Origin of the sequence: Bradyrhizobium sp. Ce-3, assembly GCF_022835695.1 — a bacterium.
In the GTDB taxonomy this organism is placed as follows: Bacteria; Pseudomonadota; Alphaproteobacteria; order Rhizobiales; family Xanthobacteraceae; genus Bradyrhizobium.
Genome location: NZ_BQUV01000002.1, coordinates 776,389 through 888,313 on the forward strand (window position 1 = coordinate 776,389; position 111,925 = coordinate 888,313).

The 111,925-nt window shown below is 64.4% G+C and carries 111 protein-coding genes, 2 tRNA genes and 1 pseudogene (2 of these 114 running past the window's edge); 42 read left to right on the top strand and 72 right to left on the bottom strand.

The features are described from left to right. The 3 genes from trmFO to BRSPCE3_RS10100 all read left to right on the top strand — a co-directional run. Positions 1–97 carry the 3' end of a methylenetetrahydrofolate--tRNA-(uracil(54)-C(5))-methyltransferase (FADH(2)-oxidizing) TrmFO gene (trmFO, locus tag BRSPCE3_RS10090; RefSeq protein WP_244065632.1) on the top strand. It extends 1,337 nt beyond the left edge of the window, so 97 of the gene's 1,434 nt are visible here — the last part of the coding sequence; its start codon lies off the left edge, out of view; it ends in the stop codon at positions 95–97. A gap of 5 nt (positions 98–102) precedes the next feature. Then, positions 103–1,206 (top strand): serine/threonine protein kinase, encoded by a 1,104-nt coding sequence (locus BRSPCE3_RS10095; RefSeq protein ID WP_244065633.1) that lies wholly within the window; start codon positions 103–105, stop codon positions 1,204–1,206. Between the two features lie 75 nt (positions 1,207–1,281). Continuing rightward, positions 1,282–1,566: a DUF1488 family protein gene (locus BRSPCE3_RS10100; protein ID WP_244065634.1), complete on the top strand. Its 285-nt coding sequence runs from the start codon at positions 1,282–1,284 to the stop codon at positions 1,564–1,566. Positions 1,567–1,611: 45 nt separating this feature from the next. Here BRSPCE3_RS10100 and BRSPCE3_RS10105 read toward each other — a convergent pair whose 3' ends face one another. The 5 genes from BRSPCE3_RS10105 to yajC are packed head-to-tail and all read right to left on the bottom strand — an operon-like array spanning position 1,612 to position 5,899. Beyond that, on the bottom strand, positions 1,612–2,472 hold the full coding sequence (locus tag BRSPCE3_RS10105; protein ID WP_244065635.1) for a phytoene/squalene synthase family protein: 861 nt from the start codon (positions 2,470–2,472) through the stop codon (positions 1,612–1,614). Beyond that, positions 2,469–2,852 (bottom strand): Mth938-like domain-containing protein, encoded by a 384-nt coding sequence (locus tag BRSPCE3_RS10110; protein ID WP_244065636.1) that lies wholly within the window; start codon positions 2,850–2,852, stop codon positions 2,469–2,471. The genes BRSPCE3_RS10105 and BRSPCE3_RS10110 overlap by 4 nt, the downstream gene beginning before the upstream one ends. A gap of 6 nt (positions 2,853–2,858) precedes the next feature. After that, on the bottom strand, positions 2,859–3,887 hold the full coding sequence (gene secF, locus BRSPCE3_RS10115) for a protein translocase subunit SecF (protein ID WP_244065637.1): 1,029 nt from the start codon (positions 3,885–3,887) through the stop codon (positions 2,859–2,861). A gap of 10 nt (positions 3,888–3,897) precedes the next feature. Next, positions 3,898–5,502 (bottom strand): protein translocase subunit SecD, encoded by a 1,605-nt coding sequence (gene secD / locus BRSPCE3_RS10120; RefSeq protein ID WP_244065638.1) that lies wholly within the window; start codon positions 5,500–5,502, stop codon positions 3,898–3,900. Between the two features lie 40 nt (positions 5,503–5,542). Beyond that, the gene (gene yajC / locus BRSPCE3_RS10125) at positions 5,543–5,899 is read right to left on the bottom strand and encodes a preprotein translocase subunit YajC (RefSeq protein ID WP_194454471.1); all 357 of its coding nucleotides are present in this window, start codon (positions 5,897–5,899) and stop codon (positions 5,543–5,545) included. Positions 5,900–6,089: 190 nt separating this feature from the next. Here yajC and BRSPCE3_RS10130 point away from each other — a divergent pair, with 190 nt between their 5' ends. The 3 genes from BRSPCE3_RS10130 to BRSPCE3_RS10140 all read left to right on the top strand — a co-directional run bounded on the left by BRSPCE3_RS10130 (position 6,090) and on the right by BRSPCE3_RS10140 (position 9,616). Then, complete coding sequence (locus tag BRSPCE3_RS10130) at positions 6,090–7,085, top strand: ATP-binding protein (RefSeq protein WP_244065639.1); 996 nt, start codon at positions 6,090–6,092, stop codon at positions 7,083–7,085. 70 nt (positions 7,086–7,155) lie between these two features. After that, entirely contained in the window at positions 7,156–7,635 is a 480-nt protein-coding gene (locus BRSPCE3_RS10135; protein WP_244065640.1) for a hypothetical protein, read from the top strand. 355 nt (positions 7,636–7,990) lie between these two features. After that, the gene (locus tag BRSPCE3_RS10140; RefSeq protein ID WP_244065641.1) at positions 7,991–9,616 is read left to right on the top strand and encodes a porin; all 1,626 of its coding nucleotides are present in this window, start codon (positions 7,991–7,993) and stop codon (positions 9,614–9,616) included. Between the two features lie 131 nt (positions 9,617–9,747). Here the strand turns inward: BRSPCE3_RS10140 and BRSPCE3_RS10145 are convergent, their stop codons facing one another. Beyond that, positions 9,748–11,136: a LysM peptidoglycan-binding domain-containing M23 family metallopeptidase gene (locus BRSPCE3_RS10145; protein ID WP_244065642.1), complete on the bottom strand. Its 1,389-nt coding sequence runs from the start codon at positions 11,134–11,136 to the stop codon at positions 9,748–9,750. A 110-nt stretch (positions 11,137–11,246) separates the two neighbouring features. Beyond that, positions 11,247–11,903, bottom strand: a complete 657-nt coding sequence (locus BRSPCE3_RS10150; RefSeq protein ID WP_244065643.1) for a protein-L-isoaspartate(D-aspartate) O-methyltransferase — start codon at positions 11,901–11,903, stop codon at positions 11,247–11,249. 373 nt (positions 11,904–12,276) lie between these two features. On the opposite strand from BRSPCE3_RS10150, the gene BRSPCE3_RS10155 reads away from it, so the two are divergent. Continuing rightward, positions 12,277–12,654 (top strand): response regulator, encoded by a 378-nt coding sequence (locus tag BRSPCE3_RS10155; RefSeq protein ID WP_163158269.1) that lies wholly within the window; start codon positions 12,277–12,279, stop codon positions 12,652–12,654. Between the two features lie 104 nt (positions 12,655–12,758). Here BRSPCE3_RS10155 and surE read toward each other — a convergent pair whose 3' ends face one another. The 12 genes and pseudogenes from surE to BRSPCE3_RS10215 all read right to left on the bottom strand — a co-directional run bounded on the left by surE (position 12,759) and on the right by BRSPCE3_RS10215 (position 25,399). After that, positions 12,759–13,526 carry a 5'/3'-nucleotidase SurE gene (gene surE / locus BRSPCE3_RS10160; protein ID WP_244065644.1) on the bottom strand — a complete coding sequence of 256 codons (768 nt, stop codon included), beginning with the start codon at positions 13,524–13,526 and terminating at the stop codon, positions 12,759–12,761. Positions 13,527–13,591: 65 nt separating this feature from the next. Further along, positions 13,592–14,515, bottom strand: a complete 924-nt coding sequence (locus tag BRSPCE3_RS10165) for a hypothetical protein (RefSeq protein WP_244065645.1) — start codon at positions 14,513–14,515, stop codon at positions 13,592–13,594. 16 nt (positions 14,516–14,531) lie between these two features. Further along, positions 14,532–16,013, bottom strand: coding sequence for a serine--tRNA ligase (gene serS / locus BRSPCE3_RS10170; protein WP_244065646.1), 1,482 nt, complete (start codon positions 16,011–16,013; stop codon positions 14,532–14,534). An 81-nt stretch (positions 16,014–16,094) separates the two neighbouring features. Continuing rightward, complete coding sequence (gene tatC / locus BRSPCE3_RS10175; protein WP_244065647.1) at positions 16,095–16,895, bottom strand: twin-arginine translocase subunit TatC; 801 nt, start codon at positions 16,893–16,895, stop codon at positions 16,095–16,097. Continuing rightward, on the bottom strand, positions 16,892–17,410 hold the full coding sequence (tatB, locus tag BRSPCE3_RS10180; RefSeq protein ID WP_244065648.1) for a Sec-independent protein translocase protein TatB: 519 nt from the start codon (positions 17,408–17,410) through the stop codon (positions 16,892–16,894). Before tatB ends, tatC begins: the two co-directional genes overlap by 4 nt. A 156-nt stretch (positions 17,411–17,566) precedes the next feature. After that, entirely contained in the window at positions 17,567–17,800 is a 234-nt protein-coding gene (locus BRSPCE3_RS10185) for a twin-arginine translocase TatA/TatE family subunit (RefSeq protein ID WP_244065649.1), read from the bottom strand. 160 nt (positions 17,801–17,960) lie between these two features. Then, positions 17,961–18,887: pseudogene (scpB, locus tag BRSPCE3_RS10190) on the bottom strand (SMC-Scp complex subunit ScpB); the annotation flags it as partial. Between the two features lie 22 nt (positions 18,888–18,909). Continuing rightward, on the bottom strand, positions 18,910–19,731 hold the full coding sequence (locus tag BRSPCE3_RS10195) for a ScpA family protein (protein ID WP_244065650.1): 822 nt from the start codon (positions 19,729–19,731) through the stop codon (positions 18,910–18,912). Beyond that, a complete protein-coding gene (gene nagZ / locus BRSPCE3_RS10200; protein ID WP_244065651.1) occupies positions 19,728–20,750 on the bottom strand; it encodes a beta-N-acetylhexosaminidase in 1,023 nt (340 codons plus the stop codon). Before nagZ ends, BRSPCE3_RS10195 begins: the two co-directional genes overlap by 4 nt. A gap of 46 nt (positions 20,751–20,796) precedes the next feature. Then, positions 20,797–22,266, bottom strand: a complete 1,470-nt coding sequence (locus BRSPCE3_RS10205) for an SPOR domain-containing protein (protein ID WP_244065652.1) — start codon at positions 22,264–22,266, stop codon at positions 20,797–20,799. Between the two features lie 118 nt (positions 22,267–22,384). Then, positions 22,385–24,181: an arginine--tRNA ligase gene (gene argS / locus BRSPCE3_RS10210; RefSeq protein WP_244065653.1), complete on the bottom strand. Its 1,797-nt coding sequence runs from the start codon at positions 24,179–24,181 to the stop codon at positions 22,385–22,387. A gap of 9 nt (positions 24,182–24,190) precedes the next feature. Then, complete coding sequence (locus tag BRSPCE3_RS10215) at positions 24,191–25,399, bottom strand: deoxyguanosinetriphosphate triphosphohydrolase (RefSeq protein WP_244065654.1); 1,209 nt, start codon at positions 25,397–25,399, stop codon at positions 24,191–24,193. Between the two features lie 137 nt (positions 25,400–25,536). On the opposite strand from BRSPCE3_RS10215, the gene erpA reads away from it, so the two are divergent. Continuing rightward, entirely contained in the window at positions 25,537–25,866 is a 330-nt protein-coding gene (gene erpA / locus BRSPCE3_RS10220; RefSeq protein ID WP_021081206.1) for an iron-sulfur cluster insertion protein ErpA, read from the top strand. Positions 25,867–25,928: 62 nt separating this feature from the next. On the opposite strand, the gene BRSPCE3_RS10225 is transcribed toward erpA, so the two are convergent. Together BRSPCE3_RS10225 and BRSPCE3_RS10230 are read right to left on the bottom strand one after the other, a co-directional pair. Then, complete coding sequence (locus tag BRSPCE3_RS10225; protein ID WP_244065655.1) at positions 25,929–29,054, bottom strand: efflux RND transporter permease subunit; 3,126 nt, start codon at positions 29,052–29,054, stop codon at positions 25,929–25,931. Between the two features lie 3 nt (positions 29,055–29,057). Beyond that, positions 29,058–30,191 (bottom strand): efflux RND transporter periplasmic adaptor subunit, encoded by a 1,134-nt coding sequence (locus BRSPCE3_RS10230; RefSeq protein WP_244065656.1) that lies wholly within the window; start codon positions 30,189–30,191, stop codon positions 29,058–29,060. A gap of 163 nt (positions 30,192–30,354) precedes the next feature. On the opposite strand from BRSPCE3_RS10230, the gene BRSPCE3_RS10235 reads away from it, so the two are divergent. Together BRSPCE3_RS10235 and xth are read left to right on the top strand one after the other, a co-directional pair. Continuing rightward, positions 30,355–30,780, top strand: a complete 426-nt coding sequence (locus BRSPCE3_RS10235; protein WP_244065657.1) for a GNAT family N-acetyltransferase — start codon at positions 30,355–30,357, stop codon at positions 30,778–30,780. 42 nt (positions 30,781–30,822) lie between these two features. Beyond that, positions 30,823–31,620: an exodeoxyribonuclease III gene (xth, locus tag BRSPCE3_RS10240; RefSeq protein WP_244065658.1), complete on the top strand. Its 798-nt coding sequence runs from the start codon at positions 30,823–30,825 to the stop codon at positions 31,618–31,620. 38 nt (positions 31,621–31,658) lie between these two features. Here the strand turns inward: xth and BRSPCE3_RS10245 are convergent, their stop codons facing one another. The 7 genes from BRSPCE3_RS10245 to BRSPCE3_RS10275 form a co-directional block, all read right to left on the bottom strand. Then, on the bottom strand, positions 31,659–32,495 hold the full coding sequence (locus BRSPCE3_RS10245; RefSeq protein ID WP_244065659.1) for a tetratricopeptide repeat protein: 837 nt from the start codon (positions 32,493–32,495) through the stop codon (positions 31,659–31,661). Continuing rightward, entirely contained in the window at positions 32,482–34,206 is a 1,725-nt protein-coding gene (gene ilvD, locus BRSPCE3_RS10250) for a dihydroxy-acid dehydratase (protein ID WP_244065845.1), read from the bottom strand. The genes BRSPCE3_RS10245 and ilvD overlap by 14 nt, the downstream gene beginning before the upstream one ends. A gap of 475 nt (positions 34,207–34,681) precedes the next feature. Then, on the bottom strand, positions 34,682–36,307 hold the full coding sequence (locus tag BRSPCE3_RS10255) for a sensor domain-containing diguanylate cyclase (RefSeq protein WP_244065660.1): 1,626 nt from the start codon (positions 36,305–36,307) through the stop codon (positions 34,682–34,684). A 149-nt stretch (positions 36,308–36,456) separates the two neighbouring features. Then, a complete protein-coding gene (locus BRSPCE3_RS10260; RefSeq protein ID WP_244065661.1) occupies positions 36,457–37,383 on the bottom strand; it encodes a hydroxymethylglutaryl-CoA lyase in 927 nt (308 codons plus the stop codon). Next, positions 37,380–39,389, bottom strand: coding sequence for an acetyl/propionyl/methylcrotonyl-CoA carboxylase subunit alpha (locus BRSPCE3_RS10265; RefSeq protein WP_244065662.1), 2,010 nt, complete (start codon positions 39,387–39,389; stop codon positions 37,380–37,382). The genes BRSPCE3_RS10260 and BRSPCE3_RS10265 overlap by 4 nt, the downstream gene beginning before the upstream one ends. Before the next feature lie 14 nt (positions 39,390–39,403). Beyond that, a complete protein-coding gene (locus BRSPCE3_RS10270; protein WP_244065663.1) occupies positions 39,404–41,008 on the bottom strand; it encodes a carboxyl transferase domain-containing protein in 1,605 nt (534 codons plus the stop codon). 85 nt (positions 41,009–41,093) lie between these two features. Then, the gene (locus BRSPCE3_RS10275) at positions 41,094–42,266 is read right to left on the bottom strand and encodes an isovaleryl-CoA dehydrogenase (RefSeq protein ID WP_244065664.1); all 1,173 of its coding nucleotides are present in this window, start codon (positions 42,264–42,266) and stop codon (positions 41,094–41,096) included. 192 nt (positions 42,267–42,458) lie between these two features. Here BRSPCE3_RS10275 and BRSPCE3_RS10280 point away from each other — a divergent pair, with 192 nt between their 5' ends. Next, positions 42,459–43,112, top strand: coding sequence for a TetR/AcrR family transcriptional regulator (locus BRSPCE3_RS10280; RefSeq protein WP_244065665.1), 654 nt, complete (start codon positions 42,459–42,461; stop codon positions 43,110–43,112). A 2-nt stretch (positions 43,113–43,114) separates the two neighbouring features. Beyond that, positions 43,115–43,612 carry an Lrp/AsnC family transcriptional regulator gene (locus BRSPCE3_RS10285; RefSeq protein ID WP_244065666.1) on the top strand — a complete coding sequence of 166 codons (498 nt, stop codon included), beginning with the start codon at positions 43,115–43,117 and terminating at the stop codon, positions 43,610–43,612. A 15-nt stretch (positions 43,613–43,627) separates the two neighbouring features. On the opposite strand, the gene BRSPCE3_RS10290 is transcribed toward BRSPCE3_RS10285, so the two are convergent. Then, the gene (locus tag BRSPCE3_RS10290; protein ID WP_244065667.1) at positions 43,628–43,933 is read right to left on the bottom strand and encodes an ETC complex I subunit; all 306 of its coding nucleotides are present in this window, start codon (positions 43,931–43,933) and stop codon (positions 43,628–43,630) included. Positions 43,934–44,172: 239 nt separating this feature from the next. Between BRSPCE3_RS10290 and BRSPCE3_RS10295 the strand changes: the two genes are divergently transcribed. After that, positions 44,173–45,336, top strand: a complete 1,164-nt coding sequence (locus BRSPCE3_RS10295; RefSeq protein WP_244065668.1) for an OpgC domain-containing protein — start codon at positions 44,173–44,175, stop codon at positions 45,334–45,336. A gap of 9 nt (positions 45,337–45,345) precedes the next feature. Here BRSPCE3_RS10295 and BRSPCE3_RS10300 read toward each other — a convergent pair whose 3' ends face one another. Next, entirely contained in the window at positions 45,346–46,236 is an 891-nt protein-coding gene (locus BRSPCE3_RS10300; protein ID WP_244065669.1) for a VOC family protein, read from the bottom strand. 850 nt (positions 46,237–47,086) lie between these two features. Between BRSPCE3_RS10300 and BRSPCE3_RS10305 the strand changes: the two genes are divergently transcribed. Both BRSPCE3_RS10305 and BRSPCE3_RS10310 read left to right on the top strand, forming a co-directional pair. Continuing rightward, entirely contained in the window at positions 47,087–49,339 is a 2,253-nt protein-coding gene (locus BRSPCE3_RS10305) for a TOMM precursor leader peptide-binding protein (protein ID WP_244065670.1), read from the top strand. 30 nt (positions 49,340–49,369) lie between these two features. Continuing rightward, on the top strand, positions 49,370–50,818 hold the full coding sequence (locus BRSPCE3_RS10310; RefSeq protein ID WP_244065671.1) for a SagB family peptide dehydrogenase: 1,449 nt from the start codon (positions 49,370–49,372) through the stop codon (positions 50,816–50,818). 138 nt (positions 50,819–50,956) lie between these two features. Here BRSPCE3_RS10310 and BRSPCE3_RS10315 read toward each other — a convergent pair whose 3' ends face one another. Next, complete coding sequence (locus tag BRSPCE3_RS10315) at positions 50,957–52,774, bottom strand: carbamoyltransferase C-terminal domain-containing protein (protein ID WP_244065672.1); 1,818 nt, start codon at positions 52,772–52,774, stop codon at positions 50,957–50,959. A 365-nt stretch (positions 52,775–53,139) separates the two neighbouring features. Here BRSPCE3_RS10315 and BRSPCE3_RS10320 point away from each other — a divergent pair, with 365 nt between their 5' ends. Then, positions 53,140–53,415, top strand: coding sequence for a hypothetical protein (locus BRSPCE3_RS10320; RefSeq protein ID WP_244065673.1), 276 nt, complete (start codon positions 53,140–53,142; stop codon positions 53,413–53,415). 353 nt (positions 53,416–53,768) lie between these two features. Here BRSPCE3_RS10320 and BRSPCE3_RS10325 read toward each other — a convergent pair whose 3' ends face one another. The 7 genes from BRSPCE3_RS10325 to BRSPCE3_RS10355 form a co-directional block, all read right to left on the bottom strand. Further along, positions 53,769–54,545, bottom strand: coding sequence for a cyclase family protein (locus tag BRSPCE3_RS10325; protein WP_244065674.1), 777 nt, complete (start codon positions 54,543–54,545; stop codon positions 53,769–53,771). A gap of 147 nt (positions 54,546–54,692) precedes the next feature. Further along, positions 54,693–55,142 carry a GNAT family N-acetyltransferase gene (locus tag BRSPCE3_RS10330; RefSeq protein ID WP_244065675.1) on the bottom strand — a complete coding sequence of 150 codons (450 nt, stop codon included), beginning with the start codon at positions 55,140–55,142 and terminating at the stop codon, positions 54,693–54,695. 51 nt (positions 55,143–55,193) lie between these two features. Beyond that, positions 55,194–55,343, bottom strand: a complete 150-nt coding sequence (locus BRSPCE3_RS10335; RefSeq protein WP_244065676.1) for a hypothetical protein — start codon at positions 55,341–55,343, stop codon at positions 55,194–55,196. A 447-nt stretch (positions 55,344–55,790) separates the two neighbouring features. After that, positions 55,791–55,867, bottom strand: a tRNA-Pro gene (locus BRSPCE3_RS10340). Positions 55,868–55,964: 97 nt separating this feature from the next. Beyond that, on the bottom strand, positions 55,965–56,444 hold the full coding sequence (locus tag BRSPCE3_RS10345) for a DUF192 domain-containing protein (protein WP_375709888.1): 480 nt from the start codon (positions 56,442–56,444) through the stop codon (positions 55,965–55,967). A 188-nt stretch (positions 56,445–56,632) separates the two neighbouring features. Further along, positions 56,633–57,295, bottom strand: coding sequence for a cold-shock protein (locus BRSPCE3_RS10350; RefSeq protein WP_092113928.1), 663 nt, complete (start codon positions 57,293–57,295; stop codon positions 56,633–56,635). Between the two features lie 199 nt (positions 57,296–57,494). Beyond that, complete coding sequence (locus BRSPCE3_RS10355) at positions 57,495–58,256, bottom strand: Sir2 family NAD-dependent protein deacetylase (protein WP_244065677.1); 762 nt, start codon at positions 58,254–58,256, stop codon at positions 57,495–57,497. Between the two features lie 190 nt (positions 58,257–58,446). Here BRSPCE3_RS10355 and BRSPCE3_RS10360 point away from each other — a divergent pair, with 190 nt between their 5' ends. Then, positions 58,447–58,608 (top strand): hypothetical protein, encoded by a 162-nt coding sequence (locus BRSPCE3_RS10360; protein WP_244065678.1) that lies wholly within the window; start codon positions 58,447–58,449, stop codon positions 58,606–58,608. A gap of 90 nt (positions 58,609–58,698) precedes the next feature. Here BRSPCE3_RS10360 and BRSPCE3_RS10365 read toward each other — a convergent pair whose 3' ends face one another. The 3 genes from BRSPCE3_RS10365 to BRSPCE3_RS10375 form a co-directional block, all read right to left on the bottom strand. Beyond that, the gene (locus tag BRSPCE3_RS10365; RefSeq protein ID WP_244065679.1) at positions 58,699–58,995 is read right to left on the bottom strand and encodes a hypothetical protein; all 297 of its coding nucleotides are present in this window, start codon (positions 58,993–58,995) and stop codon (positions 58,699–58,701) included. A 358-nt stretch (positions 58,996–59,353) separates the two neighbouring features. Next, entirely contained in the window at positions 59,354–59,539 is a 186-nt protein-coding gene (locus BRSPCE3_RS10370) for a hypothetical protein (RefSeq protein WP_244065680.1), read from the bottom strand. A 240-nt stretch (positions 59,540–59,779) separates the two neighbouring features. Further along, on the bottom strand, positions 59,780–60,127 hold the full coding sequence (locus BRSPCE3_RS10375) for a GrlR family regulatory protein (RefSeq protein WP_244065681.1): 348 nt from the start codon (positions 60,125–60,127) through the stop codon (positions 59,780–59,782). Between the two features lie 167 nt (positions 60,128–60,294). On the opposite strand from BRSPCE3_RS10375, the gene BRSPCE3_RS10380 reads away from it, so the two are divergent. From BRSPCE3_RS10380 to BRSPCE3_RS10390, 3 genes are all read left to right on the top strand, one after another. Then, the gene (locus tag BRSPCE3_RS10380; RefSeq protein ID WP_244065682.1) at positions 60,295–60,468 is read left to right on the top strand and encodes a hypothetical protein; all 174 of its coding nucleotides are present in this window, start codon (positions 60,295–60,297) and stop codon (positions 60,466–60,468) included. Between the two features lie 698 nt (positions 60,469–61,166). After that, complete coding sequence (locus BRSPCE3_RS10385; protein ID WP_244065683.1) at positions 61,167–61,619, top strand: VOC family protein; 453 nt, start codon at positions 61,167–61,169, stop codon at positions 61,617–61,619. Positions 61,620–61,971: 352 nt separating this feature from the next. After that, on the top strand, positions 61,972–62,613 hold the full coding sequence (locus BRSPCE3_RS10390; protein ID WP_244065684.1) for a glutathione S-transferase family protein: 642 nt from the start codon (positions 61,972–61,974) through the stop codon (positions 62,611–62,613). A gap of 18 nt (positions 62,614–62,631) precedes the next feature. Here the strand turns inward: BRSPCE3_RS10390 and BRSPCE3_RS10395 are convergent, their stop codons facing one another. Together BRSPCE3_RS10395 and BRSPCE3_RS10400 are read right to left on the bottom strand one after the other, a co-directional pair. Next, positions 62,632–62,880 (bottom strand): hypothetical protein, encoded by a 249-nt coding sequence (locus BRSPCE3_RS10395; protein ID WP_244065685.1) that lies wholly within the window; start codon positions 62,878–62,880, stop codon positions 62,632–62,634. Positions 62,881–62,911: 31 nt separating this feature from the next. Next, on the bottom strand, positions 62,912–63,169 hold the full coding sequence (locus BRSPCE3_RS10400) for a PilZ domain-containing protein (protein WP_163159771.1): 258 nt from the start codon (positions 63,167–63,169) through the stop codon (positions 62,912–62,914). Positions 63,170–63,417: 248 nt separating this feature from the next. On the opposite strand from BRSPCE3_RS10400, the gene BRSPCE3_RS10405 reads away from it, so the two are divergent. From BRSPCE3_RS10405 to BRSPCE3_RS10425, 5 genes are all read left to right on the top strand, one after another. Next, entirely contained in the window at positions 63,418–64,821 is a 1,404-nt protein-coding gene (locus tag BRSPCE3_RS10405) for a molecular chaperone (RefSeq protein WP_244065686.1), read from the top strand. Positions 64,822–65,162: 341 nt separating this feature from the next. Continuing rightward, positions 65,163–65,558, top strand: a complete 396-nt coding sequence (locus BRSPCE3_RS10410) for a response regulator transcription factor (protein WP_244065687.1) — start codon at positions 65,163–65,165, stop codon at positions 65,556–65,558. 370 nt (positions 65,559–65,928) lie between these two features. After that, the gene (locus BRSPCE3_RS10415; protein WP_244065688.1) at positions 65,929–66,384 is read left to right on the top strand and encodes an Hsp20 family protein; all 456 of its coding nucleotides are present in this window, start codon (positions 65,929–65,931) and stop codon (positions 66,382–66,384) included. Positions 66,385–66,459: 75 nt separating this feature from the next. Continuing rightward, positions 66,460–66,774, top strand: coding sequence for a hypothetical protein (locus tag BRSPCE3_RS10420; protein WP_244065689.1), 315 nt, complete (start codon positions 66,460–66,462; stop codon positions 66,772–66,774). 9 nt (positions 66,775–66,783) lie between these two features. Further along, positions 66,784–67,098 (top strand): hypothetical protein, encoded by a 315-nt coding sequence (locus BRSPCE3_RS10425; RefSeq protein WP_244065690.1) that lies wholly within the window; start codon positions 66,784–66,786, stop codon positions 67,096–67,098. A 791-nt stretch (positions 67,099–67,889) separates the two neighbouring features. Here BRSPCE3_RS10425 and BRSPCE3_RS10430 read toward each other — a convergent pair. From BRSPCE3_RS10430 to BRSPCE3_RS10445, 4 genes are all read right to left on the bottom strand, one after another. Continuing rightward, positions 67,890–68,057: a hypothetical protein gene (locus tag BRSPCE3_RS10430; protein WP_244065691.1), complete on the bottom strand. Its 168-nt coding sequence runs from the start codon at positions 68,055–68,057 to the stop codon at positions 67,890–67,892. 794 nt (positions 68,058–68,851) lie between these two features. Further along, positions 68,852–68,926: transfer RNA gene (locus BRSPCE3_RS10435), tRNA-Glu, on the bottom strand. 157 nt (positions 68,927–69,083) lie between these two features. Then, positions 69,084–69,245 carry a hypothetical protein gene (locus tag BRSPCE3_RS10440; protein WP_244065692.1) on the bottom strand — a complete coding sequence of 54 codons (162 nt, stop codon included), beginning with the start codon at positions 69,243–69,245 and terminating at the stop codon, positions 69,084–69,086. Between the two features lie 62 nt (positions 69,246–69,307). After that, complete coding sequence (locus BRSPCE3_RS10445) at positions 69,308–69,655, bottom strand: hypothetical protein (RefSeq protein WP_244065693.1); 348 nt, start codon at positions 69,653–69,655, stop codon at positions 69,308–69,310. A gap of 166 nt (positions 69,656–69,821) precedes the next feature. On the opposite strand from BRSPCE3_RS10445, the gene BRSPCE3_RS10450 reads away from it, so the two are divergent. Further along, entirely contained in the window at positions 69,822–71,054 is a 1,233-nt protein-coding gene (locus tag BRSPCE3_RS10450) for a Zn-dependent hydrolase (protein ID WP_244065694.1), read from the top strand. Here BRSPCE3_RS10450 and BRSPCE3_RS10455 read toward each other — a convergent pair. Then, positions 71,051–71,962: a sulfite exporter TauE/SafE family protein gene (locus BRSPCE3_RS10455; protein ID WP_244065695.1), complete on the bottom strand. Its 912-nt coding sequence runs from the start codon at positions 71,960–71,962 to the stop codon at positions 71,051–71,053. The two genes, BRSPCE3_RS10450 and BRSPCE3_RS10455, sit on opposite strands and share 4 nt — an antisense overlap. A 484-nt stretch (positions 71,963–72,446) precedes the next feature. Here BRSPCE3_RS10455 and BRSPCE3_RS10460 point away from each other — a divergent pair, with 484 nt between their 5' ends. From BRSPCE3_RS10460 to BRSPCE3_RS10470, 3 genes are all read left to right on the top strand, one after another. Beyond that, positions 72,447–73,484, top strand: a complete 1,038-nt coding sequence (locus tag BRSPCE3_RS10460) for a PrsW family glutamic-type intramembrane protease (RefSeq protein WP_244065696.1) — start codon at positions 72,447–72,449, stop codon at positions 73,482–73,484. A gap of 65 nt (positions 73,485–73,549) precedes the next feature. Beyond that, positions 73,550–74,122 carry an HdeD family acid-resistance protein gene (locus BRSPCE3_RS10465; RefSeq protein WP_244065697.1) on the top strand — a complete coding sequence of 191 codons (573 nt, stop codon included), beginning with the start codon at positions 73,550–73,552 and terminating at the stop codon, positions 74,120–74,122. Between the two features lie 238 nt (positions 74,123–74,360). After that, complete coding sequence (locus BRSPCE3_RS10470; RefSeq protein ID WP_283843097.1) at positions 74,361–75,446, top strand: 3-deoxy-7-phosphoheptulonate synthase; 1,086 nt, start codon at positions 74,361–74,363, stop codon at positions 75,444–75,446. 66 nt (positions 75,447–75,512) lie between these two features. Here the strand turns inward: BRSPCE3_RS10470 and BRSPCE3_RS10475 are convergent, their stop codons facing one another. The 4 genes from BRSPCE3_RS10475 to epmA are packed head-to-tail and all read right to left on the bottom strand — an operon-like array spanning position 75,513 to position 78,168. Continuing rightward, positions 75,513–75,779 carry a hypothetical protein gene (locus BRSPCE3_RS10475; RefSeq protein ID WP_244065698.1) on the bottom strand — a complete coding sequence of 89 codons (267 nt, stop codon included), beginning with the start codon at positions 75,777–75,779 and terminating at the stop codon, positions 75,513–75,515. A 22-nt stretch (positions 75,780–75,801) separates the two neighbouring features. After that, positions 75,802–76,020, bottom strand: coding sequence for a hypothetical protein (locus BRSPCE3_RS10480; RefSeq protein WP_244065699.1), 219 nt, complete (start codon positions 76,018–76,020; stop codon positions 75,802–75,804). A 7-nt stretch (positions 76,021–76,027) separates the two neighbouring features. Beyond that, on the bottom strand, positions 76,028–77,119 hold the full coding sequence (locus tag BRSPCE3_RS10485) for a lysine-2,3-aminomutase-like protein (RefSeq protein WP_244065700.1): 1,092 nt from the start codon (positions 77,117–77,119) through the stop codon (positions 76,028–76,030). Continuing rightward, positions 77,116–78,168, bottom strand: a complete 1,053-nt coding sequence (epmA, locus tag BRSPCE3_RS10490) for an EF-P lysine aminoacylase EpmA (RefSeq protein ID WP_244065701.1) — start codon at positions 78,166–78,168, stop codon at positions 77,116–77,118. Before epmA ends, BRSPCE3_RS10485 begins: the two co-directional genes overlap by 4 nt. Positions 78,169–78,405: 237 nt before the next feature. Between epmA and BRSPCE3_RS10495 the strand changes: the two genes are divergently transcribed. From BRSPCE3_RS10495 to BRSPCE3_RS10515, 5 genes are all read left to right on the top strand, one after another. After that, on the top strand, positions 78,406–79,134 hold the full coding sequence (locus BRSPCE3_RS10495; protein WP_244065702.1) for a hypothetical protein: 729 nt from the start codon (positions 78,406–78,408) through the stop codon (positions 79,132–79,134). Positions 79,135–79,297: 163 nt separating this feature from the next. Beyond that, entirely contained in the window at positions 79,298–79,864 is a 567-nt protein-coding gene (gene efp, locus BRSPCE3_RS10500) for an elongation factor P (RefSeq protein WP_092125602.1), read from the top strand. Between the two features lie 136 nt (positions 79,865–80,000). Beyond that, positions 80,001–81,584 (top strand): M23 family peptidase, encoded by a 1,584-nt coding sequence (locus BRSPCE3_RS10505; RefSeq protein ID WP_244065703.1) that lies wholly within the window; start codon positions 80,001–80,003, stop codon positions 81,582–81,584. Between the two features lie 358 nt (positions 81,585–81,942). Continuing rightward, the gene (locus BRSPCE3_RS10510) at positions 81,943–82,665 is read left to right on the top strand and encodes a hypothetical protein (RefSeq protein ID WP_244065704.1); all 723 of its coding nucleotides are present in this window, start codon (positions 81,943–81,945) and stop codon (positions 82,663–82,665) included. 2 nt (positions 82,666–82,667) lie between these two features. Beyond that, positions 82,668–82,862: a hypothetical protein gene (locus tag BRSPCE3_RS10515; protein ID WP_244065705.1), complete on the top strand. Its 195-nt coding sequence runs from the start codon at positions 82,668–82,670 to the stop codon at positions 82,860–82,862. Between the two features lie 51 nt (positions 82,863–82,913). Here the strand turns inward: BRSPCE3_RS10515 and BRSPCE3_RS10520 are convergent, their stop codons facing one another. The 5 genes from BRSPCE3_RS10520 to BRSPCE3_RS10540 form a co-directional block, all read right to left on the bottom strand. Further along, positions 82,914–84,842 carry a caspase family protein gene (locus BRSPCE3_RS10520; RefSeq protein WP_244065706.1) on the bottom strand — a complete coding sequence of 643 codons (1,929 nt, stop codon included), beginning with the start codon at positions 84,840–84,842 and terminating at the stop codon, positions 82,914–82,916. A 13-nt stretch (positions 84,843–84,855) separates the two neighbouring features. Further along, positions 84,856–85,278, bottom strand: coding sequence for a chorismate mutase (locus BRSPCE3_RS10525; protein ID WP_244065707.1), 423 nt, complete (start codon positions 85,276–85,278; stop codon positions 84,856–84,858). Between the two features lie 138 nt (positions 85,279–85,416). Then, on the bottom strand, positions 85,417–86,310 hold the full coding sequence (locus tag BRSPCE3_RS10530; RefSeq protein WP_244065708.1) for a dihydrodipicolinate synthase family protein: 894 nt from the start codon (positions 86,308–86,310) through the stop codon (positions 85,417–85,419). Positions 86,311–86,507: 197 nt separating this feature from the next. Continuing rightward, complete coding sequence (locus tag BRSPCE3_RS10535) at positions 86,508–87,014, bottom strand: cupin domain-containing protein (RefSeq protein ID WP_244065709.1); 507 nt, start codon at positions 87,012–87,014, stop codon at positions 86,508–86,510. A gap of 43 nt (positions 87,015–87,057) precedes the next feature. Beyond that, positions 87,058–87,537 (bottom strand): carboxymuconolactone decarboxylase family protein, encoded by a 480-nt coding sequence (locus BRSPCE3_RS10540; RefSeq protein ID WP_244065710.1) that lies wholly within the window; start codon positions 87,535–87,537, stop codon positions 87,058–87,060. A gap of 83 nt (positions 87,538–87,620) precedes the next feature. Here BRSPCE3_RS10540 and BRSPCE3_RS10545 point away from each other — a divergent pair, with 83 nt between their 5' ends. Together BRSPCE3_RS10545 and BRSPCE3_RS10550 are read left to right on the top strand one after the other, a co-directional pair. Beyond that, positions 87,621–88,187, top strand: coding sequence for a MarR family winged helix-turn-helix transcriptional regulator (locus BRSPCE3_RS10545; RefSeq protein ID WP_244065848.1), 567 nt, complete (start codon positions 87,621–87,623; stop codon positions 88,185–88,187). A gap of 55 nt (positions 88,188–88,242) precedes the next feature. After that, positions 88,243–89,478, top strand: coding sequence for a lytic murein transglycosylase (locus tag BRSPCE3_RS10550; protein WP_244065711.1), 1,236 nt, complete (start codon positions 88,243–88,245; stop codon positions 89,476–89,478). 99 nt (positions 89,479–89,577) lie between these two features. Here BRSPCE3_RS10550 and BRSPCE3_RS10555 read toward each other — a convergent pair whose 3' ends face one another. The 7 genes from BRSPCE3_RS10555 to BRSPCE3_RS10585 all read right to left on the bottom strand — a co-directional run bounded on the left by BRSPCE3_RS10555 (position 89,578) and on the right by BRSPCE3_RS10585 (position 97,341). Beyond that, positions 89,578–90,396 carry an SDR family NAD(P)-dependent oxidoreductase gene (locus tag BRSPCE3_RS10555; protein ID WP_244065712.1) on the bottom strand — a complete coding sequence of 273 codons (819 nt, stop codon included), beginning with the start codon at positions 90,394–90,396 and terminating at the stop codon, positions 89,578–89,580. 18 nt (positions 90,397–90,414) lie between these two features. Then, on the bottom strand, positions 90,415–92,256 hold the full coding sequence (gene recJ / locus BRSPCE3_RS10560) for a single-stranded-DNA-specific exonuclease RecJ (RefSeq protein WP_244065713.1): 1,842 nt from the start codon (positions 92,254–92,256) through the stop codon (positions 90,415–90,417). A gap of 55 nt (positions 92,257–92,311) precedes the next feature. Beyond that, positions 92,312–93,031 (bottom strand): haloacid dehalogenase type II, encoded by a 720-nt coding sequence (locus BRSPCE3_RS10565; protein ID WP_244065714.1) that lies wholly within the window; start codon positions 93,029–93,031, stop codon positions 92,312–92,314. A gap of 151 nt (positions 93,032–93,182) precedes the next feature. Further along, the gene (gene glpX, locus BRSPCE3_RS10570) at positions 93,183–94,181 is read right to left on the bottom strand and encodes a class II fructose-bisphosphatase (protein ID WP_029083354.1); all 999 of its coding nucleotides are present in this window, start codon (positions 94,179–94,181) and stop codon (positions 93,183–93,185) included. Between the two features lie 79 nt (positions 94,182–94,260). Continuing rightward, positions 94,261–95,580 (bottom strand): homoserine dehydrogenase, encoded by a 1,320-nt coding sequence (locus BRSPCE3_RS10575; protein WP_244065715.1) that lies wholly within the window; start codon positions 95,578–95,580, stop codon positions 94,261–94,263. A 38-nt stretch (positions 95,581–95,618) separates the two neighbouring features. Then, positions 95,619–96,839: an LL-diaminopimelate aminotransferase gene (locus BRSPCE3_RS10580; protein WP_244065716.1), complete on the bottom strand. Its 1,221-nt coding sequence runs from the start codon at positions 96,837–96,839 to the stop codon at positions 95,619–95,621. Between the two features lie 214 nt (positions 96,840–97,053). Continuing rightward, positions 97,054–97,341 (bottom strand): hypothetical protein, encoded by a 288-nt coding sequence (locus tag BRSPCE3_RS10585; RefSeq protein ID WP_244065717.1) that lies wholly within the window; start codon positions 97,339–97,341, stop codon positions 97,054–97,056. A 293-nt stretch (positions 97,342–97,634) separates the two neighbouring features. On the opposite strand from BRSPCE3_RS10585, the gene BRSPCE3_RS10590 reads away from it, so the two are divergent. Both BRSPCE3_RS10590 and BRSPCE3_RS10595 read left to right on the top strand, forming a co-directional pair. Continuing rightward, positions 97,635–99,443: an alpha/beta hydrolase gene (locus BRSPCE3_RS10590; protein WP_244065718.1), complete on the top strand. Its 1,809-nt coding sequence runs from the start codon at positions 97,635–97,637 to the stop codon at positions 99,441–99,443. A gap of 73 nt (positions 99,444–99,516) precedes the next feature. Further along, positions 99,517–99,915: an MAPEG family protein gene (locus tag BRSPCE3_RS10595; protein ID WP_244065719.1), complete on the top strand. Its 399-nt coding sequence runs from the start codon at positions 99,517–99,519 to the stop codon at positions 99,913–99,915. A 31-nt stretch (positions 99,916–99,946) separates the two neighbouring features. Here the strand turns inward: BRSPCE3_RS10595 and BRSPCE3_RS10600 are convergent, their stop codons facing one another. The 6 genes from BRSPCE3_RS10600 to BRSPCE3_RS10625 all read right to left on the bottom strand — a co-directional run bounded on the left by BRSPCE3_RS10600 (position 99,947) and on the right by BRSPCE3_RS10625 (position 105,273). Further along, positions 99,947–100,540 (bottom strand): bifunctional 2-polyprenyl-6-hydroxyphenol methylase/3-demethylubiquinol 3-O-methyltransferase UbiG, encoded by a 594-nt coding sequence (locus BRSPCE3_RS10600; RefSeq protein ID WP_244065720.1) that lies wholly within the window; start codon positions 100,538–100,540, stop codon positions 99,947–99,949. A 12-nt stretch (positions 100,541–100,552) separates the two neighbouring features. Then, positions 100,553–101,533: an N-acetyl-gamma-glutamyl-phosphate reductase gene (gene argC / locus BRSPCE3_RS10605; protein ID WP_244065721.1), complete on the bottom strand. Its 981-nt coding sequence runs from the start codon at positions 101,531–101,533 to the stop codon at positions 100,553–100,555. Between the two features lie 121 nt (positions 101,534–101,654). Beyond that, positions 101,655–102,701, bottom strand: a complete 1,047-nt coding sequence (gene argC, locus BRSPCE3_RS10610; protein ID WP_244065722.1) for an N-acetyl-gamma-glutamyl-phosphate reductase — start codon at positions 102,699–102,701, stop codon at positions 101,655–101,657. Beyond that, positions 102,698–103,384, bottom strand: coding sequence for an FMN-binding negative transcriptional regulator (locus BRSPCE3_RS10615; protein ID WP_244065723.1), 687 nt, complete (start codon positions 103,382–103,384; stop codon positions 102,698–102,700). Before BRSPCE3_RS10615 ends, argC (BRSPCE3_RS10610) begins: the two co-directional genes overlap by 4 nt. A 220-nt stretch (positions 103,385–103,604) precedes the next feature. Beyond that, entirely contained in the window at positions 103,605–104,594 is a 990-nt protein-coding gene (locus BRSPCE3_RS10620) for an MBL fold metallo-hydrolase (RefSeq protein WP_244065724.1), read from the bottom strand. A gap of 148 nt (positions 104,595–104,742) precedes the next feature. Beyond that, positions 104,743–105,273, bottom strand: coding sequence for a DedA family protein (locus tag BRSPCE3_RS10625; RefSeq protein WP_244065725.1), 531 nt, complete (start codon positions 105,271–105,273; stop codon positions 104,743–104,745). Between the two features lie 189 nt (positions 105,274–105,462). On the opposite strand from BRSPCE3_RS10625, the gene BRSPCE3_RS10630 reads away from it, so the two are divergent. The 4 genes from BRSPCE3_RS10630 to BRSPCE3_RS10645 all read left to right on the top strand — a co-directional run bounded on the left by BRSPCE3_RS10630 (position 105,463) and on the right by BRSPCE3_RS10645 (position 109,981). Beyond that, positions 105,463–105,831 (top strand): hypothetical protein, encoded by a 369-nt coding sequence (locus BRSPCE3_RS10630; protein WP_244065726.1) that lies wholly within the window; start codon positions 105,463–105,465, stop codon positions 105,829–105,831. Positions 105,832–105,958: 127 nt separating this feature from the next. Next, positions 105,959–108,019 carry a DNA topoisomerase IV subunit B gene (gene parE, locus BRSPCE3_RS10635; protein ID WP_244065727.1) on the top strand — a complete coding sequence of 687 codons (2,061 nt, stop codon included), beginning with the start codon at positions 105,959–105,961 and terminating at the stop codon, positions 108,017–108,019. Positions 108,020–108,243: 224 nt separating this feature from the next. Next, positions 108,244–109,035 (top strand): outer membrane protein, encoded by a 792-nt coding sequence (locus tag BRSPCE3_RS10640; protein ID WP_244065728.1) that lies wholly within the window; start codon positions 108,244–108,246, stop codon positions 109,033–109,035. A 175-nt stretch (positions 109,036–109,210) separates the two neighbouring features. Next, on the top strand, positions 109,211–109,981 hold the full coding sequence (locus tag BRSPCE3_RS10645) for an SDR family NAD(P)-dependent oxidoreductase (RefSeq protein WP_244065729.1): 771 nt from the start codon (positions 109,211–109,213) through the stop codon (positions 109,979–109,981). Between the two features lie 70 nt (positions 109,982–110,051). Here the strand turns inward: BRSPCE3_RS10645 and BRSPCE3_RS10650 are convergent, their stop codons facing one another. Continuing rightward, entirely contained in the window at positions 110,052–110,828 is a 777-nt protein-coding gene (locus BRSPCE3_RS10650) for an outer membrane protein (protein WP_244065730.1), read from the bottom strand. A gap of 199 nt (positions 110,829–111,027) precedes the next feature. Then, on the bottom strand, positions 111,028–111,925 hold the 3' portion of the coding sequence (locus BRSPCE3_RS10655) for an FAD-dependent oxidoreductase (protein WP_244065731.1). Its footprint extends 347 nt past the window's final position; the window shows 898 of its 1,245 coding nt (coding positions 348–1,245); the start codon falls outside the window, past its right edge; it ends in the stop codon at positions 111,028–111,030.

The following is a 111,925-nucleotide window of genomic DNA, read 5'->3' on the forward strand; positions in this document are numbered from 1 at the left end:
GAAGACCGTCGCCAAGAAGCAGGCGATCAGCGCGCGGGCGCTGCTCGACCTCGATCACTGGATCGCAGAACACCTGCGCGTTGCGGCAGCGGCCTGACAGTCATGAGCTTGCCGAAAGACGACGACGCCACCCTGTCGGCGCGATGGAGCCAGGGCGTGCTGCTCAAGCGCGACGTATTCTCGACCGTCGAGCGCGGCCGTTTCCGTGCCGGAGACGGCGAGGTCGACGGCGTGCTGCGCCGGCTCGACCAGGTGCCGTTCTGGTCGTTCGGCCTGGCATTGCACCTGTTCTCGCGCGAACGCCGCGCGCTGATGCTGGCACGCGACCTCGACGTCGGGCCCAAATTGTTGTGGGCCGGCCGGCGCGCGCTGGTACGCGGCTTCATCGACGGCGCGGCGCTGCATCTGGCGAAGCCACACGGCGACGTCGCGTATTTCCGCTCCGCCAAGGCCGCGTTGCGCAAGCTGCATCGCGCCGGCATCTGCCACAACGACCTCGCCAAGGAGCAGAACTGGCTGGTCAGCCGCGACGGCCGCGCCTACCTCACCGACTTCCAGCTCGCCGCCTGCTTCAAGACCCGCAGCCGGCTGTTCCGCATCGCGGCCTATGAGGATCTGCGCCACCTGTTGAAGCACAAGCGCAGCTACGCGCCGGACGCGCTGACGCCGAAGGAGCGCAAGGTGCTGGCGAAGAAGTCCGCGTTCGCCACCATCTGGCTCAAGACCGGCAAGAAGGTCTACCAGGCGATCACGCGCGGCATCTTCAATTTCACAGACCGCGAGGGCGGCGGCCGCCGGCTGGTCAACGACGCGCCGGTGCTGATCGATCTGATCCGCAGGAATCCGGACGTGCGCGACACAGCGATCGTTGCCTTTGCCGACCGGCGCGTCGGCGTCGGCCTCTACGCCTTCGTCGAGGCGGACCAATCGGCGCTGGAAAAGACGCTACGCAATGAGCTTGCCGCAGCGAGGGGCGTCAAGCCGCCCGAGCACATCCAGGTCGTGCACGCATTGCCGCGCGATGCGGCCGGCAAGCCGCGCACCGAGATCCTGCAGCTCGTCGCCATGAACCAGATCGACCTGATCGAGCCGATGATGCGCAGTGACGCCGATCGCGAGTTCCTCAAGGACATCCTCGAGCAACGCAAGAATCTGCGCGATCGCTTCAACTTTGAAGTGGCCGAGATGGATCGGCCGGCAGGCTAAGGCGCGCGCACTCTCGACAAACGCAGCTCGACGCGCCAATCTTGTGAGGGCTAGCGCGCTCAAGGGACAAGCTTAATGCCACTCACCCGTGGCCGTATCGGGGGATATGATTCCGAACGCCTGGCGTTCGGATTCACCATGATGCACGGCGATCAGGAAATTGAATGTCAGATCAGCGACGCCGCAATGGACGAATTGGCCGGCACGCGCGGAACACCTAGCCTGGCGCGGCAGGCGCAATTCATTGCGCTACGCGACGCTATCGAGATGATCGCATCCGACATCTTTGACAGCGGACCGTTCGTCAAGGGCGCAACGATCCGGATCTTCACCAAGCACGTTTCGAAAGAGCGTAGCTGAGCATGATCTGCGCGCAAACGCTTCGCGCTTGTCGCAAGATCAGCTCTAGCTGCCGAACTCCTCCGTGCGCGCAGCGCGCCACAACGTCCACAGCGTGCGCAGGCGCGAGACCGGCCTCGGCAGGAACGGGTCGTTGTCGGCGCTCCTCGCCCGGTTCAGCTCGCGCCTGACATGGGCGAGCGGCAGGAAGACCGGCCGCACGCCGGATGGTACGTCAGCCAGCAGCCCGAACGCGGTCTTGAGATGGCCCTGCGCCTCCTCCGCAAGCTGATCGATCGCCGCACGGATGTTGGGCGTCGGCTTGCCGGCGAAGACCTCCTCCTTGCCGCTGCCATGCTGCTGCAGGAGTTGCAGCGGCACAAACAGCTGCTGCCGCGAGGCGTCGCGACCGAGCGATGCAATGACCTGCGCCATGCCCTGGGCGAGGCCGGCATGGCGGGCCAGGTGATCGATCGCCTCCGACGGCCGCGCCATCACGCGCGTCGCCTGCGAGAACAGCACTGAGGCCGTGGCATCGAGATAGCCCTCGAGCGCGGCCAGCGTCGGCATCGGGTCGTTGTAGAGATCGAACTGGTGCTCCTCGACCAGCTGCGAGAACGGCGAGACCGGCAGGCGGTGATTGCGGATCGCATAGAGCAATTCGGCCGCGACAGGATTGCCCTCGACGCCGCCGTGCCCGGCGCCGGCCAGCATGTCGGTCCACCATTGCAGCCGCATCTCGCCGGGCAGCGGCTGGCTGACCTGCTCGTGGACGCGCGAGACCTCGATGTTGAAGGCGTAGATCGCGAGCAGCGCCCGCCGTTCCGGCCCCGGCAGGAACAAGGTCGAGGCGTAGCGCACGAAGTCATGGGCCCGCACCAGATCGGCGCAGAACGCCGCGCCGTCCTTCGGCGCCTCCGTGCTCATGGCACCGCGATCAGCGCCGCCGCGACGCGACGCCGCTCGCCGAGCATGATGTTGTAGGTGCGGATCGCAGCTCCCGTCTGCATCGGATCGAGCACCACCCGAACCGCGCGCAGCGCCTCGCGAAGGGCCTTCGGCGGCACCCAGACCTCGGTGCCGCTGCCTATGATCAGCGTGTCGATCGCATTGGCCGCTGCGAATACCTTTTGCAGCGAGTATTCGTCGATCTCCTGCGGCCGCGTGACCGGCCAGGCCCAGATCGAGTCAGGCAGGCACAACAGCGAGCCGCGGTGCGACATATCGGCGAACGCGAAGCCGCCCTTGCCGTAGGCCTCGATCGGCGCCGACCTCGGAAGATGGGGAGCGTCCGAGGAGTTGCTCATGGCCAGCTACTTCTTGGCTGCCGCCGCGTCCGGCTTCTTGGCCGGCGCGTCCTGCGCCTCGCCCCGCGTGGTGTGAACGCCGAGATAGATCAGGATCGGCGCCGCGATGAAGATCGAGGTGTAGGTGCCGACCAGCACCACGCCGAACATCATCACCGCGGTGAAGCTGTGAATCGCCTGGCCGCCGAACAAGAGCAGCGCGAGCAGCGCCAAGGTCACTGTGACGTGGGTGATGATCGAGCGCGACAGCGTCGAGTTGATCGATTCGTTGAGCAACTGCGGCATCGGCATCTTCTTGTAGCGCCGCAGCATCTCGCGGATACGGTCGTAGATGACGACGGTATCGTTGAGCGAATAGCCGAGAATCGTCAGCAACGCCGCGATGCTGGTGAGGTCGAAATCGACCTGGGTGATCGACATGAAGCCGATCGTCAGCACGATGTCGTGGACGTTGGCGATCATGGCGCCGAGCGCGAACTGCCACTCGAACCGGAACCAGAGATAGATCAGGATGCCGACGATCGCGAACATCAGGCCGAGCATGCCGTAGGCCAGCAGTTCGCCGGAGACGCGCGGTCCCACCACTTCGACGCGGCGGTAATCGACGGAATCGCCGAGCGCGCCGCGCACCTTCGTCACCGCATCCTGCTGCGCCTTGTCGCCGCCGGGCTGCTCGGCGACGCGGATCAGGACCTCTGCCGGACCGCCGAACTGCTGCAACTGCACCTCGCCGAGGCCAAGGCCATTCAAGGTCGTGCGCATCGCCGCAATGTCGGCCGTCCCGGTCTTGGCCCTCACCTCGAGCAGCGTGCCGCCCTTGAAGTCGATGCCGAAATTCAGGCCGTGGGTGAAGAACAGCGTGATCGCGAGGATCGAGAGCAGCGCCGAGATCGGGAAGCTGATGCGGCGAAAGCGCGTGAAGTCGAAATGCGTATCGTCGGGCACGATGCGCAGCGGCGGCAGCAGGCCGAGCGCCGCGACGACGGTCAGCACGGCGATCAGGATGCCAAGGCCAATGAGAACGAGATGAGTCACAACACGCCTCTCAGATCGGCACGGTTTGCGGCCGCTTCCACCGCACCCATGCCGCGACGATCAGGCGCGTCAGGGTGAAGGCGGTGAACACCGTGGTGATGATGCCGATGCCGAGCGTCACGGCAAAGCCGCGAACCGGGCCGGTGCCGATGTAGAACAGCACGGCGGCAGCGATGAAGGTGGTGATGTTGGAATCGAGGATGGTCGCCAGCGCCCGCTTGAAGCCGGCGTCGATCGCCGAGATCGCGTTGCGGCCGCCGCGCAATTCCTCGCGGATGCGCTCGTAGATCAGCACGTTGGAGTCGACAGCGATGCCGACGGTCAGCACGATGCCGGCGATGCCGGGCAGCGTCAGCGTGGCGTTGAGCAGCGACAGCAGCCCGAAGATCATCGCGACGTTGATGGTCACGGCGATATTGGCGAACACCCCGAACAGCCGATAGGTGATCAGCATGAACACGATGACCAGGATCGAGCCGACATAGGCCGCGAGTTCGCCCTTCTCGATCGAGTCCTGGCCGAGCCCGGGACCGACGGTGCGTTCCTCGACCACGGTCAGCGGCGCCGGCAGCGCGCCGGCGCGCATCAGGATCGCCAGATCGTTGGCCGACTGCACGGTGAAGCTGCCCGAGATCTGGCCCTGTCCGCCGGTGATCGGCTCGCGGATAACCGGTGCCGAAATCACCTTGTTGTCGAGCACGATCGCGAACGGCTGGCCGACATTGTCGGCGGTCGCCTGGGCGAATTTGCGCGCGCCCGACGTATTGAACTTGAAGCTGACGATGGCCTCGCCGGTACGCTGGTCAAAGCCGGGCTGGGCGTCGGAGAGCTCGCCTCCGGACACCAGAACCTGCTTCTTCACGACGTACGGAACCGGCGGCGGCGACGCACTCATCAGCAGCTCGGAGTCCGGCGGCACCCGGCCCTGCTGGGCCTGTTCGGGCGACACCGAGGTGTCGACCATGCGGAATTCCATCTTCGCGGTCTTGCCGAGCAGCTCCTTCAGATGGGTCGGGTCCTGCAGGCCCGGCACCTGCACCAGGATGCGGTCGGTGCCCTGACGCTGGATCACCGGCTCGACGGTGCCGAGCTCGTTGACGCGGCGCTCGACGATCTGGATCGACTGCTCGATGGTCTTGCGCATCCGCTCGATCATCGCGGGCTGCGACACGGTCAGGCGGATCAGGCCGCCCCCCGCATCGGTCACATCGACATCGCGCTGGCCGCTGGAGCCGAGCAAGCCACCGATCGGCTGGGCAACCTCGCGCAGCTTGGTCAGCGCAGCCGGAACGTCGGACTCCTTCGCGATCCGGGCCTCGACGGCGTCGTTGCGGATTTGCACGCCCCCGATGAACACGATTCGGGCGTCACGCAGCGCCTTCCTTGTGTCGTCGCGAACCTGTTCGAGCTTTTCCTTCTTCACGTAGTTGGAATCGACCTCGAGCAGCAGATAGGAGCCGCCCTGCAAGTCGAGGCCGAGCACCAGGCGCCGCTGCGCCCAGGCCGGCCAGGTCTTCACCTGCGCCTCGGGGAAGAAATTGGGCACGGCGCACAGGCAGACCACCAGCGCTGTCAGGATAATCCCCAGCGCTCGCCACCGCGTGAAATACAACATCGAATTGACCTGTCAGATTCGGCAAAGGGCTCCGCGGCAATCAGCTCGCGGACGCCTCGTCCTTGGCATCGCCCTTCGCCGGCTCACCCTTGGTGCGCACGCCCGAGATCATCTGGCGCATCTGCCGCACGCGCACGCCGTCGGAGATCTCGAACTCGATCTGGTCGTCGTCGACCACCTTGGTCACCTTGCCGACGAGGCCGCCCGAGGTCACCACGGTGTCGCCGCGGCGGATGTTCTTCACGAGGTCGGCGTGGTCGCGCACCTTCCGCTGCTGCGGGCGCAGAATCAGGAAGTACATGATGACGAAGATCAGCGCGAATGGCAGCAGTGACATCAACATGCTGTTGGTGTCACCACTTGCTCCAGCCTGAGCAAACGCAGGAGTAATCAGCATTCGAACGATCCTCGGATAAGACGGGAAAGAACCGGCAGCGCCCTCGGAGTCGGGGCGGTATGGCGGTCCGGACAAATTCGCGCGGACTATAGCGGCCGCGGTCCCAATTGCAACGTTAACGGACCTTCATTTAGGGCGCTTGCGGGACCGCCGCCAGCCCGATAAGGCTGCGCCGTCAGGAACTGGACAAATGCCGAAAAAAGCCAAGAAAACCACCAGCAAAACCACCAGTAAATCAGCCAGCAAGACCGCCCCCAAAGCGGCTGCCAGGCGCGCCGCAAACGCCGCGACAAAACGCCCGGAAACACCGCTCGACGGCGCGACCGCGGAGCGGATCGCGAACGCCCTGGAGACCATCGCGAGCCGCCTCGCGGCCGCCTCCCCGTCCCCCGATCCGGCTGAGTCGTTCGGCGCCGCCGACGCCTTTGTCTGGCATCCGGACGGTCGCCTTGCCCCGGTGCCGCGGGTCAGCCGCGTCGAGATCGGCCTGCTCAAGGGCGTCGACCGGATGCGCGACATCCTGATGGAGAACACCGAGCGCTTCACCAACGGACTGCCCGCCAACAATGCCTTGCTCTGGGGCGCCCGGGGCATGGGCAAGTCGTCGCTGGTCAAGGCCGCGCATGCCAGCATCAACGCCGGTCGCAAGCCAGCCGACCGGCTCAAGCTGATCGAGATCCATCGCGAGGACATCGAGAGCCTGCCCGGCCTGATGGAGCTGCTGCGCAACTCCTCCTTCCGCTTCATCGTGTTCTGCGACGACCTCTCCTTCGACGGCAACGACGCCTCGTACAAGTCCTTGAAGGCCGTCCTTGAAGGCGGCATCGAGGGACGCCCCGACAACGTCATCCTCTATGCGACCTCGAACCGGCGCCATCTGCTGGCGCGCGAGATGATCGAGAACGAGCGCTCGACCGCGATCAATCCGGGCGAAGCAGTCGAGGAAAAGGTCTCGCTGTCGGATCGCTTCGGCCTCTGGCTCGGCTTCCACCGCTGCAGCCAGGACGAATACCTCGCGATGGTGAAGGGCTATTGCGACCATTACGGCATCAAGATCGCCGAGGATGAGCTCGAGCGCGAAGCGCTCGAATGGTCGACCACCCGTGGCTCGCGGTCCGGCCGCGTCGCCTGGCAGTACACCCAGGAGCTCGCCGGCCGGCTCGGCGTGCGGCTGGGCGGCAAGTAGCCCCGATCACACTTCGAGCGATCCCGCGGATGGCCTTCTGAATCCGGCGCGGCATGAGTACACTCTATTCATGCCGGCCGACCCAAGCGCGACTGCGAGACGATGTGGCGAGTGCACCGCATGCTGCGATGGCTGGCTGAAAATCCGGATTCGCGACCACGATGTCTATCCGGGGCATCCCTGTCCCTTCAGCCGTGCCGGCCAATGCGCGATCTACGACCAGCGACCGGTCGACCCGTGCCGTAATTTCGTCTGCGGTTGGCTGGCTCCAACGAGTCCGCTGCCCGGGTGGATGCGCCCGGATAAATCCGATCTCATCTTTCTTCCCGCGAGCTTCGTCTGGCGCACCACTCCGGTCGACGTCGCGGTTGCCATCGGCCCGCGTCCGAAAGCAAAGGCCCGCGCCTGGCTCGAAGCCTTCAGCCGCGACAACCGCCGTCCCTTGCTGCTGCAGTCCGACGGGGAATGGCACGCTAACGGACCACCGCAATTTCTACGCGACATGGTCGAGCGTCTCGCCGACGGGCGAGGCCCCTGGTCGGCGATCTAGACCGCTCCAGAGGATCGAACTGGTCCCTGAGACCGTCATTTCTGGAATCCATTATGCCAGATCAGGTCAAGAATATTGCGTCGCAACCATAATTTGTCAGCACGCCTGTCCAAATCGCTTCACCCGTTTTCTCTACGAAAATCCAAGAGCTTGAGAATTCCGCGACTTCTATTCCCAAACCAGCCTGCGACAAATTGATGCGGTGCAATAGTATCATTGTACCTCTTATGTCACAGCGACTGATTATCTCCCTCACGCCTTTGGCATGCATGTATCTGGTGTTTGGCATACATTAACGTTCCTTCACTTTGTAACGCCCAGCAATCCGCTGCGGCGATCGGCAAAGGGGGATCAGATGAAGAATGGATATCTCGCCGGAACCGCATTCACGGCGATCTGCCTCGTGCTCGCGCAACAGCCGGTACGGGCGGCGACACTGGACGACGTGATGGCGCGTCTGGATGCACTCGAACGAAACAACGCGAAGCTCGCCAAGGAGAACGCCCAGCTCAGGGACCGCGTGAATCACATCGCCAGTCATCCCGCAGAGCCTGCGTCGGCAGCCTCGCCGCCAAAGGGCAATCCGGTGCAGCACGCCTCCGTCGCCCCCTCCCCGAAGCAGCCGCCCGAACGTCCCATCGTCAGCATCGGCGGCGCACCGCTCTACAGCAAGGCACCAGGCAGCAATTCCTTCGTCGACAACACGACCGTCACGCTCTACGGCCACGTGGACCTGTCAGGTGACGTCTTCAACCCCGGTGTGTTCGATCAGGGCACCAAGTTCGGTGTGGCGAGCAACCTCACCTTCTTCGGCATCCACGCCCGCCATGATCTCGAACCGTATGGCTACGCCGGGTGGGCCGCCGTCGCCCAGTTCGAATCCCTCGTCGAGGTCGCCGCGGTTCCGACCGAACGCGCCGCGTTCGGCACGCGCGACAGCTTCATCGGGATGCAAACGCCGTGGGGCACGGTCAAGGCGGGCAAATCGGATACGCCGTACAAGAAATCCACCTCGAAGTTCGATCCGTTCTCGGCGACGCTCGGTGACTACAACTCGATCATGGGCAATACCGGCGGTGACTTGCGTGCCGAGTTCGACTGGCGTGCGGCGCATGCGGTCTGGTACGAATCGCCGGTCTGGAACGGCTTCCAGACCACGCTGATGATCTCGCCGGGGCAGAACACCGCAAGGGACAACAGCGATTTCGCGCTCGGCGATTTCAATTGCCCCGCTACCTCCGCGCGCGGCAGCGGCAGCGGCTTCCCGCTGACCTCGGCACCGGAAGGCTGCACCGACGGCTCCTATGGCAATCTCTACAGCGCGTCGCTGTCCTACAACCAGGGACCATTCACCGCGATCGCCGCCTACGAGATGCATGAGGGCACCAACCGCACCGGGGACGAGGCGGTCACACCCTTGAGCAATGGCGGCGTGCTGATCGTTCCGCCGGGAGCCGTCGGCATCGCCAATGAATGGGCCGCGAAGATCGGTGCCGGCTATCGCATCGACGACGGCATCGGCAAGCTGCAGCTTTATGGCATTTACGAAGTGATGCGGCGCGAGAACACCGTCGCCGACTTCAACGAACGGTCGCGCGACGGCTACTTCCTCAGCGCCACCCAGAGCGTCGGCCCATGGGACGTCAGTGCGTCATGGGCTCACGCCAACGCCTCGCCAGGTTCGCCCGGGACCGGTGTGCTCAACAACTACACCGTCACGCCGGCCGCGGGATCGGCTGACTTTGCGCTCAACACGCTCGACAGCAGCGCCGATCAATATGCAGCTGGTGTCAAGTACCACTTCAGCCCGGTCGTGGCCTGGTACCTTGTCGGCAGTTATCTGCGCAACGGCCCGGGCGCGCATTACTGCCTCGGCGTGAGTGGTCACGGCTACGGTGTGTGCGGCCGCGACGCCAACAACAACGTGGTCGCCGGCAACAAGGCGAGTGCCGTGACAACCGGCATGACGTTCGACTTCTAGTCCAGAACTGGTAACCGGGAATTCGCTTCGCTGCATCCGGGCTACGCTGCCGGCAGATCAAAACAAAGCGGGGGAGGCTTGCGCCACCCCCGCTGTCTTTGTTGCGAGACTTGGAAGTCCCGGCGCGTAACTTACGCGCCGTTGAGGAACTGGAGCGGATCGACCGGCGACGATCCCTTGCGGATTTCGAAGTGGAGCTGCGGCGAGCCCGCCTCGCCCGACTGACCCGACTTGGCGATCACCTGGCCGCGCTTGATGGTATCGCCGCGCTTCACCAGGATTTCGCTCGCATGAGCGTAAGCAGTGACATAGCCGTTGGAGTGGCGAACCAGGACGAGGTTGCCGTAGCCCTTCAGCTCGTTGCCCGAGTACGCCACGACGCCGTCTTCGGCCGCCTTCACCGGCGTGCCTTCGGGCACCGCGACGTTGATGCCGTCATTGACCTTGCCGTTGGTCTTCGAGCCGTAGGCGGTGATGACCTTGCCACGCACCGGCCAGCGGAACGTCGGCAATGCGCCGGTGGCTTCGCTCGACTTGGTGACGACGGGCGCTTCAGCGGCGGCAGCGGGCTGTTCGACGGCTGCGGTCGGCTGCACCAGCCGCGCGCTCTGCTGCGGCAGTGCGGTGGCGACGACCCTCGGTGCCGCCACGGCCGGTGCCGGGGCCACGGCGCCGACCGGCGCAGCGGCAACCGGCTGCGCAAGGGGCGCAGGTGCTGCCATCGCGGTCTTGGCGCCGGGCACCATGAGCTTCATGCCGAGGCTGAGCCGAGCCGACTGGTCGAGATTGTTGGCGCGGGCGAGCTCGGCCACCGGGATGTGGTGCTGGCGCGCGATGCTGTGGAGCGTGTCGCCGCGATTGACATAGTGCACACCAGCGGGCGCCGCTGCGACGGCGACCGGCCGTGCGGCAGATGCGGCCATCGCAGGTGCCGCGGCGACCGCGCCTGGACGCGGAATGACCAGCTGCTGGCCGGGCGACAGCGCGCGCGGGCCCTTGTAGCCGTTGGCGCGCAGGATCTCGGCGGTCGAGACGTTGTAGCGGCGCGCCAGCACCTCCAGCGTATCGCTGGTGCCGACGATGATCGTGGTGCCGGCGTGGCCGGCATGTGCGGCGGCGACCGAATGCGGCACCGTGCCGGTGGTCTCGATCTGCGGCCGTGCCGGCGGCGGCATGTAGGATGACATCCCGCGCCCTCCTCCCGACACGCCAGCGTTGGCATTGGCAACCGGGTAGGATTGCGGCGCCGCAACCGGCGGCGGCAAGGGCTGTGACTGATACTGCGAATATTGCGATTGCGTTCGCGGCCGCGCGTATTGCGGCAGCTCGCGCGGCGGCGGCGCCTGCTGCACAGTGCCGGTCGGCTGCGGATCAAACGCAAACGGATTTTGCGAGTAGGAGTTTTGCGAGAAGCGCGACGACATATCGGCGCTGCAACCGGCAAAAGCCATGGACATCAGCGTCAGCACCGCAACCTGCGGCACGCGACGCGAGCGAAGCAACTCAACAACCCCAGACATGGTTACTCACTCGTACGCAACAAAAGACTGTTTTGAGTAAACACGTACCGAGTAAATAACCGCTTAACCCTGCGAATAAGGCGTTGGCGCCAAGCGGCAAATCGCCGAATTCATAATTCGCGCGCGATTCCCGGCAGCGCCGGCACGAAGCGGACGTCGACCAGTTCCTTGCGTTCGAAACCGTTCTCCGTCCGGACCATGCGGACCAGGGTCTGGGTGCCCTGATGCGGTCCGACCGGGGCGATCAGGATGCCGCCGGGATCGAGCCGCTCCAGCAGTTTCTCCGGGATCTGCTCCATCGCCGCGGTGACGATGATGCGGTTGAAATCGCCTGCCCCGGCCGGCACGTCGAAGCCGTCGCCGAGCAGCACCTCGACGTTGTAGTAACCGAGCTTTTCGAGACGCTTGCGGGCGCCGTCGGCCAGCGTCCGGTAGCGCTCGATGGTCAGGACCTGCTTGCACAGCCGGGACAGGATGGCCGCCTGGTAACCGGAGCCGGTGCCTATCTCGAGCACGCGGTGATCCTTCTGCAGCTGCAACTGCTCGGTCATGTAGGCCACCACGAAGGGCTGGCTGATGGTCTGCCCGCAGGCGATCGCAAGCGCACTGTCGCGATAGGCCTCGTTGCGGTCGCGCGGATCGACGAAGACCTCGCGCGGCACCTCCTCCATGGTGCGCAACACCGCCTGATCGCTCACCCCTCGCCGCCGCAGGGTGAGCTGAAACATCATCTTCTCGGTCGGATCGGGGTTCACGGCCATGTTCATCAGCAACCCTGGGCGGCAGCGCGGAATCTTGCTCAGACTTGATGCCATTGAAATCCGAAATGCCGCGTTAAGGAAAAATTTCCCGTCGCGTTTTGTTCCCGGTCAGGAACCCGCGCCCGATTTTTACTTGGCGGCGGCCCGGCCACTCCACATATAAGCGGCGGCGCGCGGGCTGACGCCGCGGTGGCGCGGACCGGGCGCTGGTTGACCTGCCATCCCTTGGTTGGCGTTGCGCGAATCTTGCGCACGAGGTCAGTCAGGGCGGTCGGGCGAGTGCTGCCGCGCGCTGGAAAAGGACCGATTCCCAAACCTTTGCGTTGCGCCGTGTGGTGTTATTTGCGAGCCTATTTCAGGGACGGGCAAGGATTCCATCATGACAGCGATACGGCCGGCGGGCTGTTCAGTTTTCCTCGTGGAGGACGAGGTCATGATCCGGATGATGGTCGCCGACATGCTGGAGGAGCTCGGCCACAGCGTCGCGGCCGAAGCCGGCGAAATCGGCGAGGCGGTCAAGCTCGCCCAGTCGACCGAATTCGACCTCGCGATCCTCGACGTCAACGTCAATGGCAAGGTGATCACGCCGGTTGCCGAGCTGATCAACGCCCGCAACCGCCCCTTCATCTTCGCAACCGGCTATGGCTCGTCGGGCCTGCCGCCGGAGTATCGCGACCGTCCGGCGCTGCAAAAGCCCTTCCAGCTGGAAACCCTGGCCCAGATGATCTCGAGCGCGATGAAGGGCGCCCCGGTTTAGCTGCTCATTGGAGCGCGTAGCCCGGATGGAGCGCAGCGCAATCCGGGAAACCGAACCCGCGGAATGAATCCCGGATTGCGCTTCGCTCCATCCGGGCTACTGAATCACTTCAGCGTCGTGGTCAGCGTTTCCGAAAATGCTTCATCGGTGCGGTCGAGCCGCAGCGGCGTCACCGAGACGTAACGCCCGGCGAGCGCCGCGAGATCGGTGCCTTCGGCCGGCGTATCCATCATCGCCGCGCGCTCGAAGCCGATCCAGAAATACGGATTGCCGCGTCCGTCGTGACGGCGATCGATCTTCAGAAAGCCCTGATTGCGCTTGCCCTGCCGCGTGATCCGGATGCCCTTGACGTCATCGGGCATGCAGGACGGGAAGTTGACGTTGATGACGGTGTTGCGCGGCACGCCGGCGTCGATCACCTTGCGGATGATGTCGGGCCCGAATTTCAGCGCGGTGTCCCACAGCGGCGCGTTGCGCGTCTCGATCGAAAATTCCTGCGACAGCGCAAATGACGGAAAGCCCAGGATGGTGCCTTCCAGCGCGCCGGCGATGGTGCCGGAATAGACCACGTCCTCGGCGACGTTGCGGCCCTTGTTGACGCCGCTCAGCACGAGATCGGGCAGCTTGTCTCCGAGAATGTGGCGCGCGCCCATGATGACGCAATCGGTCGGCGTGCCGCGCACCGCGAAGTGGCGCGGGCTGACTTCACGCAGGCGCAGCGGATCGTTCAGCGACAGCGAATGCGAGACGCCGGACTGATCGAGCTCGGGAGCCACGATCCAGACGTCGTCCGACAACGCGCGTGCAATCTGCTCGATGACCTGCAAGCCAGGAGCGTTGATGCCGTCATCATTGGTGCAGAGAATTCGCATCCGTCAAAGTGCCTCTTGTTCCGATTCGACGCGGCTTTCTTGAGCTGACGGGTGGTCTTAACCGGCTAGGGCCGCGGAGGCAAACTTGGCCCGTGCCATCGCCCCGACGTCACGCGCCATGGACGCACAAACCTGCCGCTGCCGGCGATCTTGCGCTCGAATACCGGCCAAGCGGTTCTGGCCGGCCGCCGGACAACCGTGATGACGGGGGTCAGCGGCGGGGCTTCGAGTTTTTTGACTGGAGCGGCCGGGTGCGCTTCGGAGCTTGAAGCCGCGAGCTTGGGAACGTCGGCTTTGGGAGCCTCGGATTCGGGAGCTTCGGACCGGAGCGGCCCAACCTTCGGAGACTCGGGCTTGGGAGCCTGACGGTGGGCGGATTCGGCCTCAGCAGGCTCCGACTTGGCAGGCTCCGGCTTGGCAAGCTCCGGCTTGGCAGGCTTAAGCTCGACGGGCGCCTCTGCGGTGACCGATGCGGATTGGCGAAGCTCCGGCTCGGCCGCTTTCGGAGGCTCCGATTTGGCGACTTCGGATTTGCCGGCTTCCGCCTGGAGAGGCTCAGCCTTGGCCTGTGCGGGCGGCACCGGTGCGGGCGCCTCGGCGGGATTTGCGATGGGGGCTGCCGCAGCCGATCTCGATTTCAGCCGCGCCAGCAATTCCTCGATCGACGGCACCGATGTGGCGTCAGGCGGTGCACGCGGCGCGGCCGGCGATGTCGCCCGGACCGGAGGCGGCGGCGGTGCAACCATCGCTGGCGGCGGCAGATCGGCCGGCGCAAGTTGCGCGAACTTGCCGCGCGCGAGCTCCAGCGCCTTGTCGAAGTCGGGCCTGTCGATCCAGGCCTTCGATTGCACCTCGGTCACGCGAGCGTCCCACAGCCGCGCCGCCTCGATGTCGTAATAGCCCATTTGCTTCTGATTGATCAGCTGCAGACCATGACCCGTGACGGCCCATTGTCGACCAAGCCAGTGGATGTCACGGTGCAGCGGCATCACACTGGCCCTCGCCTCACATGCCGTGCTCGATGACCTTGAGCCCGCCCATATAGGGCTGCAGCACATCGGGCACCGCGATCGAACCGTCCTGCTGCTGATAGGTCTCCATCACGGCGATCAAAGCGCGCCCGACCGCGGTGCCGGAGCCGTTCAGCGTGTGCACGAAGCGCGGCTTGCCGTCGGGACCGCGATAGCGCGCGTCCATGCGGCGGGCCTGGAAATCACCGCACACCGAGCAGCTCGAGATCTCGCGATAGGCGCCGCCATCGCCCTGCCCCGGCATCCAGACCTCGATGTCGTAGGTCTTCTGCGCGGAGAAGCCCATGTCGCCGGCGCACAGCGTCATCACGCGGTAATGCAAATCGAGCTTCTGCAACACCTGCTCGGCGCAGGACAGCATGCGCTCGAGCTCATCCTTGCTGGCCTCCGGTGTCGTGATCGACACCAGCTCGACCTTGGTGAACTGGTGCTGGCGGATCATGCCGCGCGTGTCGCGTCCGGCCGCGCCTGCCTCGGCGCGGAAGCACGGCGTCAGCGCGGTGAGCCGCATCGGCAGTTCTTTTTCGTCGAGAATGGATTCGCGCGCGAGGTTGGTGAGAGAAACTTCGGCTGTCGGAATGAGCCACATCTTTCGACTGATATTTAGCTGCGGGGCGCCGCCTCTCGGATGAGAGATGCTCCAACCTAATTCGGGGTGGTTCTCACGAATCTGCTTGAACTGCTGACGTTCGCTATCTTCCTGAAAGATGATCCGATCTTCAAACGATTTAAGATCATGGCTCAAGCTAAAATCAGAGGAGAATCTCGTCGTGGAGAAAAGTCGCAGATTATTTCCGAATTGATCGTTCTCAAACTTTGGCAATTGACCGGTGCCGAACATAGCTTCGCTGCGGACCAAGAGCGGAGGACTGACCTCAACATAGCCGTGCTTGCTTGTATGAAGATCGAGCATGAACTGCCCAATAGCTCGCTCCAACCGAGCGATACCACTCTTCAGCACAACAAATCTCGCTCCAGAAAGCTTAGCAGCGGCCTCAAAATCCATAAGCCTGAGCGCCGCACCAAGGTCATCGTGCGCTCTTGCCTTGAATACGTAGCTGGGTCTCACTCCGTAGACGTGACGCAGAACATTGTCATGCTCGCTGCTTCCGTTGGGTACCTCCTCAAGAGGCAAATTTGGTATGCTAGCGAGCATAGCCTCTAATTTCGTCTCAAGCTCCCTAGGCGTTTTCTCGAGCTCCGGAATAGCCGTCTTCAGCTGAGTTACCTCGATCATAAGGTCCTCAGCATGCGCAAGATCTCCTCTGCGCTTTGCTTCACCAATCTCCTTTGAAGCTGCATTCCGACGAGCAAGCGCATTCTCGCGGTGACCAATTGCGATCCGACGCTGTTCGTCAACTTCTAAGAGCGGCCCAGCCAAAGGCTGTAAGCCTCTTCGTCTCAACGCGGCGTCAAACGCATCAGGATTTTCGCGGATTGCTTTGATGTCGTGCATGGCAGAAGTTCCCAGATCGTGCCGCCATCGGCGCGTCTCAAGTACCCCGAATAGGAAAAATTTGGAACAACGAAGACGGCCCTACTCGGCCGGATTGGTCGCCGACGGCGCCGTGGATGAGGCGGCCGCGGCCTTCTTCTCCACGATCCGGACCGCGATGATGGCGCCCTCGTAGAGCGCGAGCAGCGGGATCGCGAGCGAGGCCTGGCTCAGCACGTCGGGCGGCGTCAGCACGGCGGCGATGATGAAGGCGATCACGATGAAGTAGCGCCGCTTCTCCTTCAGCATCTTCGAGGTGACGATGCCGATGCGGCCGAGCAGCGTCAGGATCACCGGCAGCTGGAAGGCGATGCCGAAGGCGAAGATCAGCGACATCATCAGCGAGAGATATTCACCGACCTTGGGCAGCAGCTGGATCTGCGCGGTCTCCGCGCTGCCGGCCTGCTGCATGCCAAGCGAGAACCGCACCAGCATCGGCAGCACGACGAAATAGACCAGCATCGCGCCCATCACGAAGAACACCGGCGTCGCGATCAGATACGGCAGGAAGGCGTTGCGCTCGTGCCTGTAAAGGCCGGGCGCCACGAACATATAGATCTGTCCGGCGACGATCGGGAACGAGATGAAGGCGGCGCCGAACATCGCGAGCTTCAACTGCGTGATGAAGTATTCCAGCAGCTGCGTGTAGATGAATTTCGAATTCTCGGGCCCCGCCACCAGCACGAACGGCCACACCAGCACGTTGTAGATCTGCTTGGCGAAGAAGAAGCAGATGATGAAAGCCACGCCGAAGCCGAGCAGCGCCTTGATCAGACGCGAGCGCAGCTCGATCAGATGATCCATCAAGGGGGCCTTGGAGGCCTCGATATCTTCGGCGCTCATGACGCTCTCGCGTCCTTCAGCACGTCGGGTTCTGGCGGCGTCACATCATGCGGTGCCGGCTCGGCCTTGACCTCGCTGGTGATCGCGAGCGGCTCGCCGGCAGCGTGCGTCTCGGCCTCGACAAAGGTTTCCGGCGTCGGCTCGGCCGGCGTCGTGGGCGTGACCGGTGCGTCGCTCGACGTCACCGGTGCGTCGATCGCGGAGGCGACCTGGGCATCGACCGGCTTGTCGATCTGCAGGGCATCGCTGACGTCCTTCTGCAAGGAGGTCATGATGTTGCCGCTGGTGATGCCGGTCGCGGCTTCCCTGACCTCGTCAAAGCTCTTCTTGAGGTCGGCCATCTCGGCCTCGCGCATGGCCTCCTGGAACTGGCCCTGGAATTCGGAGGCCATCTTGCGGGCCTTGCCCATCCATTGCCCAACCATGCGCAGCACGCCCGGCAGTTCCTTCGGGCCGATGGCGATCAGCGCGACGACCGCGATGACGACCAGTTCACTCCACCCGATATCGAACATGAATTTTTCCGCCTAAGCGCGCCATCGGCCCCATCGATCCCAACAGGATATGGGGCCGCCAGCGCCTTTTCTCAATCGGCGTCCATAGCGCGTCTGTGCGACGGCGTCACCGTTTCGCGCAAGAAAAACGTCGACATATGCGTCAGTACAAGCGCGTTAGACGGCCTTGCTGCCGACGTCCTGACGCGCGGCCGACGGCGTCGCATTGTGATCGATCGACTTGGTGGGTTCGGTCTTCTCAGCGACCTTGTCGTCGTCCTGCATGCCCTTCTTGAAGGCCTTGATGCCTTGAGCGACGTCACCCATCAGGTCCGAAATCTTGCCGCGTCCGAACAGCAGCAGGACCACTGCGATCACGACGATCCAGTGCCAAATGCTCAACGAACCCATCCTGCAACCCTCCAGAAATGGCCGGCGGACCGGCCTGAACATGGCCGGAAGTTAGGCCTGCGGGGTGTCAAAAACAAGGACTTAAGCCGCGGCAAATCGCTGTCGCGGCTACGTAATATTGCTAGGCTTAACCGGGAATATTTAAGGGCTATTCGCCCTTCTCCTCGGCGCCGTCGTCATCGCCCGCGTGGTCGATGCGCTCTTCCGGCTCGGCAGCGTCGGGTTCAGCCGCGTCAGGTTCGGCCGCATCCACCTCGGCGGCAACTTCCGCCTCGAATTCGGCTTCCGCCTCGACCGTCATTTCGACCTCGGCCGTCTCAACCTCGGCAACCGCTTCATTCTCGGCCGCTTCGCTTTCGGGCTTCGGTTCCTCGGCCTCCGGTTCGACGGCCGGCGCAAGCAGCAGTTCCAGCGTGTCGCCGGGCTCAAGCGGCTCCTCGTCCTCCCGCAGCGTCGCGTCGTCAGACGGCGACGGAACGCTAAAGCCGGTCGGCAGACGCGAGTCGAGCAGGCCCGTGCCCTTCAGTTCCTCGAGACCCGGCAGATCGCCGAGCGCTTCCAGGCTGAACTGCGACAGGAAGGCGTCGGTGGTTCCGAAGGTCAGCGGACGGCCCGGCGTCTTGCGGCGGCCGCGCGGCCGGATCCAGCCGGTCTCGAGCAGCACGTCGATCGTTCCCTTCGAGGTGACCACGCCGCGGATCTCTTCGATCTCGGCACGCGTCACCGGCTGGTGATAGGCGACGATCGACAGCACCTCGATCGCTGCACGCGACAGCTTCCGGGTCTCGGTGCTCTCGCGCGTCATCAGCCACGACAGATCGCCGGCAGTCCGGAACGTCCATTTGTTGGCGACGCGAACCAGGTTGACGCCACGCGGCGCATATTCGGCCTGCAACTGCGCGAGCGCCTGCTTGATATCGACGCCGTCGGGCATCCGCTTTGCGAGCGTTGCCTGATCGATCGGCTCGGCCGATGCGAACAACAGGGCTTCCAGGAGCCGCAATTCCTCAGGACGCGCTACCGGATGATCCATAGGAGAAACCTCCTCCTCGGGCTCGTCTCTGCGCACTTCCGCCAAGCTTGCCATGGGCTTGCTCTCCTTCTTCCACTTACTCAACCGACAGGTCCGGCGCAGCCATTGCGGCCTGCGCTTGACGCTTTCGGAAATAGATCGGCGCGAACGCCTGCTTCTGGTTGATCTCCATCTCGCCTTCGCGAACCAGCTCAAGGGCGGCGGCGAAGCTCGAGGCGAACACTGTCGCCCTCTGCTTGGGATCGGCGACGTAATTCATCAGGTATTCGTCGAGGCAGCTCCAGTCCTCGGCGAGGCCGACCAGCCGCTCCAGCGAGGCGCGCGCTTCGGCCAGCGACCACACCGTCCGCTTGGCCAGATGCACCGAGGTCAGCACGCGCGACGCGCGCTGCGTGGCATAGGCCGACAGCAGGTCGTACAGGGTCGCGGTGAACTTCGGATGCTTGATCTCGGCGATCGATTCCGGATTGCCGCGCGGAAAGATATCGCGCTGGAACTGGGGCCGGTTCATCAGCCGGTTCGCCGCCTCGCGGATCGCCTCCAGGCGGCGCAGCCGATTGGCGAGCGCGGTCGCCATTTCCTCGGCGCTCGGCCCCTCCGCGCTCGGCGGTTCGGGCAGCAGCAGCCGCGACTTCAGGAACGCGAGCCAGGCCGCCATCACGAGATAGTCGGCAGCGAGTTCGAGGCGGATTTTTCGCGCGGCCTCGATGAACGACAGATATTGGTCGGCGAGCGCCAGGATCGAGATCTTCGACAGGTCGACCTTCTGCTGCCGCGCCAACGTCAACAGCAGATCGAGCGGGCCTTCATAGCCCTCGACGTCGACCACCAGCGCCGGTTCACCCTCGGCGAGGTCGGCCGGCCGCCCGGTCTCAAACGATAGAATTTCAGCGGTCATGCCGTCCCTACCCGATCCAACAACGCATCCAGTTCAGCCCGCGCCGCCTGCCGATCGAGCGGCTGAGGCGGCTTCCGTGCGGCGAGCGCCGCATTGGCGCGCTCAAGCGCCTTGCCGGCCAGTTCCGGCGTCTCCCGCGCAACCTCGCGCATTTCGTCGATATTGCCGTTGCAGTGCAGAATCATGTCGCAACCGGCGCTGACGATGGCGCGGGTCCGCTCGGCAATCGATCCGGCCAGCGCATTCATCGACACGTCATCACTCATCAACAAACCCTGAAACCCGATCAGGCCGCGAATCACCTGTTCGATGATTGTCGCAGAAGTCGTTGCCGGATGGACGGGGTCCAGCGCGCTAAACACAACATGTGCGGTCATGGCCATCGGCAGGTCCGCCAACGGCTGGAAAGCGGCAAAATCGGTCCGTTCCAGCTCGGATTGGGCGGTATCGACGGTCGGAAGCCGGAAATGGCTGTCCGCCGTGGCCCGGCCATGGCCGGGAATATGCTTGAGAACCGGCAGCACGCCGCCCTGTTCCAACCCCTCCGTGACCGCCCGCGCGATCGCCGCGACCTTGTCCGGCTCGGTTCCATAGGCCCGGTTGCCGATCACCGCATCGGCGCCGGCTACCGGAACATCGGCCAGAGGCAGGCAATCGACGGTGACCCCGAGGTCGATCAGGTCCGCCGCGATCAGCCGCGAGCTGAGGCGGGCGGCCGCGAGGCCGAGCTTCGGGTCGATGTCGTACAGCGCGCTGAAGCTTGCACCGGGCGGATAGACCGGCCAATGCGGCGGGCCGAGCCGCTGCACCCGCCCGCCCTCCTGGTCGATCAGGATCGGAGCATCGGCAATGCCGGCCGCGGACCTGAGTTCCTCAACCAGAACCGCCACTTGGGCAGGACTCTCGATGTTGCGCTTGAACAGGATGAAGCCCCATGGCCGCTCGGCGCGAATGAATTCGCGTTCGGCGTCGTTGAGGGTCAGCCCGGATATGCCCGTGATGAATGCGCGGTTCGTCATTCGGCCGATTAGGCCGTATGCAGCCCACGGGTCAAGGAAACGGCCTTTAATTTCTTTGGATGAGGCATTGCGGCCCACCGGCCGACATCAGGCTCTTGCAGACTTGGCTCGCCTCTTCCGATGACGCGAATGGCCCGGCGAAGGCGCGGTAATAGACGCCCTTCTCGCCGAGATCGACGCGCTTCACCACCAAAGGCTGCGAACCGAGCACGTTGCGGTATTTGCCCTGCAGCGTCCGATACGACGCCTGCGCGTCCGCCTCGTTCTTCTGCGACGACACCTGGACCAGATACCCACCGCCACCAACCGGAGCGGCCGAGGTAGACGCGATGCGGGTCGGAGGCGCCGCGGGTGCCGGGTCGGGCTGGCCGCCCGGAGCCAGCGACATCGGTGCGTTCACGCTGGCATTGGCCGCAGTCGGGTTGCCGCGCGAAATCGGCGGCTTCGCAGTGGCCGGCGGCTTGGCCGGCACAGCCGCGGTGGCCTGCGTGCCGTCAGCGTTTTCGCCCTTGACCGCGAGGGTGCGGATCTTGCGCGGCTCGTTGTTCGGCAAGGTGCCGTTCGCGGTGAGCGGCGCCGGCGCGGGCTGTGCGGTCTGCACGCTGGCGGCCGGCGGCGGATTCGCATTGGCATTCAGCGGCGGGAACACCACGCGCGGACCGGCGGTCTTCGAGTTGACGTCGACCGGTGTCTCTTCACGCGACACGATCTTCTCGCCGCCGTCGCCGGTCGCCATGCGGTCCGGCATCTTGGCCGACGCATCGGCCTGCACCGGGATCACCTTGGTCGGCGTGTTGTCGGCCTTGATGATCGGTGGCTCGCCGGTGCGGGGCGAGCCGACATAGGTCCGGTAGGCATACGCGCCGCCGACACCGAACACGCCCAGCGCCAGCACCGCGGCGACCGTCATCAGGCCACTGCTCCGCCGGCGCGGCTCAGGTTCTTCCTCGTCGGCCTCATAGGCGTAGGGATCGTCCGGATAGGACGGATCGCGCTGCAAATCCTGTTCGCCGGCTTCCAGCTGGCCGTACAGCGCGTCGTCATAGCGTGACGGATCGTGGCCTTGATCGTGGCCCTGATAGTGCGGCTCATCGTCAAACGCCTCGGGCTGCCGCGGCGGCTCGACCGGCCGGTAGGTTGCGACCGGCTCGGGCGCAGGCGGGTGCGCCTGTTGCGCCGCGTAGCGATGCAGCGGATGCACCGGCTTCGGCTGATAATCCTGCTCGGGCTCTTCGTACTCGGTGTGTTGCACCGGCGGCGGCGCAACGGCCTCCTGTCGCGCGCGCTGCATCCAGGGCGGCGGGCCCGCGGGCTGCGTGTCGTCCTCTTCCGCCTGCGGCTCATATTGTTGCGGCCGCGCATTGGCGCGCGACTGCAGCGGACGCGGCGGCGGCTTGTTGGCGGTGCCGAATGGATCCGTCTGGCCGATCAACCGGGCCAGTTCCGCAAGCGGATCGCCGTCAGCCTTGGGAGCCGCGTCGGTGGAAAAAAGTCGGTCCTGATATCGATCAGCCATCGTGATGATGCATCCCCTTCGGGACAGCGCCAAGATCGCCGGCACAGCCGGTCCGAACGAGTTGGCCCCTGCCAGATGCCCTCACAAATCCCCACTCGTGAGGGCCTAATGCCCCTGCCTACCGCATCTCGGTCGGAGCGTGGACGCCTAGAACAGCTAAGCCCGATGCCAGAACCGAGACGACGCCCTGAACCATTGCCAGTCGCGCCCTCGTGATCTCTGCATCATTATTGATAATGAAGCGTAAATAGGGCAAATCCCGCCCCTTGGTCCACAGCGCATGAAATTCACTGGCTAAATCATAGAGATAAAAAGCGATTCGGTGCGGCTCATGTGCCACCGAAGCAGCCTCGATCATCCGGGGATAAAGCGCAAGCCGCTTCAGCAGTTCGAGCTCGGCCGGGTCGGTCAGCCGCTCCACCGTAGCATTACGGAGATAGGCCAGCCGGGCCTCGTCCGACTCAGGCAGATCCGGAACCGCCTCCTCCCGCGCGTTGCGGAAGATCGAATGGCCGCGGGCGTGGCCATACTGGACGTAGAAGACGGCGTTGTCCTTTGACTGCTCAATCACCTTGGCGAGGTCGAAATCGAGCACCGCGTCGTTCTTGCGGAATAGCATCATGAATCGGACAGCGTCCGAGCCGACCTCGTCGACCACCTCGCGCAGCGTGACGAAATCGCCGGAGCGCTTCGACATCTTCACCGGCTCGCCGTCGCGCAGCAGCTTGACGAGCTGCACGATCTTGACGTCGAGCGTCGCCTTGCCGGCGGTCACCGCCTTCACCGCCGCCTGCATGCGCTTGACGTAGCCGCCGTGATCAGCGCCGAACACGTCGATCAGATTGGTGAAGCCACGCTCGAACTTGTTGCGGTGGTTGGCGATGTCGGAGGCGAAGTAGGTGTACGACGCGTCCGACTTGATCAGCGGACGATCGACGTCGTCGCCGTACGCGGTGGCGCGAAACAGCGACTGCTCGCGGTCCTCGTAATCCTCGACCGGCTTGCCCTTCGGTGGCGGCAGGCGGCCCTCGTAGATGTCGCCCTTGGCACGCAGGAAATCGATCGTCTCGGCGACCTTGTTGTTGCCGGACATGATCAGCGAGCGCTCGGAGAAGAACACGTCGTGATGGATGTTGAGCGCGGCGAGATCGCCCTTGATCATCTCCATCATCATGGCGATCGCCTTGTCGCGCACGATCGGCAGCCACGCGGCTTCGCTCATGTCGAGCAGCTTCTCGCCGTACTCCTTGGCGAGCGCCTCGCCGACCGGCACCAAATAGTCGCCGGGATAGAGCCCTTCCGGGATCGCGCCGATGTCCTGACCCAACGCCTCGCGGTAGCGCAGGAACGCCGAGCGCGCCAGCACGTCGACCTGGGCACCGGCGTCGTTGATGTAATATTCGCGGCAGACATCGAAGCCCGCGAATTGCAGCAGGCTGCACAGCGCGTCGCCGAACACGGCGCCGCGGCAATGGCCGACATGCATCGGCCCGGTCGGATTGGCCGAGACGTATTCGACATTGACCTTCTCGGCCTTGCCGATGTCGCTGCGGCCAAAGGCGGAGCCGGCGGCCAGCACGGCGCGCAGCGCGTCCGCCCAGACCTGCGGCTTCAAGGTCAGGTTGATGAAGCCGGGTCCGGCGACGTCGACGGACGCCACCAGCGCATCGGCGCGCAGCCGCTCGGCGATCTTGTCGGCGAGTTCGCGCGGCTTGGCCTTGGCGTCCTTGGCGAGCACCATCGCGGCATTGGTCGCCATGTCGCCATGGCCGGCATCGCGCGGCGGCTCCACCACGACGCGGGACAGATCGATGCCCGCGGGCCAATTGTCCTCGGCTGCGATAGCGGCACAGATCGCGTGCACGCGCGTCAGCATATCGGCAAAAAGGTGTGGTGAAGCAGTGGTGTCGGCCATGGCAGGGCGCTAACGCAAATCCGGGGTCGAGTCAAAAAGCCTTTGGTGTTCGATCAGGGCGAAGCGGTCGGTCATCCCGGCAATGAAATTGCCGATCCGCCTGTTCCGGGCGCCGGCGGTCTCCTGCACGCTGCCCTCGATCCATTCCGCCGGCAGGTCGCCGGGCGATTGCCGGTAGCGCTCGAAAAGGTTGCGGACCACCTGCTCCGCCTCCCGCATCACCAGCATCACCCGCGGGTGGCGATACATCCGCCGGAACAGGAACGCCTTGATCGCCGCCTCCTGCTCGGCCACCTCGGTCGGAAACGCGATCAGCGGCGCATTGTGGTGGCGTACATCCTGGGCCGATTGCGGCTGCGCGGCCGCGAGGCGCCGGGTCGCCTCCGCGAACACGGCATTGATGAAATGTGAGATCAGCTCACGCACCAGTTCGGCGCCGCGCCGGACCTCGTCGAGCCCGGGGTAATGGCGGTCGATCTCGGCGATGATCTCTGCCGTCAGCGGCATCTCCTTGAGGTCGTCGACCGCAAACAGGCCGGCGCGCAGGCCGTCGTCGATATCATGGGCGTCATAGGCGATGTCGTCGGCAAAGGCGGCGATCTGGGCCTCGAGCGAAGCATAGCTCCAGAGCTCGAGATCGTAGGTCTGGTTGTAGTCGGCGATCCCGATCGGAATGCCGCCCTCGAGGTAGCGGCCGCTGGGCGCGCCGTTGCGTTCGGTCAGCGGGCCGTTGTGCTTGACGATGCCCTCGAGCGATTCCCAGGTCAGGTTCAGCCCGCCGAATTCCGGGTAGCGATGCTCCAGCGCGGTGACGACCCGCAGCGCCTGCGCGTTGTGGTCGAAGCCGCCGTCGTCCTTGAGGCACTCGTCGAGCGCCCGCTCCCCGGCATGGCCGAACGGCGGATGGCCGAGGTCATGCGCCAGCGCCAGCGTCTCGGTCAGATCCTCGTCGACCCCGAGCTGGCGGGCCAACGCACGGGCGATCTGCGCGACCTCCAGCGAGTGGGTCAGCCTGGTGCGGTAGTGGTCGCCTTCATGGAAGACGAAGACCTGAGTCTTGTGCTTGAGGCGGCGGAACGCGGTGGAATGGATCACCCGGTCGCAGTCGCGCCGGAACGGGCTGCGGGTCCGGCTCGGCGGCTCCGTAACCAGCCGGCCGCGGCTGCGGTCGGGGTCGCAGGCATAAGGCGCGCGGGGGGCAGCCATTCCGACCGACACGGTATTTTAGTCCTTATCCATTTGATTCCATGGTCCGACGCACTTAACTATGTCTGAGGCGGTCGACCAAATGAATTGGGCATGACGCCGGGTATGATCCGATCAGACCATGCTCAGATAGGGTTTCGGAGACCGACATGACTGCTGCCATTACCGTCAGCGAACGGGCCGCCCGCCGCATCGGGCAGATCCTCAGCAAGGAAGGCGACGGCGCCAAGCTGCGCATTTCCGTCGAGGGCGGCGGCTGCTCCGGTTTCCAGTACAAGTTCGACGTCGAGCGCACCCAGGCCGATGACGACCTCGTGATCGAGCGCGACAGCGCGGTGGTGCTGATCGATCCCGCTTCCGTCCCGTTCCTGGCGGGCTCGGAAGTCGACTTCGTCGACGACCTGATCGGCGCCTCGTTCCGCGTCGTCAACCCGAACGCGACCGCCTCCTGCGGTTGCGGCACCAGCTTCTCGATCTGACGCTTCTCGCCTGACACGTCTCTCCGCGGTGAACCGGTGACCGGTTCGGCGCCGACGCTGCGTTATTCCGCCGCCGCTACCTGCGGGCGCTCGACTTCGCCAGTCTCCGCTTGCGGGTCGAGCTTGCGCCGCAGCCTGCGGTCGATGCGGTCGAGATAGATGTAGATCACGGGCGTGACGAACAGCGTCAGCAGTTGCGAGACGCAGAGGCCGCCGACCACGGCGACGCCGAGCGGCTGACGCAGCTCGGCGCCGGCACCGGCACCGAGCGCGATCGGCAGCGTGCCGAAGATCGCCGCGAACGTCGTCATCATGATCGGGCGGAAGCGCAGCAGCGCCGCCTCGCGGATCGCGTGCTCGGCGCTGAGGCCGACGCGGCGGCGCTCCAGCGCGAAGTCGACCATCATGATCGCGTTCTTCTTGACGATGCCGACCAGCATCACGATGCCGATCATCGCGATCACAGACAGCTCCATCCCGAACAGCATCAGGGTCAGGATCGCGCCGATGCCGGCCGACGGCAGGCCGGAGATGATCGTGATCGGGTGGATGAAGCTCTCGTAGAGAATGCCGAGGATGACGAAGGCCGCGAACACGGCGGCGAGGATCAGCACGCCCTGCCCGCGCAGCGAATCCTGGAACACCTGCGCGGTGCCAGAGAAGCCGGTCGCAATCGTCGGCGGCAGGTTCGCGTTCTGCTCAAGCTCGGTGATCTTGTCGACGGCGTAGCCGAGCGAAATGCCGGGCGCGAGATTGAACGAGATCGTCACCGCGGGCTGCTGGCCCTGGTGATTGATCTGCAACGGCCCGACCGTCGGCACGAGCTTCGCCACCGCGTCGAGCGGGATGGTCTGGCCGTTCGCGGTTTTCATGTAGAGCTTTGACAGATCCGACGGATCGACGCGGAATTGCGGCTGCACCTCCAGGATGATCTGGTAGTCGTTCGACGGCATGTAGATGGTGCCGACCTGCCGCGAACCGTAGGCGTTGTAGAGCTGGTTGCGAACCTGATCGACCGTGACGCCGTAGACGGCCGCCTTCTCGCGATCGATGTCGACCGTCATCTGCGGGTTCTTGATGTAGAGATCGGTGGTTACGTCGAGGAGGCCCGGGATTTTCTCGATCTTGTCCCGCATCTCGGGCGCGAGCCGGTACAGCGCCTCGGTATCGCCGCTCTGCATCACATACTGATACTGGCTCTTGGAGATGCGGCCGCCGATGTTGAGGTTCTGGACGCTCTGGAAGAACGCCTGCATGCCCGGAATCTCGCGCGCCTTCTGGCGCAGCCGCCCGATCACGGCGGTGGCGCTGTCACGGGTCTTCTGCGGTTTCAGCGCGATGAACAGCCGGCCGTAATTGGTGGTCGGATTGGGACCGCCGGAGCCAACCGTCGAATTGATGTAGTCGATTGCCGGATCGGTTCGGATCACCTCGACCAGCGCCTGCTGGCGCACCTTCATCGCCTCGAACGAGGTGTCGGTTGCCGCTTCCGTCACGCCGATCAGGAAGCCGGTGTCCTCCTGCGGGAAGAAGCCCTTCGGCACGATCATGTAGAGGTAGATGGTGCCGCCGAGCGTCGCCAGCGTCACGATCAGCATCAGGGCCTTCTTGGCCAGCACCCAGTCCAGCGCCCATTCGTAGGCGCGCAGCCAGGCCTCGAACATCGCCTCAAACGCCCGCAGCACGATGTTCGGCCGCTTGGTCGTATCATGCGCGCGCAGCACGCGGGCGCACAGCATCGGCGTCAGGGTCAGCGACACGAAGCCAGAGACGATGATGGCAACCGAGATCGTGACCGCGAATTCCCGGAACACGCGGCCGACGATGCCGCCCATCAAGAGCACCGGGATGAACACCGCGATCAGCGAGAAGGTGATCGAGATGATGGTGAAGCCGATCTCGCGGGCGCCCTTCAACGCCGCCTCGAACGGCTTCATGCCGTGCTCGATGTGGCGGACGATGTTCTCCAGCATGACGATGGCGTCGTCGACCACGAAGCCGACCGACAGCGTCAGCGCCAGCAGCGTCATGTTGTTGATCGAGTAGTCCAGCGCGTACATCACGGCACAAGTGCCGAACAGCGAGATCGGCACCGCGAGCGCCGGAATGAAGGTGGCGGACGCCGAGCGCAGGAACAGGAAGATCACGAGGATCACCAGCGCGATCGCGATCAGCAGGGTCTCCTCGACGTCGCTGACCGCCTGCCGGATCGAGACCGAGCGGTCCATCATGACCTGCATCGTCACCGAGGGCGGGATCGCGGCGCGCAGCGACGGCAGTTTCGCCAGCACGGCGTCGACGACGGCGACGGTGTTGGCGTCGGGCTGCTTCTGGATCGCGAGCACGATCGCCCGCTCGTCGTTCATCCAGGTCGCGATCTTGTCGTTCTCGACGCTGTCATAGACCTTGGCGATCTCGTCGAGCCGGACCGGCGAGCCGTTGCGCCAGGCGACGTAGATCTGGCGGTAGTCGGCCGCCTTGTCCATCTGGCCGGAGGCCTGCAGCGCGACGTCCTGCTTGGGGCCGTTCAGCGTGCCGACCGGGGTCGAGGAATTGGCGCGCGACACCGCGGCACGGATATCCTCCATCGAGACGCTGCGGGCGGCAGCAGCCTCCGGATCGGCCTGGACCCGGATCGCGAATTTCTGCGCACCGTAGATCAGGACCTGGGCGACGCCCGGCAGCTGCGACAGCGCCTGCCCGATCGTGATGTCGCCATATTCATTGACCGCCGAGAGCGGCAGCGTCGCCGACCCCAGCGAGACGAACAGCACCGGGAAGTCCGCCGGGTTCACTTTCCGGAAGCTCGGCGGGATCGTCATCTCGATCGGCAGCCGGCGCTGCGCGATCGTCAGTGCCGTCTGCACGTCGAGTGCCGCGGCATCGATGTTGCGGTTGAGATCGAACTGGATGGTGATGACGCTCGTGCCCTGCGAGGAGTTCGAGTTCATCGAGGAGATGCCGGCAATGGTCGAGAGCTGGCGTTCGATGATGCCGGCGACCGAGGCCGCCATGGTGTCGGCGCTGGCGCCCGGCAGGGTCGCGGTAACAGCGATGGTCGGGAAGTCGACCTTGGGCAGCGCCGAGACCGGCAGCAGGCGGAAGCCGAACACGCCGAATGCGATGATCGACGCCGTGATCAGCGTCGTCATGACCGGGCGGCGGATGCAGAGCTCGGACAGCGTCATCGGTCAGGCTCCGGCCTTGCGCGCCCGCAGCTCGACCCGCGATCCTTCCGACAGCAAGAGCTGGCCGTCGACCACGACGCTTTCGTCGCCCGCCAAACCGTCTGAGATCACCGATGAGCCCTGAAAGGTGCGATCCACCTTGACCGGCCGCACCTTGGCGACGCCGCCCTCGACGACGAAGACGAAATTGCCGTTCTGGCTGCGCTGGACGGCGACCGTGGGCACCACGACGGCGTCCTCGCTGCGGATGATCAGCTTGGTCTGCACGATGGTGCCGGGCCACAGCGTCTCGCTGGCATTGTTCATGATGCCGCGCACGGTCACCATGCCGGTGGTCGCATCGACCGCGTTCTCGACCATCGCGACCTTGCCGCTCTCGGAGCGCTGGTGGCCGGGAATGGTCGCGATCACCTTGGAGTCGCCCTTCGCCATGGCGTCGCGCAGATCGACCAGCGCCCGCTGCGGAATCGCGAAGGTGACGTAGACCGGCGCCATCTGATTGATGACCGCGAGCGGCTGGGTGTCGGCGGGACGGACGAAGTTCCCGACCTTGACGTTGGCGGCGCTGATCCGGCCCGCAAACGGCGCACGGATCACGGTGAAGCTCTTCTGAACCCGGAGATTTTCCAGCGCGAACTGGTCGGCCTTGATGGTGCCGATCAGCACGTCGGACTGGGTCTTGGCGTTGTCGAGATTGACCTGGGTGGTCGCGCCCTTGCCGACCAGCTCGGTGTAGCGGCGAAGGTCGCGTTGCGCGCCCTCGAGCTGGGCCTGGTCGCGGGCCAGCACGCCCTCGGCCTGCTCGATCTGCGCGTCGATCTGGCGGGCATCGAGCATGAACAGCAGGTCGCCCTCATTGACCCTGGCGCCGTCCTCGAAATGCACCGAGACGATGGTGGTCTCCAGCCGCGATTTCAGCGCCACGCTGGAGATCGGCGTGACCTGCCCGATCGCGTCGACATCGACCGGCACCGATTTGCGTTCGGCCTTGGCGAGATCCACCGAGACCACGCGCGGCCGCGCCGTCCCTTGCGCCGTGGCGGAACCGCCGCCCATCCACGACGAGCGGGTCATGTAAGCCGCCCCGGCCGCAATGCCGAGGACAGCGACAGTCAGAACCAAATTGCGTTTTTTCATAAGCTTTGCACGTGCGCCACAGGCCACCCTTGATGGCCGGGACGCGTCGTCACTCCCCCGTCGGCAATTGTTACGCCTTGTTTCCGGAGAGCGTTAGCACAGGCGGATCGCCCATGGTATGCCACCTAAGTAAAATCGTGCGGCTCCCCCGAATCGCGACCTTATGTCCAGCTCCGTTCTTGTCTGCACCTGGGAAGAGGCCTGCCAGCGCTCCCATGCCATCCGCTACAGCGTGTTCGTCGAGGAGCAGCGCGTGCCGGTCGAACTGGAATGGGACGACATGGACGCGTCGAGCTGGCATGCACTGGCGTTTGCCGAGGACGGCATGGCGGTGGCGACAGGCCGGCTGCTGCCCGACGGCCATATCGGCCGCATGGCCGTGCTCAAAGCGGCGCGCGGCACCGGTATGGGCGCCCGCGTGCTGGACGCGCTGATGGCCAAGGCGGCCGAACTCGGCTATCCGGAACTGATCCTCAACGCGCAGACGCACGCGGAACCGTTCTATGCGCGCGTCGGCTTCGAGCGCGCCGGCGCGGAATTCGAGGAGGCCGGCATCCCACACATCGAGATGCGGAAGCGCTTGGTCTAAGCGGGGCGCTTGGTCGCGTGTCCCATCAATGAAGGAAGTCCGATGGCAGTTCGCATCGCTACCTGGAACGTCAATTCGGTCCGGCAACGGATCGAGCTTCTGGTCAGCTGGCTGAAGGAGTGTTCCCCCGACATCGTCTGCCTGCAGGAGATCAAATGCGTCGACGACGCGTTCCCGCGGCTCGAGGTCGAGGCCCTCGGATATAATGTCGTCACCCACGGCCAGAAGACCTTCAACGGCGTCGCGCTGCTGTCCAAGCTGCCGTTCGATGAGACCAAATCGGGCCTCGCCGGCGACGACGAGGACGCCCATGCCCGCTTCCTCGAAGGCGTCGTCACGCTGAAACAAGGCGTGGTGCGGGTCGCCTGCCTCTATCTGCCCAACGGCAATCCCGCGAACACCGATAAATATCCCTACAAGCTCAAATGGATGTCGCGGCTTCTTGAGTACACACGAGAACGGCTTAAGGCCGAGGAGCCGCTGATCCTGGCCGGCGACTTCAACGTCATTCCGGCCGCCCGCGACGTCTACAATCCGGCTGCATGGGTCGATGACGCGCTGTTCCGGCCGCAGACCCGCGAAGCCTTCCAGTCACTGCTCGGCCTTGGCCTGACCGACGCGCTGCGGGCGGTCAACGACGAGCCCGGCCAGTACACCTTCTGGGATTACCAGGCCGGCGCCTGGCAGAAGAACTGGGGCCTGCGGATCGACCATCTCTTGATGTCGCCGCAGGCAAGCGACCGGCTGATCGATGTCGGGATCGATAGCTATGTCCGCGCCTGGGAGAAGCCGTCCGACCATGTCCCGGTCTGGGCCGATCTCGATTTCGAGACCGCCTGAGCCCCGCAGGCCGCCCGGATATCAGTCCCGGCGGCCTCTTAATCGCGACGACCCTGCACCCAGTGCTCGAGCATCTGCAGCGCCATCGCGCGATCGTCTTCGGAGGCCTTGGCGATCGCCCGGTTGTAGCTTTCCTTGATCCAGGCCTCTTCCGGCGTCGCGCTGTCGCGCGCCAGGGTCAGCCACATCAAGCCACGAGCCCGCTGCGGCGGCAGCCGGTCGCCGTTGAACAGCATCTGACCAAGCAGCGCCTGCGCCTGATGCTGGCCCTTCTGGGCGGCAAGGCCGAGCCAGCGCGCGCCATAGCGGAAATCGTCCCGCGAGGCGTCCGGCGTCTTCAGGTAGAGCCGGGCCAGATCGTACTGGGCGTCGGCATTGCCGAAATAAGATGCGGCATAGGAGAACATCTCCCGCGCCCGCTCGGTGTCGGCCTTCACCTTGGAATTGGGAATGCCGCTCAGATAATAGCGGCCGAGCGCCACGAAGGCATTGGCCACGATCGAGGCCTGCGGTGCCGACGGCGAGTCCTCGGCATGCGCGTTGGCGATCCGGCTGAAATACTCGAAGGCGCGCATGTCGTCCTGGATGACGCCGTCGCCCTCGGCGTACATCTTGCCGAGCTTCCACTGCGCCACGGGGTGACCGCCCTCGGCCTGGTACTGCAGCGTGCTGAAGGAGGAGGTCGGCGAGGACGCGGTCGGCGCGACCGGCGTTGCGGCCCGCTTCAGCGCGGCTGCCGTTCCCGGCTGCGGCGAAACCACCGGAAGCACGGTATCCTGCGGGCTGACCGGGGCGCCGTCGAATCCGAATCCAGGGCCCGCCACCGGAATGGCCCCTAACGCAAACGCAAAAATCGTACGCCTAAACGTCCGCATAACACTGTTTCTCGTGCGCGCCACCCGGATGGGTGACTGCGCCATCCACCGCCGGCCCCACTTGCTCGGCGTACTTCCACAGCGCACCAGATGTATGGTTCGTCGCGCGAGGGGCCCATTTGGTCTTACGATTTGCGAGTTCGGCGTCGCTCAAATTTACGTTAATGGTGCCGGCGACCGCATCGATCTCGATGATGTCGCCGTCTTGCAACAACCCGATCGGCCCGCCGACGGCCGCTTCAGGTCCAATATGTCCGATGCAAAAGCCACGGGTGGCGCCGGAGAACCGGCCATCGGTGATCAGGGCAATCTTGCCGCCCATCCCCTGCCCGGTCAGCGCCGCCGTGGTCGCCAGCATCTCCCGCATGCCGGGACCGCCCTTCGGCCCCTCGTAGCGGATCACAATCACTTCGCCTTCCTTGTAGGTGCGCTTCTGCACCGCCTCGAAGGCGTCTTCCTCGCGGTCGAAGCACCGGGCCGGACCGGTGAACTTCAGGTTGGACATTCCCGCGACCTTCACGATCGCACCCTCCGGAGCGAGATTACCCTTCAGCCCGACAACGCCACCTGTCACGGTGATCGGATTGTCGGCGGGCCGCACCACATCCTGGTGCGGATTCCATTTCACGCTTTTGAGGTTTTCGGCGATCGTTCGGCCAGTGACGGTCAGGCAATTCCCGTGCAGGTGGCCATTGTCGAGCAGCGTCTTCATCAGCAGCGGAATGCCACCTACTTCAAACATGTCTTTGGCAACATAACGGCCGCCCGGCTTCAAATCCGCGACGTAAGGAGTCTTTTTGAAGATTTCGGCGACGTCGAACAAATTGAATTTAATGCCGCACTCATGGGCGATCGCCGGCAGGTGCAGCGCAGCATTGGTCGAACCACCTGAGGCTGCAACCACGGCCGCAGCATTTTCAAGGGCTTCCCGGGTGACGATGTCACGGGGCCGGATGTTTTTCTCGATCAGCTCCATCACCTTCTCGCCGGCGGCGGCGCAGAAGGAGTCCCGGATCTCGTAGGGCGCCGGTGCCCCGGCCGAATACGGCAGCGCCAGCCCGATCGCCTCGGAGACGGTCGCCATGGTGTTGGCGGTGAACTGGGCACCGCAGGCGCCGGCCGAGGGGCACGCCACCCGCTCGATCTCGTCGAGGTCCTCGTCCGACATGGCGCCGACCGAGTGCTTGCCGACCGCCTCGAACATGTCCTGGACGGTGACCGGCTGGCCGCGGAAGTTGCCGGGCAGGATCGAGCCGCCATAGATGAAGATCGAGGGCACGTTGAGACGGACCATCGCCATCATCATGCCCGGCAACGATTTGTCGCAGCCGGCGAGCCCGACCAGAGCATCATAGGAGTGGCCGCGGACGGTCAGCTCGACCGAATCGGCGATGCATTCGCGCGACGGCAGCGACGAGCGCATGCCGTCATGGCCCATGGCGATGCCGTCGGTGACGGTGATGGTGCAGAACTCGCGCGGGGTGCCGCCTGCGGACGCTACGCCCTTCTTCACCGCCTGGGCCTGGCGCATCAGCGAAATGTTGCAGGGCGCGGCTTCATTCCAACATGAAGCAACGCCGACAAAGGGTTGATGAATCTGGCCTGTCGTCAGCCCCATCGCGTAGAGATAGGAACGGTGCGGCGCGCGTTCGGGCCCCTCCGTCACGTGACGGCTCGGCAACCTGCCCTTGATGTTCGTCTTGCCGTCCACCTTGGCGTCCATCGCGACCCTGTTCCGACGCTTGTTTCCTGCGCTCTTTCCTCCATCAACGCCGGAACCCGAAAAAATGTCCCGTCGTCGGAGCGCTGGTTATTCAGCTAGGTGAATATCCTTTCATGTCAGGGTGTGGCTAAAAAGCGGCGCGACTACGGACTGGTTGCCTTTAGGGTTAAATGTTCAAGTCGTGTTGCGATAGCGCAACAATCGTGGCCGTCGGGCAACCATGTATTATCAGTCCTTATGGGAACCTGACGCGAGCCTGACTGCGTAGCCGTAGAGTTGCTACCCGGTCACGAAACTCGTCTGAGTTGCCGGTTGTCACCGCCCCGCTCCGCAGACAGAGGGCGCAGGGAAAGCCCGTGCCGATCTCTCTACCCGTTGTCGCGGCGATGGCCGGAACGGCGCCCGAATATTCCGGGGCGGGCGAAGCGTTGTCGCGGAATGACGAAGCACATCATTCCGCAATCTACTCAGCCGCCAATTTCGGTGGCACCGGAAGCGCCCAGCACTCGACGCGATTCCGGCCGCGCTCCTTGGCCTGATAGAGCGCGGCATCGGCCGCCTTCATCAGGGCATCGATCCCGGGCATGCTGGTGAGGGCCTCGGCGACGCCGATACTCACGGTCAGCGACACCGAACGATCATCCACCCCCAATGCCAACCCTTCCGCCCGCTTGCGAATGCGCTCGGCGACGATCCGGGCGCGCGACATCGTCGTTTCCGGCAGCAGAACCGCGAACTCCTCGCCGCCGACCCGGCCGACAACGTCGGACTTGCGCTTGCCCCTCATGCAAATCCCGGCGACGGCCCTGATGGCTTCGTCACCGACCGCATGACCGAAGCGGTCATTGATGCTCTTGAAGTGATCGATATCGACCATCAGGACGGATACCGAGCGATAGTAACGCTGGAACCGGCTCCACTCTGCATCCAGCGTCGTCAGGAAGTGCCTGCGGTTGAACAGCCCCGTGAGCGGATCGGTGGTCGCGAGCACCTCGAGCTGTCGTGCGTTACCGACCAGATCGGTCACGTCGACGAAGGTCAGCATGCGGCCGCCGTTCGCCATCGTCGAGCAATGGATCCTGATATGGCGGCCGTCCGGCGTCTGCACGTCGCGCTTGTGATCGCCTGCTTTGATTTCGGCAATCCGCTTCGCGGGAAAGGCCCTGATCTGCTCCGGCGTAGCGCCCGACGGCACCGCCCGGCGATTGCGCGTGAGCAGCGTGACGTAGGGCGGATGTCGCGCAACCTCCTCCTCGCTCACCTGCCAGAAATCCCGCATTCTCCGGTTGAGGAAAATCGCATTGAGATCGCGGTCGAGCAGAACGACGCCGTCCTCCACGTTCTCGAGCGCGCCGGTCAGCACCTTCAGCTTGTCCGATGCGCGCACGATGTCGGTGACGGGCGTGTAGCTCACCATCCGGCCGCCGTCGGGCAGCGGCGTGCATTGGCACCGAACCACGTCACCATTGCTGCGCCTGAGATCGATCGGATTTGCGTCGCCGAGGCTCACGAGGCGGACGCGTTCGGCAACGTAGGCTTGGAGCTGCTCAGCCGGCAGCTCATAGGCCGTGATCTTGCAGCCGTGATGCATCAGATCGGTGAAGGTCGGGTTGCGATCGGCCACCGCGTCCGGAAGCTGCCACATGTTCCGAAATGCGCGGTTGATGAACAGGGCTTTTAGTTCTCCGTCGAGGAGCAGGATGCCAACCGGAATCTGATCGAGCGCCGCGCGCAGCGCCAGCATGTGTCCGCGCAGAATATCACCGCTGCGCCGCTCCGGCATGGCCGCCGGTGCGGACGTCGCAGAAGTGGCAGGTGCAGGCGGCGCCGCGCTCACCTGCTGCTCATCAAAAACCAGGCCGAGCTGGCGGTCCGATTGCCACAAGCGCTTGCACGCCCTCACCTGTTGGGTGCCGACGATCAACAGTTGAACGTGATCGGGAATGCCGACGACACTTTCGAGCTCCACGGTCGCGCCGGTGTCGCTGAGCTGCCGGACCGTGCAGTCGAAGGCCGACCGGCCGAAGTTGAAGACGATCTTTCCGGCCAAAAACGTTCGGCCGCGGGAAGCTGACACCTGTCCGGACATGGCAAGACCCACCTGGAGCAATTGCGAGCCTGCTCAGCTCAGCACTTTTGAGTCACCAAGCCATGAACGGTTTCCGGGGCATTAACCCGGTTGTCGAAAGCTGTGTGCACCGCAAACGGTTCCGGTTTGGGAACCCGTCCGGTGGACGACTACGACGCGCCGAGGCGCTTCCGTTTCGCGTTGAGCGCCGATGCGACGCGGCTCACTGGCGGACGGCCGAGCAAGCCGGCCATCTCGTTCGTTGCCGCCAGCAGCTTGTCCATGTCGACGCCGGTTTTCACGCCCATGCCTTCCAGCATGTAGACGACGTCTTCCGTCGCCACATTGCCGGTGGCGCCAGGCGCATAAGGGCAGCCGCCGAGGCCGCCGGCGGCGGCATCGATGACGCGGACGCCCTGCTCCATGCCGGCATAGAGGTTGGCGAGCGCCTGGCCGTAGGTGTCGTGGAAATGCATCGCGAGGTTGGCGACCGGAAGCTCGGCGCCAACCGCGCGCAGCATCTCCTTGGCCTTGAGCGGCGTGCCGACACCGATGGTGTCGCCGAGCGATATCTCGTAGCAGCCGAGATCCCACAGCGTTACCGCGAGGTCGGCGACCGCCTTCGGCTTGATCTCGCCGTCGAACGGACAACCCAGCACGCAGGAGATATAGCCGCGCACCTTGACGCCATCGGCCTTGGCCCTCGCCAGCACCGGCCTGAAGCGCTCGATCGATTCCGCGACCGAGCAATTGATGTTGGCGCGCGAAAAGCCTTCGGAGGCCGCCGCGAATACCGACACCACCTCGGCACCGGCCGCGCGCGCGGCATCGTAGCCCTTCTCGTTCGGCACCAGCACGTGGAATTCGGCGCCCTTGACCTTGTCCTTGATCCGGCTGACGCCGCGCAGCACCTGATCGGAGCTCGCCATCTGCGGGATCGCCTTCGGCGACACGAAGGCGCCGACCTCGACGGTGCCAAGCCCGGCCGCCACCAGCGCCTCGACGAAGGCGATGCGCGCCTCGACGCTGACCGGCGTCTTCTCGTTCTGCAGGCCGTCGCGCGGCCCCATCTCGACGATGTGGATCTGATCGGTCATGACGCGGCCGCAGCCTCGACTTCGGCAAGCTCGACACCCTCCCCGACGATGTCGCCGACCTTGCATTTGAGCTTCTTCAGGACGCCGGCATAGGGCGCGCGCAGGGTCTGCTCCATCTTCATCACTTCGAGCGTCAGGATCGGCGCGCCCTTCTCAAGCGTCGCGCCCTCCTCGGCCAGCAGCGCGACCACGGTCCCGGGCAAGGGCGCCACGATCTTGTCCTCGCCGACCTGCTCCTCGCTCTCGCCGCCGAACGGGTCGACCCAGTGCAGATCGAAGCGGCCGTTGCGGGTGCGCAAGTAAAGCTCGTGGCCCTCGATGACCGAGGCGACGCGCGACTTGATGCCGTTGAGCGTGAGGTCGAAGCCATCTTCGCCGGCTGACGAGATGGCAAAGACAAGCTCGCGCCCGCCGACCGAGAGCGTCGACGGTCCGTTGCCATAGTGCAGCGTGATGGTGTGGGCCGGCTCATGGCCCTGCCGGAACGAGAACACCCGCTGGCGGCGGCCGACCGGCATCCAGCCGAACGCCTGCCAGGGCGAGTTGGCTTCGCGCCGCGCCGCCTTCTGCTCGTCATTGACGATCGCCGCCACCGCCGCGCACAGCTCGAACTCGCCGGCGGCGCCGGTGCCTGATGTCAGGTTCTTCAGCTCGCGCTCGATGAAGCCGGTATCGATCGCATTGGCGCGGGTCGCCGGATGCGTCACCAGCGCAGACAGGAACGGGATGTTGGTGACGATGCCGCGAACATCGGTCTCCTGCAGTCCACGGTCGAGCTTGTCGATCGCGCCCTCGCGGGTCGGCGCCCAGGCGATCACCTTGGCAAGCATCGCGTCATAGTACGGCGAGACGTTGTCGCCACTGCGATAGCCGGCATCGATGCGCAGCCCGTCGCCGTCCGGCGGCGTGCGCCAGGTCTTGATGCGGCCGACCGAGGGCATGAAGTTCTTCTGCGGATTTTCGGCGTAGACACGGGCCTCGATGGCGTGGCCATTGAGCTTGATCTCGTCCTGCTTCAGCGGCAGCGCCTCGCCGAACGCGACGCGCAGCTGCCACTCGACCAGATCGACCCCGGTGATCAGCTCGGTGACGGGGTGCTCGACCTGCAGGCGCGTATTCATCTCGATGAAGAACACGTCCTTGCCGTCCGAGACGAACTCGATGGTGCCGGCGCCGACATAGCTGACCGCGCCGGCGGCTTTTCGCGCCGCCTCGCAGACAGTGTCGCGCTGCGCGGCGTTCAGCGTCGGCGACGGCGCCTCCTCGATCACCTTCTGGTGCCGGCGTTGCAGCGTGCATTCGCGCTCCCACAGCGAGAGCAGATTGCCGTGGCTGTCGCCGATGATCTGCACCTCGATATGGCGCGGGTTCTGCACGTATTTCTCGATCAGCATGCGGTCGTCGCCGAATGCCGCCTTGGCCTCGCGCTTGGCGCTGGTGATCGCGGCCGCAAGCTCTGCTGCCGAATTGACCACGCGCATGCCGCGGCCACCGCCGCCGGCGGATGCCTTGACCAGCACCGGGAAGCCGATCCGGTTGGCGGCTTCCGCCAGGATCGCCTCGTCCTGCGCCTCGCCGTGATAGCCGGGCACCAGCGGCACACCGGCCTTCTCCATCAGCGCCTTTGAGCCGGACTTCGAGCCCATCGCGGTCATCATCGCCGCGGTCGGGCCGACGAACACCAGTCCGGCATCGAGGCAGGCCTGCGCGAACTCGGCATTCTCGGACAGGAAGCCGTAGCCGGGATGCACGGCTTCGGCGCCGGTCTCCCTGGCAGCCGCGATCACCCGTTCGATGTTGAGATAGCTGTCGCGCGCCCGCGCCGGCCCGAGCAGCACGGCCTCGTCGGCAAGCGCGACATGCATCGCGTCGCGGTCGGCTTCGGAATAGACCGCGACGGTGCGCAGCCCCATGGCACGCGCCGAGCGGATCACGCGGCAGGCGATCTCGCCGCGGTTGGCGATCAGAAGCGTGCGAAAACGCCGATAGAGTTTTGAGCGGTCCATGATCAGATCCCGGGTCACATCCTGAACAGGCCGAATTTCGTCGGCTCGATCGGCGCGTTGGCGGCGGCCGACAGGCCGAGCCCGAGCACCAGGCGGGTGTCGGCGGGATCGATCACGCCATCGTCCCACAGCCGCGCAGTGGCGTAGTAGGGATTGCCCTGCTTCTCGTATTGCGCGCGGATCGGCTCGCGGAATTTGTCTTCCTCTTCCGCCGACCAGCTCTCGCCCTTGGCCTCGATGCCGTCGCGCCGCACCTGGCTGAGAACCATCGAGGCCTGCTCGCCGCCCATCACCGAGATGCGGGCGTTCGGCCACAGCCAGAGGAAGCGCGGGCTGTAGGCGCGGCCGCACATGCCGTAATTGCCGGCGCCGTAGGAGCCACCGATCACCACGGTGAATTTCGGCACGCCGGCGGTGGCAACCGCGGTCACCAGCTTGGCGCCGTCGCGCGCGATGCCGCCCGCTTCGTATTTCTTGCCGACCATGAAGCCGGTGATGTTCTGCAGGAACACCAGGGGAATGCCGCGCTGGCAGCACAGCTCGATGAAATGCGCGCCCTTCAGCGAGCTTTCGCTGAACAGGATGCCGTTGTTGGCGATGATACCGACCGGATGGCCCCAGATATGGGCAAAGCCGCAGATCAGCGTGGTGCCGTAGAGCTTCTTGAACTCGTCGAATTCGGAGCCGTCGACGATCCGCGCGATGATGTCGTGCACGTCGAACGGCTTTCTGCCGTCGGCGGAAACCACGCCGTAGATCTCCTCGGCCGGAAACAGCGGCTCCTGGACGGAACGCATGTTGAGCGGTGCCTTGGCCGGCCGCTTCAGCGTGCCGACGATGCGGCGCGCGATCCCGATCGCATGGGCGTCGTTCTGTGCGTAATGATCGGTCACGCCCGACTGCCGCGAATGCACATCGGCGCCGCCGAGCTCTTCGGCAGTGACGACCTCGCCGGTCGCAGCCTTCACCAGCGGCGGGCCGCCGAGGAAGATCGTGCCCTGGTTGCGCACGATGATGCTCTCGTCCGACATCGCAGGCACGTAGGCGCCGCCCGCCGTGCAGGAGCCCATCACGATCGCGATCTGCGGAATGCCCTGCGACGACATCTGGGCCTGATTGTAGAAGATGCGGCCGAAATGCCGCTCGTCGGGAAAGATCTCGTCCTGCAGCGGCAGGAAGGCGCCGCCGGAATCCACCATATAGACGCAGGGCAGATTGTTCTGCCGCGCGATGTCCTGGGCGCGCAGATGCTTCTTTACCGTCAGCGGGTAGTAGGTGCCGCCCTTGATGGTGGCGTCGTTGGCGACGATGATGCATTCGCGCCCCGAGATGCGCCCGACGCCGGTGATGACGCTGGCCGAATGCACGTCGCCGCCGTACAGCCCGTTGGCGGCGAGCGGCGACAGTTCGAGGAAGGCCGTACCCGGATCGACAAGGAGGTCGACGCGATCGCGCGCCAGCATCTTGCCGCGCGAGGTGTGCCGCTTGCGCGAGGTTTCGCCGCCGCCGCCGGCCACCTGCTTGAGCTTGTCGCGGAGCTCCGCGACCAGGCCGCGCATCACATCGGCGTTGCGGGCGAATTCAGAGGATGTGGGATCGATCGTCGAATGAAGCGGCATCGGTGTTGCACGTTTCGTTGGAGGAGCCGACAGGAGTTCTTGGAAGGCAGGCCGCCGCGCCGGGTCGCGACGGCCCGTGCGCAGCTCAGGCCGTCTTGGCGAACAGCTCGCGGCCGATCAGCATGCGGCGGATCTCGCTGGTGCCGGCGCCGATCTCGTAGAGTTTTGCGTCGCGCAGCAGCCGGCCGGTCGGATAGTCGTTGATGTAGCCGTTGCCGCCCAAGAGCTGGATCGCATCCAGCGCGCATTGGGTGGCCTTCTCGGCGGCATAGAGGATCGCGCCGGCGGCGTCCTCGCGCGTGGTTTCGCCACGGTCGCAGGCCTTCGCCACCGCATACACATAGGCGCGCGAGGCGTTCATCGTGGTGTACATGTCGGCGACCTTGCCCTGCACCAGCTGGAACGAGCCGATCGGCTCGCCGAACTGCTTGCGCTCGTGGACGTAGGGCAGCACGACGTCCATGCAGGCCTGCATGATGCCGATCGGCCCTGCCGCCAGCACCGCGCGCTCATAGTCGAGACCACTCATCAACACGTTGACGCCGCGACCGACTTCGGAGAGCACGTTCTCCTCCGGCACCTCGCAATCCTCGAACACCAGCTCGCAGGTGTCGGAGCCGCGCATGCCGAGCTTGTCGAGCTTCTGCGCGGTGGAGAAACCCTTCATGCCCTTTTCGATGATGAAGGCGGTGATGCCGCGCGGACCAGCGTTCGGATCGGTCTTGGCATAGACCACCAGCGTATCGGCGACCGGGCCGTTGGTGATCCACATCTTGTTGCCGTTGAGGACGAAGCGGTCGCCCTTCTTCTCGGCGCGGGTCTTCATCGAGACCACGTCGGAACCCGCTGATGGCTCCGACATCGCGAGTGAGCCGACATGCTCACCGGAAATCAGCTTCGGAAGATATTTGCGCTTCTGCGCCTCGTTGCCGTTGCGACGGATCTGGTTGACGCAGAGGTTCGAATGCGCACCGTAGGACAGGCCGACCGCGGCGGACGCGCGCGAGATCTCCTCGACCGCGATACAATGCTCGAGATAGCCGAGGCCCGAGCCGCCATACTCTTCCTCGACGGTGATGCCGTGCAGCCCGAGCGCGCCGATCCTCGGCCAGAGGTCGCGCGGAAACTGGTTGCTGCGGTCGATCTCGGCGGCGCGCGGCGCGATCTCGTTGGTCGAGAAATCATGCACCGTCTGGCGGATCGCGTCCGCGGTCTCGCCAAGGTCGAAATTGAAGATTGCCGCCTGGTTCGAGGCCATGATCCCTCCCGTGAGATTCATCTTGCAATTAAACGATCATACGTTTTTTTCTTGGCTTCGCAAGCAACCGTGCTATGGTTGCTGCATGAAATCCGCAGTTCGTTGAATCTGTTGGGATTTCATGCGATATAGATACGGTCGTTTGCTTGTTTCCTTGATCTCCCTGACAAGCCAACACCCTCCGAGGCCCCGATGGCACGCACGATCGGCTCACATGGCCCCACGACGCTGGAGGCGATCCGCAAGGCCGGCGTGCGCCTGATCTTCGAGCACGGCTACGAGGCCATGAGCCTGCGCCAGCTCGCCGCCGAGGTCGGCATCCAGGCCGGCTCGCTCTACAACCATATCTCAACCAAGCAGGACCTGCTGTTCGATCTGGTGCAGGAGCATATCAACGATTTGCTGCGCGAGCTTGATCTTGCGCTCGAGGGCAAGGCCGATCCGGTCGAGAAGCTGCGCGCCTTCGTGGCCTTCCACGTCACCTATCACATGACCCGCAAGCGCGAGGTCTTCATCGCCAATTCCGAGCTGCGCAGCCTCGATGCCAAGAACTATGGCGTCGTGGTGGCGTTGCGCGGCGCCTATGAGCAGCGGCTGGCGCAGATCCTCACCGACGGGGTGTCGGACGGCGTGTTCGAGGTCGGCGACATCCAGGTCGCGACCTTCGCGATCCTGGCGCTGCTGACCGGGCTCTGCACCTGGTACCGCCCCGGCGGCCGCCTGACCCGGGACGCGATCATATCAGCGCATGAGAAGCTGGTGCTGTCGGGCGTCGCGCCGCAGGCCGCGTTCGGCGACGTCCGCAACGCCGCTCACAGCCCGCGGACCGCGCTGGCGGGTTCGTGACCGTGACAGAGCGCCAACAGTTCGATGACATCGATCTGCGGATCCTCTCCGAGTTGCAGCGGGACGGCCGGATCAGGATCAACGAGCTCGCGGAACGGGTCGGCATCACCGCCCCGCCCTGCCTGCGCCGGGTCCGCGCCTTGCGCAGCCGCGGCGTGATCCAGGCGGTCCGCGCCACGCTCGACGAGCGCATGCTCGGCTATGAGGTGATGACCTTTGTCCTGATCCAGCTGGACAGCCAGACGCTGACGGCGATCGAGGCGTTCGAGGCCGCGGTGGCGGCCGTGCCGTGCTTCCTGCAATGCTGGCGGATCTCGGGCGATGCCGACTTCATGCTCCGATGCGTTGCACCCAGCGTCGACGACATGCGCCAGCAGCTGCTGCAATTCGCCGGCCTGCCCAACGTGCGTAAAATTAGAAGCTTTCCGGTGCTCGGCGTGTCCAAGGATGCGCCGCTGCCGATCCCGGGCGCGCTGGCCGCGGAGAGCTCGGCGAGCTGATCGCCGGCCTTGGTCCTAGTGGGTCCACGGCTCCCAGCGGCGGAACGCGAAATTGTCGGCATAGGCGATCTGGCGGTGCGCCGAATCCTTGGGCTCGATCACCTGGTAGGCGATGCCCTTGCGCTCGCAATAGGCTGTCGCCTCCTCCTTGGTCTCGAAATGCAGCGTCAGCTGCTGCTTCATGTCCGATGAAGAGGTCCAGCCCATCAGGGGCTCCACGGTGCGCGGCTGCTCCGGCTCGTAATCCAGTTGCCACTCTTTGGTCTTGGCACGTCCCGATTGCATCGCGTTTTTGGCGGGCTTAAAAATGCGTGCGGTCATGGATGGTCGGCCCCGTGGGATGTGCGATATGGAAGCGATTTGAAGGAAGCCACCGGGATAGTATAGAGACACCGTTCTAGGAACTGATCGGTGATTCCTCGATCTCGGAGGGAGCCTTCGCCGGACCGGTATAGTCATTCTACCGCGCTGTGACAATCTGGCCTCGGGAGCCTCCGTTCGGGTCCCCGGGCCCGCGGCGCGGCCTTCTCGACAGCATCACATCGAGGAAGCGGGGCCCCATGGAAATTCACGCTCACCTGCCCGAAAAAGGCCGTGACCTCCGGCTCGATCTGTTCCGCGGGATCGCGAACTGGGCGATCTATCTCGATCACATCCCCGACAACATCGTGAACTGGATCACGACGCGGAACTATGGCTTCAGCGATGCCGCGGACCTGTTCGTTTTCATCTCGGGCTACACCGCATCGTTCGTCTATGCCCGCATGATGCTGGAGCGCGGCTTCATCGTCGGCGCCACCAGGCTGACCAAGCGGGTCTGGCAGCTCTATGTCGCCCACATCATCCTGTTCGTGATCTACATCGCCTCGATCAGTTATCTGGCACTGCGCTTCGGCGATTCCGAGATCATCAACGAGTTCAACGTCGCCGGCCTCGTCGACAACGCCACCGAGACGCTGCGCCAAGGCCTGTTCCTGAAATTCAAGCCGGTCAATCTCGACGTGTTGCCGCTCTACATCGTGCTGATGGGCCTGTTCCCGCCGGTGCTGTGGTTCATGCTGCGGCGGCCGAACTGGACCATGCTGGCCTCGCTCGCGCTGTGGCTGGTGTCGCGCCACATGGGCTGGAATCTGCCGGCCTATCCGGCCGGGACCTGGTACTTCAACCCGTTCGCCTGGCAGGTGCTGTTCGTGTTCGGCTCATGGTGCGCGATGGGAGGTGCACGTCAAAACATGCACATCATCAACTCGCCCTACACGCTGTGGTTCTGCATCGCCTATATGATCTTCGCGCTGATCATGACCATGGCCGGACGCTTCCCGGAGTTCGGCGCGCAGTTTCCGGACTGGCTGTATTCGGCGTTCAACCCGAACGACAAGACCAACCTCGCGCCCTACCGCTTCCTGCACTTCGTGGTGATCACGGTGCTGGTGATCCGCTTCATCCCGAAGGACTGGGCGGCGCTGGAATGGAAGGTGTTCGATCCCCTGATCGTTTGTGGCCAGCAGTCGCTCGCGGTGTTCTGCGTCGGCGTGTTCCTGTCCTTTGTCGGACATTTCGAGCTCTCGATGAGTTCGGGCTCGCTGTTCGCGCAGATCTTCGTCAGCATCTCCGGCATCGCGATCATGACGATCGTGGCCTATTACATCTCGTGGTCGAAGCGGCAGGACAAGCCGATCAAGCCGCCGGCGCCGAAACCCGCGGCACCGGCGCAGGCCGGGTGACCAAGCGCGTCATTTGCCCGGCCGCCGCCCTTTGCCACCCGGCTGGCCGCCTCGCCACCTGCCCTGTGAAGTGATCCCATCCCAGGTGGTGGTCCAGCGATACTCGGCCGCCGGCGCCTTCGCGACGCTATCGGCGCTGCGCGCTCCCTCCAAGGCAAACGTGGCGCCCTGCGGGTCAAGGCAGCGGACGATCCAACTGCCGTTGGGCAACTCCAGCGGACCCTCATAGACCCGTCCGCCACCGGCCCTGACCCGCACGATGGCTGCGTCGACGTCGTCGACGTTGAAATAGTAGAGCCAGAACGCGATCGGTTCGAGCGGACGCTTGTTGAAGACTCCACCGATGGTCTGCCCACCAGCAGAGAACAGCTGGTAGGTCTCGACGCCGGCGACGTCGCTGTCGGCCTGTCGCCAGCCAAAAACCTCGTTGTAGAAACCAAAGGCCTTCCGCCAATCGGCGGCCAGCAGTTCATGCCAGCCGACCCGCCCAAGGGCATCGGGGGCTTCGACCGCGGGCCGAGCGATCCTTGATCCGCTCAGCAATCCGAACGTCGCCCGCTGCGGGTCGGCGACAATCGAGATACGGCCGATATTGGTGCCGGTCGGCGGCACGTAGACGGCGCCACCACGTTCCAGCATTCGGCGGACGGCAAGATCGATGTCGTCAACACCGACATAACCAATCCATCGCGGGGTTGCGCCCTGGCGAATGCCCTCGTCCGGCAACTCCATCAGACCGCTTCGGGCAAGCTCGCCCGACATGAACAATTTGTAAGAAATCCCGGATGTAGACGCATCCTTCGTCTCCCAGCCGAGGACGCTGCCGTAAAAGGCACCGGCGCCTTCTACGTCCGTGGTCAGCAGCTCATACCAAGCGAAGCTCGCACCATCATCAGCCATGCCGATCCCTCGCTTCGGCGTCGGGACAACCGCAGTGCAGCATGCAAATTCCCGCATCGTCAACGATCGTGCCCGAGTGACGGGGCTGGTCAATAATCGCGTTCATCAAGATGAACCTAGGAACGAAGATGAACGACAACACTTGATGCACGCTAGCGCCTCGCGAGAGTGTGCGCGCAGTGCGTCTTGCACGCAGCTGCGACGAATTGTACAACTGCGCGAGAGTTGCAATCGACAACACGTCAAGAATGGAGGATGCGAGCATGCCGCGAGTGAAGCAAGCCCCCAAGAGCAAGCGTGTGACCAGCAAGCGTGTGACCAAGGCTGCGGTGCCCGCTTTGGGCGCAGCTGGATTGACTTTCACGCTGGTGGGGGGAGCGTCCGCATCCGCCGTTCCGGGAGCAGACGCGCCGCAGATACAGAAGTACGGACCGACGCAAGCCATCACACTCGGCGAAGAAGAAATCGCCGACGTCAGCCTGGCGACCTTCCACCTGTTCGACAAGGAAGACGCCGGAGCCGGCGTCCAGCTGGCGTGGCGCGGATGCGGCGGCTGCCGAGGTTGCCGTGGCTGTCGCGGTTGCCGTGGCTGTCGTGCCTGCCGCTGCGGCGGCTGCGCGGGTTGCGGTGGCGGCTGCTGCCTGTCGTGGGGCGCCTGCCGCATCTGCTAGTCGAAATCGCGTTGACACACATCGATCGTCATGGCCGGGTCCGACACACGTCGACCCGGCCAATTTTGTATTGTGTCCGTATCGTTGCACGGCTCGCTTCGGGCAACGGCGCGGAGGGGTCGAGGCCGGCGCCTCGCCCGCTTCAATGATCGCCCCACAAGCTGCACAGGACCGATTCCTTGCCAGGCAAATCCACCCAGCGCGCCAACAACGACGTTCTGCAGTTCGCACCGAATTTCACGGCCTACGTGCTGCCTCCGGATGTTGTCTGCCTCTATTCCGAAGATCGAAAGTTCTTTCTCCACGGCGAGCTGTATTGCGCGCTGGCGTCGGCCATCGGTGCAAATGGATGCAGCGTCGCCAAGCTCACGGACACGCTCGGGCGAAAGTTTCCATCCGACAAGATCAGTGAAGCCATCAAGCGGCTGCTCGACCGCCGCTATGTGATCGCAAAGCCGCCAGGTCCCCGGACCGCCGCAGCGGGGCTTTGGGCGAGCCTGGGCCTTCCCGACGCGATCGCCGAACAAAACCTTCACAACTGCCGCGTTCGACTTGAGACGATCGACGTCAAGGGCGCGGCCGAATTGAGCAAGGCACTGCAGGAACTGGGCGTCCGCGTCGTCAAGACATCGCCCGACCTTACGGTTACGTTGGTGAACGACTATCTCGATCGGCGGCTCGCCGAACGCAACCTGCAGCGCGTGTCCGACGGATCAGCCTGGTTGCTGGTGCAGCCCTCCGGGGTATTTCCCCTGGTCGGCCCCATGTTCAGCCCGGGCGAGACCGCGTGCTGGACCTGCCTGTACGACCGGATGATCCGCAACCGCGAGGTCAAGGGCTTCCTGGATCGCGGCGGAGCGCGTGCGGTCGCGGTTTCTCCACTCGCCCAGCACACGGTTGGACAGAGCGCCATCCACTTTGCCGCGGTTGAAGTCGCCAAGGCGGTCGCGAGCGGCTTCCGTACCGATCTGCGCAATCACATTGTCAGTCTCGACCTGCTGGGCTCGACCATTGCAAGGCACTACGTGGCAGCCCGCCCGCAATGCCCAACCTGCGGCAACAAGAAACTGCAAAACCCGCGGCGGTCACCACAGCCGGTCGAATTGGGGCCCGGCGCCAAGCTGGTGATGACCAGTGGCGGATATCGCACCGTCTCGTCCCGCACCACGGTGGCGCGGTTCAAAAAGCATGTCAGCCCCCTCACCGGCGTGGTGACGCGGCTGGAGCGGATCGAAGTCGATCTGCCGATGAACACCAATTTCTATGCCCAACATAACTTCTCCGCGCCGGCGCAGAACGTCGATCAGCTTCGCGCCGGGCTGAGCGGCGGCAGCTTCGGCAAGGGCAGCACGGCCGAGCAAGGCGAGGCCAGCGCGCTGATGGAAGCAATCGAGCGATATTCGGGGATTTTCCAGGGTGATGAGATCCGCGCCCGAAAGCGCTTCTCCGACTTCCCCCCCGGCGACGCAATCCGTCCCAACGACATCCTGCTCTTCAGCGACGAGCAGTACCGCGGCAGCGCCGTGCCGAATCCCGACGACTCACATCACACCCAGCCCGCCCCCGAGCCGTTCGATCCGTCCGCAAAAATCGAATGGTCGCCGGTCTGGTCGTTGCGCGACAAGCGGTTCAGGCAGATTCCGACCAGCCTGCTGTATTTCTTCTACGAAGGTCCGGCCGCCTTCGCCGCCGATTCCAACGGCTGCGCTGCCGGCAACACCCGCGAGGAAGCCATCGTACAAGGCTTCCTCGAATTGATGGAGCGCGACGCCTATGCAATCTGGTGGTACAACCGGTCGCAACGCGCTGCGGTCGATCTGAACCAGTTCGACGATTCCTACATCCGCGATCTGAAGACCCAGCTCGAGGAAACGGGCCGGCGGCTCTGGGTGCTCGATATCACCAGCGATCTCGGCGTCCCGACCTATGTCGCGATCGTGCACTGGATGCAGAACGGTCAGGAAAACATCGAGTTTGGCTCGGGCGCGCACTTCGATCCGCGTATCGCGCTGCTGCGGTCGTTGACCGAGTTGAATCAATTCCTCTCCATCGGTCTGATGGGCGGCGGCAGCGGCGAGAAGCCGAGCCTCGATGGCGTCAATCCGCTGCGGCTCGACGAATATCCGTTCCTGATTCCAAGCGCCAATCCCGTCATCCCGCCGGCCGCCGCGACAGACGTGCCGCTCGACAACACCCGTGCACAGGTGGATGCCTGCGTTGATATCGCGGCCCGCGCGGGTCTCGACTTCCTGGTTCTCGACCAGACGCGACCGGACGTCGAGGTTCCGGTGGTCCGGGTCATCGTTCCCGGGATGCGCCATTTCTATCGCCGCTTCGCGCCGGGACGGCTCTACGATGTGCCGGTCAAGCTCGGATTGCGCGATCGGCCATCGCTGGAAAGCGAGTTGACGCCATTTCTCCCGCACACTTGAGGTGATACCGGCGTGCGCGCGCGCAGGAAAATGAGCGAGAAAAAGAAATCGCCGCGCGCCACGCCGCCGGCTGTCTTCGTTCGGCTCAACCCGCTCGTCGCGCTCGAAGCGCAACCTGACGGCAGCCTAGCGGCCCATGTCGAAGGCTATTCGGAGCCTCTGGGAACGTTCAGCGCAGCCGCAGCGGAACGCGCCCTCGAACTGCAGGCAGGCCTGCCACTTCCCCGCTCGGAAGGCGATGCGGTCGGGCGAGAGGTCGAGCGCCTGATGCGGCAATTGGCACGCCGCGGACTGCTGGAATATCGCCTGGCGCGTCCGGGCGACGCCAATGATCTCGTCGCGATCGAGCCGCAGACCCCTGATTACTGGCCGCGAACGCCAAAGCTCGACGATGCGGCAACGGTCGTGCTGTCCCGCTTCGCCTATCTTCGGCGGCGCGGCACCGAGATGATTCTGGAATCACCGCGGGCCAGCGCACTGTTGAGGATCCGTGATGCGCGGATTGCGGCCCTGCTGACCGTCCTTGCCGCTCCTCAGAAGATCAGCCGCATCCGACGTCTGGACGGCTATCCAGGCCCTGCATTGCTTGCGCTGCTGCTGGACTGCCAAATCCTGATCGAGATCGACGCCGCGCAACACGATACGCTGCGAAAGGCGGAAGGCGATGACGGCCTCGTGCTCTGGGATTTTCACGACTTGCTATTCCACGCCCGCAGCACGGAAGGCCGTCAGGCCAATCCGCTGGGTGGCCTCTATCCGCACACCGGCCTGATTGCGCCGCTCCCCGCGATCCGACCTGCCTGGCCCGGCAAGACCATCAAGCTGCCGGAATCCGACCGCATCGCCTCGTCGCTGGAGCAACTGCTGCATGACAGGCATTCGACCCGCGATTTCGACCATCGGAAGCCTATCACGCTGGCCGAACTTTCGACGTTCCTGAACAGCGTCGCGCGGGTCCGGACGAAATGGAGCGGGCAGCTGGAGTTTACCGACGATGGTCCCGATATCGAATACACCAGCAGGCCGTATCCGGCAGCGGGCAGTGCCTACGAGCTTGAGCTCTATCTGGCCGTCGCGAATTGCGACGGCCTGACGCCGGGCTTCTATCACTACGACGCCGATGCGCATGCGTTGGCGGCCATCGACGTTCGCCCACAACAGTTCGACGCCATGTTGCAAAGCGCTGGATTTGCCATGGACGCGCCGTCTCCACCGCAGATCCTGATCACGATCGCCGCGCGATTTGGCCGGATATCCTGGAAGTACAGCGCCATCGCTTATGCGCTGATCCTGAAGGATGTCGGCGTCCTGACCCAAACGCTGTACCTGGTGGCAACGGATCTGGGCCTCGGCGGCTGCGCGATCGGCACCGCCAATATCGATCTGTTCGCGAAGATGACCGGGCTCGATATTCACGTCGAGGGGCCGGTCGGCCAGTTCGGGCTGGGGCGCGGCATCGGACCGCCCCCTGCCGGATAGTCCTCGATCCGCCGCGACGCGAGCGTTTTCGAGCGAAGTGGATACCGGTTCGCGTGAAGAAAACGCGTCAAAGCAAAAACCCAGAGCTCCGTTCCGATTCCATCGGAACGGAGCTCTGGCTTGCCTCGAGGACTTCGATCAGCCGCCGCGGCTGCCGTCCTGCGTGGTCGAGGAGACGATGGTGGCGACGTCGCCGAACGTCGTCATGACAGGCGTGACGACCTTGTGCATTTTGGTCTTCGACACCAGCGTGTCGTGCATCACGAGGTGGTCGATCCCGGTGGTGAGGAAGCAGCTCACCGCGTCCTGCGGCGTCTCGATGATCGGCTCGCCCTTGACGTTGAACGAGGTGTTGATCAAGACCGGCACGCCGGTCAGCGCCTCGAACTCCTTCAGCAGGCGATAGAGCACCGGGTTGGTTTCGTCCCGCACGCTCTGCACCCGCGCCGAACCGTCGACGTGCACGATCGCCGGGATCTTGTCGCGCCATTCGGGGCGTACCGGCTTGGCGATCAGCATATAGGGCGAGTCCTCCTCGCCCTCGAAGATCTCCTTCATGCGCTCGGCCAGCACGATCGGCGCGAACGGGCGGAAGGCCTGGCGGTGCTTGACCCGGCTGTTGAGGATGTCCTTCATCTCGGCCTTGCGCGGATCGGCGATCAGGCTGCGGTTGCCCAGCGCGCGCGGACCGAATTCCGAGGGCCCCTGAAACCAGCCGATCACGCGCTGGTCGGCGAGCAGCTTCGCAGTGTCGCGGCAGATATTGTCGCTGCGCTTGGCGTCGACCTGGATCCGCACCAGGAAGTTTTGCAGCGCGGCCGCGACCTCGGCGTCGCTGTAGCGCCGGCCGACATAGGCATGGTCCATCACGAACGAGCGGCGTGCTTTAAGGATCTCGAGCCAGCCGTAATAGGCGCAGCCGATCGCGATGCCGTCGTCGCCGGCGGCGGGCTGGATCCAGACATTCTCGAAACCCGCCTCGCGCGCGATGCGGCCGTTGGCGACGCAGTTCAGCGCGACGCCCCCGGCGATGCAGAGGTTCTTGGCACCGGTCGTCTCGCGCAGCCAGCGCGCCCGCGCCAGCAGCACGTTCTCGGTATCGTCCTGCACCCGCCAGGCGATGTCCTCCCAGTGCCGCATCGTCGGGCTCTTGTCCCAGCTGCCGCTGTCGAGCACGAAGGGCTGCTGGTTGTCGGCCCCCCAGAACGGCACGTTGAGCTGGCCGTCCTTCATCTCGAGCAGATGGCCGACCTGCTCGCGGCGGCCATAGGGCGCGAGCCCCATCAGCTCGCCGCACTTGTTCCAGTCGCCGAACACATAGGTCGAGACCCGGCTGTACAGCGCGCCGAGGCCCGGCATGTTGTAGAACTCGTCCGACAGCAGGCCGCGCGCCGGCTCCATGAAGACCTTCTTCAGGCATTCGAGCCTGGTATCGTCGAACCGGTAGTAACTCTCGGACTCGCGGGCGAGCGGCGACGCTCCATCCTGCGGATAGGACTCCATCGCGTCGGCCTGATAGTTGCCGACGCCGTCGACGATCATCACGACGCCGTCCCTGAACGGCGACACCGCGAACGCGCTGTAGGCATGCGCGAGGTGATGCGAGATCGACACCACCTTGTCGGATTTGGAACGAAACAGCGGATGCTTGATCGCCTCGTTGCGCTCGGCGATCGGCAGGAAGCCCGGCATGTCCTGGTGGAGCATCCGCTCCTCCATCTCCGGCACTGGCAGGATGTAGCTGTTGCGCACCACGAGATCGACATCGTCGAGCGTGATGCCCTCGGCGGACAGGCAGTAGTCGATGACTTCCTTGTAGAAGCCGGAGGCATGCTTCTCGCGCGTAATGCGTTCCTTGGAAATTGCGTACGCGATCGCGCCGTCACGCAGCAGGCAGGCGCTCACGTCATGGTCGTAGACGTTGAGACCAAGGACGTAGATGTGTTGTTTCGGCATGGGCACTCTTCAGGGAGGATTTTGCAACGCTCAGAGAACATGATCGTGTCGACTTCAAGTTCTCGACGACATTTTCCGCGGCTCGCAAATCTCTGCTTATGCGATGCACCAATCAAATCGGCGCAATGCAAGATGAACAGAATGAACGGCAGATGAACGACAAGATGAGCGTAGCAACCACATCATCCTTTGCAGGCGGGAACGTAACTTGACCTTACCTGTTGGTCTCAATAGAGTCGTTAAAGCTAGCAAGAACCTTAGTGAAAATATTGTCTTAGCTGCTCGAACCGGACGCCGGTATCGCGCGTCTAAGCGAGACAGCCAGCATCAGTTCAGATGTATGGAAGTGACTGGAGATCTTCGGAATGACTAAACGCTACAATATCCTGACTCGTTGCCTCGCAGCAGTCGCTTTGTTGTTCGTCTATGTCGCAAGCACCTCGGCCATTTTGGTCGGCGCCACCACGTCGCCCGCGCAAGCCTGGCGCGGCGGCGGGCGTGGCGGTGGCTGGGGCTATCGCGGCGGCGGCTGGGGCCGCGGACGCGGATGGGGCTATGGCCGCGGCTATGGCTACTACGGCGGTTATGCTGGTCCCCGTTGCTGGTGGACCCCGCGTGGTGTTCGCGTTTGCCGGTGGTAACGACCGCCCGGCCGACACAAGCGATAGCGAAGTCATAAGGTCAGGTGCGTCGGGTCCGGCGCACCTGATTTCTTTTTGAGGGCTTTCTTTTTCGGGACGTGGTTCGCCTGCCCGGCCCTTGCGGAATTGCGGCACGCAAGAAAGAGCCCCGGGAGACGCCGGGGCTCTAGTCACGGGAGAGAACGCCTTCGGAAATCGGGACGCGAGGACGAGCCGCCGGCCCGATCACCCAATGCATCTACGGCGTGTATAAGAGCAGATTCGGCTGCCTGAGGCTGTAGCGATATCGCAACAACCTGGCGGAATGCACAGCCTATCCACCGGTTCCCGACACAGCCGAAATCCCCCAAAAGCTAGCCGTCAAGGATCGCAACAGCTCGCGTCCATCCCGCCGAGGCGCGCTCGATCTTCACGGGGAAGCACGACACCATGAAGCCGGTCGACGGCAGCTGCTCGAGGTTGTGCAGCTTCTCGATGTGGCAATAGCCGATGTGCCGCCCGGCCTTGTGGCCTTCCCAGATCAGACTGGCGTCTTTGGTCTCGGCATATCGCTTCGCGGTGAAAACGAACGGGGCGTCCCAGCTCCAACCGTCGATGCCGGTGAGCCGCACGCCGCGCTCGAGCAGATACATCGTCGCCTCATAGCCCATGCCGCAGCCCGAATTGACGTAATCCGGCTGGCCGTATTTGGCGCCGGCGCTGGTGTTGACGACGACGATCTCGAGCGGCGACAGCGTATGGCCGATCCGCCTCAGCTCGGCCTCGACATCGCCTGCGGTTGCGACGTAGCCGTCAGGCAGGTGCCGGAAGTCGAGCTTCACGCCCGGCTGAAAGCACCATTCCAGCGGCACCTCGTCGATGGTCCAGGAGCGCTCGCCGCGGTTCATGGTCGGATGGAAGTGCCAGGGCGCATCGAGATGCGTGCCGTTGTGGGTGGAGAGCGAGACCTGTTCGACGGCCCAACCCTGCCCGTCAGGCAGATCGGCTGCCTTCAGCCCATCGAAGAATTGCAGCATGCGCGGCAGGCCCTGCTGATGATCGATGTACTGGATGGTCGGATGATTGCCCGGCGGATCGGCCGGAACGTCGTTCTGCAGGGGAACGGAGATATCGATCAGTCTGCGCGCCATGGTGCCTCCTCGCGGATTGGTTCTTGTCAGGCTGGGCCGGTGCTGCCGAGCGCCGATGCTCAACAGGCCCCGGCGGCATTGTACTCACGTCCGGCAACGTAGCCGGCTTAATTATCGGCTGAGCCTCGTAGTCGTCCGAACTGCACGCTAAGGACGGCGTACTTCGAAGTAAGTCTTGCCCCCGCGATCAAAGCCCGCTTCCTCATAGAAGCGCAGGGTGGCCTCGCGCTTCGAACCCGTCGCCAACAGGACCTTGTAGCAGTCAGCTTGCCAAGCAATGTCGAGCGCGTGGGCAAGAACCCGCCGGCCGAGCCCCAGCCTGCGGTAGTCGGCGTGAGTGACCACATTTTCAATCACCCCATATGATCGGCCGCCCCGAGACAGGTTCGGCACGATCGCAAGCGTGCACGATGATACGAGCAGCTCCGCTACCTGCGCCACAATCACCGTCGTGGCACCCGATGCCAGCAAGGTCGACCAGACGCGCTCGGCAGTAGCACTCTCCAGCTCAGGATCCTGCGGGTGAAGGTGTCGGTAAAGGTTCAGCACCTCGGGCAGATCGTGGTCTACCGCCGGTCGGACGATGGCGTGGGTCATGTGCCGATACCAGAGATCAGGGCTGGGTTACGATCAGGGGCCATCGATAGTTCATCCTTGGTCGGGGACGACGATCGTCTCCCGCGCGAGTCCGGACTGGGCCCGCTGGTACATCGCGACATAAGCCTCGATGTGCCCGGTGAAAAGCTTCGTGTCGAACAGCGGCTTGCTCAGACGGTTCTGTTCGCCCTGCCCGTTCAACTGCATTTCGTTTGGCGTGCGACACGCCGAACCCGACGCAGGACGCATCCTTGCCCACGCTACCGTCATTCACGGGGCGGGACACCAGCAGGCAACCGGGACGGGACAAGGTTCCCCCGGACCGCTCTTGCGCGATTGCGCCTCCCCGCCAGCTGCGCGCGCATGCCGCATCCGCCGCAGGGCCTGCGACATTACAATGGCGACCAAGGCTCTCGTCAGGTTGAACCTAACGCCCGCCCGGACGACCCATTGGCACTGGGGATTTCAGGGCCCAGTATTTCGGCGGCGCCGTCTGGACGAACATATTCCGTCCAGGCGGCGTTGTTGCGTCAGGCGAGACAATTGCGATCGAAGCTGGTTCGCGCGCAAGGTCCGCGCGACCAGGCCGCAGCCCGTTCGGATCCGCCTGTTCGGGTCAGTTCTCGCAACAAAGCTCTGGAATGGGTTTGGTCGGGGCAGCTGGATTCGAACCAACGACCTGCAGTACCCAAAACTGCCGCGCTACCAGGCTGCGCTATACCCCGACATTTCCGAGAAGCCCCGTGGATACACGCTTCAGCCAGCGCCAGCAAGGCGCCGCTGCGAGCGAAATCGGCACCCGTTTTCGTCCGGAAATTGCGGCTAGCGGCTGCCGAACAGCGGGTGGCCGACCCGGTCGCCGGGCTGGATGCCGTATTTCTGCGCGGTCCCGGCAATCACCTCGAGCACGCCCTTGGCGAGCCCGCGCGACGCGATGATCTTGGTCGAGAGCGGCTCGGTGTTTTCGGCGATCCGCAGGATCCGCCCGTCGGCACGGATGAAGATCATGTCGAGCGAGATGTAGGTGTTCTTCATCCACATCGACACCTCCTGCTCCGGCGTGAAGTCGAACAGCATGCCTTTGCCGTCCGCGAGCTCCTTGCGGTACATCAGGCCCGTCTCCTTCTCCTGCTCGGTGGTCGCCATTTCGACCGAGAAGACGTGGACGCCGGACTTGGTGACGATCTCAAGGGGCTGGACGCTGGCCGCCTGCGCAGTCGGGGCCAGCAGCGCGCCGAACATGAGGACGAGGCAGGCGAGCAGCCACGGGCGACGGCGCCCAACACTACGACCGAAATTCATCGACAAATACTCACACCGGGGAAGATTTTCCGGCGGGACCCTAACCCGATGATTGCGGCAAATGCCAGAGGCCTCAAGGCTCGCCGGCGGCTCACGTTTCCGTCAGGGCGTGGGCGTAGACCGAGGCATCAGCTCGGAAGTCCGCTGCGCACTTTGTGCCAACGCGGCCGTCGAGGTCCGGACGATACCTAGTGTGACGACAGCGCCGAGGGGCCGGTCTCCGGGTGGATCTCGGCGGCCATCATGCCCTTCGAGCCGGGCCCGAACCGCACCAGCACGTACTGGCCGGGGCGCAGCTCGGTCATGCCGAAGCGGCGCAGTGTCTCCATGTGCACGAAGATATCGGGCGTGCCCTCGCCGCAGGTCACGAAGCCGAAGCCGCGCAGCCGGTTGAACCACTTGACCTGTGCACGCTCGAGCCCGCTGGTCGCGGTCACCGTGACGTGGGTTCGCGGCGGCAGCATCTGCGCCGGATGGATCGCGGTCGACTCGTCCATCGAGACGATGCGGAAGGCCTGGTAGCCCTTCGCGCGCTGGACGCATTCGACGACGAGCCGCGCACCCTCATAGGCGGTTTGATGGCCGTCGCGCCGCAGCACCGTCACGTGCAGCAGGATGTCGGGCCAACCATTGTCGGGGACGATGAAACCGTAGCCTTTCGAGGCGTCGAACCATTTGATGACGCCTGACACTTCGACGAGGTTGGCCGCGGCGTCACCGAGACCGGAGAAAGCATCGATCGCCGGATCGCGCGGCGCGCTGCCGTACTCACCCTGTGCAATCCTGCTTTGCCCAACTCCGCCGATCGGCGGTCCGCCGAGCTTCTTGGACTCAAATCCGTCCGACCCCATGACCCCGGACCCCACACATCAAATGCAGAGCGCCGACGTTGCGGCGCACCCTGTACACGCTGCTTTCCATGACCAACTCATTTGGACGCTGCGCGAATCTCTCAACCAAAAGATAACACTCCCGCTTGCCGGGCATAGCTAAAAAACGATTCATGCAGGAACTATGAACAGGCTTGCACAGCCGCGAATCAATCGGGCATCAATTGCCTACGAAAGGACCAAGCGTGTCGCCGATGTCATGCCGGATCACCAGATCGGCGATGTCGTCCTGATCGGTCGGCTCGTTGTTGATGATCACGAGCCGCGCGCCGCTCTCCTTCGCCATCATCGGAAAGCCTGCGGCGGGCCACACCACGAGCGACGATCCGATCGCCAGGAACAGATCGCAGTGCCGCGCGAGTTCCGCCGCGCGGCGCATCGCATCCTCCGGCATCGACTGACCGAACGAGATCGTCGCGGTCTTCACCGGATCGCCGCAGTCTGCGCAGTCGGGCGCGCTGCCGGTCTTGTCGAAATGCTGCTTCACCCACGCGAGATCGTAGTCCTTGCCGCAACCGATGCAGCGGGCGTAGGTCGTGTTGCCGTGCAGCTCGATCACGTCATCGGCCTTGAAGCCCGACGTCTGATGCAGATTGTCGATGTTCTGCGTGATGATGCCGGGAACCTTGCCTGCCCGGTAGAGCGATGCCAGCGCGCGATGCCCGCGACCGGGCTTAGCCGCAGCAAATGTCGGTTCCATTGCAAAGCGGCGACGCCACGACTCATCGCGCGCGTCCTGGCTGGCGACGAACTCGTCGAACGGGATCGGCCGGTTGCGGGTCCACAGCCCGCCCGGCGAACGGAAGTCGGGGATGCCGCACTCGGTGGAGATGCCTGCCCCGGTGAAGGGCACGATCGATGAGGCCTCGGCAATCATGTTGCCGAGCCGCTCGACGCCGCTGCGCAAATCCTTGGCGATCACTGGAGAAGATCCGGTTGGTCATTGCGACTATAGCACGATCCAATCGATTGCGAGCTCAACCATGACGCGAGCGATCGGGCTGTCCGCCGCCTCAGCATCATCACATTCCTGCACGGCCTGCTCCGCATTGACGCCCAATTCGCTGATGCCAATGCGCGCGGGGATAGGACCACCATGACGAGGATGGGCAATGACAGATCTGGAAGAGCGCGTCGCGCGCGAACGCGAGGAGATCGTCGCACGCATCGCCCGCTTCCGGGCGACGCAGCAGAAATTCGAACGCGATCGCCAGGAATATTACGACAACACGCTCGGCAATGTCTGGGATGGATTGCAGCGCAAGAGCGCGTGATTGTGCGCCGGCCGCGCGCGTTCATCGGCGATCACATCGTGACGTACAATTGAGAGAGCCCGGAGCGGAGGTGCTCCGGGCTCGTCGCCGTTACCAGTAATGGCGATAGTAGTGGTGCCGATAGTACGGACCACGGTAATAGGCATAGGGTCCGCCACCGTAATAGCCGTAGCGCGGGCCATAATAACCGTAGCCGGGCCCGTAATAGCGTGGGCCATAATATGGACCGTAGGCGCCATAGGCCGCTCCGGCGGCGCCCGCGGCGAGTGCGCCGGCTGCCAGACCGAAAGCCAGGCCAGGGCCGGGACCGCGCGCCTGCGCCGGCGCAGTGATCATCGTTGCACCAACCGTCGCAACGGTGGCCAGGACTGCCAATGTCTTGTTCATCCGCAACCTCCTCACGTTGTTATGTGCACCAACGCGGGCGCAACGGGATGGTTGCTGCAGGAAGCGGGCTCCGGCGCTCCGGTCCCTGCCAAATGGAACGCTGCGGTTCCGCAGCCATGCGAATGCGCAAAGCTACCATCGGTTAGCGTGGGAACAAAAACACAACCTCAGAGATTAGCTTCGAAGTAAGCGAGGTTGGCATGATGCCGGCGTGGATGGAACTGCTGCTGAATGTGATGGGCTTTGCCGGCTTCATCGGCATCGCGATGTATCACAAGCACCCGAACGGGAAGCTGCCGGACTGAACGTCCGCAGCGGATCGCGGTTCGCCGTGTCGGTTCGCCTTGTCAGTTTGCCTTCAGTTCGTTTTGCGTGCCTCTCCCGCCGTGCGGACCAGCCGGTCTGCCTTGACGAGCGCCTTGCCGCTGTCCGGCTGCGGCCGCAGCCAGAAGCTGATCGCCACAAAAATCGAACAGAACAGCAGGCCCACCACCATCACACGGCGGTGGGTCGGTCGGTCTGCGCTGTGGAACGATGGCATCATGGCTGTCACCGAGGCCATCCCAATCGCAATCGCTGGCGGTCGCAACAAGATGCCGCGCTTAACCTAACCAGGTAGGGTTAGCGGTGGTGGGGTAAGGGCTTGCTGCGGGTGCGCCGCAGCGACAAAACCGGCATCCACAACCTATCCCCAGGCTTTCCGCAGCAAACCCACAGCGGCGGCAGGCCCATTTGCTCAACAGGCTTCGGATCTTGCTGCGCACTCGTCCACAGCCTGACGACGTCAGGCATCGGCCAGCCATTTCAGGGTCGCCTGGAAGCCGAGGCTGCGCGTTCCGACCAGCACGGTCCCGAACACCTCGGCCCGGTCGCCGCTGAAAGTGCCGGAGAATCCGCTCGTCACCTCGTGCCCGGCGAACAGCGGGCGGGTGAACGGGTCGGGAAGCGGCGTATGCTGGTTGGTGCTGAGATGTCCTTTCCAGGTCCCCTCGCCGACCGTGTAGGCGCCGATCGACCAGAAATACGGGCCGCCACCGATCAACAGACCGTCGCGCAGGATCAGGACGCCGCTGTCGCGGCCCCGCACGCCGTCGGTCATATGGATGTGGATCGAATAGAGCCCGTTCTTCATCGATCGCGCCGTCGGTCCCGGAACCCGCAGTATGGCCGCAACCTGGACCGCACGCGAGCGGGCAGACGTGGCGAACCGCCCCGATTCGCCTCAAAACGGCACGGTCCCGGCGCTTACAAATCGTTAAGAAAGCCCTGACAAGGTTCGACCGCCGGAGGGAGAGAGCCATGCTCATTTACCCCGTACCCGTCGAAGTCACGCAGGCCAGAGTGCACCTCGTTCTCGATCAGACGGCGAAGGAACAGCCGCGCGTCATCAATGATGACGTGCTCGATGTCTTCGCCGCAAAGAACCAGGCCGACCGCGACGCCGTCGAGACCATCCTCGACATCAAGGTATGACCGCGAGCGGCAGGTTGTGCGCTGCGACGCGCCCTGCTCACGATGGCGTCTTCTTGAACCTTTTGGGCGCTGCCGAGACATAACGACGCTGGGAATTTCAGGGCCAGCATCAGGCACAGCGCTGTGGGACGAACATACTCCGTCTACGCGGCGCTGTTGCATTTTACAAATTCAACCTTAAGTTTGATCCCCAACAGTTGACGGCTCACGCCCTGAGAGATCCCCAGTCCGTCAACTGGGAAAGCCCCGCATCCAGCCTGCGGGGCTTTCTACTTTTCGGACGGCGGAACCTTCCGCCAGGAACCTTCCGGGTGATGCGGCATTATCGGTTTGATGCCGGCGCGATCTCCCCAAGGCCGGTCGGCATCAGACCTCGCGAGCCCGCTCGCGGGGTTTCGCTTTTAGAGGACGTCCAACCTCGCGCGTCCTTGATTGGTTGTGATCGGCGATCGGTGACATAGAGCCACTGTGCCTCCAAGGCTCGACCACGAAAGCCCTGTCCCGGATTTTTCCCGGGCGGGGCTTTCTCGTAGCGCGCGCTGCGCAAGACCCCTGCTCCATAACCCCTGCGCCAGGCCCCGCTGCGCCAAGACCCTCTGCGCCAAGCCCCCTGCCCTGTCTCGCATTTTGCTGCTAATTCTTGGCCCGTCTCGCCCGAGCCCAAACAAAATCTCTGACTCTCTCAGGAGGATAAGAAAATGCGCTATCTGCACACCATGCTGCGTGTTCGCAATCTCGATGTCGCGATGAAATTCTATCAGGACGCGCTGGGGCTGAAGGAAGTGCGCCGCATCGACAACGAGAAGGGCCGCTTCACGCTGCTGTTTCTCTGCGCCGAGGAAGACCTCCATCTGCTGAAGTCCCAGCCGCAAACCCGCGGCGCACCGCTGGTCGAGCTGACCTACAATTGGGACGAGGAAAAATACGGCGAGGACCGCCATTTCGGTCACCTCGCCTACGAGGTCGACGACATCTACGCGACCTGCGAGCGGCTGATGAAGATGGGCGTCACCATCAATCGTCCGCCGCGCGACGGCAACATGGCGTTCGTGCGTTCGCCGGACCTGCACTCGATCGAGATCCTGCAGAAGGGCGATCCGAAGGCGCCGGCCGAACCGTGGGCGTCGATGCCCAATACCGGCCACTGGTAACGCCGCGCCCACGCGCTCGTTCCTGTCCGCGCCTCCATGCTGCGAAACGCGGAATGACCGTTAGGAACGTGACGCGATCGTTGACGTTGCCTCCTCACACGAGGAATGCGAGGAGGCAACGGAGATGGGAAGAGGCATTTTGCTTTGGCTGTTGGGTGTACCGATTCCGGTGATCATCGTGCTGTGGTTGCTGTTCGGTCACTGACCGCGTCTTGATGCGTGGGTATCGACGAGGCTCTGCCGCGATGCGGCGGAGCCTCTTTTTCTGTTCTCGGTACAATTCACCGCGCGCTTTTCCCTGACGCTTCGGCTAAGAACGCGCGCAAAGCACAACAGCGGAAAGAAACGCGTGATGGACAGCAAGTCGCAACTGACGATCTGGGGCCGGGCCAACTCGGTCAATGTGCAGAAGGTGCTGTGGTGCCTCGCCGAGCTCGACCTGCCCTATCATCGCATCGACGCCGGCATGCAGTTCGGCAAGAACGATCAGCCTGACTACCTCGCGATGAATCCGAATGGCCGCGTCCCGACGCTTGCCGACGGCGACTATGTGCTGTGGGAATCCAATTCGGTGATGCGCTATCTCTGCATGGCCTACGGTCAAGGCTCACCGATCTATCCGCAGGCGCCGAAGGCGCGCGCCGCCGTCGACCGCTGGCTCGACTGGACGCTGTCGACGCTGCAACCGGTCGAGCGCCCGCTGTTCTGGGGGCTGGTGCGCACGGCACCGGACAAACGCGACATGGTCCAGAGCCAGAAGGACGCCGACGCTGCGGGCGTGGTGTGGCAGGTCGCCGACGCGCAGCTCGCGAGCCGCCGCTTCATCGAGGGCGATCAGTTCACGATCGCCGACATCGCGCTCGGCGCCTTTGCGCGGCGCTGGTTCGGCGTCGAGGGCGTCAGCAAGCCGAAGCTTCCCCATCTCGAGCGCTGGTTCGGCGGGATCGCGGGGCGGCCGGCCTTCGTGCGCTTCATCGCACCGCCGATGTCGTGAGCGTGGGCGGCGGGCCGCTCAGCGCCCGCTCGACCTTGTGCCGCCCTCGACGCTGATGCCGCCGCCGAGCTTCACGCAGGTGTCGGTGCCCTCGACCTTGATGAAGCCCGGTCCGTACGACGCGCACGGATTGCTCCGCGTCGCGGATTTGGTCGGCAGGGTTTTCCCGGCATCGGGCGGCGTCTGGAAACTGCGGCGGTCGCCCTGCTGCGCAAACGCAGCAGCGGGGATCAGGACGGCGATGACGGCGAAGCAGATCTTGTGCATCCCGCTTCTTATCGCGCGCGGTCGAGTGAGGCTAGCGCACGAATTTGACGCCGAACGTCTTGCCTTCGCGCCAGACCACCTCGCAGGCGCGCCCGGTGCGAGCGTCGCGCGAGAACGCCAGCCGCAGCTTGGCCGGCAGCGTGTTGTTGTCCTGGACGGTGATCTTGGCGCCCGACGAGGAGATGTCCTCGACCACGCAAGGCCGCGCCGCGAATCCGCCGTCGAGCGTGATCCAGCCGGACTGGCGCAGCGATTTGCGCGTTTCGCGTTTCTTGGACCCCAAAGCCATCACATCATCCCCAAGGATCCCCAGGGCGAACGCCTATCGCCGCTGGCTTACCAAAAGGTTGCGAAATCGCGGCGGATTGGAGCGATTGCCGGGTTGTGCACACCGGCCCTGGCGGCAACGCAAAGCGCCCACCCGAAGGCAATCCGTTGAACTGGCTGGATTTCCGGTTTGGCCATGATGGCGCTCCCTAGCGGTGCGAGGAAGCTAACCAGCGATGCTGTTGATATCTTGGGATAATTCGTAATTTATTGACTTTCGACCGCCGCTCCACCGATGCTGGCGTGCAACAAAACGTGCAACAGGATCCGATGCCGGAGCGTCTTACCAAGCGAAACGGGTACTGGCATTTCGTCCGTCGGGTGCCGCCCGAATTCGCCGCGGTCGACGCGCGAGGGATCGTCAAGCAGTCGACCAAAATCCGCATCGCAGACGATCGGTCGGGCATCCGCGCCGGCCGGGTCGCCGACCAGCTTAATATCGATCTGGAGGCGTCCTGGAGAGCGGCCGCGCGCCAAGGAAGCCGGGACGCCATCGTCGCTCTCGAGGAGGCCCGGCAGCGGGCACATGCCCTGCAGCTGACCTACAGGCCGGTCGACGACGTTGCCAAGGAGGCCCTTGCCGAGATCCTCCGCCGGATTGACGCGCTCGCAGTGGGCGATCGGCGGCATGACCCTGCCACGACCGCGGCGACCCTTGGCGGCGTCGACCTGCCGGAAATCATGCTGTCCAGCCTGTGCGACGAGTTCGAGATCGCGAAGAAAACGACTATCGCCAGGATGTCACCTGGCCAGCTCAAGAAATGGAAGAACGGCAAAAAACGGGCGATCGAGCTGCTGATCACCGTCGTCGGCGACAAGGCCATCACGCGGCTGACGCGCGATGACGCGCTGAAATATACCGACCACTGGACCGAGCGTGTTGTCGATGGCGAAGTCCTTGCCGCGACTGCCAATCGCAACCTGACGCACATCACTGGCATGTTGTCAGCCGTCTCCAAACGGCACCGGCTACATCTGGATCGCGTGTTCGCCGGCGCCAGGCTCGAGGGTGAGGCGTCGCGGCCACGGCCGCCCTTTTCGCCATGGTGGATCGTCAACCGCCTCCTCGCGGCGGGCGCCCTCGAGACTATGAACGACGAGGAGCGCGCCGTGGTCATGGTGATGATCAATACGGGCGCTCGGCCTAGCGAGATCATCAATCTGCGCCGCAAGCACATTGTGCTCGACGCGCCAAATCCGTTCATCCGCGTGCGGCCGGACGACCGCGTCCTCAAGACGGTATTCTCCGATCGCGATATTCCGCTGGTCGGGATCTCGCTCGAGGCCATGCGGCGGTTTCCCGATGGCTTCCCACATTACCGCGACAAGGGCGACACGCTCTCCGCTGCGGTGAACGCGTATTTTTCCGATCATGGCCTGCGCGAGACCGAGGCCCACTCGCTCTATTCCCTGCGTCATGGCTTCAAGGACCGGCTGCGCAGCGTCGAGACGCCGGACGAGCTCAAGGACGAGTTGATGGGCCACGACACCAAGAAACCCAAGTATGGCGACGGCCATGGCCTCGACCTGAAGCGGAAATATATCGAGCGGATCGCATTGGCTCCTGGAATGCAGGTACCCTCCCCTTTGCAGCTAATAGCGGCCATCGGCTAGGCGCCAAGGAGAGGGGCGGCACCTCACTACAGAAACTTATCGCTCCTGCTCCTACGAAAAAAGAAACGGCCCCAGCACCTCTGGGGGCCTGGAGGCCGGTGCTGGAGCCGTTTGCTGATCCGCCGATTTGTCTTTTCCGACATCGGCAGAGTCCATATTCCGCTGCTCCGATCTTTTCGCAATAGCGGGCGGGTCACAGTGGGTTAGTTTCACAGAAGCAAGGCCCCGAATTTAACTGGGGCCACTCACAGACAATTTCGCTTCAAAATGAAACCGACCGTGGAACAAGTGTTCACTTTGTAACTTAAGAACCCGCTGCATCCACTGCGGAAGGCGACAACGTGCAAAATCCACTGCCGGTCTTAGTGGTCGAGGACGATTACCTCGTAAAAGAACTAGTAGAAGAGGCTCTATCAGAGGGCGGGTTTGAAGCGCAGACGGTAGCGTCCGCTGAAGAGGCGATCGTCCTTCTCCAAGAAAATCACCGCCGCTATCGAGCGCTCATCACCGACGTGCACCTGCATGGCGAGCTCACCGGATGGGACGTTGCCCGACGCGCCAGAGAACTTAACCTCGATTTGCCTGTAGTGTACATGACGGGCGATGGCGCCGATCAATGGCCCTCAAAGGGCGTACCAGGCAGCATCCTTCTCGTAAAACCGTTTGCACCGGCCCAGCTCGTGACGGCCGTATCCGGCCTGCTTAACGCCACACCGCCAATAGCGCCGACTGAGTAACGTCGCCTCGGGCGGCACCCACTCATTGGCTGGCAGCTTTGGGTCGGTTTGCCACCAAACCCAAACGCTCGTCGACCGAATTGCGGCTCTTCCGAAATCCTTAGCCGAGCGAGAACGCTGCCGATAACCAATGATCTCGCTAAATCCAACGCTTAACTTACCGAATTAGGAAAATTGTCTGCGAGGCTTGCGGCAACTCTCGACGTCGCTTTTTTTGAGAAAGCCCTCTTGACACTGCCAAATACTGATTTATTTCGTCGCTCGTCGGCCCAAGGGCTGATGGCTTGGACGCCAGTAGGGTCCAGGCGTAACGGGCACCGGTCGTGTCCGGTGCTTCTCATACCCATCTTGCTCTTTGGAGGATTTGGCTATGCGCACGTACGATTTCTCTCCCCTCTTCCGCTCGACCATCGGGTTCGATCGTCTCTTCGATCTGGCTGAAACAGCTCAGCGGGCCACCGAAGATAACTACCCCCCCTACAACATCGAGCGACTTTCCGAGGACCGCTACCAGATCGCACTCGCGATCGCAGGCTTCGCTCCGGACGAGATTTCCGTTACCGCTGAGCAGAACGTCCTGACGATCGAAGGCAACAAGGTCGAAAAAGCCGAACGCGACTACCTTTATCAAGGCATCTCAACCCGTCGATTCCGGCGGCAGTTCAGCCTGGCCGACCATGTTCTGGTGAAGAATGCCGCGTTCGACAACGGCTTGCTCAAGATCGAGTTGGCGCGGGAAATCCCCGAAGCCATGAAGCCGCGTCGGATCGCAATCAGCGCTCCGCAGCCGAGCCGGCCACAGCAGCTTGAATCCGCTGCAGCCTGATAGGCAAGAAGCCGCGGTCGGATCTGCCGCACGCGGCTTCAACTATCCAGTTCTCGTCTCAGAACGGAGGCAAACATGCGGCCGACGACCGCGAATGTTATTTGTTTGAATGCATCTGACCGCAATGAGGCGCGGTTCAATCATCCCCGTGATGTCTTGGCGGATTCTTCCCTGACCACGGAAGAAAAACGCGCTCTGTTGGCTTCCTGGGCCTCGGACGCGGCCGCAGTCCCATCCTGTCCCGGCTTACGGGCGCCCGCGGATTTGAGATCACCGGTCAAGATCGACGTCATTCTCGACGCCCTTTGCCGTCTCGATAACGATCCTTACCATCCGCCGGGAGGCAAGCCTTATCGTCTTCGGTCAACTCTGCGTCCGCTGGCGGCCTAGGGGGGTGACATGGACGACATCAATCTTCCGAAACACATCGTGGACAGAATCGAGGCTCGCTGGTGTGCTCGACGGCCATCGACAAAAGAAAGGCGCGAGCTCGTCGATCGCCAACTCGAAGAGCTGCGAGCACGTCGCAACAACATCCGGCGGTATCGATGGTTACTAAGTACAAAGCTAAGCGACCTTGAGCGCGACTTCATCGAGCGACGTCTTTCCGAGGAATCCTCGGCGATGGAAACTCTGGCCGCTGAAATTCCCCTTCTCGTGCATGAACGACAACCGCTCGGCTTTGCTAATAAATCGGAAGGTGCCTCACCATGAGCACGGGGCACTTTCTGATACGCGGAAGCCAGAAAGTAATCGGTCACTACAAGTATTTGCTGGACACAGCCAAGTCAGATCATGAGCGGGAGAAGTTCGCGAGAAGGATCGACGAAGAGAAGCGCAATCTCGAACGGTTGCTTGCGGATCATCTCGCTAGGCCCACCCAAGCGGCTTGATCCCAGTTGCCATCGGGCCAATGTGGACAGCGAGGCTCGGACGCCATGAGAACGCCAATATCGGCAAAAGACCTCGAGTTGATCGCGCTTCGCGAAATTCGCAGCTTTCCCGGCGGAGAGCATGTCTGTTACGTGGAAGTCGTTACTGCGGACGCGGACTGGAAACTACATGCGAGCGTTCGAGACGGCGCCGACGTCGAGCGTGTCCGGCATGCCACGGGGATAACGACGACTAGATTGAAGCATCGGTATCACTTACGATCCGATTGGTAAGCGACTCCAACGGTGAGGCGAGCATGTGCACGCATTGTGTCGAGTTGGATAAAAAAATCGCGCACTATACAGAACTCGCCGGACGCGTCACCGACCAACTTGCTTTGGGTGTTATCGCGTTGCGTTGGGCGCCCATGCAAGCACTAGGGCGCCAAACCCATTGAAATACCCCAGCGCCAGGAGCGCGGCTAACGTAAGGTAGGCGGCAACTCTGGCGGCAAGCGATACGGCATATGTCTGCGCGAAAAGCCTGAACATTGAGTGAGTGTAGACGCGGGTTCCCTTGCCGCGCGAGTGTGAAAGATCCTATTCCAAAGGTAATTTGAGGTGCTGTCCTAGTTAGGACACTCGCTGCTGGGAATTAGGACAGTCGGTCGAAGCCTGCTCGGCCAAGTCCTTTCTGATCAGCGTAAGTCGGCAGCTAACGGCGGCTTCGGTGCGGCCAAGACGAATGGCTATCTCCCGATACGTGATGCCAGGAATTCCGGTGAGCGCGATCAGCGCCATATCCTCCTCCTGAGACCAAGGCTTTGCTCCGTTGATCGGCATAGAAAGTCCCCACTAATTGCGCCGGTCACTCCTTCGTAGCCGATGGAAATATCTGGAAACATTCCGTGCGATTACGGAGGCTGGGAAGAAGTGGCAACTCCTCAGGTGCCCGAGGAAACCTGACCTGTTACGGTCGAACCCGTTGGGTCACGCCCCGATTTTTAGTTGACGCAAAACTTCCCAGACCAACTGAGGCGGCCTATCTTCGTCTCTCTTCTTTGCTAAGCGCGTCAAGAAATTCATTCAGTGCGCGCTTTCCAGCGAATTCCGCTGCCATCTGTGATTGATATCCGTCCCCACAGACTTTCACGCCCATGGGCTCGCCACGGCGTCGCAACTCCCAGCACCACGGGTGTGGATGCTTACCGTTCTCCCGGGTGACAATGTAATAATCTAACCTTGTCGCCATGGCGGTATTCTAGAAACGAATTATTGCGCTGCAAGATATCGCTGGGGATAGCGAACGCTTGGCGAGCTATAACAATCGCTAAGGCCAGAACAGCCGGTGTGCGACTCAGTAGTCTTACCGAGAACATCAACCAAGTCTCGGCTTCCGTTCGCTAATGCGAACTAGGACACTTCGAAATCCAACTTAGGACACGGGGGCTTAAACACGGACAGCACCATCATTGAAAGGAGAACAAAGCAGAACAAACACGCTGCCGTGAACGTCCAACAAAACGTCCAACAGGGCGCGGGGGCGAAACATAACTGATTGAATTATCGAATGAATTTTCTTAGTTTTTGCGCGATGGCGCTCCCTAGCGGAATCGAACCGCTCTCTCCACCGTGAAAGGGTGGCGTCCTAACCGATAGACGAAGGGAGCAAAACTCCCGGCAAATCAATACGTTAGACGTGAGATGCGCCGGACTGGCCGCGACCGGCGAACGGCTGCGACGGGCGAACGTATAGTGGCGATTGGCCGGACGGGCAAGCGTCGAGACACGCTTTTCCTGGGGTGCCGGGCCGGACCCAGCGGGAGGTCACCTGCAGGACAATCCGGCCTCGATCGAGGTCCAGAAGCCGCAATGCGGCGGCACATGCGCATGCGCCCGTGAGCCACCGACATGAATCAGGATCGCGGCGGCAAGCGCGACGACGAGGACGGGAACGATGAAGCTGCGGAACGACATGGGGCTGCGCATCGAACGTTATCGTGGCCTAACTAAGGCCAGCGCGCCGGATCGACCTCACGCCGCGTCGGCCGTTAGTGATTGCTGGCGACGTCCTGCCGGTTGTTCAGCTGAGCCGCGACCGGCGTTGTCTGCTTGATGCAGGTGCTGCAGATGACGAGCTTGCGCGCGAGCCGCTCGTCCGCATCCACGTCCGACAGTTGCGCACCTGATGTCTCGGCGACGGCCGGTGACGCATTCCGCGCATGGCGGCGCGGCTGCGGCGAATTCGGGTCTTGTCCGGCACCGTCCCAGGCCAGCGGCCCTGTTCCCGGCGGAGGTGCGCTCATGCTGTATTGCTGCGAGTATTGCGCGCAGGCGCCGAGCGCGATCGGAAGAAGAACCACAGCGGCCTTGCGGGCCCAGTTCCGGAATGCAGACATGATCACACCCACACGCTATTCGTACTGCAACATTCGTACTGCGACCTAAGAGCAGAACCGCTAAGAAATCGTTTGCCCTGATTGTTCCGTCGCATCCAACCGCGACGGCATCAAGACGGGATTGCGGCGCCAAGACGTAATCAAGACGCTAATCCGGAGTCCATTCATGCCAGGCACCAACGATCGCTTCGACGGCAAGCGCGTGCTCGCCGATCTCAACGCGCTGCGTGCGATCGGCGCCTACAGGACCGGCGTGCACAAGCCGACATTCTCGGAACCGCATCTGCGCTCACTCGACTGGCTCGCCGCGCGTCTGCCAGAGGCCGAACTCGTCGCCGCGATCGACGGCATCGGCAATGTGTTCGGCACGAGCGCGAAGGCAGGACCGAAACTGCTCGCCGGGTCGCATCTGGAGAGCCAGAATCATGCGGGCTGGCTCGACGGCCCGCTCGGCGTGATCTACGCGCTCGAAGCCGCGCGCGTCATCAATCCCGATCCGGGGATTCACGGCGCGGTCGAGGTCGCCTCGTGGTGCGACGAGGAAGGACATTTCGGCAGCTTCCTCGGCAGCCGCTCCTATGCCGGCGCCGTGTCCGAAGCCGATATCGATGCGGCGCGCGATCGCTCCGGCGATCGCACCCTGCGACAGGCGTTGCAGGATGCGGGCTTCGCCGGACGCCCGCGCGTCACGGCCGAAGCTGGCCGCCATATCGGCTATCTCGAAGCCCATATCGAACAGGGCGACACGCTCGAAAGCAGCGGGCTCAAGGTCGGTATCGTCACCTCGATCGTCGGCATCTGGCAGTATCGCATCACCTTCACCGGCGCGCAGAACCATGCCGGCACCACGCGGATGGCGGTGCGCAAGGATGCAGGGCTGGCGCTGGCGCGGTTCTGCGTTGCGATCGACGACAGCTTCCCTGCCTTGTGCGGACCGCGCACGGTCTGGACCACCGGCCGCATCACCCTGGATCCGGGCGCGCCGAGCGTGATCCCGGGCAGCGCCGAGATGCTATTCCAGATCCGCGACGACAATCCGGCGGTGATCGAACGTCTCGAGCAGCAATTGCGTCGGATGGCGGCCGAGGTCACGGCGCAGGGCCGCAGCGCCGTGCAGGTCGAGCGCATCCGCACGGGCGTGCCAGCGACGATGACGTCCGCGTTCCAGGATGCGATCGAGGCCGCAAGTGCTGCCTGCGCCGGCGGCAAATCGATCCGCATGCCGAGCGGCGCCGGGCACGACGCCCAGGTGCTCGCCACCATCATGCCGGCGGCGATGCTGTTTGTGCCGTCGATCGGCGGCATCAGCCATCACTGGAGCGAGAACACCGACGATGCCGACATCGTCACCGGGGCCGAGGTGTTCGTCGAGACCTGCCGGCGCCTGCTGGCAGGCTAGCCGCCTTGCCGCCCACCCTGGTTGCCGGATCTCAGTGAAGCCAATGCGTGCGGGTTCTGCACGGCCTCTTTCCGTGCGGTGAAGAAGACGTACAACAGGCAGACGTCGATCAGGAACGCGGCGGCCATGACGCTGTAGGCCCACGGGCTTTCCATCAGCTTCACTTCGATCAACACGCGCGACAGGCCGAAGCCCACGACCCACGCATCAAAGCTCATGCAGATCCGCCGAAACGTCTCGGCATCCAGCCGCCGGATCAGCCAGGCGCCGAGCGGTATGCCGACGGCGACGCAGGGAACGAGCACGAACAGGATGCTGCGGCTCTCTTCGATGAACAGGCCGAGCTTGTAATATGCGATCGCCGTCAGGCCGGACTCTGTCACCCGGACCAGTGCGAGACCGGCGCGAAACTCGTCTTTGACCAGGCCCTGATTGTTGAACAGGATCGCCAGCGGCGGTCCCGAGATGGTCGTGACCGAGTACAGTACCCCGAGCGCCGCTCCAAAGGGCAAGCCGACGAGCCACTTCGAATGCATCGGCTTTCGCCAACCCGCCGCCTGCAGCAGGATCAGCGGCAGGATGATCGAGTAGGTCGCGAATTTGATCCAGCCGGGTTGCAGCGACGTCAGCGCAAAGGCTCCGACGGCGATGCCGGGCAGCATCCCGATGAGAATGGGCAACACGCGCCGCCACACGGCCGGAACGCCGCTCAGATTGATGCACAGAACGTACAGGTTGACGAAGACCTCGACGATGACGATCGCCGGATTGAGAACGCGGTTGGTGTAGAACACCAGCGCGACCGGCACGGTGAGCGAGGAGAACCCGTAACCCAGCGCACCGTTCACAAACGCCGCAAACAGGGCGATCACGGCAAGAACGATCACAGCAGAATCAATCGAAGACATCTTTGGCTTATACCGGATCAGTCACCTGCCCGCGGCATTATAGCCCATCGAAAGCGAGGCGGTGCCGAAACTTGCCGCCGCCAATTCGCGCTACACCCACGCTCCGCGCCCGCGTCTGCGGGCCGGCGATCTCGTGATGTCCATCTCGTCGATGCGCCATGGCCGCGCCGCGCGCGAGATCTCGGCAAAGCGGGCTGGATCCGGAGGTCGTCACCCGATCACAACTCGGATACCGAAGCCCTGCGCCTGGAACACCCGACGGGCACGTTTGGCCGCCAGGACCTGCCTGTAGCCAGTCAACGCCCTCTGCCTTGAGCTGATCGAGGCCCGCACCGCGCTTTCGCCGGCAACCGTGGCATATTGGACACGAGAACGGCATCAGTCGGACCGCTTTCCCGCATTACCCGATTTGCAATCCGCTGAACTTGCTGCCATTTCTTGGGTACGCATCGCGCTATTGCCAAAAAAAGGGGCCGTCCGGCTCATGTTGTTGCTTGAGTCGCTTCCGACCGTGATTGGCGCCGCCGCCATTGCTCCCGCGTTGCTGGTGCTGTGGCTGGTGATTGCAGCCGACGAGCGCCCCGGACCGCCGGTGCAGGTGTGGCTCGCCTTCGTGCTCGGCGCGGCCAGCATCTCGCTGCTGGGCCTGGCGCGCATTCCGTTCAATGCGCTGCTTGCGATTCCCGACAATCCCTGGGCGACCCAGGCGGTGCGCGCCGCGTTCGGCGTGGCGGCGCCCGAGGAGATCGTCAAGGTTCTCGTCATCGTCGCGATCTCGACGCGGCGCCGCGCCTTCGCCGATCCGATGGATACGGTGGTCTATGGCGCGGCTGCGGGCCTCGGATTTGCCGCCTACGAGAACCTCGCCTACCTCGTCCAGCACAAGGACATGTGGCGCGCGCTCGCGGCGTTGCGCAGCGTGCTCACCGTGCCGTTTCACGGCGCGCTCGGCATCATTGCCGGCGCCTACCTTGCGATCGCGCGCTCCGGCGGCGCGCTCGGCGCCTACCGGGGCCACCGCGACTGGGCCCGCATCACGAACTGGTCGCTAGTGCTGGTCGCGCCGGTCGCACTGCATGCGGCGTTCGATTTTCCGCTGCTCGCGCTGCAGCGCATCCCCGATCTCGGCTCGACCACGCGGCTGCTGCTCGGTTCGGCCAGCGTGCTGATCGGCTTCTCCTCGATCGGTTTCGCGATCCGCCTGGTGCGCCGCCTCGGCAGGCATCATGCACCGCGCACCGACGTTGCGCGCGAGCGGCTCAGCCAGCTGCGGCGGATGTGGGCGCTGCTGCTGATCGGCGGCGGCACCGGCTTCGCCGGCGTCGCCTTCCTGCTCACCTCGCTGCACCATTGGTACGTCAATCCCGAGCGCAATGCGTCGTTCATCCTGGTCCCGATCGGCTTCACCTCGATCCTGATCGGACTGGCGCTCTTGATCGCGACCACCGCCGTCTACTTGCTCGGCCGCAACCGGATGCGAACCGCCTCGGAGGGCTTTCCGTCCGCGCCGAGCCAGAGCTAGGATACCGCGCACGCGCGCAGACTTCGCACTTGCAGACTTTGCACTGGCAGATCAGGAGAGCCGCGATGCCCCTGTCCAACGACCTCGACAGACTGCGATCGGAGGTGCAGGCCACCGTCCAGCAGCACTGGAAGGCGTTTCTGTTCGAAGGCATCCTGCTCGTGTTGCTCGGCATCGCCGCGATGATCGTGCCGTCCTTCGCGAGCCTCGCCGTCACCATCTTCCTCGGCTGGATGTTCCTGATCTCCGGCATCGGCGGCCTGATCGTGACCTTCTGGGCGCGCAACATGCCGGGCTTCTGGTGGTCGCTGATCTCGGCCGCGCTCGCCGTGCTGGCCGGCATGGTGCTGCTTGCCCGTCCGATGCAGGGCGTGCTGACGCTGACCATCGTGATCGGCGCCTATTTCACAGCCGAGGGCGTCGCCACCATCATGTATGCGCTGGAGCATCGCCGCGAATTGTCGGGACGCTGGTCATGGCTCTTGATCGCCGGCCTGATGGATATCGTCGTCGCCTTCTTCATCATCGCCGGCCTGCCGGAATCGGCGGGATGGGCGATCGGCCTGCTGGTCGGCCTCAATCTGATGTTCGGCGGGGCCACCCTGATAGGTATGGCATTGGCCGCGCGCAACACCTGACGGCCAACTGGCTCCCCTCGCGGATTTGGGGGGTGACAGCCCCAAATCCCTGCGCTATAGACCCGGCCCATGATCACCGTCGCCACCAGCTATTTTTGGTACTTTAGCTACGACAGCTCGCTGGCGGCAGGAGGATCGCGCTCAATCTGAAGAATTGCAGCAAACATCCAAAACAAGCCGCCAGACCTGGCGGCTTTTTTGTGTGCCGGCAGGTCCCGAAAATCCAAAGGAGCCAGCCGTGTTGAGTACGACAGACGATCTTCGCATCAAGGAATTGAAAGAGCTGAGTACGCCCGAAGAGGTGATGCGGGAGGTGCCGCGCACCCTGACGGCGACCCGCGTCGTGATGGGCGCCCGCAACGCCATCCACGCAATCCTCAATGGCACCGATGACCGCCTGCTGGTCGTCGTAGGCCCCTGCTCCATCCACGATCCCGCGGCGGCCGTCGATTACGCCGAGCACCTCGCCGGCCTGCGCGAGCAGCTTGCCGACCGCCTCGAGATCGTGATGCGGGTCTATTTCGAGAAGCCGCGCACCACCGTCGGCTGGAAGGGGCTGATCAACGATCCCGATCTCGACGGCAGCTTCGACATCAACAAGGGCCTGCGGCTTGCACGCACCGTGCTGTCGGCCGTGAACAATCTCGGCCTGCCGGCCGGCACCGAATTCCTCGACATGACGACGCCGCAATACATCGCCGATCTGGTCTCCTGGGCCGCGATCGGTGCACGCACCACAGAGAGCCAGATCCATCGCGAGCTGGCTTCCGGTCTGTCCTGCCCGGTCGGCTTCAAGAACAGCACCGATGGCGGCGTGCGGATCGCGGCGGACGCGGTGAAATCGGCGTCGCACCCGCACCATTTCATGGCGGTCACCAAGGGCGGCCGTTCGGCGATCGCCGCGACCAGCGGCAACGAGGATTGCCACGTCATCCTGCGCGGCGGCCGGGCGCCGAACTATGATGCTGCAAGCGTCGACGCGGCCGCCGCCGAGCTCGGCCACGCCGGTGTCGCAGCGCGGCTGATGGTCGACACCAGCCACGCCAACAGCAGCAAGAAGCCGGAGAACCAGCCGCTGGTTGCCGCCGACATCGCACGGCAGGTCGCAGGCGGCGAACAGCGCATCATCGGCGTGATGATCGAGAGCAACCTTGTCGCCGGACGCCAGGATGTCATGCCGGGCAAGCCGCTGACCTACGGCCAGAGCATCACCGACGGCTGCATCGATCTCGCGACGACGGCTGATGTCTTGAAGCAGCTGGCGGATGCCGTCGACGCCAGGCGCGGCGTGCGGCGTGACGGCCTGCAGGAGCGTTCGGCCTGACGCGGCCGGACGGATTGAGCCTTGCCGGCGGGGCGGATATCGCGCTCCGCCGGCCTCTCTCGCGAGCTAGCAACCGCGGCAGATGCTCTTGATCTTCTTGTCGAGCGCCGCGTCTTCCTTGTTGGCCTGACTGTTCGGATCGCTGATGTTCTTCTCGTTGCCGACGTCGCCGCGGCGCGGCTGACGATGTCCGATCGGCGCTTCCGGCACGCCCACCCCCTTCTGCATGGAGGAGGATCCGCCCTGCTGCTGCGCCCAGGCATTGGACACTCCAAACTGGGGAGCTCCGACCGCAACCACCATCAGAGCCATCACCAAAACTGTCTTCCGCATCTCGCGTCTCCGCTTCTCAACCCTATCGCGCCCGTTCCGGCACCTCGACGGTAGCACAGTTGCGCCGCCCCTGCGCTGCGCAATCCTGTACCTTCCGTATATCGGCCATCGCGCCAAGGAGCCAGATTGCCGCGGCGACCAGCACCACAAAGAAGCCAAACATCACAGCATTTTCCATGCTGCGGCTGCCCTCGTCCTCGGGCGGCTCCCGCTGTCCATCCCCGGCCCCGGCCTCGGCCATCACGGCCTCAGGATTGCGGCGGATAGAGGTGCACGTCACCGCAATAATCGACGACCCGGTAGTGCCGTTCCAGGGGATCTTCACGTTCGCGCGAAGCGGACTGCGACAAATAGGTCGGGCCGATCGGGGCCTTGCCGTGGCCGCCGGGGATGTCGAGCACGTAATCCGGCTGGCAAAGTCCGGAAACGCGCCCGCGCAGCGCCCGCATCAGCTCCTGTCCGGCTTCGATCGTGGTGCGCAAATGCGCGGTGCCGGGCGCAAGGTCGCCGTGATGCAGGTAATACGGCTTGATCCGGCACTCGACGAAGGCACGCATCAGCGCCTCGAGCGTCGCAGCATCGTCATTGACGCCGCGCAACAGGACCGACTGGCTGACCAGCGGAATGCCGGCGTCGCTGAGCCGTGCACACGCCGCGCGGGCATTGGCGGCGAGTTCACGCGGATGGTTGGCGTGGATCGCAATCCAGGTCGTCGCCCCTTCGACCCGCAGCGCCGCGATCATCTCGGGATTGATACGTGCGGGATCGGCGATCGGAACACGGGTGTGAAGGCGGATGATCTTCACGTGATCGATGGCGGCGAGATCGGCCATGATCTCGGTCAGCCTGCGCGGCGACAGCATCAAGGGATCGCCACCGGTCAGGATGACTTCCCAGATCTCCGGATGGGACCGGATGTAGTCCAGCGCCGCGCGGTAGGCGTCGTCGGACAGAGCGGAGGCCTTTCCCGGCCCGACCATTTCGCGCCGGAAACAGAACCGGCAGTAGACTGCGCAGACATGCACCAGCTTGAACAACACCCGGTCAGGATAGCGATGCACGATGCCCGCGACTGGCGAATGCGCATCGTCGCCGATCGGGTCGGCGTTTTCCCCCGGCTGCTCCACGAGTTCGTCGGCGCTCGGGATGAACTGCCGCGCGATCGGGTCGACGGGATCGGCCGGGTCGATCAGTGCGGCGAGCTCTGGCGTCACCGCGACCGCGTAGCGCGCGGCCACCTTTTCGAGCGCGGCAAGTGCTGCGACCGGCGCGAGGCCGGCATCGACCAGCTCGCGCGGCTGCCGCAACGTCGCCGCCAGTTTCGGATCGATCCTGTTCATGGCTCTCCTGCAGGCGGCGTCCAGACCACCTGATCAATTCGCGGCGCGCCGCTCGCCAGCATCACCAGCCGGTCGAAGCCGAGCGCGACGCCGCTCGCCTCCGGCATCTGGCCGACCGCGGCGAGGAAATCGTCGTCGAGCGGATAGCGCTCGCCATAGCGGCGCGCCTTCTCGTCCATCGCTGCGGTGAAACGATGGCGCTGCTCGGCCGCGTCGGTCAACTCGCCAAAGCCGTTGGCGAGCTCGACGCCGCAGGCATAGATCTCGAAGCGCTCGGCAACGCGTGGGTCGCCGGCCTTGGTGCGCGCCAGCGCGGCCTCCGGCGACGGATATTCGAACAGCACCGTCAGACGGCCTTGCCCCAGATTGGGCTCGACATGCTCGACCAGCACCTTGCTGAAAATGTCCGACCAGGTGTCGTCGTCAGCGATCCGCACCCGGTCGCGTGCGGCAGACGCCAGCGCATCGCGATCGCCCTCGCCGCCTGCGATCGTCGCCAGCAGATCGATACCGGCGAAGCGCTCGAAGCCGGCGGCGACAGTCAGCAACTCCGGCTCGGCAAACGGATCGGCGATCCTGCCGCGGAAGGAGAACCGCCCGATCCCGGTTGCCTGCGCCGCATGGGCAATCACGACGATCGTGTCGGCCATGATCGCGTCATAGGACGCATCGGCGCGGTACCATTCCAGCATGGTGAATTCGGGCAAATGCAGGTCGCCGCGCTCGCGATCGCGAAACACCCGCGCGAACTCGTAGATCTTCGGCTCGCCGGCCGCGAGCAGCTTCTTGCAGGCGAACTCCGGAGAAGTCCGCAGATAGCGCGTCGCATGCGCGCCATCGGCCTGCCTGAGTTCGGTACGAGGCGCGTGCAGATGCGTCTCATTGCCCGGCGAGATCTGCAGGATGGCGGTCTCGACCTCGGCAAAGCCCTGCTCCTCGAACCAGGCCCGAAGCGCCCGCGTGATCGCGCTGCGGGCCTGCAGGAACGGCCTGCGGTCGGCGTAGCGCTCGGGCGTCCACCAGGGCGAAGGCTGGTCATGCACGGTCATCGCCGGAGCATCCTCATGGATTCAACATCAACGCGCCGCCATCGACTCTCAGGATTCTGACGTATCCGGTTGATTTCAAACAATTTCATAGACTTGCACGGGCCTGTGCTCCGCGCAACGCAGCGAAGCCGATCCCTTCTTGTCGAAAGACGCGCACCTTGTCCATGCGGGCGCCGTGCTGAACCTGAACGGCCGCTCGCGCGTCCCATCGGCAGATTCGCTGAACGGATGAGCCCCATGGCCGGTTGGTTACGCGGAATAGCCTTGCTTGTGTATCTCGGCCTCGCCTTGGCTGGCCCGGCCAGCGCCGATGGCCCGGGAAAGCAGTTCAAGCGCGTCACCGATGCGCCCACATTCACCTCGCCGGACGGCGAGATTCGGCTCAAGCAATATGCGCGCGACATGGGAGACGACGGCCTCCTCTTCCAGTTCTGGACCTTCGACCGCGCCGGCAAGCATGGCGCGCTGCTGAACCAGGGCGAAACCACCGACGCAGCGGGCTATCAAGCCGGCTTCCGCTTCAGCCCGGACAGCCGCTGGCTGGTGCGGATGCAGAAGATCGGCTCCGGCACTCACACCCTCCACCTCTACAAGCGGGCCGGCGACCGGTTCGTGCCGGCCACCGAAAAGCCGCTCGGCGAGGCCGCCTGGGACTTCTTCTACACCCAGCCCCCAGCCGCCGGCGTGCGGCGCGACCCGGATGACCCCTACACGCTCGACCACATGCAGGTCGGGCTGATCAAGGGCCTGGAGGACAACTATGCCTGGCTGGACCAGCATTGGCCGGACAGCCGGTATCTCGTGATCGGCCTGTCCTTCGACATCCAGGGCGAAGAGACGCCCTTCCCCTGGGTCGAGGACTGGCGCTGCGTCTACGACCTGAAAACCGGGACCTTCTCGGTTCCTGCGAGCTTTGCCGAGCACAACCAGAAGGCTCAGAAAACGCCCGATCCGGCCCGGAAATAGCGCCGATTGGCGCGGCCGCAACGGTTGGCAACCCGCCGAATTCGGCCGCAAAAGACTGGCATCTCAGGGACAAATCAGTATGTTGCAGCCCGAAATCGCCGCCACGGCCGAGGGGCTGCCGGTCCGGTTTGCGCCCCCGCTTCTCAAATTCAGGAAAACACCTTTGAAAGTCATCGCCAGTTCCATCCGCAAGGGCAACATCATCGAGCAGGACGGCAAGCTCTATGTGGTCCTCTCCGCCGAAAACATTCACCCCGGCAAGGGCACCCCGGTCAGCCAGATCGAAATGCGCCGCATCGGCGACGGCGTGAAGGTGTCGGAGCGCTATAAGACCACCGATCAGGTCGAGAAGGCCACCGTCGAGGACCACAACTACAACTACCTCTACGAGGACGCCGACGGCTTCCACTTCATGAACAACGACAACTACGACCAGGTCCAGGTCTCCAAGGAGATCGTCGGCTCGTCGGCGCCGTATCTGCAGGAGAACATGACCGTGAAGCTGTCGATGCACGACGGCAATCCGGTCGCGATCCAGCTGCCGCAGCGCGTGACGCTGGAAGTGGTCGAGACCGAGCCCGTGACCAAGGGCCAGACCGCCTCGTCGTCGTACAAGCCGGCGATGCTGTCCAACGGCATCCGCACCGGCGTGCCGCCGCACGTCTCCACCGGCACGCGCATCGTCGTGATGACCGAGGACGGTTCCTACGTCGAACGCGCCAAGGACTGAGCGGGCGACGAAGCGCACGGTGAACGATCATCGCGCATCAGCTTGTTGTTAAAGCTCAAACTTTCCGGAAAACTGCTACACACTTTTCCGGAACTTGCTCTAATCTCTCGCGATCGGACATGACCCGGGGGGTGCAGTGAACAGGACGGTGGTCAGCTTCTTCACTTGCTGGCTGGCAGCCCTGCTCTCGCCTCCTCCCGGCGCTCATGCCGATGAATTCCGGACGCCATCGATCTCCGCCATGCGGGTCGAATGGCGGGCCGCGCTCGACGAGTTGCGGCAGGAGATCGGCAGCCGCCCGGCGGTCGCCGCCAACTTCACCTTCGCCGGACAGCGCCGCGTTCCCGCCTCTGATCCGCGCGCAACGCCCGCGCTGGTGCAGTTGAACGCCGTGACCACGCCGCTGTTTCCCGGTATCGCGCAGAGCCCTGTTCCCGTGCTGCTGCCGTTCGACGCGGCCGACTATCTCGACGCGCGTCGAGGCGGTGCATCGGATAGTTTGCCGGTCGCGCGCTATCAGGCCGACTTCCGCGCCGTCGATGTCTTCGATGCCGGTGCGTCCGGCTACGACGCGGTGTTCTCGCTCGAGCCCGGTGCCGGCGACGGCATGCCGCAACGGATTTTTGCAAAGCCGGTCGAGGTGCAGATCACCGGCTCGATCCTGGTCTACGACCTCGCCGACCGGCTCGGCGGCAAGGGCGAGCCGGTCAAGACGCTGGCCGCCCAGTTCCCGGACCTTCGCCGCTTCATCCGCGAAGGCTATGTCCGCTACGCCTTCACCCGGTTCGGGATTCCCTATGTGGTCTCGATCCAGTGCCTCGACAGCGCGCCGCGGCCGAAGCGGCTGGCATGCCGCGAAGCCTATCCGGTTGCCGAACGCTTCCTGAAGGCGTTGCGCGTCGCCGGCGGCCAGCCGTCGCGGCCGCGCAGCGACACGGCCTCCGGCATTGCCGAGCGGCCGATCGCGCAATCGGCCGACTTCAGCTACCGGCCGAGCGGCGACATCGTCGCGGGCAGCGGCGGGCGCAGGCAGAGCGGCCACGCCGACTTCACCGTCTATTCGCAGATCCGCTTTCCGCTCGAGAAGGCACCGGCCTTCGCGCATTCGCAATCCTTCGCCAGGCGCAAGGCCGGTGCGACCGTCGACGCGTATCCCTGGCAGGACAATTTCTGCGAGGCGCGCAGCTTCGAGGTCGGCCAATGCGCCAGCGGCTACGGCCATCAGGGCCAGGATATCCGGCCCGGCGCGTGCCCGGCCGACAGCAAGGACGGCTGCGATCCCAGGCAGCAGGTGGTCGTCGCGGTGCGTGACAGCATCGTGATCCGCTCCGCGCAGCAGCAGGCCGCGACCTTGCAGGTCAACACCCGCACCGAGCACGTCCGCTTCCGCTACATGCACATGAATCCGTCGGTGATGGACGCCGACGGCCTGCTCAACGGACGCCGCCTCGGCGAGGGCGAGAAGATCGGCGTGGTCTCGAACTACCTCGACCATCCGAACGGCACGTCACGGCATCTGCATTTCGACGTGCAGGTGTTCACGCGCGACGGCTGGCTCTGGGTCAACCCCTACACCACGCTGGTGTCGGCCTATGAGCGGCTGATCCGCGGCCGCGGCCGCGAGATCGGGCCGGAGCCCGGGCCTGCGGCCGCGGTGGCCCACGCCCTGCCGGACGACGTCGTACATCGCATCGACACCCAGGAAGGCGGCGGCAATTAGCGCGAAGCGGACCCCGGTTCGAGGCGCCTGCCAAAATATCGAAAACAACCCCATGCACAGTAGCCGGCGGCTGCCGTCATCCGACATGGCGACTTGACACGTCGGGCAACTCAGCGGCACAATTCCATTATTCCGAAATCGTGCAAACAAATCGTGCGCCGCTCGCCGGGGCGGCAATTGGCGCTGATTTCATCCCGGCCGGCGACGATTCGTGTGACGACGCCGCGAATATCAAAGCCCAACGCAACGTTCCGGTACTACCAGAGCAGGAACTGTTGCGGTCGCGCGCGAGAGTCTGTAAGGTTCAACCTATAATTGATGCATCGTTTCGACTTCCCGCAACGACAGGGAGATAGTCGTGTTCACAATTGTTGAAGAACCGTGCTCACATCACAGATACAATGATCTACCTGATGTTGCTGAAGCATTTGAAGCCCTTCGGCCTGCGCAACGGCGGTTGGACCAGCTTGTTGCGTCCGGCACAAGAGTATGTGCCGAGACTCCGTTCGCTCGTGGCGAATTAGGCGCTTTCCTCTTGCACAGGCATTGGGACCTGCGCGGCGAAGAAAGCATCATTGAACGTCCCGGCATCCATCCGACTGGCAGACCTGCACTTATCGCCCAAGCGGAGAGGCTTGCGAACGACAGGACAGCGGCGCCCAGCCGTTTCCTGGTCGACGCGGAACGCCGCGAACTGACGGCGCTTGAATTTTCTTCAGACAAAGCCGTCACTCATGCTTGGGCTGCTCTCGTAGCACAACCGGCGTTGCTGCAAGACATCTGCTCACTCGTCGCTGACAGCGGATTGTCCAATCAAGTCGGGCTGGCAATCCTTGCGCGGGCGGTTTCGGTCCCCGAGGGACAGGAATTGGTCGAAGAGAATTGGAGTCGCATGAGTGTCACGAGCGCTCAGCCACTCCCAGTTGCTGATGAAAACTTGACCGTTATCCCAACCGGATGGGCTTTTATTTCGAAGAAGATCCAAGCCGCTGGCTCCTGCATCGCCTATTGCATGTCAGCGGGCTCGTCGCCTCATTGTGTTCATCACTACAATCGGCCCCCTCAGGTGAAGGAGCAATAGCGATGGCCAACGAAGCCAAGCGATTGTTTTGCATTCGGATCCATCCGGATGATGCTCCACATTCGATCGTTGGAGTGGTGGCGGGTTCTGCAGATGAGGCAGAAAGGCTCGCGCGTGGGAAAACCGGTCTCAGCGCTGCACCTGCGTCAGTCACCGAGATTCCCGACGGCGAGGTTATGCTTGTCACATTCCGCTGACGCGCGGAGAAAACGAAAGCAGCAGCCTGGGCCGCTCAGCGCGGCCAACGATCACTTCGCCACCACCGCGCCTTGCAGCGCAGCCAGCGTGTCCGGCCCGTAGCGGCCGTCGGGTGCCCGCTTGAGCAGGCCGGCGCGCGCCAGCCGCTGTTCGACGGCCTTGCGCAACTCCGGGGTCAGCGAGGTGGTCGGCTTCTCGATCAGTAGCGCCCTTGCCACCGGCGAGCCGCCGCGCAGCGCCTCCAGGCCGTATTCGGCAGCCTTGCCGGGATCGCGCCTCAAGCCGCCGGCGCCCGCCATCAGGAGCGGCATCAGGCTCGCCTTCGCATTCATGTTGCCGATCGCCGCGGCGCGTTCGTAGAAGTCCGCGGCGCGCGCGAAATTGCGCGGTTCGCCGATGCCGCCGGCCGCCATGTTGCCGAGCATGACATTGCCGTCGCCGTCACCGAGCGCGGCGGCGCGCTGAAACAGCGTGCGGGCGGTGGCGTAATCCTTCACCGCGCCGGTGAGCCCAAGCAGCACATAGCCGACGCGGAGCATGGTTGCGGTGTGCTCGGTGGTGACGAGCTTTTCGATCCATTGCCGCGCCTGGCTGGCGTCCTTCGGCACGCCGGTGCCCTGAAGATACAGCACGGCAAGGAAGCCCATCGCCTGCGGATCGCCGGTGTCGGCAGCCCTGCGATACCATTGCGCAGCCTGCACCGCGTCGGCGGGACGTCCACGCCCGTTCTCGAACTCGATCGCAACATTGCGCATCGCCGGCACATTGCCCGCGGCGGCGGCCTGGTCGAACAGCGCCACCGCGCGCGGCAGGTCGGCAGCACCGCCCTCGCCCTTCTCGAGCATCACCGCGAGGTCGGACATCGCCGCAACCGAGCCCGCGGCCGCGGACTCCGTCAGCCAGTTCCGGGCCTCGGCAAGCTCTCCGGCGACGCTGAGCGCACGCGCCATCTGGAATTGCAGGCGGCGGTGGTCCGGCGCCTCCGCCAGCGCGGCACGACAGGCGTCGACGGCAAGCCGCGGCTGGATGTGATTGAGCGCGACGCCGGGCACGCCAGACGGCCGGTCGATATCCTCGGCCGACGCGGCAAGCTTGTCGCAGCCTTCCGCGGCGATGCGCGCCGTGGTCGGCAGCACGAGCGAGGCCGGCTGCGTGGTCGCAGGCGCCCCGCCGACCGGCGGCGACGGCGTGGCCGGCCGGCCGATGAAATAGAAATCGCCGAGCAGAGAGAACGTCACCTCGGGCAGTTGCCGCTCGTTGGTCGCCCGGTAGACGTCGCCCGCGACATGGCGAAACAGCGGGCCGATCTCGACACCGGGCTGGCTGACCTCCCGGATGAACGCGGCGGCGAACGGACTGTTGCGGCCCTCGCCGTCGGCCGCGACCGCGCCGGGCTGCGTCGAATAGGCGATCACGGTGCCCGCGGTCTGCTTGATCCGCGCGAGGCCGCGCACGATCGTCACGGCACGCGCGGGGTTCGCCTGCGCCAACAGCTGGTCGGCGAGCGGATTGTCGCGGCAGGCATCGAGCATCAGGATACGCACGCCGCTGGCGCGTTGCAGATCGGCGAGGATGTCGTCGACCCGCGCCATCTGCGCCCCGATGTCGGCGGCACCGGTCAGCCTGGCGTCGACCGGTACGAGATAGTTCGCGCCCTGGAATTGAAAGCCGTGACCGCCATAGAAGAACAGCGCGGCGTCGGCACCGGCCGCCGCATCGGCAAAGCGGCGGAATGCATCGTCCATGCCGTGCTTGTCGAGGTCGACGCCCTCCACCACCTCGAAGCCGGCGCCCCTTAGCATCCGCGCCACGTCCGTTGCGTCGTTGCGCGGATTGGGAAGCTGCACCGTGTTGCGATAGGCCGAATTGCCGATCACGAGTGCCACGCGTCGCTCGGCAGATGCGGGCCCCGTGATCGACACGCAGCCGATCAGGACAAGCGCCGCGCCTGCGAGCATGCGCCGGAGTGAGTACCGCATGGCCGTGCGCCGCCTATTTCTTCCAGGGTGCATCGCCGCGCGACGACGCCGCTGCGAAGACGCCCTGCTCGTAATCGATGAAGGCGCGGATCATCGCGCGGTACGCGGCCTCGGCAACCTTGGGCGACAACCCATCCTGCTCGGCGAGCGTCATCGCCTTCTTCACCACGGCCTCGGCCCGCTCGGGCGCCTCGACCTGCGCGGGGTTGGCCTTGAAGCGGGCGGCTTCATGGACATAGCGGCCGCGCTCGGCCATCAGGCGCACGATCTCGCGGTCGAGCCGGTCGATGTTGCTGCGCACCTCGCCAAGCGTCTTGCAGCAGGCGCCATTGTCGACGGTGGGACTGCCCCACAGCGCCGGGGCATTGGTTGCGGGCTCCTCGGCCCATGCCATTGCAGGAACAAGCAGCGTCAACAGAAGCACCGGCCATCGCATCGAACGCCTCCCAGCGGGCACGCATTGCGATTGTTATGCCGATTTCGCGCGCCGATGGAAGCCTCGCTTCCGACGGGACGACCGCGGGTTCCATTCGAAATCGCATCGATGCGCGGCGTCACACGCCGCGCGATGCGATCAGCCGATCTCCATTCCGGCCAACACCTCACCGACCTTCTTCAGGGCCTCCGGGGGCAATGGCAGGATCGGACGCGGCGGCTCGGCCACGCAGATCCCCCTGAGATTGGCGATCGCGTAGGCGACCCGCAGGCTCGAGAATGTCTTGAGCAGCCGCCAGACCGGTTCCAGGCTCGCGTCGAGCTGCCGTGCCCTGGCGGCATCGCCGCTTGCCACGGCCCGGACGATCTCGACGCAGACCTTGGGGAGGATTCCTCCGAGAACGCTGTACCAGGTCTCGCCACCCGCGAGCAGCGCCTCGGTGCAGTTCCAGTCGGCACTGTACCCCAACGAGAAGCCGTTCGGCACGACAGCCTGCAATTCGGCGATGTGGCCGGCGAGCGCGGACGCGTCCAGCGCGGGACTTTTCACCGCGATGATCCCGTCCAGGTGACTGAGGCGGCCGACCAGGGCCGGCGTGAATCGAAAATGCGTCGTGCCCGGATTGTCGTAGATGCAGATCGGCAATCCGCTTTCACGCGCCACGGTTTGAAAATGCTCGAAGACCTCATCGTCGGTCAGCGGGGTATAGGACACCGCCGCCAACAGCCCCGCCGCCGCGCCGGCATCCCGCGCATCCTGCGCCAGCTTCACCGCATCATCGGTGCGCAGCGCGCCGATGCCGACCAGGAGCGGCGTCTTGCCATCTGTGAGGGCGGCAGCCGCCTGCACGGCCCGCCGCCGCTCTTCGCGGCTGAAATACGGATATGACCCGGTGCTCCCGAGCAGCCCGATCGAATCCACCTTCGCCGCGATCAGCGGCTCCAGCAATGCGCGAAGCGCTCCCGCATCGACCTGGCCGTCTCGATTCGAGGGCGTGATCGGAAAGGCGGAAAGCCCCTTGAGATTGACCATTCGGTTGCTCCTGTTTCATGGCCGCCGCGCGAGCGGTGAAAGCGCATGCCGGCCGCAGCCGCCGCGCCATCAATCACCGCGCCCAATTCTGCTTGCAAGGTCCAGTTTGCTGCGGACTTCACGGCAAACTGGTCCAGTGCTCGACGGCCGTTGCAGCCCTGCGGAATTGGGCCGGCTTCGGTTGGAATTGCCGGCGGCTATTCCAGCATCGTGGTCAGCTGCGCGCCCTCGTCCGCGACGAACACCGCGATCAGCTCCGCCGGCTCCGTGGTGCTCGCATTGGCCGAGACCATGTGGGTCGAGCCCGGAGGCTCGAAGAAGGACTGGCCGACCTTGAAGGTCTCGACCGGCCCGCCGCCGAGCTGGGAGCGGATCTCGCCCTTGGTGATATAGGCCGTCACCGAGCCGGAATGGCGGTGCGGCGGCGTGAAGCCGCCCGGCCCGTAGAATACCCGCACGACGGTGACGCGCTTGCCCGGCACGTTCGGCAGCGCATGCGAGGTGATGACCTCGACCTTGTCGAGCGGCGATGCCGCATTGGCGCTCGCGCACAGCGGCGCGATCACCGCGGAGATCGCGTCCATCGGCGTCGGCAAGGTCTTGCCGATCACGAAGGCGCAGGCCAGTCCCGCAACCACGGCGAGCGAGACCGGCCGCGGCGGCCGCGCGAATGGTAGAGATGGTGTCATCGTCATCGAGCTCATCGTTCGTCTCCCCTGGTCGGTTGTCGTTTACTCGGTCTCGACGTCACGACGCCGCTGCGTCCGCCTTCTGCCGGCGCGGCGGCGGTGTCCAGCGATAGGCGGCGCCGAACCGGTTCCAGACATTGATCGATGCGATCGCCGAGGTCAGATAGGTCAGTTCCTGCTCGGAGAATTCGGCGGCTACCTCCGCATAGATCGCGTCGCTGACGCCGTTCGGCAGGGTCGTCAGCGCTTCGGTCCAGGCCAGCGCCGCGCGCTCGCGGGCCGAGAATTGCGGGGCCTCGCGCCACACCACGACGAGGTTCAGCTTGTCTGTGGGCACGCCGAGGCTCTCGCTCTGCAGGATATGATACTGCACGCAGAAGGCGCAGCCGTTGATCTGCGAGGCGCGCAGCTTGACGAGCTCCAGCAGCTGCTTGTCGAGGCCGGCCTTCGCCGCGAACTGGCCGAGCGCACGCACGGCGGCGAACACGTCGGGGGCGAGCTTCTCGAAGTCGGTGTATTCCTTGCGGGCATGTGACATTGGCGTGGCCTCATGTTATCAGTATACTGACATATTATCAGAGCTCTGATATTGAGCAAGACGCGGACATTGGCGGCGGCAACATGGCGGGATTGCAGAAACGCGGCAAATCAGCTGCCGCTGGTCGGCGGCCGGCGGGGAAAGCGACCGGCAAGATTGCGACCGGGGCGGACGCGGCCGCCGCTCTGCCCGCCGCCGCCGTCCCGCCGCCGGGCGAAGGCAAGCGCGGCGAACAGGGCTATCTCGCCTATCTGCTGCGCCAGGCCCATGCGGCCTCGCGGTTGTCGATGGAGCGCGAGCTTGGGCAGCTCGGCGTCACCTCGCCGCAATTCGTGGTGCTGACCATGCTGAAGGCCTATCCAGGCCTGTCGGGCGCCGATCTGGCCCGGGTGGCACTGCTGACCCCGCAGACCGTCAGCGTGATCATCCGCAACCTCGAGCGCGACGGCGCGATCCGCAAGACCCCACACCCGGTCCACGGCCGGGTGCTGCAATGGACGCTGACCAGCCATGGAACCGCGCTGCTGGAGAAATGCCGCCATATCGCGCAGGCCCAGGAGCGCCGGCTCGCGGCCAGCCTCGACCCGAAGGCGGAACAGGTGGTGCGCCAGTGGCTGTCAAAAATCGCCATAGATTTGCAAGATATCTAGCTCCTGCGGCGGCGTGGCTTTTGGCTCACCGGATCGGCGCCGCTACACTGGCCCGATGAAACAGCCTGATTCTTTGAAATCCCCTGCCCGCCGCGCCGTCCTGAAGGCAGCGCTCGCGGCAGGCGTGACGCTCGGCACTCCGCTCGGCGCGTTGGCCGCCGCGCCTGCGGGCTTCGATCAGTGGCGCGACAATTTTCGCGCCCGCGCATTGGCAAAAGGCATTTCAGAGGCGACCTGGAATCGCTGCATGGGACGGGTCGAGCCCGACATGAGCGTGTTCAAGCAGATACGCAACCAGCCTGAATTCCACGAGCAGGTCTGGCAGTACATCAACCGCCGCGTCTCTGACTGGCGCATCATCCACGGCCGCGAGGCGCTGAAGAAGAACGAGGCGCTGTTCGGCCGGATCGAGCGCGACTTCGGCGTCGAGCGCGGCACGCTGCTCGCATTGTGGGGCGTTGAATCAGCCTATGGCGATCCGCTGGTGCAGCAGAACCACATGACGCCGGTGTTTCCCTCGCTCGCGGCGCTCGCCTGGAACGAGCCGCGGCGCAAGGCCTATTGGGAAACTGAGCTGATCAACGCGATGAAGATCGTGCAGCGCGGCTGGAGCACGCCGGACGAGATGAACGGCTCCTGGGCCGGCGCGATGGGCCATTCGCAGTGGATGCCGGAAGTCTGGCTCAATGTCGGCTTCGACTATGATGGCGACGGCAAGGTCTCGCCGTTCGGCCGCCCCGACGACGCGCTGGGCTCGACCGCGAAGTATCTCGTCAATCGCGGCAAGTGGCACCGCGGCGAGCACTGGGGCTACGAGGTCCGCGCACCCGGCGGCGGCGCCAGCGGCAGCCGCACTTACGCGGCCTGGGCCAGCGCCGGCGTCGTCCGCGCCGACGGCCAGGCGTTTCCGCAGCCGAACGCCTCGGCGCAGCTCTGGATCCCGGTCGCGGGCGGTCCGGCCTTCCTGCTCGGTCCGAATTTCAATTCGGTGAAGAGCTACAATCCGTCGATGAACTACGCGCTGGCGATCTGCCATCTCGGCGATCGCTGTCTCGGGGGGCCGCCCTTCATCCAGCCGTTCCCGGGCTCGGAGCGCGCCCTGACGCTCGCCGAGGTGCAGGAGATGCAGACGCGGCTGACCAAAGCCGGCTTCGACACCGGCGGCACCGACGGCCGCGTCGGCAACGACACCATGAAGGCGATCAAGGACTATCAGAACAAGATGGGTCTGCTGCCCGCCGATGGTTACGGCGGGCTCAAGGTGCTGGCGCGGTTGCGGCAAGGCAGCTAGCTTGCCATTGCGATCTGCGTAGCCCGGATGGAGCGTAGCGAAATCCGGGGCGGCTCTCGCATTTGAATACGACCGGTCCCGGATTACGCTGCGCTTGCTCTAGCCGCTCGAAGGCTGCCGCACGACGCCTCCGGCGTTCATGCCGCCGTCGATCACGAGTTCGGTCCCCGTCACATAACGCGACGCATCCGAGGCGAGATAGAGCACGCCCTGGGCGATCTCGATGGCCTGGCCGGCGCGGCCGAGCGGGGTGGCGAACCTGGCGCGCTCCTCGGGATCGATCGGCGCGTTCTGGCCGGCGCCCGTCGCGCCGGTCGGGATCTTGCCCCAGATCGGCGTGTCGATGATCCCGGGATGCACCGAGTTGACGCGGATGCCGTCATTCACCTGCGCGCATTCCATCGCGATCGACTTGGCGAACAGCCGCACCGCGCCCTTGGTGGCGCTGTAGCCCGAGAGCGTCGCCGCGCCGCGCAGGCCGGCCAGCGACGACATCATGATGATCGAGCCGCCGCCAGTTTTACGCATCAGCGGCAGCGAATGCTTCACCGACAGGAACACGCCGTCGAGATTGATCGCGGTCTGCCGGCGCCAGTCCGCCAGCGTCATGTCGACAATCGAAGGCGCCCCGATGCCGATGCCGGCATTCGAGACCATGATGTCGAGGCGGCCATGGCGCTTGCCGATCTCAGCGACGATTTCGATCCAGCGCTCCTCGCTGGTGACGTCCTGCGGCAGGAACGTCACGTTGCGACCGGCCTTCTTGAGCCGCGCCGCGAGCTCGGGTCCCCGCAACTCGTCGATATCGGTCGCAACGACCGTCGCGCCTTCCTGCGCGAACAATTCGACGATGGCCTCGCCGATCCCCGACGCGCCGCCGGTCACCAGCGCGACCTTGCCTTCAACCTGTCCTGCCATGTCCTCTCCCAAATTTTCTTATCGGATCACCGTCGGGCCCTGGTCCGGTGCCGCGACGTCGAGGACACGGAATTGCACACGTTCGGTGCCTTGCCAACGGTCGACTGCGAGAGAGCCCGCCACGTGCAATTGCTGGCCGCGATTTTGCGTCAAGGCGCTGCCGAGCTTCTGTCCGACGGAGCGGAATGCGATACCGTTGACGATCGACCCATCGCCGGACTTGAAGCGCAGCCGCAGATGCGCCTGCCCGACCTCGTCGGCATAGACCAGCTGATGCGACGGCAGCGCGATCACCGGCTCCGGATTGGCGGCACCGAACGGACCGGCGCGGTTGAGCGTCGCGGCGAATTCAGCCGTCACCGCGCGCGCGGTCACGGCGCCGTCGATGAACAGCTCGTTCTCGTGGCGCGAGTTGGCGACATCGGCGGCGAGCGCGTTCTCCATGTAGGCGCGGAATTCGGCGAGCTTCTCCTTGCGCAGCGTGACGCCGGCGGCCATGGCGTGGCCGCCGCCTTTCATCAGGAGGCCGTCATGCACGGCCTGCCGCACCGCTTTGCCAATATCGACGCCGCCGATCGAGCGGCCCGACCCGGTGCCGATGCCGCCCGGCTCGAGCGCGATCGCAAACGCCGGACGCGCGAACTTCTCCTTCAGCCGCGCCGCGACCAGCCCGACCACGCCGGGGTGCCAGCCCTCCGCCGCGGTGACAATGACCGCGCCCTTGTCCTCGAGGCCGAGCGAGGCCAGCGCCTCGGCTTCGGCCTGCGCCTCGGCCGCCTGCTCGATCACGCGCCGCTCGGCATTGAGGCGATCGAGCTCGGCGGCGATCCGCGCGGCCTCCGAGACATCGCCTTCGAGCAACAGCCGCACGCCGAGATCGGCGCGCCCGATCCGGCCGCCGGCATTGATGCGCGGCCCCAGCATGAAACCGAGATGCCAGGCCTCGGGCGGCCCATTGAGCCGCGACACATCCATCAGCGCGGTGTGGCCGACATGGTCGCGGCGGCGCATCGCGATCAGGCCTTTTGCAACGAAGGCCCGGTTGAGCCCGATCAGCGGCGCGACGTCGGCGACGGTGCCGAGGGCGACGTGATGCAGCACGCTGAGCAGATCCGGCTCCGGCATCTCGCTGCTCCAGAAGCCGCGCTGGCGCAGCTCGCGATTGACGGCGACCAGCGTCACCAGCACGAGGCCGACGGCGGCGAGATGACCGAGCCCGGAGAGATCGTCGGGCCGGTTCGGATTCACCAGCGCGTCCACTTCAGGCAGTTCATCGCCGGTCTGGTGATGATCGATCACGACGACCGACATGCCGAGCTTCTTCGCTTCGGCCAAAGGCTTGATGCTGGTGGTGCCGCAATCGACCGTGACCAGCAGCGTCGCGCCCTTGGCCGCCAGTGCGCGGACAGCGTCGACGTTCGGCCCATAGCCTTCGAAGATACGGTCGGGAATGTGGATCAGCGGATCCAGCCCGCAATGGCGCAGATGCCAGGTCAGCAGCGCCGCCGAGGTCGCGCCGTCGACGTCATAGTCGCCGAAGATCGCGACCTTCTCGCCGCGCACCGCCGCATCCGCGATGCGTTTGGCGGCATGCTCCATCTCGGTGACCGTGTGCGGATCCGGCATCAGCTTGCGGATGGTCGGGTCGAGGAAGTCGGCGACCTCGTCGATGGCGACGTCGCGCCCCGCCAGCACCCGCGCCAGCATTTCCGGCAGATTGTGCCGCTGCACGATGGCAAGCGCCCGCGCCGCCCCGCGCGGATCCAGCCGGTCGCGCCAGAGCTTTCCGGTCAGCGACCGCGCCACGCCGAGGAACGCCGGTGGCGCCTCGATCGGCAGTGCGGATGCGTGCAGCGTCATGATTCCTTTCCAATCGGGTGGGAATCGTAACGCTTGGATGATTTGTGGGCCAGTTCTAGCAGCCCATCCGGCTGGCGATTTCCCCGAAATCCTTGGCCACAATGTCCCACGCACCGGTGGCCTCGAAGTCGTATTTCTGCAGCGGGCCGTATTCGCTCGGACGCGCCACGAAGGCGGTCTTCAGGCCATGCTTCTGCGCGTGCTTGAGATCGTAATTGTGCGCGGCGACCATCATCACCTGCTCCGGCGGCAGGCAGAGCAGCTTTGCCGCGCCGAGATAGGTTTCCGGATCGGGCTTGTAGTGCTCGAACAGCTCGGCCGACATCACGAGATCCCAGGGGAGACCAGCGAACTTCGCCATGTTGGTGAGCAGCGCGACGTTGCCGTTGGACAGCGGCGCGATGATGTATTTGCTCTTCAGCCGGGCCAGGCCGGCGACGCTGTCGGGCCACCCATGCAGGCGATGCCAGCCCAGCGTCAAATGCTGCAGGTCGGCCTCGGTGAGCCCCTTGACGTCGAACTGTGCGACCAGCTTCTCGAGCGAGCGGCGATGCAGGACGTCGAGGATGACGTAGCCGTTCTGCGGGTTCTTGCGCACCTCGTCCATCGAGGCCGCATAGACCGCGCGCCAGCCATCGACCAGCGCGGTCCAGTCGGCCTTGATGCCGCGTGTCTCGCCCCACTTGCTGAAATCGTTGATCAGGCTGGTGCGCCAATCGACGACGGTGCCGAACACGTCGAACACCAGTGCCTTGACGCCGGACAGATCGGACATGCTCGTCTCCCGTTTTCTTGTTGTTGCTTACGTCACTCTCTCCTCGTCATTCCGGGATGCGCCTCTTGGCGCAGGCCCGGAATCCATACTCCCGATGGTGGTTATGGATTCCGGGCTCGTCCTTCGGACGCCCCGGAATGACGATGTCCGCTCAATCCAGGTGGAATTTCTCCAGCTGGCGGTGCTCGGCCTTGATGTAGCGCACGGTGCCGGTGACCGAGCGCATCACGACGGTCTCGGTCTCGATCACGTCCTTCTTGAACTTGACGCCGGTCAGGAGCGAGCCGGTGGTGACGCCGGTGGCGGCGAACAGGCAGTCGCCCTTGGCCATGTCCTCGATGCCGTAGATCATCTTCGGATCGATGACGCCCATCTTGTGCGCACGCTCGCGCTTCTCCTCGGTGTCGAGGATCAGGCGGCACTGCATCTGGCCGCCGATGCAGCGCAGCGCGACCGCCGCCAGCACGCCCTCGGGCGCGCCGCCGGTGCCGATATACATGTCGACGCCGGTTTCATCGGGCTTGGCGCAATGAATGACACCGGCGACGTCGCCGTCGGTGATCAGCTGCACGGCAGCACCGGTCGAGCGCACGCTGTTGATGATGTCGGCATGGCGCGGACGGTCGAGCACCAGCACGTTGATGGCGGTGGGGTCGACGCCCTTGGCCTTGGCGAGCCGGCGCACGTTGTCGGCGGGCGGCGCGTCGAGCTCGATCACGTTCTTGGCGTAGCCCGGACCGATCGCGATCTTCTGCATGTAGACGTCGGGGGCGTGCAGCAGCGTGCCGCCATCGGCCATCGCCATGGTGGCGATCGAGCCCGGCATGTTCTTGGCGCACAGCGTGGTGCCTTCGAGCGGGTCGACCGCGATGTCGACCTTGGGACCGGCGTTGAGGCCGACCTTCTCGCCGATGAACAGCATCGGCGCCTCGTCGCGCTCGCCCTCGCCGATCACGACCGTGCCCTCGATCGGCAGCTTGTTGAGCTCGCGCCGCATCGCGTCGACCGCCGCCTTGTCGGCGGCCTTCTCCTGGCCATGGCCGCGCAGCCGCGCAGCCGACACCGCCGCGCGCTCCGTCACGCGCACGATTTCGAGCGTCAGGATGCGCTCGAGCAGCATCTGCGGCGGAACGGAAATATGGGTCGACATCGGCGTACTCCTTAAGCCTCTGGGACAGGCCAGCCTGCCCGCATCAATCGTCTCACGCCCGACCCGTTCAGGCCATGCGCTAGTTTTTCTCGATCCGGATCACCTGCGGACGGCCGCTGATGACCTTATCGCGCTGCACTGCGGCCAGCGCCCGATGCACGGCATCCTCGCTGGTCGCATAGGTAATCAGAATGACCGGAACCGGTGAAGGTTTTTTGGCCGCACCGTTCACATCGACGCCATCGGGGTGCCGTTGCACGATGGATTCCAGAGATATCTTCTGTTCCGCCAGCCTCGTGGCGATTGTTGCGGCAGTGCCTGCAAGATCGCGCGCCATCAGGCGGATATAATAGCCACCCTCATGGCGTTCCATCGGCGCCTTGGTGGTGTCGCGCAACCGCTCCACCGGGCGGCCGAACGGCTTGGCGCGGATGCCGCGGGCGACGTCGGCAATGTCGGCGACCACCGCGGAGGCGGTCGCGCCGCCGCCGGCGCCGGGGCCGACCAGGGTGATGGGCGGAATCCCCTCGCCGTCGATCGCGACCGCGTTGGTGACGCCCATCACCTGCGCGATCGAGGATGATTTCGGCACCATGGTCGGGTGCACGCGCTGCTCAATGCCCTTTGCCGTGCGCACGGCGACACCGAGCAGCTTGACGCGATAGCCGAGTTCCGCGGCGGCCTTGAGGTCTTCCGGCGTGATCGAGGAGATGCCCTCGACGTAGACAGCGCTTTCGGCGACCTTGGTTCCGAACGCCAGGCTCGCCAGGATCGCGAGCTTCTGCGCGGTGTCGTGACCATCGACGTCGAACGACGGATTGGCTTCGGCATAGCCGAGACGCTGGGCGTCCTTCAGGCATTCCTCGAACGACAGGCCCTCCTGCTCCATCCGGGTCAGGATGTAGTTGCAGGTGCCGTTGAGGATGCCATAGACGCGGTTGACGCTGGTGCCGGCGAGGCCCTCGCGCAACGTCTTGATGACCGGGATCGCCGCACCGACCGCGGCCTCGAAGTTCAATGCGCCGCCATGCTTCTCGGCGGCGGCTGCGAGCCGCAGGCCGTGCTTGGCGATCAGCGCCTTGTTGGCGGTCACAACCGACTTGCCCGCCTTCAGCGCGGTCTCGATCGCCGACAGCGCGGGATCGCCGGCGCCGCCCATCAGTTCGACGAAGCAATCGATATTGGGATCTTCGGCCAGCGCCTCCGGGCTCTTCGCCCAGGCGATGCCGCGCAAATCGAGGCCGCGCTTCTTGGCCTTCGAGCGCGCGGTGACGGCGACGACGCGAACGCCTCGGCCGCTGCGCTCGGCCAGCGCGCGCGCTTGCGTTTCGATCAGGCGGACGACATCGGCACCGACGGTGCCGAGCCCCGCTATGCCCACGTTCAGGGGTGCGACCATGGATTTAAGGGACCTGGAGATTAAGCAACCTGGAAGGATTAGCGCCGGTTGGCGAGAGGAACGACGTTGTGCAACGTTTCGATGCCGCTTTCAAGGAAGCGGCGCACGCCGCGCGCGGCCTGCCGGATGCGCTGCTCGTTCTCCACCATCGCGATGCGGACATAGCCTTCGCCATGCTCGCCGAACGCAACGCCGGGCGACACCACAACGCCGGATTTCTCCACCATCAGGGTCGCGAACTGCATGCTGCCGACCGCCTCGAATTCCTTGGGCAGCGGCGCCCAGGCAAACATCGAAGCTTGTGGCGGCGGAATGTCCCAGCCGGCGCGGCCAAATGACTCAACCAGCGCGTCGCGGCGCTTGCGGTAGGTGTCGCGCATCTCGCGGATGCAGTCGTCGGGACCGTTCAGCGCCGCGGTCGCCGCCACCTGGACCGGCGTGAAGGCGCCGTAATCGAGATAGGATTTGACCCGCGCCAGTGCCGCGATGATGCGCTCATTGCCGACCGCAAAGCCCATGCGCCAGCCGGCCATCGAGAAGGTCTTCGACATCGAGGTGAACTCGACGGTGACGTCGATCGCGCCGGGCACCTGCAGCACCGACGGCGGCGGATTGTTGTCGTCGAAATAGACTTCGGCGTAGGCGAGGTCCGACAGGATGAAGATGTCGTGCTTCTTCGCGAACGCGACGAGATCCTTGTAGAAATCGAGGTCCGCGACATAGGCGGTCGGGTTCGACGGGTAGCAGACGATCAGCGCGATCGGCTTCGGAATCGAATGGATGATCGCCCGCTCGACCGCCTCGAAGAACTGCGGGGTCGGCTCCGACGGCACCGAGCGGATCACCCCGCCCGCCATCAGGAAGCCGAAGGCATGGATCGGGTAGCTCGGATTCGGGCACAGCACGACGTCGCCGGGCGCGGTGATCGCCTGCGCCACGTTGGCGAACCCCTCCTTCGAGCCGAGCGTCGCCACCACCTGGGTATCGGGGTTGAGCTTGACTCCGAACCGGCGCGCATAATAGGCGGCCTGGGCCTTGCGCAGGCCGTTGATGCCGCGCGAGGCCGAGTAGCGGTCGGTCCGCGGCTTGCCCAGCGTCTCCTTGAGCTTCTCGATCACATGCGGCGGGGTCGGCAGGTCCGGATTGCCCATGCCCATGTCGATGATGTCGGCCCCGGCATTGCGCGCGGCCGCCTTGGCCTGGTTGACCTTTTCAAAGACGTAAGGCGGCAGACGGCGAATGCGGTAAAAATCTTCCATGGGACCCTTGCTCCGACAACCGCGATGCCAGAATCGACCCCCTTGGACTGGTTGCGGAAGCCGATCTGGCCTCTTTACAGAAATCGCACTGAATCAATGACTTAGGGCGAATTCAGGCGCACGATCTGGGGGCTGCGGCCGGACCTGCGGTTGAACTGGGTTTCTTTTAGCACGGACACCGGGCGGCGCCAGCGCTGATCGGCCAATCGGGCGCTTACTTGCCGCTCTGGGTCGACCCCTGGGCCTGTGCCTGGGTCTGGCGTTCGCGCGCCGCAATCAGCTCCTGCTCGATCTTGGCCTGATCGGCCGGCTTGATCATCGGATCGGCCCGGTCGGGCGGCAGGTCATGGACCGGCAGGTAGCCGCTGGGATCCTTGGCCCGCGCCGGCGCATCGGCCGGCATGGCCATATCGGCAATCGTGCTCGAGCACCCGCTCAGCGCCATCATTGACGCGAGCAGCACCACGGCCGCGAGCCCCCTGTTCATCTGATCGATCGGCATGCGCCGAATTGTCCCCAACAAGCTAAGCGCGCACGTCGCACATTGCCGACACGGGTCGCACTGGTACGAGCCTTGCAGCGTCCCCGCTGCGTTAATTCCGACTTCAGCGTTTCAAACCATTGTCGCCCGAAACGCTTAAAGCGGGAACAACAAAAGCGACCCCTGAGGCTTCAATATGACGGAACAAAGATTTTTTTCTTGCACCGCAACAGAGCGAAATGCCGGGTTTTGACCGATTTCCCTTGCCGCACCGCGCGATGACGCCCCCCAAACGACGCGATATTGTCCCACAGATGAGCAACGTCACTCCCGACACCCAAGCCGCCCCGAAATTCAACGCCGAAGCCTTCGCCATGAACATCGCCCGGGCGATGGAGAGCAGCGGCCAGGCGCTGGCAGCCTACCTCAAGCCGCGCCAGACCGGGGAAGTCCGCGACAAGCCGCCGAACGAGTTCGGTGAGGTCATCAAGACCTTCAGCGTGATCGCCGAATACTGGCTGTCGGACAAGGAGCGCGCCTCGTCGCTGCAGATGCAGCTCGGCAAGGACTACCTCGATCTCTGGGGCTCGGCGGTGCGCCGCATGACCGGCGAGGCCGATGCCAAGCCCGCGATCGCACCGGCCCCGCGCGACAAGCGCTTCCAGGACCCGGAGTGGAAGTCGAACCAGTTCTTCGACTTCATCCTGCAGCTCTATCTGCTGACCTCGAAATGGGCACAGCAGCTGGTCCACGATGCCGACGGGATCGATCCGCACACCCGCAAGAAGGCCGAATTCTACGTCCAGCAGATCAGCAACGCGCTGGCGCCGTCGAACTTCGTGCTGACCAATCCGGAACTGCTGCGCACCACCGTCGAGAGCAACGGCGACAATCTGGTCCGCGGCATGAAGATGCTGGCCGAGGATATCGAGGCCGGCCACGGCACGCTGCGCATCCGCCAGTCCGATTCGAGCAACCTCGAGGTCGGCATCAACATGGCGACGACGCCGGGCAAGGTGATCTACCAGAACGAGCTGATGCAGCTGATCCAGTATTCGCCGGCGACCGAGAACGTGCTGCGCACGCCGCTCCTGATCGTGCCGCCCTGGATCAACAAGTTCTACATCCTCGATCTGCGCCCCGAGAAATCCTACATCAAATGGTGCGTCGACCAGGGCGTCACGGTGTTCGTGATCTCCTGGGTCAATCCGGACAAGGAACTCGGCAAGAAGACCTGGGCCGACTACATGACCGAAGGCCCGCTCACGGCGATGGACGTGATCGAGAAGGTCACCGGTGAGCTCAAGGTGCACACCGCCGGCTATTGCGTCGGCGGCACCCTGCTCGCCTCGACGCTGGCCTATCTCGCCGAGAAGCGCCGCCAGCGCGTGACCTCGGCGACGTTCTTTGCCGCGCAGGTCGACTTCACCCATGCCGGCGACCTGCTGGTGTTCGTCGACGAGGACCAGATCTCGGCGCTGGAACGCGACATGCAGGAATCCGGCGTGCTCGAGGGCAGCAAGATGGCGATGGCCTTCAACATGCTGCGCTCGAACGACCTGATCTGGTCGTATGTCGTGAACAATTACCTCAAGGGCCAGCCGCCCTCCTCGTTCGACCTGCTGCACTGGAATTCGGATGCGACGCGGATGCCGTCGTCGAACCACTCCTACTATCTGCGCAACTGCTATCTGGAGAACCGGCTGTCGACCGGCACGATGGTGCTCGACAACACGCTGCTCGATCTCTCGAAGGTGAAGGTGCCGGTCTACAATCTCGCTGCACGCGAAGATCACATCGCGCCGGCGGAATCGGTGCTCTACGGCTCGCAGTTCTTCGGCGGCCCGGTGAAATATGTGCTGTCCGGTTCCGGCCATATCGCCGGCGTGGTCAACCCGCCCGCGTCGAAGAAGTACCAGTACTGGACCAACGACAACATCAAGGACATGAAGCTCGCCGACTGGCTGAAGGGCGCCGAGGAGCACAAGGGGTCGTGGTGGCCCGACTGGCGCGTCTGGCTGGAGAGCCATGATCCGGAGACGGTGCCGGCGCGCATGGTGGGCTCGAACGGAATGCAGGCGCTCGAGGATGCACCCGGCAGCTATGTCCGGGTCCGCGCGTAGCGCCAAGTCTTCCGCTCAGCTATAAACAGACGATCCCGGCGGTCGGGAATCGATTTGACGTGAGGGGGAGACGATGACGCGCGAACTGTTCTGGCTGTCGCTGACGGTGATCCTGACGGGACTGCTGTGGGTTCCCTACTCAATCAACCGCACGCAGGTGCGCGGCCTCTCCGGCGCCATGGCCAACCCGTCGCGCAACGACAAGCCGCAAGCGGAATGGGCCAACCGCCTGATGTTCGCCCACGACAACGCAATCGAAAACCTCGCGATCTTCGCGCCGCTGGTGTTGATCCTGAACGCGGCCGACTATTCCACCAAATGGACCGTGCTGGCGTGCGCCGTCTATTTCTGGGCGCGTGTCGCGCATCTGATCGTCTATGCGCTCGGCATCCCGGTCTTCCGCACGCTGGCGTTCACGGTCGGCTTCATCGCCCAGGCGGTGCTGGCGCTCGCGATCTTCAAGATCCTCTGAGCGACAATCGGCGCCGGCCGTCGCGCCGGCGCTACTCCTCGCGCTTGCGCATGACGATATGCAGCATCGTCGCCGGTGCCTCGTCAAAGCTCTTGATCTCGCTGGTGTCGGACGAGACCTGGGTCCACGCCCCTGACGCGGCGTAGGTTGCCGCCAGCCAATCGGCTGCCGGATAATTGTAATAGCGGCCGATGCTGTCGCGGCCGTCGCCATGGCCGATCTTGTAGCTCGCGTAGAAGATGCCGCCCTCCTTCAGTGCGCGATGAATGCGACTGAGGATTCCGGCCAGCTCGTCACGCGGCACATGCAGCAGGCACGCGCTGGCCCAGACGCCGTCATAGGCCGCACGATCCTCGAGCTCATCGAACAGCATCGCCTCGACGGGATGGTTGATGCGGCGCGCGGCGACCTCGGCCATCTCGGGCGAACCGTCGGTCGCGCGCAGCGCGAAGCCTTCGGCAAGCATCACGGCGGCATGATTGCCGGCGCCGCAGCCGAGTTCGAGGATCGCCCCGCCCGGCGGCAGCAGCTTGAGAAAGCCGATCAGCCGGGTGGACGGTGATTTCGCCCACCCGGCATAGGCCTCGGCATTGTGCCGGTAGAATTGCAGCGTGGCGTCGTCCACGATGGGCCGCCGTCAGCTGTCGGAAAGCCCGAGCATCAGCCGCATGTTCTGGACCGCGGCACCCGAGGCACCCTTGCCCAGATTGTCGAGCCGCGCCACCAGCACCGCCTGGCGGTGCTTGTCGCTGGCGAACACGTAGAGCTCGAGCTGGTTGGTCTCGTTCAGCGCTTCCGGCTCGATCTTGCCGTCCTTGCTGGCCTCGTTCTGCAGCGGCATCGCCGAGACGTATTTGCTGCCGGCGTACCACTTCGCGAGCACAGCCTGCAGGTCGGCACCATCAGGCTTGCCCGGCAGCGCGTCGAGCTGCAGCGGCACCGAAACCAGCATGCCCTGCCGGAAGTTGCCGACCGACGGGATGAAGAGCGGTCGCCGCGTCAGATGCGAGTAGAGCTGCATCTCCGGCACGTGCTTGTGCTCGAAGCCGAGCCCATAGAGATGAAACGCCGGCGCCGAGCCGTCCTCGAAGCTTGCGATCATCGACTTGCCGCCGCCCGAATAGCCGCTCACCGCGTTGATGGTGACAGGATAGTCGGCCGCGAGCAGGCCGCCGTCGACGAGCGGCCGCAGCAGCGCGATCGCACCGGTCGGATAGCAGCCGGGATTGGAGACCTTCTGCGCGTTGCGGATCTTGTCGGCCTGGTCGGGCGCGAGCTCCGCGAAGCCGTAGGCCCAGTCGGGCGCGACCCGATACGCCGTCGACGCGTCGAGCACTTTCGGCGCCGAATTGCCCATCGTGTCGATCAGCGCCACGGTCTCTTTTGCCGCATCATCCGGCAGGCAGAGAATCACAAGATCCACCTCCTCCATCAGCGCGCGCTTGGCGCCGGCGTCCTTCCGCTTGTCCTCGGCGATATGCTTCACCGCGACGTCGCCGGTGGAATGCAGCCGCTCCTGGATGCCGAGTCCGGTGGTGCCCGAGCCGCCATCGACGAACACGGTCGCCTTGGTCGCACCGCTCCTGGTTTTCGGCTGGTTGGTGTCGGTGACGGTCATGGCATGGTCCTTTCGAGTTCGTTCGTTTCGTTTAACACATCTGGCCGCGCCTGCGCCGCCGACGGGGTTGGGCCGTTGTCCCCGGATTGAGCGCCCCCTCGCCCACGACAACAACCCCTGCTCATGGAAACAGCGCGATCTGCTCCAGTCCGGTGGTTTCAGGCAAGCCGAACATCAGGTTCATGTTCTGGATCGCCTGTCCGGCCGAACCCTTCACAAGATTATCGAGCGTCGAGAGCACGATGGCGCGGTTCTTGATCCGGTCGGCGACGACGCCGATCTGGACGTAATTCGAACCACGCACGTTCTGCGTCTGCGGCAGCACACCCTTCTTCGTCACATGGACGAACGGCTCGTTGGCGTAGGCCTTTTCCAGTTCGGCGCGCAAATCGTCCGGCGTAGCCCCGTTGAGCTTGACATAGGATGTGCAGAACTCACCCCGTGCCATCGGAATGAGATGCGGGGTGAAGTTCACTGTCACAGCCGAGCCAGCGGCCGCGCCGATCTCCTGCTCGATCTCCGCCGAATGTCGATGGCTTCCGATCGAATAGGGCGACAACCCTTCGCCGGCCTCGCTGAACAGCGTGTTCTGCTTCAGCCCGCGTCCGGCGCCGGTGACGCCCGACTTGGCGTCGATGACGATATCGTCGACGTCGATCAGCTTTGCCTTCGCCAGCGGAACAAGCGCCAGCAGCACCGCCGTCGGATAGCAGCCGGGACAGGCCACCAGCCGCGCGGCCGTGATCTGCTCCCGGTAGAGTTCGGTCAGCCCATAGACGGCCTCGCCCTGCAATTCGAGCGCCCGGTGCTCGTGGCCGTACCATTGCGCGTAGCTGTGCTTGTCGCGCAGCCGGAAATCCGCGGACATATCGAGGATCTTGATTCCGGGATTGGCTTTCAGCACCGCGGCGATGATCTCCTGCGTCGTCCCGTGCGGCAGTCCGCAGAACACGGCATCGAGCCGCGTCCAGTCGACCTTTTCCCATTCCACGAGTTTTGGCAGATCGAGCATGAAGAAGTGAGGAAACACCTCGCTCATCGCCTTGCCGGCATGGGTGTTGGCGGTAAGCGCGGTGATTTCGGCATTCGAGTGCCGCGCCAGCAGGCGCACCGCGTCGGCGCCGGTGTAACCGGACGCGCCCAAAATTCCGATTTTCTTCTTCGTCATTGCTCGCTCCTCGGAGGCGTCGTCGTCTCAGTCTGCATCACCGCGAAGGCCTGCGGACGGACCTCTCGCATCAAGCCTGCAATGTCCCGGGCGCCGGCTTCGGCCTGCAAAGCGAGCGCGTTGCCGACCGCCGCGAAATCGGTTTCAGACTTGTGCTGGTTCAGCTTGAAGCTGCCCTCCACCTCCTCCACCGTCATCTCCAGGCCCACGATGGCCTTCTTCATGGCTTCCAGCCGCGCGGCGGTCATCTTGCCCGACACCCACGGCTTCTTCGGCAGCAGCCGGTCCTCGAACTTGGCGCTCAGTGCGTCGATCTGAACGGCAAGCTCCTCATCCGACAGCGTCCGCACCGGCCCCGTCAGATGCACCGCCTGATAGAGCCAGGTCGGCACCTGATCGGGCGACACGTACCAGTCCGGCGATACATAGGCGTCGGCGCCGGTGACGGCCAGCAGCCAGGACGCCCCACCCGGCAGCCCGGCCGCCAGCTTTACCAGCGGATTGTGACGGGCAACATGAAACAGCGCCCGCGGCGTGCCGTCGTTGGCATAGGTCAGATAGAACGGCAGCGCAGAGGCGATCGGCTTGCCGCCGTCCCACGCGCAGGCCAGGCCGAAACCGCGCGCTTCGGCGAAGGCGAGGCTCGCGGCGCGGTCAGGCTTGAATACCGGTGGCGTATACATGGTCGATGCTCCTGCGTGACGAAGGAGCCGCCAGATCGAACCGCGTGTCTTTTTGAGGAGAGCGCCGCGGGATCAGGTCCGGCGGCAGAGGCGATGGTCTTAAACGCGAGCGACCGCCCATACCGCGAGAATGCGGCGGCGGCGGGCGATGATGATGGTCGCGGCGTTGATCATGGGCGCGGCTATAAGGCCGCGCCCATGTGGCGTCAAGAAAAACCGCTCAGATCGCCGGATTCCACGGCGCCGGCACGACGCGGTAGCCGCTGCCGTCCTTGACCACATTGCCGAGGCCGGGGAACGGGTAATGGAAGCCCTGCACCTGGAGCCGCTCGGCGACCACCATGTCGTAGATGCGGCGGCGGGTCTTCTCGGCCACGTCGCCGTCCTGGTCGAAGAACGCATGCCAGCCCGGGTTGGTCGCGAACAGGTTCGGATTGTTGGTGACGTCCGACTGGATGAAGACCTTGTCCGGGCCCGAGGCCAGCACGTAAGAGGTATGGCCCGGCGTATGGCCGACGGTCTCGACCGAGGTCAGGCCCGGCGCGATCTCCTTGCCCCACTCATAGGGCGTGACCTTCTTCTTCAGGCCCGCCTCGAAGATATTGCGGTTGTTCTTGAACAGGCCCGCCATGCGGCCGGCAGGCGCCCGGCTCATCTCGCCGTCGTCCATCCAGAATTTCCATTCGGTCGCCGGCACCAGCACCTCGGCGTTCGGAAATGCCGGCGTGCCTTCGGCGGTCAAGAGGCCGTTCACATGGTCGCCGTGAAAGTGCGAGATCACGACCATGTCGACATTCTTGGGGTCGAAGCCGGCCGCGACGAAATTGTCGGCGAACAGGCCATTGGCGCCCTTGGTGCTGGCCTTCGCCAGCGCGCCATTGCCGGTGTCGATCACGACCAGCTTGCCGCCGGTGTTGAGCACGATCGGCGCGAACCAGATCGTCATCATGTCACGCGGCATGAATGCCTTCTCGAGCGCGGCGTTGACGTCATCACGCTTCGCGTTCGGAATGAAGCCGTCTTCCAGCTTGAACACGTTCTTGCCGTCGGACACCGCGGTGACCATGATGTCGCCGACCTTGTAGCGATAGAAGCTCGGCGCCTGCTTGTCGGCTGCCGGCGCCGCGGCGGCCGCAGGAGCGGCTGGCAGCAGCGGCGCGGCGGCGATGCCGGCTGCGCCGGCGAGTGCGTGACGACGTGTCAATTCCATGTGGTGTCCTCCCAGTGAAGCGGCGCCCAATGAACTCGCGCTTGGTGTGCGCGGTTGTATCAACGTTTCGATGCTCGCGCGATGACGACAACGCGAGCGGTTGTCCTCCCCGCCTAACCCCCGCAGGCTGGCCTTATTCCGGAACGCGTTACACGACCCGCCACATCCATTCGATGCCTTGCCCAATGACGTCGCCGAACAGCAGCAACGCCGCCGACCAGACCAGCGCGGAGACGAAATTGGCGATCTGGAATTGCCAGTACGACATCTCGAAAATGCCGGCCGCCAGCGGCACCGAGGCGCGCAGCGGGCCGAAGAAGCGGCCGATGAAAATGCTGGGCACGCCCCAAGACTTCACGAAGGCCTCGCCGCGCGGCAGGATCTCGGGATAGCGCGACAGCGGCCACATCTGCGCGACCTGCTCCTTGTAGCGATAGCCGAACCAATAGGAGACCCAGTCGCCGAGCGCGGCGCCGATGCCGCCCGCGATCCAGATCGGCCAGAAATTGATCCCGCTGACGCCGATCAGCGCGCCAATCGCAACCAGCGCGCCCCAGGCGGGGACCAGCAAGGAGATGAAGGCGAGCGATTCAGCGAATGCCAGCAGCATGACGATCGGAGCGGCCCAGGCCTGGTGATGGCGGACGAATTCGGCCAGGGCCCGCGCAAGGTCTTCCATCTCGTCGTGTGCCTTCCGCTCCGTTGAACCCCGAATGAACCTTTCTAGCCGCACGCAGCCTAAGAACAGGTAAGCCAGCCCATTGCGTGACATCAAGTCACAAAGGCGGGGATCAAACGTGATTTCCCGTCAGGCCCCCGCGGTCCGGGCTGGCTGGTATCTCCCTCACAAGAAATAAGGAAATACTGGATGATCGGGTCACTGATGATGTGCGTGAGCGTTGTCGTCCTGCTGTTCGGAATGCTCGCGGGCATCGCCATGGGTATCCAGCACGACTTCACGTTGGGACCGGCGCATGCGCATCTCAATCTGGTCGGCGGTGTGCTGCTGTTCCTGTTCGGCCTGTACTACCGGCTGATACCGGCTGCGGGCAGCATGCCGCTCGCCAAAATCCAGGGCTGGCTGCATATCGTCGGCGGCGTGCTGTTTCCGGCCGGCGTGGCCGCCGTGCTGCTGAAGGGACCGTCGTTCGAGGCCGCCCCGATCGTCGGATCGCTGATGGTGGTTGCCGCCATGGCCCTGTTCATGGTCGTTGTATTCCGCACCTCGCGGGCGTAATCGCGGGTCCCTATCTACACTGGCGGCTGGGCCCCGAGGCGCGGCCGCCCCCATTTGGCAGCCCATCCGTGGCATAGTCAGAGCAACCGATTCGCCGCGCCAGGACTGGCGCGCCACTTGAAGAACCATGGCCAAACAATTGAAGTCAAACGCCAAAAGCAAATCTGCTGACGATCTGTTCGGAGCCCAGGAACCGAAAGGCCGCGCCGCTGCGAAGCCTGCCGCCAAGCCTGTGAAGGACGCCGAAGCCGGCTATACGGCGGCGAGCATCGAGGTTCTGGAGGGCCTGGAACCGGTCCGCAAGCGCCCCGGAATGTACATCGGCGGCACCGACGAGAAGGCGCTGCATCACCTGTTCGCCGAGGTGATCGACAATTCCATGGACGAGGCCCTGGCGGGCCACGCCACGTTCATCGAGGTCGAGCTGACGGCCGACGGCTTCCTGTCGGTGACCGACAACGGCCGCGGCATTCCGATCGACCCGCATCCGAAATTCCCGAAGAAGTCCGCGCTTGAAGTCATCATGTGCACGCTGCACTCGGGCGGCAAATTCAATTCCGATGTCTACGAGACCTCCGGCGGTCTGCACGGCGTCGGCGTCTCCGTCGTCAATGCCCTCTCCTCGCGGCTCGAGGTCGAGGTCGCGCGCAGCGGACAGCTGCATCGCATGACCTTCGAGCGCGGCCATCCCAAGGGCAAGCTCGAGGACGCTGGCAAGGTCAACAACCGCCGCGGCACGCGGATCCGCTTCAAGCCCGATACCGACATCTTCGGCGCCAAGGCGGCCTTCAAACCGCAACGCCTGTTCAAGATGACGCGCTCCAAGGCGTATCTGTTCGGCGGCGTCGAGATTCGCTGGCACTGCGATCCGGAGCTGCTGAAGGGCGTCGAGGACGTCCCGGCAGAAGCCAAGTTTCATTTCCCCGGCGGCCTGAAGGATTATCTGGCCGCGGCGATCCACGCCGACACGCTGGTGCATCAGGATATCTTCTCCGGCAAATCCGGCCGCAGCGGCGCGCATGGCGCCTGCGAATGGGCGGTGGCCTGGACCGCCGATGCCGACGGCTTCCTGTCGTCCTACACCAACACGGTGCCGACGCCCGACGGCGGCACGCATGAATCCGGCCTGCGCAGCGCATTGCTGCGCGGCCTGAAGGATCACGCCGAGCGCGCCGGCCAGGGCAAGCGCGCCGCCTCCATCACCTCGGAAGACGTGATGGTCGGCGCGGCCGTGATGCTCTCGGTGTTCGTGCGCGAGCCTGAATTCCAGGGCCAGACCAAGGACCGCCTCGCCACTGCCGAAGCGCAGCGCATCGTCGAGCAGGCGATGAAGGATCCGTTCGATCATTGGCTGTCGGGCAATCCGAACCAGGCCAACCGGCTGCTCGATTTCGTGATCGATCGCGCCGAGGAGCGGCTGCGCCGCCGCCAGGAAAAGGAAACCGCGCGCAAGACCGCCGGCAAGAAGCTGCGCCTTCCCGGCAAGCTCGCCGATTGCTCCGATGCCGGCACCGAAGGCTCGGAACTGTTCATCGTCGAAGGCGACTCGGCCGGCGGCAGCGCCAAGCAGGCGCGCGACCGCAAGACCCAGGCCGTGCTGCCGCTGCGCGGCAAGATCCTCAACGTCGCGTCTGCCGGCAAGGACAAGCTGACCGCCAACGCGCAGCTCTCCGATCTCGTGCAGGCGATCGGCTCCGGCACGCTCGCGCACTACCGCGAAGAGGATCTGCGCTATCAGCGCATCATCATCATGACCGACGCCGACGTCGACGGCGCGCACATCGCATCGCTCCTGATCACCTTCTTCTACCGGCAGATGCCGCGGTTGATCGACGAGGGCCATCTCTATCTGGCGGTGCCGCCGCTCTACAAATTGAAGCACGGCACCAAGTCGGTCTACGCGCGCGACGACGCGCACAAGGAAGAGCTGCTGAAGAGCGAGTTCAACGCCAACGCCAAGGTCGAAGTGAATCGCTTCAAAGGCCTCGGCGAGATGATGCCGGCGCAGCTCAAGGAGACCACGATGGATCCGGCCAAGCGCACCCTGCTGCGCGTGGTGCTGCTCGCCGACGATCGCGAGGGCACCGCCGACTCGGTCGAGCGGCTGATGGGCACGAAAGCGGAAGCCCGCTTTGCCTTCATCTCCGACAAGGCTGAATTCGCCAGCGACGACCTGCTCGACGTCTAGTTCAACCGACTGATCTGGAACGCTTTTCCGGCCGCCTCCTGATCGGGGCGGCCGTTTTCATTCGCGTTTTCGGCGAGCCCCAAGGGCTTCGTTTTCGGGCGGTTGTGTCTCACCCGCAACAGCATTTCCGGCGGAACCACGTATAGTCCGAGCATGAGTTTCGGGAATCGGTGCCAACGCACTCCCGTCAGCGACCCGATCGAACGCTAGTCGAGGATTTGGATATGAAGAAGATTTTGCTCGCTCTGACCGCGGTTGCTGCGATGACGGGTTCCGCGTCGGCTGCCGACCTGGCCGCCCGCCCCTACACCAAGGCTCCCGTCCCGATGGCGGTGGCGCCGAGCTGGACCGGCTTCTACATCTTCGGCGGCGGCGGCGGCGGCATCTGGGATGCTGACACCGGCGTCCGCAACAACGTCACCGGCGCGCAGATCCTTGGCTTCAACCAGCGCCAGGGCGGCGATGGCTGGTACGGCACCGTCGGCGCCGGCTACGACTGGCAGACCGCCAACAGCTGGGTCATCGGCGTGTTCGCCGACGGTCAGTTCGGCAGCCTGAAGGGCACCATCCAGGATCAGACCGCCCTGGTCGCCGGCAACATCAAGAACGACTACAGCTGGGCCGCTGGTGCGCGCTTGGGCTATCTGGTCGCTCCGAACGTGCTGTCCTACGTCAACGCCGGTTATTCCAGCTCGCACTGGAAGGGCACCACCCTGTTCAACACCGCGTCGGCTCTGCCGTCCGGCCTGCACACCAACGGTTTCGACCGCAGCGGCTGGTTCGTCGGCGGCGGCGTCGAGAACAACCTGAACATCTTCGGCATCACCGCGCCGGGCTGGTTCATGAAGACCGAGTATCGTGCCGCCTACTACGACAGCAGGAACATCACCGAGTTGGTCGACGGCACCAACGTCAACACCGGCACCGACATCACCTTCAAGCCGTTCGTCCAGACCATCAGCACCTCGCTGGTCTATCGCTTCAACTGGACCGGCCCGGTTGTTGCCAAGTACTGATCTTCTGCTGACATAGCAGAACAAAAGCCCCGGCATCGTCCGGGGCTTTTTTGTTGCGCTGATGGCTTCGGAACTGCCCACCCACCGCAGAGCCGACCGGCCACGCCTGATCTGGTCAGCGCTGTGGCGATCGGGCACTCTCGCGACCGGATTCAAACCACAGCGGACAACAACAATGAAAAACGGACAGTTTGATCTCTCGGGCCGGGTCGCGATCGTCACCGGCGGCAATGGCGGCATCGGGCTCGGCATGGTGCGCGGCCTGGCCGATGCCGGCGCGGCGGTGGCCGTGGTCGGCCGCAACGAGGCGAAATCGAAGGCCGCGGTCGAGGATCTCGGCAAGCGCGGCGTCAAGGCGATCGCGGTGGCAACCGACGTGACCGACCAGGCTGCGGTCTCGGCCATGGTCGAGCGCGTCATCGGTGAGCTCGGCCGGATCGACATCCTGGTCAACAATGCCGGCATGAGCATCCGCAAGCCCCCGCACGAGCTCGAGCTCGACGAGTGGAGCAAGGTGATCGACACCAACCTCACCAGCGCCTTCCTGTGCTCGAAGGCGGCGTATCCGGCGCTCAAGGCGTCGGGCCACGGCAAGATCATCAACATCGGCTCGATGATGTCGATCTTCGGCGCGAGCTTCGCTGCGGCCTATGCCGCGAGCAAGGGCGGCATCGTGCAGTACACCCGTGCCTGCGCCAACGCCTGGGCGCCCGACAACATTCAGGTCAACGCCATCCTGCCCGGCTGGATCGACACCGACCTGACCAAGGGCGCGCGCCAGCAGGTTGCCGGGCTGCACGATCGCGTGCTGGCACGTACACCGGCGGGGCGCTGGGGTGTCATCGACGACTTCGCGGGGATTACCGTGTTCCTGGCGTCGCCGGCGTCGGACTTCGTCACCGGCACCGCGATCCCGGTCGACGGCGGCTATTCGGTGATGGTCTGATAGCTCAGCCGCAAAACACAGGAGCCCCGGCTAACCGGGGCTCCTGCATCCTGTTCGCCTCAGTCTAAACTCAGTAGCGCGCGATCACCGGCGCGTCGAACTTGTAGTTCATGCGCACCACCGCCCACTGGATGTCGCGCGGCCTGGCGTCGAACGTATAGGTCCCCGCCGCGGTGCCGGCGAGCTGATAGGTCTGACGCTCGAACGCCGCGTAATTGTACTCGACGCCGATGGTCCAGTTGCGCGTGATGCCGTATTCCCAGCCGGCACCGACCGTCCAGCCGCTGGCCCAGTGGGTCTGGCTGCCCGAGCCGGTTGCCGGCGGCAGGTTGTCGACGACCGACAGGCGGTTGTTCACGCCGGCATAGCCGCCCTTGAAGTAAAGCAGGTTGTTCTGGATCGCGTAGCCGGCGCGGCCGACGATCGTCGCCATCGCATTCGAGCGCCAGCTGAACTGATCATCGCGGCCGAGGCCGAACACCGTGTTGGTGACGCGGCCGGAATTGTCGAGCCCGGAGATCGTGCCCTCGACGCCGAACACGAAATTGTTGGCCTGCCAGTTGTAGCCGATCTGGCCGCCGCCCATGAAACCCGATCCGCGCTGACGAAAGCCCTGGCCGGGTGCGAGGTCGCCGAACGGTGTCGTGTTCGCGCTGTTGACCCATTGCTCGTTGGTCCAGGCGCCGCCGAGATGGCCACCGATGTAGAAGCCGGACCAGTTGTAGATCGTTTCCACGTAGACCGGCGCCTTGGTGTACGGACGGGCGGCAAGGTCGGCGGCCGATGCGGCGCCGATGCCGAGCGCGGTGGTCACGGTCAACGCGGCGATGAATTTGGTATGAAACATGGTCGCACCCCCAAATTGTCTGATGGGGACGAGGATTCCCAGAGAGACCCTTACCAAAAGAAAACCGCGGGAACCCGCGGCGCAGAATCCATGTCCGGCGATTTCGAATCATGTCCTGCTGTTGCAACCACGCAACTTCTAACGATCGCTTTAAGAAGCCGTTATCCCTAATCAATTCCGCGCCAGCCTGCGATGCGCATCAGCTCGCTGCGGGCGAATGCACGTGTTCAGGCCTGACCCCGACCGCGACAAGGCGCGCGGTCAGACCCTGCAGCCAGGGCATCGCCGTGATCAGCCGCAGCGCGAACGGCGCCGGCTGATCGCCCGCCTGCAGCGCCGCGCTGATGATGTTGTTCTGTGCGATCACTTGCATGCGCTGGGTCACCCGCACCGGAAATTCGCGGCGGCGCCTGACAGCATCGAGTTCGTCTTCCGACGGACAGCCTTTGACGAGCTTCGCCGCCAGGATGTTGGCGGTGGCGACCGCGTCCTGCACCGCGAGGTTGACGCCGACGCCGCCGATCGGCGACATCGCATGCGCGGCGTCGCCGATGCAGAGCAGGCCGGGACGGGTCCAGCGCTTCAGGCGGTTGATCGCGACCGTGAGCAGCTTGACGTCGTCAAAGCTTTTCACGTCGGCAATGCCGGCTTTGAGGATCGGCGCCAGCCGCAGCACATCGTCGAGCAGCGCCGGCAGTCCCCTCGCCTTCAGGGCCTCGTATTGTCCCTTGGCGATCACATAGGCGCATTGCCAGTAGTCGCCGCGGTCGAATGTCACCATCATCTTGCCGTGCTCGATGCGGGCAAACAGGTTCTCGGTCTCGTCCGGACGCCGCCCGACGCGAAACCACAGCACGTCCATCGGCGCGCCGATTTCCTCGACCTCGAGGCCGGCGCGCTCGCGCACGATCGAGTGGCGGCCGTCGCAGCCGATGGTGAGATCCGCCTCGATATCGATCGGGCCGTCGGGCGTCGTCGCGCGGACGCCCGCGACGGCGTCGCCGCGTCGGATCAGGTCGGTCGCCTCCGCGTTCATCAGCACCTTCAGCGCGGGAAAACGCGTACCGCTCTGGCGCAGGAAATTGAGGAAGTCCCAC

Bases quoted from the DNA above. Each gene is read 5' to 3' on its own strand.
- nagZ (WP_244065651.1), bottom strand. From the start codon at position 20,750: ATGACGAACCGCGCATTCATCACGGGCATATCCGGGCTGACCCTCAAC.
- BRSPCE3_RS10565 (WP_244065714.1), bottom strand. From the start codon at position 93,031: ATGTCCGATCTGTCCGGCGTCAAGGCACTGGTGTTCGACGTGTTCGGC.
- BRSPCE3_RS10275 (WP_244065664.1), bottom strand. From the start codon at position 42,266: ATGGCCTCGAACCAGGCGGCAATCTTCAATTTCGACCTTGGCGAGACC.
- BRSPCE3_RS10360 (WP_244065678.1), top strand. From the start codon at position 58,447: ATGACAGATCTGGAAGAGCGCGTCGCGCGCGAACGCGAGGAGATCGTC.
- BRSPCE3_RS10255 (WP_244065660.1), bottom strand. From the start codon at position 36,307: ATGTCCGGACAGGTGTCAGCTTCCCGCGGCCGAACGTTTTTGGCCGGA.
- surE (WP_244065644.1), bottom strand. From the start codon at position 13,526: ATGCGAATTCTCTGCACCAATGATGACGGCATCAACGCTCCTGGCTTG.
- BRSPCE3_RS10620 (WP_244065724.1), bottom strand. From the start codon at position 104,594: ATGGAATTGACACGTCGTCACGCACTCGCCGGCGCAGCCGGCATCGCC.
- BRSPCE3_RS10415 (WP_244065688.1), top strand. From the start codon at position 65,929: ATGCGCACGTACGATTTCTCTCCCCTCTTCCGCTCGACCATCGGGTTC.
- recJ (WP_244065713.1), bottom strand. From the start codon at position 92,256: ATGACGCTGCACGCATCCGCACTGCCGATCGAGGCGCCACCGGCGTTC.
- BRSPCE3_RS10480 (WP_244065699.1), bottom strand. From the start codon at position 76,020: ATGGCCGAGGCCGGGGCCGGGGATGGACAGCGGGAGCCGCCCGAGGAC.
- BRSPCE3_RS10400 (WP_163159771.1), bottom strand. From the start codon at position 63,169: ATGGCTTTGGGGTCCAAGAAACGCGAAACGCGCAAATCGCTGCGCCAG.
- tatC (WP_244065647.1), bottom strand. From the start codon at position 16,895: ATGAGCGCCGAAGATATCGAGGCCTCCAAGGCCCCCTTGATGGATCAT.
- BRSPCE3_RS10100 (WP_244065634.1), top strand. From the start codon at position 1,282: ATGCCACTCACCCGTGGCCGTATCGGGGGATATGATTCCGAACGCCTG.
- BRSPCE3_RS10630 (WP_244065726.1), top strand. From the start codon at position 105,463: ATGATCGGGTCACTGATGATGTGCGTGAGCGTTGTCGTCCTGCTGTTC.
- BRSPCE3_RS10150 (WP_244065643.1), bottom strand. From the start codon at position 11,903: ATGAACATGGCCGTGAACCCCGATCCGACCGAGAAGATGATGTTTCAG.
- BRSPCE3_RS10135 (WP_244065640.1), top strand. From the start codon at position 7,156: ATGCCGGCCGACCCAAGCGCGACTGCGAGACGATGTGGCGAGTGCACC.
- BRSPCE3_RS10245 (WP_244065659.1), bottom strand. From the start codon at position 32,495: ATGCGGACGTTTAGGCGTACGATTTTTGCGTTTGCGTTAGGGGCCATT.
- BRSPCE3_RS10390 (WP_244065684.1), top strand. From the start codon at position 61,972: ATGGACAGCAAGTCGCAACTGACGATCTGGGGCCGGGCCAACTCGGTC.
- BRSPCE3_RS10375 (WP_244065681.1), bottom strand. From the start codon at position 60,127: ATGAAGAACGGGCTCTATTCGATCCACATCCATATGACCGACGGCGTG.
- BRSPCE3_RS10265 (WP_244065662.1), bottom strand. From the start codon at position 39,389: ATGGACCGCTCAAAACTCTATCGGCGTTTTCGCACGCTTCTGATCGCC.
- BRSPCE3_RS10535 (WP_244065709.1), bottom strand. From the start codon at position 87,014: ATGAGCTCGATGACGATGACACCATCTCTACCATTCGCGCGGCCGCCG.
- BRSPCE3_RS10465 (WP_244065697.1), top strand. From the start codon at position 73,550: ATGCCCCTGTCCAACGACCTCGACAGACTGCGATCGGAGGTGCAGGCC.
- BRSPCE3_RS10260 (WP_244065661.1), bottom strand. From the start codon at position 37,383: ATGACCGATCAGATCCACATCGTCGAGATGGGGCCGCGCGACGGCCTG.
- argC (WP_244065722.1), bottom strand. From the start codon at position 102,701: ATGACGAAGAAGAAAATCGGAATTTTGGGCGCGTCCGGTTACACCGGC.
- BRSPCE3_RS10515 (WP_244065705.1), top strand. From the start codon at position 82,668: ATGGCCAACGAAGCCAAGCGATTGTTTTGCATTCGGATCCATCCGGAT.
- BRSPCE3_RS10545 (WP_244065848.1), top strand. From the start codon at position 87,621: ATGGCGGGATTGCAGAAACGCGGCAAATCAGCTGCCGCTGGTCGGCGG.
- BRSPCE3_RS10580 (WP_244065716.1), bottom strand. From the start codon at position 96,839: ATGGAAGATTTTTACCGCATTCGCCGTCTGCCGCCTTACGTCTTTGAA.
- BRSPCE3_RS10155 (WP_163158269.1), top strand. From the start codon at position 12,277: ATGACAGCGATACGGCCGGCGGGCTGTTCAGTTTTCCTCGTGGAGGAC.
- BRSPCE3_RS10145 (WP_244065642.1), bottom strand. From the start codon at position 11,136: ATGTCTGGGGTTGTTGAGTTGCTTCGCTCGCGTCGCGTGCCGCAGGTT.
- BRSPCE3_RS10530 (WP_244065708.1), bottom strand. From the start codon at position 86,310: ATGGTCAATCTCAAGGGGCTTTCCGCCTTTCCGATCACGCCCTCGAAT.
- parE (WP_244065727.1), top strand. From the start codon at position 105,959: ATGGCCAAACAATTGAAGTCAAACGCCAAAAGCAAATCTGCTGACGAT.
- BRSPCE3_RS10300 (WP_244065669.1), bottom strand. From the start codon at position 46,236: ATGGCTGATGATGGTGCGAGCTTCGCTTGGTATGAGCTGCTGACCACG.
- BRSPCE3_RS10230 (WP_244065656.1), bottom strand. From the start codon at position 30,191: ATGAAAAAACGCAATTTGGTTCTGACTGTCGCTGTCCTCGGCATTGCG.
- BRSPCE3_RS10315 (WP_244065672.1), bottom strand. From the start codon at position 52,774: ATGCCGAAACAACACATCTACGTCCTTGGTCTCAACGTCTACGACCAT.
- epmA (WP_244065701.1), bottom strand. From the start codon at position 78,168: ATGACCGTGCATGACCAGCCTTCGCCCTGGTGGACGCCCGAGCGCTAC.
- BRSPCE3_RS10370 (WP_244065680.1), bottom strand. From the start codon at position 59,539: ATGATGCCATCGTTCCACAGCGCAGACCGACCGACCCACCGCCGTGTG.
- BRSPCE3_RS10425 (WP_244065690.1), top strand. From the start codon at position 66,784: ATGGACGACATCAATCTTCCGAAACACATCGTGGACAGAATCGAGGCT.
- BRSPCE3_RS10475 (WP_244065698.1), bottom strand. From the start codon at position 75,779: ATGCGGAAGACAGTTTTGGTGATGGCTCTGATGGTGGTTGCGGTCGGA.
- BRSPCE3_RS10105 (WP_244065635.1), bottom strand. From the start codon at position 2,472: ATGAGCACGGAGGCGCCGAAGGACGGCGCGGCGTTCTGCGCCGATCTG.
- BRSPCE3_RS10205 (WP_244065652.1), bottom strand. From the start codon at position 22,266: ATGGCTGATCGATATCAGGACCGACTTTTTTCCACCGACGCGGCTCCC.
- BRSPCE3_RS10575 (WP_244065715.1), bottom strand. From the start codon at position 95,580: ATGGTCGCACCCCTGAACGTGGGCATAGCGGGGCTCGGCACCGTCGGT.
- BRSPCE3_RS10440 (WP_244065692.1), bottom strand. From the start codon at position 69,245: ATGCGCAGCCCCATGTCGTTCCGCAGCTTCATCGTTCCCGTCCTCGTC.
- BRSPCE3_RS10295 (WP_244065668.1), top strand. From the start codon at position 44,173: ATGGAAATTCACGCTCACCTGCCCGAAAAAGGCCGTGACCTCCGGCTC.
- BRSPCE3_RS10165 (WP_244065645.1), bottom strand. From the start codon at position 14,515: ATGCCGCTGCACCGTGACATCCACTGGCTTGGTCGACAATGGGCCGTC.
- BRSPCE3_RS10460 (WP_244065696.1), top strand. From the start codon at position 72,447: ATGTTGTTGCTTGAGTCGCTTCCGACCGTGATTGGCGCCGCCGCCATT.
- BRSPCE3_RS10330 (WP_244065675.1), bottom strand. From the start codon at position 55,142: ATGACCCACGCCATCGTCCGACCGGCGGTAGACCACGATCTGCCCGAG.
- tatB (WP_244065648.1), bottom strand. From the start codon at position 17,410: ATGTTCGATATCGGGTGGAGTGAACTGGTCGTCATCGCGGTCGTCGCG.
- BRSPCE3_RS10540 (WP_244065710.1), bottom strand. From the start codon at position 87,537: ATGTCACATGCCCGCAAGGAATACACCGACTTCGAGAAGCTCGCCCCC.
- BRSPCE3_RS10380 (WP_244065682.1), top strand. From the start codon at position 60,295: ATGCTCATTTACCCCGTACCCGTCGAAGTCACGCAGGCCAGAGTGCAC.
- BRSPCE3_RS10310 (WP_244065671.1), top strand. From the start codon at position 49,370: ATGAGCGAGAAAAAGAAATCGCCGCGCGCCACGCCGCCGGCTGTCTTC.
- BRSPCE3_RS10290 (WP_244065667.1), bottom strand. From the start codon at position 43,933: ATGACCGCACGCATTTTTAAGCCCGCCAAAAACGCGATGCAATCGGGA.
- BRSPCE3_RS10130 (WP_244065639.1), top strand. From the start codon at position 6,090: ATGCCGAAAAAAGCCAAGAAAACCACCAGCAAAACCACCAGTAAATCA.
- BRSPCE3_RS10140 (WP_244065641.1), top strand. From the start codon at position 7,991: ATGAAGAATGGATATCTCGCCGGAACCGCATTCACGGCGATCTGCCTC.
- BRSPCE3_RS10110 (WP_244065636.1), bottom strand. From the start codon at position 2,852: ATGAGCAACTCCTCGGACGCTCCCCATCTTCCGAGGTCGGCGCCGATC.
- BRSPCE3_RS10520 (WP_244065706.1), bottom strand. From the start codon at position 84,842: ATGCGGTACTCACTCCGGCGCATGCTCGCAGGCGCGGCGCTTGTCCTG.
- argC (WP_244065721.1), bottom strand. From the start codon at position 101,533: ATGACCGTCACCGACACCAACCAGCCGAAAACCAGGAGCGGTGCGACC.
- yajC (WP_194454471.1), bottom strand. From the start codon at position 5,899: ATGCTGATTACTCCTGCGTTTGCTCAGGCTGGAGCAAGTGGTGACACC.
- BRSPCE3_RS10095 (WP_244065633.1), top strand. From the start codon at position 103: ATGAGCTTGCCGAAAGACGACGACGCCACCCTGTCGGCGCGATGGAGC.
- BRSPCE3_RS10385 (WP_244065683.1), top strand. From the start codon at position 61,167: ATGCGCTATCTGCACACCATGCTGCGTGTTCGCAATCTCGATGTCGCG.
- BRSPCE3_RS10615 (WP_244065723.1), bottom strand. From the start codon at position 103,384: ATGTATACGCCACCGGTATTCAAGCCTGACCGCGCCGCGAGCCTCGCC.
- BRSPCE3_RS10590 (WP_244065718.1), top strand. From the start codon at position 97,635: ATGAGCAACGTCACTCCCGACACCCAAGCCGCCCCGAAATTCAACGCC.
- BRSPCE3_RS10225 (WP_244065655.1), bottom strand. From the start codon at position 29,054: ATGACGCTGTCCGAGCTCTGCATCCGCCGCCCGGTCATGACGACGCTG.
- BRSPCE3_RS10185 (WP_244065649.1), bottom strand. From the start codon at position 17,800: ATGGGTTCGTTGAGCATTTGGCACTGGATCGTCGTGATCGCAGTGGTC.
- BRSPCE3_RS10345 (WP_375709888.1), bottom strand. From the start codon at position 56,444: ATGAATTTCGGTCGTAGTGTTGGGCGCCGTCGCCCGTGGCTGCTCGCC.
- BRSPCE3_RS10645 (WP_244065729.1), top strand. From the start codon at position 109,211: ATGAAAAACGGACAGTTTGATCTCTCGGGCCGGGTCGCGATCGTCACC.
- BRSPCE3_RS10350 (WP_092113928.1), bottom strand. From the start codon at position 57,295: ATGGGGTCGGACGGATTTGAGTCCAAGAAGCTCGGCGGACCGCCGATC.
- BRSPCE3_RS10650 (WP_244065730.1), bottom strand. From the start codon at position 110,828: ATGTTTCATACCAAATTCATCGCCGCGTTGACCGTGACCACCGCGCTC.
- BRSPCE3_RS10235 (WP_244065657.1), top strand. From the start codon at position 30,355: ATGTCCAGCTCCGTTCTTGTCTGCACCTGGGAAGAGGCCTGCCAGCGC.
- BRSPCE3_RS10325 (WP_244065674.1), bottom strand. From the start codon at position 54,545: ATGGCGCGCAGACTGATCGATATCTCCGTTCCCCTGCAGAACGACGTT.
- BRSPCE3_RS10195 (WP_244065650.1), bottom strand. From the start codon at position 19,731: ATGACCGCTGAAATTCTATCGTTTGAGACCGGGCGGCCGGCCGACCTC.
- BRSPCE3_RS10365 (WP_244065679.1), bottom strand. From the start codon at position 58,995: ATGAACAAGACATTGGCAGTCCTGGCCACCGTTGCGACGGTTGGTGCA.
- xth (WP_244065658.1), top strand. From the start codon at position 30,823: ATGGCAGTTCGCATCGCTACCTGGAACGTCAATTCGGTCCGGCAACGG.
- BRSPCE3_RS10430 (WP_244065691.1), bottom strand. From the start codon at position 68,057: ATGGCGCTGATCGCGCTCACCGGAATTCCTGGCATCACGTATCGGGAG.
- BRSPCE3_RS10395 (WP_244065685.1), bottom strand. From the start codon at position 62,880: ATGCACAAGATCTGCTTCGCCGTCATCGCCGTCCTGATCCCCGCTGCT.
- BRSPCE3_RS10445 (WP_244065693.1), bottom strand. From the start codon at position 69,655: ATGTCTGCATTCCGGAACTGGGCCCGCAAGGCCGCTGTGGTTCTTCTT.
- erpA (WP_021081206.1), top strand. From the start codon at position 25,537: ATGACTGCTGCCATTACCGTCAGCGAACGGGCCGCCCGCCGCATCGGG.
- BRSPCE3_RS10550 (WP_244065711.1), top strand. From the start codon at position 88,243: ATGAAACAGCCTGATTCTTTGAAATCCCCTGCCCGCCGCGCCGTCCTG.
- BRSPCE3_RS10555 (WP_244065712.1), bottom strand. From the start codon at position 90,396: ATGGCAGGACAGGTTGAAGGCAAGGTCGCGCTGGTGACCGGCGGCGCG.
- BRSPCE3_RS10585 (WP_244065717.1), bottom strand. From the start codon at position 97,341: ATGCCGATCGATCAGATGAACAGGGGGCTCGCGGCCGTGGTGCTGCTC.
- BRSPCE3_RS10280 (WP_244065665.1), top strand. From the start codon at position 42,459: ATGGCACGCACGATCGGCTCACATGGCCCCACGACGCTGGAGGCGATC.
- secD (WP_244065638.1), bottom strand. From the start codon at position 5,502: ATGTTGTATTTCACGCGGTGGCGAGCGCTGGGGATTATCCTGACAGCG.
- argS (WP_244065653.1), bottom strand. From the start codon at position 24,181: ATGGCCGACACCACTGCTTCACCACACCTTTTTGCCGATATGCTGACG.
- BRSPCE3_RS10625 (WP_244065725.1), bottom strand. From the start codon at position 105,273: ATGGAAGACCTTGCGCGGGCCCTGGCCGAATTCGTCCGCCATCACCAG.
- BRSPCE3_RS10450 (WP_244065694.1), top strand. From the start codon at position 69,822: ATGCCAGGCACCAACGATCGCTTCGACGGCAAGCGCGTGCTCGCCGAT.
- BRSPCE3_RS10525 (WP_244065707.1), bottom strand. From the start codon at position 85,278: ATGCGATGGCCGGTGCTTCTGTTGACGCTGCTTGTTCCTGCAATGGCA.
- BRSPCE3_RS10455 (WP_244065695.1), bottom strand. From the start codon at position 71,962: ATGTCTTCGATTGATTCTGCTGTGATCGTTCTTGCCGTGATCGCCCTG.
- BRSPCE3_RS10640 (WP_244065728.1), top strand. From the start codon at position 108,244: ATGAAGAAGATTTTGCTCGCTCTGACCGCGGTTGCTGCGATGACGGGT.
- BRSPCE3_RS10495 (WP_244065702.1), top strand. From the start codon at position 78,406: ATGGCCGGTTGGTTACGCGGAATAGCCTTGCTTGTGTATCTCGGCCTC.
- BRSPCE3_RS10320 (WP_244065673.1), top strand. From the start codon at position 53,140: ATGACTAAACGCTACAATATCCTGACTCGTTGCCTCGCAGCAGTCGCT.
- BRSPCE3_RS10595 (WP_244065719.1), top strand. From the start codon at position 99,517: ATGACGCGCGAACTGTTCTGGCTGTCGCTGACGGTGATCCTGACGGGA.
- BRSPCE3_RS10420 (WP_244065689.1), top strand. From the start codon at position 66,460: ATGCGGCCGACGACCGCGAATGTTATTTGTTTGAATGCATCTGACCGC.
- BRSPCE3_RS10485 (WP_244065700.1), bottom strand. From the start codon at position 77,119: ATGAACAGGATCGATCCGAAACTGGCGGCGACGTTGCGGCAGCCGCGC.
- BRSPCE3_RS10270 (WP_244065663.1), bottom strand. From the start codon at position 41,008: ATGCCGCTTCATTCGACGATCGATCCCACATCCTCTGAATTCGCCCGC.
- glpX (WP_029083354.1), bottom strand. From the start codon at position 94,181: ATGTCGACCCATATTTCCGTTCCGCCGCAGATGCTGCTCGAGCGCATC.
- serS (WP_244065646.1), bottom strand. From the start codon at position 16,013: ATGCACGACATCAAAGCAATCCGCGAAAATCCTGATGCGTTTGACGCC.